Raw genomic sequence first — 114,872 nt, forward strand, 5'->3', positions numbered from 1 at the left:
ACCCGCCAGTCCGGCACGTCGATCCACGGCGAACACGCCCCCAGAGGCGGCAACCGGCAGCTGAAACGAGCGATGTTCCTCTCCGCGTTCGCGGCCCTCCACGATCCCACCTCTCGTGCCTACTACGACCGCTGCAGAGCCCGCGGCAAAACCCACACCCAGGCACTCCTCCGCCTCGCCCGCCACCGCATCAGCGTCCTGTTCGCCATGCTCCGCGACGGAACCTTCTACCAGCCGAGAAGCCCCCGACCTGCTTGACGAAAGACATAGAGGCACCCCCCGCCGACGCACACAAACGTCCCCGGCCGACGCTCACAGGTGTCTCGGACCGCACCCCGCGGCAGTCGCCGGCGGAGTCCGGCAGCATCCCGGCCGCGTGCGGTGTTCGATTTCCGGCGGGGGTTACGGCCGTCCTCCACAGATTCGGTGACTTTTTCCCGTCCACACGCTGGGGACCGGAAAGTTGTCCCAACCCCATCCACAGTGCACCCTGGCCACGAGGCATCTGCGCAGGTCACCTGCCTGTGGATCCGTGGACGAAGGATCTCCACAGACTGTGGACGACGAACCGATCCACAGGCTGTGCATCAAGTTGTCCACGGCCGACCCACAGGCTGAGGCCGGTTGTCCCCAGTGATCGCCGGCTTCTCCACATGGCTGTCCACTGTTCGGCAACCTGACGCGCCTTCTCACCGGGGCGAGTGAAAGCCGTCACATCGTGCTGCCGGAGGGGGCTGTGGGAAAGGACCGCAAACCTGGGGACGCAGCTGGGGAGAACTCGGCCTCCCCTGTGCACGGGCTGTGCAGAACTTTCCGTTCTCCACAGAACGGCCAGGTTGTCCACGGGCGCCGCCCACAGGGTCGGTGGACAAAAAACTGAGGTTGACCTGCGAAAACGGGGTTATCCACGGTATCCACAGGCCCTACTACTACTCCCGACCATAGAGAGCCAGGAATTCGTTTCGAAGGGGGTCCTGTGCACAACTCGCTGTCTCGGCCCCGACTGCCACTCGTCACGACTTGACCCCGAGAGGCACCTACTGTCAGTGCGGTGCGTCAGACTGGACCCCGGTGTCCTTCCCCTCACAGGGGCCGACGACACCGAGTCAGACGACGAAAGCCAGGCAGGGCGAGAAGCGCCGGCAACAGCAGGAGGCGGCAACAGTGAAGATCCGGGTGGAACGCGACGTACTCGCGGAGGCAGTGGCCTGGGCGGCTCGCAGCCTCCCGGCCCGTCCGCCGGCGCCTGTCCTCGCCGGCCTGCTGCTCAAGGCCGAGGACGGCCAGCTGAGCCTGTCCAGCTTCGACTACGAGGTCTCCGCGCGGGTGTCGGTGGAGGCCGAGGTCGAGGAGGAGGGCACGGTCCTGGTCTCCGGCCGCCTGCTGGCCGACATCTCCCGCGCCCTGCCCAACCGGCCGGTGGAGATTTCCACAGACGGTGTACGGGCGACGGTGGTCTGCGGCTCCTCCCGGTTCACCCTCCACACACTGCCTGTGGAGGAGTACCCGGCCCTGCCGCAGATGCCGAACGCGACGGGCACCGTCCCCGGCGAGGTCTTCGCCTCCGCCGTGCAGCAGGTCGCCATCGCGGCGGGCCGCGACGACACCCTGCCTGTCCTCACCGGTGTGCGCATCGAGATCGAGGGCGACACGGTGACGCTCGCCTCCACCGACCGCTACCGCTTCGCGGTCCGCGAGTTCCTGTGGAAGCCGGAGAACCCGGAGGCCTCCGCGGTCGCCCTGGTGCCCGCCAAGACGCTGCTGGACACCGCCAAGGCGCTGACCAGCGGTGACCAGGTCATCCTGGCGCTGTCCGGCTCCGGTGCCGGTGAGGGGCTGATCGGCTTCGAGGGCGCCGGCCGCCGTACCACCACGCGCCTGCTGGAGGGCGACCTCCCGAAGTACCGCACGCTGTTCCCGACGGAGTTCAACAGCGTCGCCGTGATCGAGACCGCCCCCTTCGTTGAGGCCGTGAAGCGCGTGGCGCTGGTCGCCGAGCGCAACACCCCGGTGCGGCTGAGCTTCGAGCAGGGCGTGCTCATCCTGGAGGCCGGTTCCAGCGACGACGCACAGGCTGTGGAAAGGGTCGACGCCCAGCTGGAGGGTGACGACATCTCCATCGCCTTCAACCCGACGTTCCTGCTGGACGGCCTGAGCGCCATCGACTCCCCGGTCGCCCAGCTGTCCTTCACCACCTCCACCAAGCCGGCGCTGCTCAGCGGCCGCCCGGCGATGGACGCGGAGGCGGACGAGGCCTACAAGTACCTGATCATGCCGGTGCGTCTCAGCGGCTGATCCGCCTCGTGCGGGAAGCCGCAGGTGAGGACGGGCGTGTGAGCGCGTATGCCCACAGATGTGCGCGAGCGTCCGGGTTTAGGCTCGGACGCCGGCACGCAAGGTGCCGTCACGTCCCGTCGCAACCTAAGGAACACATCTGATGGAGCTCGGTCTCGTCGGTCTCGGCAAGATGGGCGGCAACATGCGCGAGCGGCTGCGCCGCGCGGGCCACACCGTCTTCGGGTACGACCGCAACCCGGACCTCGCCGATGTCCACAGCCTGCAGGAGCTTGTGGGCAAGCTCAGCGGCCCCCGTGTGGTGTGGGTGATGGTCCCGGCCGGCGAGCCGACCCAGTCCACCGTCGACGAGCTCGCCGAGCTGCTGGAGCCCGGCGACGTCGTGGTGGACGGCGGCAACTCCCGCTGGACGGACGACGAGAAGCACGCCGCGGAGCTGGCCGCCAAGGGCATCGGCTTCGTCGACTGCGGCGTCTCCGGCGGCGTCTGGGGTCTGGAGAACGGCTACGCGCTGATGTACGGCGGCTCCGCGGAGGACGTCGCCAAGGTGCAGCCGATATTCGACGCCCTCAAGCCTGAGGGCGACTTCGGTTCGGTGCACGCCGGCAAGGTGGGCGCGGGGCACTTCGCGAAGATGGTCCACAACGGCATCGAGTACGCCATGATGCAGGCCTACGCCGAGGGCTGGGAGCTGCTGGAGAAGGTCGACTCGGTGACCGACGTGCGGGAGGTCTTCCGCTCCTGGCAGGAGGGCACCGTCATCCGCTCCTGGCTGCTCGACCTGGCGGTCAACGCCCTCGACGAGGACGAGCACCTGGAGGACCTCCGGGGTTATGCACAGGACTCCGGTGAGGGACGCTGGACTGTGGAGGCCGCCATCGACAACGCGGTCCCGCTGCCGGCGATCACGGCCTCGCTGTTCGCGAGGTTCGCCTCCCGCCAGGAGGACTCGCCGCAGATGAAGATGATCGCGGCGCTGCGGAACCAGTTCGGCGGGCACGCGGTCGAGAAGAAGTAGTCCACAGGGACGGCACTTGTCCACAGGACCGCGCGGCGGTCCACAACGCCGCGGGAGGTCGGCGAAACGACCATGCACGTCACGCATTTGTCGCTGGCCGACTTCCGCTCGTACCCCCGGGTCGAGGTCCCGCTCGACCCGGGGGTGACGGCCTTCGTCGGCCCCAACGGGCAGGGCAAGACGAACCTCGTCGAGGCGGTCGGCTACCTCGCCACCCTCGGCAGCCACCGGGTGTCCTCCGACGCCCCGCTGGTCCGCATGGGCGCCGACCGCGCGATCGTCCGGGCCCAGGTCCGGCAGGGCGACCGGCAGCAGCTGATCGAGCTGGAGCTCAACCCGGGCCGCGCCAACCGCGCCCGCATCAACCGGTCCTCGCAGGTCAGGCCGCGGGACGTGCTGGGGATCGTGCGGACCGTGCTGTTCGCGCCCGAGGACCTGGCGCTGGTCAAGGGCGATCCGGGTGAGCGCCGCCGGTTCCTCGACGAGCTGATCACCGCGCGCTCCCCGCGCATGGCGGGCGTCCGCTCCGACTACGACCGGGTGCTCAAACAGCGCAACACCCTGCTGAAGTCGGCGGCGCTGGCCCGTCGGCACGGCGGACGCACCCTGGACCTGTCCACGCTGGACGTCTGGGACCAGCACCTCGCGCGCGCGGGCGCAGAACTCCTGGCGCAGCGCATGGACCTGGTGGCCGCGCTCCAGCCGCTGGCCGACAAGGCGTACGAGCAACTGGCGCCCGGCGGTGGCCCGGTCGCCCTGGAGTACAAGCCGTCCGCGCCGGGCGAGGCTCACACCCGCGAGGACCTGTTCGAGCAGCTGACGGCCGCGCTGGAGGAGTCCCGCAAGCAGGAGATCCAGCGGGGGGTCACCCTGGTCGGCCCGCACCGTGACGACCTGTTGCTCAAGCTGGGCCAGCTGCCCGCCAAGGGCTACGCCTCGCACGGCGAGTCGTGGTCGTACGCCCTGGCGCTGCGCCTCGCCTCCTACGACCTGCTGCGGGCCGAGGGCAACGAGCCGGTGCTGGTGCTGGACGACGTGTTCGCCGAGCTGGACGCGCGCCGCCGGGAGCGGCTGGCCGAGCTGGTGGCCCCCGGTGAGCAGGTGCTGGTGACGGCCGCCGTCGACGACGACGTACCGCACGTGCTGGCGGGTACGCGGTTCGCCGTGGCCGAGGGGACGGTGGAGCGCGCATGAGCGACGAGAAGCCGCCCGCCGGCGATTCCGGGAAGGCGCCGGAGCCCTCCGGCGTCGATCTGGCGCGCGTGGCGCTGCGTGCGGCCCGGGAGGCGGCCCGCGCGCGTGGGGACGCGGCGCAGCAGAGGAAGCAGGCACGGCGCGGGGGCCTGCGCTCCGGGGCGCGCACCGACCGGCGGGATCCGATGGCGCTGGGCGCGGCGATCAACCGCCTCCTCACCGAGCGCGGTTGGGAGGCCCCGGCGGCGGTGGGCGGCGTGATGGGCCGCTGGCCGGAGATCGTCGGCGAGGACGTGGCCAAGCACTGCGAGCCGGAGCGCTACGACGAGGACGAGCGGGTGCTGGTGGTGCGCTGCGACTCCACTGCCTGGGCGACCAATCTGAGGCTGCTGGCGCCGACGCTCGTGGCCCGCCTGAACGACGATCTGGGGCACGGCACCGTACGACTGATCAAGGTCGTCGGACCTGTGGGTCCGGTCCGCCGTTTCGGGCCGCTGCGTGCCCCGGGCAGCACCGGCCCCGGCGACACGTACGGGTGATCCGGGGGCTTTTCCCGCCCCGCCGGACACAAGTGAGAGACATCACATCAGGGCTTCTCAGCACCGCGTTCGCGGGCCGGAAGCCCGCTTCGTCGCGCCCGCGCACGCGGGTGCGAACCGCCACCTGACTCCTAAGTAGCCAAGGGTTGACGGTCGAAAGCGCTGAGTGCCGTCGTGGGGCTCTCGGAGCCCCCATCCGCATATCGGGAGTCGGGCGAGGCCGGTTCAGGGCGCCACATGCGGGCTCAGGTGCCCGCAAACCCCCATCGATGTCAGCGCTACCGGTAGACTGGAAGACAATCCCGCCCCGTTCGTGGGGACCGTCCGGGAAGAGCTGAGCAACGCTGATCAAGGCTTACCAACGCACCATGCCGCAGCCGCTCCGGCAACCTGCCGACGAGCCCGGCTCGTGCTGTGCCAGAAAGGGCGCTTCGTGGCCGATTCCGGCAACCCCAACGAGAACATCCCGTCCACCGACACCGGCGTCACCGACGCGGCGGGCCCCTCGACCGACGAGGGAGCCACGTCGTACGACGCGAGCGCCATCACCGTCCTCGAGGGCCTGGACGCGGTCCGTAAGCGACCCGGCATGTACATCGGGTCGACCGGCGAGCGGGGACTGCACCACCTGGTGCAGGAGGTCGTCGACAACTCGGTCGACGAGGCGCTGGCCGGCTACGCGGACACGATCGACGTGACGATCCTGGCCGACGGCGGCGTCCGTGTCGTCGACAACGGCCGTGGCATCCCGGTGGGCATCGTGCCCTCCGAGGGCAAGCCCGCCGTCGAGGTCGTCCTGACCGTGCTGCACGCGGGCGGCAAGTTCGGCGGCGGCGGCTACGCGGTCTCCGGCGGTCTGCACGGTGTGGGCGTGTCCGTGGTCAACGCGCTGTCGACGCGCGTCGCCGTCGAGGTCAAGACCGACGGCCACCGCTGGACGCAGGACTACAAGCTGGGTGTGCCCACCGCGCCCCTGGTCAAGCACGAGGCCACCGAGGAGACCGGCACGTCGGTCACCTTCTGGGCCGACGGCGACATCTTCGAGACCACCGACTACTCCTTCGAGACGCTCTCCCGGCGCTTCCAGGAGATGGCGTTCCTCAACAAGGGTCTGAAGATCAACCTCACCGACGAGCGCGAGTCGGCGAAGGCGACCGCCGGTGCGGACGAGGCGGGCGAGGACGAGAAGGACGAGGTCAAGACCGTCTCGTACCACTACGAGGGCGGCATCGTCGACTTCGTGAAGTACCTCAACTCCCGCAAGGGAGAGGTGGTCCACCCCACCGTCATCGACCTTGAGGCCGAGGACAAGGACCGTCACCTGTCCCTCGAGGTCGCCATGCAGTGGAACGGCGGCTACACCGAGGGCGTGTACTCCTTCGCGAACATCATCCACACCCACGAGGGCGGTACGCACGAAGAGGGCTTCCGCGCCGCGCTGACCTCGCTGATCAACAAGTACGCGCGCGACAAGAAGCTGCTGCGCGACAAGGACGACAACCTCACGGGTGACGACATCCGCGAGGGTCTGACCGCGATCATCTCGGTGAAGCTGAGCGAGCCGCAGTTCGAGGGCCAGACCAAGACCAAGCTGGGCAACACCGAGGTGAAGACCTTCGTGCAGAAGGTCGTCTACGAGCACCTCGCCGACTGGCTGGACCGCAACCCCAACGAGGCCGCGGACATCATCCGCAAGGGCATCGCGGCGGCCACCGCGCGCGTGGCGGCCCGCAAGGCGCGTGACCTGACCCGCCGTAAGGGCCTGCTGGAGACGGCGTCCCTGCCGGGCAAGCTGTCCGACTGCCAGTCGAACGACCCCATCAAGTGCGAGATCTTCATCGTCGAGGGCGACTCCGCCGGCGGTTCGGCCAAGTCCGGCCGTAACCCCGAGTACCAGGCGATCCTCCCGATCCGCGGCAAGATCCTGAACGTCGAGAAGGCGCGCATCGACCGGATCCTGCAGAACCAGGAGATCCAGGCGATGATCTCCGCGTTCGGCACCGGCGTGCACGAGGACTTCGACATCGAGAAGCTCCGCTATCACAAGATCATCCTGATGGCGGACGCCGACGTCGACGGCCAGCACATCAACACCCTGCTGCTGACGTTCCTGTTCCGCTTCATGCGGCCGCTGGTCGAGGCCGGACACGTGTTCCTGTCCCGTCCCCCGCTCTACAAGATCAAGTGGGGCAAGGACGACTTCGAGTACGCGTACTCCGACCGCGAGCGCGACGCGCTGATCGAGATGGGCCGCAACGCCGGCAAGCGCATCCGGGAGGACTCGGTCCAGCGCTTCAAGGGTCTCGGCGAGATGAACGCCGAGGAGCTGCGCATCACCACGATGGACCAGGAGCACCGTGTGCTCGGCCAGGTCACCCTGGACGACGCCGCCCAGGCCGACGACCTGTTCTCGGTCCTGATGGGCGAGGACGTCGAGGCACGCCGCGCGTTCATCCAGCGCAACGCCAAGGACGTCCGCTTCCTCGACATCTGAGTCGGTCTCAGCTGACCGCACCAGGAAGGACCTTCACCAGCAATGACCGACGAGAACACTCCCGTCACGCCTCTTGAGGACGTGGACGCCGCCGCCATGCGTGTCGAGCCCGTCGGGCTCGAGACGGAGATGCAGCGGTCGTACCTCGACTACGCGATGTCCGTCATCGTGTCGCGTGCGCTGCCGGACGTGCGTGACGGCCTCAAGCCCGTCCACCGCCGTGTCCTGTACGCGATGTACGACGGTGGCTACCGCCCCGAGCGCGGCTTCTACAAGTGCGCCCGCGTCGTCGGCGACGTCATGGGCAACTACCACCCGCACGGCGACTCCTCGATCTACGACGCGCTGGTCCGCCTGGCGCAGCCGTGGTCGATGCGGATGCCGCTGGTGGACTCCAACGGCAACTTCGGCTCCCCGGGCAACGACCCCGCGGCGGCGATGCGCTACACCGAGTGCAAGATGGCGCCGCTGTCGATGGAGATGGTCCGTGACATCGACGAGGAGACCGTCGACTTCACGGACAACTACGACGGCCGCTCCCAGGAGCCGACCGTCCTGCCGGCGCGCTTCCCGAACCTGCTGATCAACGGTTCTGCCGGTATCGCCGTCGGCATGGCGACCAACATCCCGCCGCACAACCTGCGCGAGGTGGCGGCCGGCGCCCAGTGGTACCTGGAGAACCCCGAGGCCTCGCACGAGGAGCTGCTGGACGCGCTGATCGAGCGCATCAAGGGCCCCGACTTCCCGACCGGCGCCCTCGTGGTGGGCCGCAGGGGCATCGAGGAGGCGTACCGCACCGGCCGTGGCTCGATCACCATGCGCGCGGTGGTCGAGGTCGAGGAGATCCAGAACCGCCAGTGCCTGGTGGTCACGGAGCTGCCGTACCAGACCAACCCCGACAACCTCGCGCAGAAGATCGCCGACCTGGTGAAGGACGGCAAGGTCGGCGGCATCGCCGACGTGCGTGACGAGACGTCCTCGCGCACCGGTCAGCGCCTGGTCATCGTGCTGAAGCGGGACGCGGTCGCCAAGGTCGTCCTGAACAACCTGTACAAGCACACGGACCTGCAGACCAACTTCGGCGCCAACATGCTGGCCCTGGTGGACGGCGTGCCGCGCACGCTGTCCCTGGACGCCTTCATCCGGCACTGGGTCACGCACCAGATCGAGGTCATCGTCCGCCGTACGCGCTTCCGGCTGCGCAAGGCGGAGGAACGGGCGCACATCCTGCGTGGTCTGCTGAAGGCCCTGGACGCCATCGACGAGGTCATCGCGCTGATCCGGCGCAGCGACACCGTCGAGATCGCGCGCGGCGGCCTGATGGACCTCCTGGAGATCGACGACATCCAGGCCAACGCCATCCTCGAGATGCAGCTGCGCCGACTGGCCGCCCTGGAGCGCCAGAAGATCGTCCAGGAGCACGACGAGCTCCAGGCGAAGATCAGCGAGTACAACGAGATCCTCGCCTCCCCGGTGCGCCAGCGGGGCATCGTCAGCCAGGAGCTGGCGGCGATCGTCGAGAAGTTCGGCGACGACCGCAAGACGAAGCTGATCCCCTACGAGGGCGACATGTCCATCGAGGACCTGATCGCCGAGGAGGACATCGTCGTCACGGTCACGCGGGGCGGCTACATCAAGCGCACCAAGACCGACGACTACCGGGCGCAGAAGCGCGGCGGCAAGGGGGTGCGCGGCGCGAAGCTGAAGGAAGACGACATCGTCAACCACTTCTTCGTGTCCACGACGCACCACTGGCTGCTGTTCTTCACCAACAAGGGCCGCGTCTACCGCGTGAAGGCGTACGAGCTGCCCGACGCCGGCCGCGACGCGCGCGGACAGCACGTGGCGAACCTGCTGGCCTTCCAGCCGGACGAGACCATCGCCCAGATCCGTGCGATCCGCGACTACGAGGCGACCCCCTACCTGGTCCTGGCCACCAAGGCCGGCCTGGTGAAGAAGACCCCGCTGAAGGACTACGACTCCCCGCGGTCCGGCGGTGTCATCGCCATCAACCTGCGCGAGCAGGAGGACGGGACCGACGACGAACTGATCGGTGCCGAGCTCGTCTCGGCCGATGACGATCTGCTGCTGATCAGCAAGAAGGCGCAGTCGATCAGGTTCACGGCGACGGACGACACGCTGCGCCCCATGGGACGCGCGACCTCGGGCGTCAAGGGCATGAGTTTCCGCGAAGGGGACGAGCTGCTCTCGATGAATGTTGTTCGACCCGGTACGTTCGTGTTCACTGCCACAGACGGCGGGTACGCGAAGCGGACCGCAGTCGACGAGTACCGGGTTCAGGGTCGCGGCGGCCTCGGCATCAAGGCCGCCAAGATCGTCGAGGACCGCGGGACCCTCGTCGGCGCGCTGGTGGTCGAGGAGACCGACGAGATTCTCGCCATCACGCTGTCAGGTGGTGTGATTCGCACGCGAGTCAACGAGATCAGGGAAACCGGCCGTGACACCATGGGCGTCCAACTGATCAACCTGAGCAAGCGCGATGCCGTGGTCGGCATCGCCCGTAACGCCGAAGCAGGACGCGAGGCGGAGGAAGTCGACGGCGACGTGGCCGTGGACGAGACCGCCGACGGGGACGCGACCACCGGCACGGACGAGGGCGAGGCGCCCTCCTCCGAGTAGCACGAGGAGTGAGTCAGCGTGAGCGGAGCCACGGGCGCCGGACCGGCCGGTACCAGTACGGGGACGGACGGCGGCGGCCGTGGCTCCGCCGCGCGGGCGGCCGATCCGCACACGACCAATCTCAAAGCGATCAAGGCGCCGGTCCCCGACGCCTCCTCGTCCACCAGGCAGGGATCCCAGGGGGGAACCGTGACGGACACCCGAGGCCCGCAGCAGGCCGCACCCGGGCAGGGTGCCGCCGCTCAGGCGGCCTCACCGCTGCCGGGGGAACGGCAGCCGCAACAGCAGGCGGGCCCGTACCACCCGCCGCAGGCCTACGCGGCCCAGGCCGGCGCCGCGGCCGGCCGCACCGGCGCGGTGCGCCGGCCCCGCACGGGCGCCAGCACCACCCCGCGCGTGCGCAAGGCGCGCCTGCGCGTGTCGAAGGCCGACCCGTGGTCGGTCATGAAGGTCAGCTTCCTGCTGTCGATCGCCCTCGGCATCTGCACGATCGTCGCGGCCGCGGTGCTGTGGATGGTCATGGACGCCATGGGCGTGTTCTCGACGGTCGGCGGCACGATCTCCGAGGCGACCGGCTCCGAGGGGTCGAACGGCTTCGACCTCCAGTCGTTCCTGTCGCTCCCCAACGTCCTGATGTTCACCACGGTCATCGCGGTCATCGACGTCATCCTGGCGACGGCGCTGGCGACCCTGGGCGCGTTCATCTACAACCTCTCCGCCGGTTTCGTGGGCGGTGTCGAGCTGACGCTGGCCGAGGACGAGTGACCTGCTCAGTGGGCGCGCGCCGCCCGCTGTGACGGCCTCCCGACAACCGATTTTGGGACTGCCCCGGTCGTGCGCTAATCTTCAGGAGTCAGCGCGCGGGACACACACCGCAAGCGCGGCGGGGCTATAGCTCAGTTGGTTAGAGCGCATCCCTGATAAGGATGAGGCCACAGGTTCAAATCCTGTTAGCCCCACCAGCGAGAAGACCCCCAGTCGATAACGGCTGGGGGTCTTTTGATGTCCCGGGGGTTGTGAGTCGGACGGGTCGAGGTGGTGTGAACGCCTCACGCCGGCCCGTCGCCGCCCGGTACGGTCGCGGGCGCGTGTCGTGCGGCGGGGTGCAGGAATCCCCGTACGGCCGGGCCGGAAGATCCCGAGGTGGAAGGTCCCGTTCATGGCGAGCCGTATCGGTGAACTCGTACTCGAATGCCGCGACCCGGAGCTGCTGGCGCGGTTCTGGTGCGACGTGCTGGACTTCGTGGAGCTGGAACGCGACGGGGACGACATCGAGATCGGCCCCCGTGAAGGGTTCGGGGGCGCGCAGCCGACGATCGTCCTCAGCCGCAACGACGACCCGCAGCCGGGCAAGCCACGGCTGCACATCGACATCAACGCCACCGACCGCGACCAGGACGCCGAGCTCGAACGGCTGCTGAAGCTGGGGGCGCGGCCCGCCGACGTCGGTCAGACCGGCGAGGAGTCGTGGCACGTCCTCGCCGATCCGGAGGGCAACGTGTTCTGCCTGCTGAGGCGCCGCCTGAGCCCGCTCTGAGGGCTTGGAGACGTCGTTGGGGGCGCCTATGGGCCCCTTGAGCACGGTCAGGGTCTGTCAACCGCTCACATCGCCGTGTGCGGGCGTGTGACGGAGGTGTGCCGGCGGGCTCGTGGCCCGTCGGGCTCGTGTTTCGGGTACGCCCCGGACCCCGGTCGGATGCCGACCGGGGTCTACAGGGGTGTTCGGCTCGTGTCGTGCCGTTGTGCTGTACGCAAGTTCGCCAGGACTCCGGGAAGCAGCGACGGCACGAGGAGGGTCGAGTCGGAAACAGCGGGCCGCGGGGCCTCAGCGCTGGAGCGGGATGCGGCCGGCGGCGGCGGGCGCGGGCAGGGTGGACGCCGTGTCCTCGGAACAGTGAGCGGGGACCAGCTCGGAATCCGGTCGGGCGGTCGAGTCCTGCGCCGCGCTCCGATGCCGTTCCTCGGTGCTCTCCGACTCGGTGGCGGCGTCCTCCTGGGGCCGGTGCCGGCAGCTGGGGGACTTGCCGTGCGCCTCGGCGTGGATGCGCTGCTTCATCGTGGGGGGCAGTGCCCTGACCAGTGGCCAGGACCACAGGGACGTCGCCTGCGCGGGCGCCTCCGTCTTGGACGCGCTGTCGCTGTTGCGGGTCTCGCCGGTCTGCGGTACGGCCGCCGCGGCGGTCGTGGTGATGAGACCGAGCGCCGTGCACAGCGCGAGGAAGGCGGTGACGACGGTGTTCCACAGCTTCATGACCTTGTTCCTGGCCATGGCCCCTCACTTTCGGGTTGGGCGATTTGCGTACTTTCCTCATGATGTGTATGTGGGCCTCGAAGTGGTGGACCGACGCCCGTGCCGCGTGGATGTTCAGATGAACACCACTCGGATGGGCGCATGAGGGCGGAAAAGCCCTGGAGAGATGAGGAAAGGGAGCAAAAGACACCGTGCGTGCGGGTGTGATCACCCTCCGATCGGACCGTCCGTGCCACGTCGATCCAGTTGCCTCCGAGGGCAGTTGGGGGCGGCGACGCAGGTCACCGATCGGTATCGGCCGGTGTGTATAGTCGGGCGGCAGAGGTCCCCTACGTCAAGGAAAGACGAGGTCGCGCGGTGAAGAAGCTTCTCCTGGTCGCACTGGCCGCCATCGGCGGGCTCCTCGTGTACCGCCAGATCCAGGCGGATCGCGCCGAGCAGGATCTGTGGACGGAGGCGACTGACTCCGTGCCCACGGGTTCGTGAGTACCGACATACGACGCTGAACAGACCCCGGCCGCTGACGCGGTCGGGGTTTTGTGTGGCCGGGACCTTGTGGCCGTGCCGCGCCCGCGGTGCAGGATGGGCGGCACGGTGCGGGGCCGGGCGACGGCGACGAGGGGGGCGCGTGAGGGGACGGCAGGGCACGGCACGGAGCACGGCGCGGTCGTCGGGGCGGGGCCGGCCCCCCGCCGTCGGGCGTCTGGGCCTGGTGGTCGCGCTCGGCCTGGGGCCGGTACTGCCGGCGCAGCAGGCCCTGGCCGTCGAGGAGGACACCGCCCCCGCCTACGCCTTCGCCGCGGACGCGCAGCGGGTCGAAGGGGCCCCGAGCACCGCGGACGCCGTGGAACTGGAGCCCGGCCGGACCTACCGCAGCACTCTCCCGGCGACCGGCACGGTGTACTACCGCCTGGACCTGGACGACACGGCCACCGCCTACGCCTCCGCCACCGCCGTCCCGCCGCCCGGACGCACCGTCTCCGTCGCCGACGGCGTCAAGGTGACGGTGGAGGACGCCGACGGCCGCTCCTGCGACGTGGACACGGCGAACTTCGGCGCACCGGGCAGCCCCCGCCCCATTGCCGCGTGGGCCATGCGGGAGATCTCCCCCAGGAGAAGCCTGTGCGCGGAGGCCGGGACGTACTACGTGACCGTGGAACGCGCCGCCCCGGACGCGCGGGACGCCTCCCCCGACCCCTGGGAGCTGGAGCTCACCACGGTGTCGGAGCCCCGGCTGGAGGCGGCGGGCCCCACGAGTGCGCCCGACGCGTGGAACTCGGCCACGCCCGCCCCCGTCCAGGGCCAGGCCCAACGGCGCCCGGGCGGCGCGGGCTTCGCACAGGCGACCCAGCTCGGCGAAGGGGTGTGGCGGGACGACATACGGCCGGGCCAGACGCTCTTCTACCAGGTGCCCGTCGACTGGGGCCGGCAGCTCCACGCCACCGTCGAACTCGGCAGCTCCCGCACGGACACCTCCGGCTACGTCGCCTCCGCGCTCGATCTGGACCTCTACAACCCGGTACGCGGCCACGTCGAGGACGTGGGCATCGGCTACGACGGCGGCCAGAAGGCGAAGGCGCTCAAGCCCCTGCCTCCGGTGGCGTACGAGAACCGGCACGCCTCCGGCCGGCAGGTCACGGCGATGCGGTTCGCCGGCGCGTACTACCTGGTCGCGCACCTCTCCACGGAGGTCGCGGGAAAGTTCGGCGACGGGCCCGTGCCGTTGACGCTGCGCGTGCGGCGGAGCGGGGCGGCACAGGAGGGGCCTGGTTACGCGGGCCGGGCCGTGCCGTCGGACGTCTTCACGGTCGATGGCGGCGGCGGGGGGAGGGCTGACGCAGAGGAGGGCGGCGCGGACGGCGACACCCTGTACCGGGTGCTGGCGGCGGGCGGCATCGGCACCGGGAGCGCCCTGGTGGTGGGGCTCGGGCTGTGGACGGTGGTGGCCCGGCGGCGGGCCGCGGTGTAGAGGCGGTCTCCTGGGTGGGTCACGGGATCGTACGTGCGTACGACTGTGACGGTTCCGCCTCACGGCCTCGCGGTCCCGGAGTCTCGCGGGCCTGCGGTCCCGTAGTCCCGTGATCCGGAGCCCTGCGGCCGGGACCCCTGGTGCCCCTGAGCTTCCCGGGTTACCTGGTCCCAAGGTTCAGATGCGGGTGAGGGCCCAGAACCCCACGGCGTAACAGGCCAGGGCCAGCAGCAGGACGGGCACGGTCACCCGCGCCGGAGGACCGGGCCGGCGGCTGCCGCGTCGGCGGTGCGACCGGGGGCCTGCCGTGTGCGGCGCCGGAACAGTGTCCCGAGGCGGAACCCGCGAGGACTCGGCGGTGTATTCAGCAGTGGGGACCTCGGGACGCACGGGCGGTTGTGGCAGGGGGGAGCGGGGCGGATGGGTGGGTTCGTAGGGGGAGACGCCGGGCGCCGGCTGCTGGTGGCCGTTGTACGGGGGATGAGGCGCGTACCGCGGGGGCTGAGAAGGGCGCTCGGGGGAGGGAGACGCGGGCACGGAGGGCGGCCCTGCCCAGGTGAAGACGGAGGGCGCAGCGGGCGCGGCGGCCTCGGGCGGCGGCAGGGGAAAGCTGCCGGTGTCCGACATGCCCCCGGGCTGCGGGACGGCGCCCGGTGGCGTCGTGGGGGAGCCGGTGGTGCCCTGGCGCGGATCGACGGGAGCCGGTTCGGGCGGGCCGCCCACCACGGAGTCGGTCGTCTCCTCGGCTCCGGGCGGAGCTGTTCCGGGCGGAGCTGCTTTGGGCGTCCCAAGTCTGCCGCTCGTGGCAGCACCTTCTCCCGTCGGGTCGCCCACCCCCGGACGCAGCCCGGACGCCTTCCGCAGCGGGCCTTCGAGGGCGAAACCGGATGGCAGCGGACCCAGTTGGTCGAAGATCTCGATCAGCTCGTCGTCGGGCCCCGGCTCCGGCAGCAGCTCCGCGGCCGAGGCGAGCGCCTTGCGCGCCCCGGTGGCCGTGCGGAAGCGGGCCTCCGGATCGGGCTGGAGCAGGGTGGCCACGACCTGCCACAGCGGCTCGGGGATGCCCTGGGGTGCCCCGGGCGTCCCGTGGTCGGCGAAGTACTGGATGAGGGCCTTGGCGTCCGGTTTCGCGCCCTCGAGCAGATACAGCGCGACCAGGCCCACGGCGAACAGGTCGGCGGGGAAGTCCGGTTCGGCGCCCATCATCTGCTCCGGGGCCAGATACCCCGGTGTGCCGACCACCAGGTTGGTCTCGGTCAGCCGGGGCTCGCCCAGCCGCATCGCGATGCCGAAGTCCGACAGCCGCAGCCTGGGCCTGCCTGTGCCGGTGGCCTCGAGGAGCACGTTGGCGGGCTTGACGTCGCGGTGCACCACGTCCTCCGCGTGCACTGCCGCGAGTCCCGCGAGCAACTGGTCGAGCAGGGTGCAGACGAACGGGGGCGGCAGCGGTCCGTAGTCGCCGACCAGGTGGACCAGGGACCCTCCGGCGACCAGATCCATGGTGAACAGGACCTTGTCGTCGTCGGCGGCCCAGCTGGTGGGGGCGAGGACCTGGGGATGGTCGATCCGTAACGCCTGCTCGCGCACGAAACGCAACAGCGAATGGGCGTCGCTCTGCAGCAGGACCTTCGCCGCCACATAGCGGCGGCGGCGGTGGTCCCAGGCGCGCCAGACGGCTCCGACGCCCCCGCGTCCGATCGGGTCGACCAGCTCGTACCGGCCGGCGAAGACCTCACCCATGGCTGTACGTCGCTCCTCCCCCTGAGGTGTCCCCCTGTCTCTCCCCCACGACGAGCGACACGACTCCCCCTGAGCCCCCGCTTCTGGCCCGCTTCTCCTCCGTCGCACGTGTCACCGGCGGCCGAACCCCCTTCGGCCGCCGGGAGGTGCGTCAGTTCTGGTGGGACTGGTAGTGCGTGACCGCGTCGGACGTGCGGCCGGCTCCGTAGACCCGGAGGAACTCCGCCAGCTCGGGATGAGAGGGCGCCAGGGTGTCGGCGGCCTCGATGATGTCGCCGGCGGCCGCCACCGAACGCAACAGGGACTGGATCTCACGGACCACGCGCTTCACCGTGGGCGCACCCGAACTGGTGGTACTCGTCGTGGTGTTGGTGAGCACGGATCCCCCCTGGGACTTCTTGATCTCCTCCATGCGCTCGGTCGCCTCGGCGGCGCTCACGCTGCCGTCGGCCACCTGCCCCGCCAGGGCCTGCAGCAGCTGCACGCGCTGGACCACGGCCGGGTTGCCGATCTTGGCCCGCTGGCCGCTCATCAGCTGCGACAGCATCGGTGCGGACAGTCCCAGGACCCCTGCCAGCCGGGCCTGATTGAGGCCCAGGTCGTCTATGAGCCTACGGAAGAGCGCCCCCAGCGGCTCCCCGTACCAATTCCGCTGCAGTTCCCGCGCTCTGGCGGTGGCTTCCTGCTGTGCGGCGTCCATTGCGTCTCCCCATCGCTTCCCCATGAACCGTGGGTTCGCTAGAGCGAACCACGCGGAGCATCTTACGGAGAGTGGTTGGTCACGGGGACCCCCAATCTTTTTGCGGAACCCCCGGGGGGACCCGGTACTCTGGTGTCGGGCGCCCGCCGGGACGTGTTTCTCCTGGTGGACGCTTTCCTTCCGGGGCCTTAGCTCAGTTGGTAGAGCGCTGTCTTTGCATGGCAGATGTCAGGGGTTCGACTCCCCTAGGCTCCACGGAGAATCCCCCTCCACCTGCGGAAACGCGGTGCGAGGGGTCTCGTTTCACGTGAAACGGCGCGGTGGGTCAGAGGCTCAAGTCCTCTGACCCACCGCGCCGTTCGCGTCGTGCGGGGGTACTGACGGCCGTCAGGTCTCGTCGCGCTTGGCGGCCTCTTCCTCGGCCTCCTTGGCCTCGACCTCCGGATCCAGGGCGCCCACGTCGCTGCCGTCGACCGATGTCAGGGTGGTCGAGCCGGACACGTCCGTCGCGGCCGGCGGTTCCACCAGCCAGTCCGGGTTGGCCTGCTTGTCCCACCACTTCCAGGCGGCGAAGGCTCCGCCGGCCACGGCCCCCAGGATCAGGACCATCTTCGCGGCACGGCCGGCCTTCGCCCGCCGCTGCTGCTTGCGCACGAGCTTCTGGATCTGCTGGGCCGATACCTGGCCCCGCAGGGCGGCGAGAGCGGCCGCGCTGCGGGCCGCGGCCTCCTCGCGCGCCGGTCCGGCGGCGGCCACCGCCTGTTCGATCACCGGCCGCGAATACTCCGCGGCCTGGCGAGCGGCCAGGCGTGTACGGACGGCGGCCTGCTGGGCGGCCTGGTCGACCTTCGGCGGCATATGGGTCCGGGCCTGCTCCAGATACGGCTGCACATGGGTGCCGTACTGGACGCGGGCCTGTCCTGCGGCCTGCGTCACCTTGGGCGCGAGCCGTACGCGGGCCTCCTGTGCGTAGTGCGCGGCCCTGACCTTGGCCGTGTCGGCGTAGGGCGCCACCACTTCCGCGGCGTGCAGCACGCTGTCCTTCGCCGAACCGGTCGCGGCGCGCACGCTGTCGATGCGGGTCACGAGTTCCTCCTCCTCGGTGGCGTACGGTATTTCGACTTTCCACCCTTTTACGGATCATGCCTGCCGGGTCGCCACGCGGCATGCGTGGACGGGCGAACGGGTGCCGTCCTCGGCGACCGACGGCGATCTCGGGAACGGCGATATCGAGGGCAAGCGGACGAATACGGTGCAACGGGTGCTTGTCGCCGACGATGCCACGGATCGGTGCGATGTGCCCCCGTCACGGGAGGACTCGTGACGGCTTTCGTGAGCGACGAGGTCCGGAGGCCCCCTCTGTGCACGAAGGCCGGGCGACTCGACGCCCGGTCCGTGCGAGGATCAGGGAGTCACGGAAAGACAACGGAAGGCACATCGTGGCTACGCAGCTCTACGCCACCCTGAAGACCAATCACGGCGACATCCAGGTTCGGCTCTTCCCGGACCAGGCGCCGAAGACGGTCAAGAACTTCGTCGAGCTCGCCAAGGGCGAGCGGGAGTGGACCCACCCCCAGACCGGCCAGAAGTCCACGGACAAGCTCTACGACGGCACGGTCTTCCACCGGGTGATCAGTGGCTTCATGATCCAGGGCGGTGACCCGCTGGGCAACGGCACCGGCGGCCCCGGCTACAAGTTCGAGGACGAGTTCCACCCGGACCTGCGCTTCGACAAGCCCTACCTGCTGGCGATGGCCAACGCCGGCCCGGGCACCAACGGCTCGCAGTTCTTCATCACCGTCGCCCCGACGGCCTGGCTGAACCGCAAGCACACGATCTTCGGTGAGGTCACCGACGGGGCGAGCCAGAAGGTCATCGACGCCATCGCGTCGGCGCAGACCAACCCGCGCACCGACCGCCCGGTGAACGACGTGGTCATCGAGTCGGTCGAGATCAACGAGGGCTGACCGCTCGTCCCCTGAGGGCGAAAGCCTCGAAGGGAACCAATCGCCCCGCTCATCCGTAAGGATGGGCGGGGCGGGGTTTTTCCAACGACCTAGGGGATCTCATGGACGACCAGGCCGCCGGCAGCGCTCAGGACGCCGGGCGCGCCCCTGGCTGCTACCGCCATCCGGACCGTGAGACCGGTGTCCGCTGCACCCGGTGCGAGCGGCCGATCTGTCCGGAGTGCATGGTCGACGCGTCCGTGGGATTCCAGTGCCCGGAATGCGTCCGCGGTGGAGGGGGCACCGGCCACGCGCCGTCCGCCTCCGCGCCCCGCACGCTGGCCGGCGGGAGCGTCGCGGCGGACCCCCGGCTGGTGACGAAGATCCTCATCGGGATCAACCTGGCGGTCTTCCTGGCCGTGAACATCCAGTCGTCGCTGCTGAACGATCTCGTTCTGGTGGGCACCTGGCCGCCGGCGCCGTTCCTGCCGACCCAGGGCGTGGCGGAGGGCGAGTGGTACCGCCTGCTGACCTCGATGTTCACGCACGAGGAGTTCTGGCACATCGGCTTCAACATGCTCGGCCTGTGGTGGCTGGGCGGGCCGCTGGAACAGCATCTGGGCCGGGCGCGTTATCTCGCGCTCTATCTGATCTCCGGCCTGGCCGGCGGCGCCCTGACCTATCTGCTGGCTGCGGGGACCTCCGCCTCGCTGGGTGCGTCCGGTGCCGTCTTCGGACTGTTCGGTGCCACCGCCGTGCTGATGCGCCGGCTCCGCCAGGACATGCGGCCGATCATCGCCCTGCTGGTGATCAACCTTGTCTTCACCTTCGGGTGGAGCGGCATCGCCTGGGAGGCTCACATCGGCGGGCTGGTCGCCGGTGCCGCCATCGGCTACGCGATGGTGCACGCCCCGCGTGAGCGGCGGGCGCTGGTGCAGTACGGAGCCTGTGCGGTGGTGCTGGCGGCGGTCGTGCTGATCACCCTGTTGAGGACCGCGCAGCTCACCTGAGCCGGTGTTTGTCCACAGACGGTGCCGGATCTTGTGCATAGGGTGCGACGAGGTCACCGAGCGTGGTTGCCGACCGCTCTTTGTGCAGGTCAACCCGCATGCGAACAGGTTTTCGGTTGGTGGTGTTTCTGTCACACCGGCGTCAACCTCGGAGGGGGTTATCCACAGATCGGGTTCCCTGTCCACATGTGGACAAGGGCTGTGGATAACTCAGGGGATAGCCCTGCCCAGAGCTGAGGGAACCCCTCCGGGCAGGGCTGCGCTCAGTGACTGGTGGGCGCGCTCCGCGTCCGGTCCGGCGCTACTTCCACTGCGTGGAGACGCCGAACCCGGCGGCGATGAAGCCGAAGCCCACCACGATGTTCCAGTTGCCCAGCGCGTCGATGGGCAGCGAGCCGTCGGTGACGTAGAACACGACGATCCAGGCCAGGCCGATGAGGAACAGGGCCAGCATCACCGGCGCGACCCAGGCGCGGTTGGTCAGCTTGATCGCGGCCGTCTGCTTGGCCGGAGGCGGCGTGTAGTCGGCCTTCTTGCGGATACGTGACTTCGGCACGAGGGTCTCTCCTGTCGATGCGCTGCGTGGCCGCGCAGGGTCTGGGTCGGGCTCGGGGCAGCGTACAAGGGGACTCCGAGTGCTCCCCCGGGCGTCCGTTAGCGTAGTGCTTCCGCGGCGCCGAAGGAGATAAGGGTACGTTGAGCAATTCTGCCGACTTCCCGGGGACGGAATCCAGTCCCGCACCCCGCCCGCGCCGTGTGCGGCCGGTGCGGGTGCTCACCGCGGGCATCTTCGCCCTCGCGGGCCTTCTCTTCTTCATCAGCTTCGACACGGCCAAGGGCACCAACATCCGCACCGACGCCTCAATGCTGAAGCTCTCGGACCTGATCCACGAACGCAGCCGCAAGAACGGCGAGCTGGACGAGTCCAACGGCGCCCTGCGCAAGGACGTCGAGGCCCTCGCCGAGCGGGACGACGGCAGCACCGAGGCGGAGGACGCCAAGCTCGCCGAGCTGGAGGAGCGCGCCGGCACGCAGGAGCTGAAGGGCAAGGCGATCACGGTCACCCTGAACGACGCCCCGCCGGACGCCACCGCCAAGCTCCCGGGCTATCCCGAACCGCAGCCGGACTACCTGGTCATCCACCAGCAGGACCTCCAGGCCGTGGTGAACGCGATGTGGCAGGGCGGCGCCGAGGGCATCCAGGTGATGGACCAGCGGCTGATCTCCACCAGCGCGGTGCGGTGTGTGGGCAACACCCTGATCCTTCAGGGCCGCGTCTACTCGCCGCCTTACACGATCACCGCGGTCGGGGAGCCGGAGAAGCTGAAGAAGGCGCTCGCCGCCTCACCGGCGATCCAGAACTACATGGTGTACGTCAACGTCTACGGCCTCGGCTGGAAGGTCGAGGACGAGGGCACCAAGACGCTGCCCGGTTACTCCGGCACGGTGGACCTGCACTACGCGGAACCCGTCGACTAGCACCCGGTCCGGGCCCGCTCGTCCAGCCCGTCCGTGGTTTCACGTGGAACATGCGGGCCCGATCGAGGCGATCGGCCCCGCGGCACGTACTCAGAGGTGCACGCGGCCTGCCGGTCGGCTTGTCACACAGCCTGTGGAGGCCGGGAAACAGAGGGCGTTGCGCCGTTAGTCTGGTGGCGTACGGCGTGGGTCTGGTGCCGTGGTACGACGGAAGGGACGGCATGTACAGCTGGATCTGGCGGCATCTGCCGGGCAACGGATGGGTGAGGGCACTCATCTCACTCGTGCTGATCACCGTCGTGGTCTACGTCCTCTTCCAGTACGTCTTCCCGTGGGCGGAGCCGCTGCTGCCCTTCAACGATGTGACGGTGGACAACCAGTGAGCGCGCGCATTCTCGTCGTCGACAACTACGACAGCTTCGTCTTCAACCTCGTCCAGTACCTGTACCAGCTGGGTGCCGAGTGCGAGGTCCTGCGCAACGACGAGGTGTCGACGGGCCACGCCCAGGACGGCTTCGACGGCGTGCTGCTGTCCCCGGGCCCCGGCACCCCCGAAGAGGCCGGGGTCTGCGTGGACATGGTGCGCCACTGCGCCGCGACCGGGGTGCCGGTCTTCGGCGTCTGCCTGGGCATGCAGTCGATGCAGGTGGCGTACGGCGGCGTGGTCGACCGCGCCCCCGAGTTGCTGCACGGCAAGACCTCCCTGGTGACGCACGAGGGCAAGGGCGTCTTCGCCGGGCTGCCCTCCCCGTTCACGGCCACCCGCTACCACTCGCTGGCCGCCGAGCCGGCCACGGTCCCGGCGGAGCTGGAGGTCACGGCCCGTACCGCGGACGGCATCGTGATGGGGCTGAGGCACCGTGAACTCCTGGTGGAGGGGGTGCAGTTCCACCCCGAGTCGGTGCTGACCGAGCACGGCCACCGGATGCTGGCCAACTGGCTCGCGGAGTGCGGTGACACGGAGGCTGTGGCGAGATCCGCGGGGCTCGCCCCGGTGGTGGGCAGGTCCTCGGCGTGACCGCGCTGCGCCCCGAGCGCGAGTCCGGCGCCCATGGGTACGGCGCCGGCGACCAGGGCACCTCGTACGGCGGGCAGCCGTACGAGGTCCAGGGCGCGCACGGGGACGGCTGGTACGGCGGGGCGGCGACGCCCGACCCCTACGGGGGCGCCGCCGACGACGCCACCACGCGGCTGCCGCCCATCGACGAGGAGACCGTCGCGCTGCGCATCCCGGACCCGCCGGAGCGCGCGGTACGCGAGGAAGCTCCGGCTCCGGGGGGCCGGGCGGCCCGCAGGAAGGCGGCCAGGAAGCGGCAGGGGCGCCGTGGAGGCTCCCACAAGGCCGCCGACGGGGCATCTGCCGGACAGGGACGCGACAGTGCCTCTGAGGGGGCGTCACGGGCGCCGCTGTCCCGTGTCGAGGCGCGTCGGCAGGCGCGGGCGCGCAGGGCGAGCCCGGCGGTCGTCGCGAGCCGGGCCATCGGCGAGGTGTTCATCACCACCGGCGTGCTGATGCTGCTGTTCGTCACCTACCAGCTGTGGTGGACGAACGTGCGCGCGCACGCGCAGGCGGGCAAGGAGGCCAGCGACCTCCAGCAGGACTGGGCGAACGGCGAACGCAAACCGGGGGCGTTCGAGCCGGGGCAGGGCTTCGCGCTGCTGCACATACCCAAGCTGGACGTGGTGGTGCCGATCGCCGAGGGCATCAGCAGCAAGAAGGTCCTCGACCGGGGCATGGTCGGCCACTACGCGGAGGGCGCGCTGAAGACGGCGATGCCGGACGCGAAGACCGGGAACTTCGGGCTCGCGGGCCACCGCAACACGCACGGGGAGCCGTTCCGGTACATCAACCGGCTGGCGCCGGGCGATCCGATCGTGGTGGAGACGCAGGACACGTACTTCGTGTACAAGACGGCGTCGACGCTGCCGGTGACGCCACCGAGCAATGTGAGCGTCCTCGAACCGGTGCCCAAGGGTTCGGGCTTCACCGGGCCCGGCCGCTACATCACGCTGACCACGTGCACACCTGAGTTCACCAGCAAGTACCGCTTGATCGTCTGGGGTCAGATGGTCGAGGAACGGCCGCGCAGCAAGGGCAAGCCGGATGCGCTCGTCAGTTAAGGGCAGAGGAAACGTGGCAGCGACCGCCGACGACACCGCACAGCACTCCGACGCGCCCGCGTCCCCGCCGCCCAGGGCACGCCGCCGCCTGGGGCCGGTGGCCATGGTGATCAGCTTCTTCGGGGAGATGCTCATCACCGCGGGCGTGGTGCTCGGCCTGTTCGTCGTGTACTCGCTGTGGTGGACGAACGTCGTCGCGGACCGCGCGGCGGACCGGCAGGCGGACAAGGTGCGCGACTCCTGGGCCCATGGGTCCGGTGGCGGCGACAAGAGCGCACCCGCCGTCTACGACAGCAAGAACGGCATCGGCTTCCTGCACGTGCCCACGATGAGCGGCGACGACATCCTCGTGGAGAAGGGCACGTCGATGAAGGTCCTCAACGACGGCGTGGCCGGCTACTACACGGACCCCGTGAAGGCGACGCTGCCGACGTCCGGCAAGAAGGGCAACTTCTCCCTCGCCGCGCACCGGGACGGCCACGGCGCCAAGTTCCACGGCATCCACAAGATCAAGAAGGGCGACCCGATCGTCTTCGAGACGAAGGACACGTGGTTCGTCTACAAGGTCTACGGCATCCTCCCGGAGACCTCGAAGTACAACGTCGACGTCCTCGCCAAGGTCCCCGCGGATTCCGGCCGCGAGAAGGCCGGCCACTACATCACGCTGACGACCTGCACGCCGATCTACACCAGCAAGTACCGCTACATCGTCTGGGGCGAACTGGTCCGCAAGGAGAAGGTGGACGAGAACAGGACCCCGCCGGAGGAACTGAACTGATCCGGGCGCCCCGCGCCCGAGATCCCGGACCGACGAAGAGAGCCCCGGCCCCCTCCGAAGAGGGGCCGGGGCTTCTGTCGTCGAGGTGCCTACCGCGGGTCAGCGGTTCCCGAAGAGGCCGCCGTCGCCGCCGCCTCCGCCGATCGTGAACAGGGTCACTCCGGTGCCCTTGTCCACCGGGCTGTCCTGGGGCGGGTTTGAGGTGATCACGCGGGCGTTGGGATCGTTGGGGCCCTGCACACCAGCGACGGAGAGTCCCGCCTCCGAGAGCATGCGCTGGGCGTCCTCGAGCCGCTGACCGTTGACCTTGGGCACGGCCACCTTCTCGGCCGCCTTCGCCTTGCCGATGAAGATCTGCACCTCGGTGCCCTTGCTGACCTGCGTGTTCGCCTGGAGCGAGGTGCGGATGACCTTGCCGACCAGGTTGGGGTCGTCGGTCTCCTCTTCGACGCAGGTGCCGGTGAGGTCGTTCGCCGTCATCTGTGCCTTGGCCTCGTCACAGCTCTTGGTGACGACGTCCGGGACCGTGGCCTTGTCCTCGGCCTTGGCGACGGTGAGGGTCACGGTGGTGCCCTTCTCGACCTCTTCGCCGAGACCCGGGTCCTGCTTGGTGACGGTGCCCGGCTCCTCACCGCTCACCTCTTCCTTGACCTCGACGACGAACTCGTACTTTTCGCCCTCGAGTTCGGCCTTCGCGTCGTCGATGTCGTCACCGATCACGCTCGGCACCGCGACCTTCGGCGCCCCGGTGGAGACCACCAGCTCGACGGTGGACTCCTTGTCCACCTTGGTCCCGGGCGTCGGATTCTGCGAGCAGATGTTGCCCTTGGCCTGGTTCTCGCAGGGCTTGTCGGTGAAGGTCAACGTCAAGTCGCTGTTGTCGGCGAGTTTCTGGGCGGCCGCCCTGGTCTCGCCGACGAAGTTCGGGGCCGCGACGGTGCTGTTGCCCACGCCTCCGCTGCCGTTGATCGCCCAACGGCCGATCAGGACGGCGCCGATCAGGACCAGCACACCTGCCACGACCAGCAATATCGTGGAGGTGTTGTTCTTCTTCGGCGGGCGGCGACGGCTCTGGCGCTCGTCGTAGCCGTAACCGCCGTCGTCCGGGTTCATGGGCGGCAGCATCGAGGTGGCCCCGCCGGCGTCCGCGCGCAGCGCCGTCGTCGGCTGGTCGTCCGGGTAGCCGCCGTAGCCGACCGAGCCCATGGCCGCGGTCGCCGCGACGGGCTGGCCGTCCAGGCAGGCCTCGATGTCGGCGCGCATCTCGTCGGCCGACTGGTAGCGGTAGTCGGGGTCCTTGACCAGCGCCTTCAGCACGATCGCGTCCATCTCGGGCGTGATCTCGGGGTCGAAGACGCTCGGCGGCTGCGGTTCCTCCCGTACGTGCTGGTAGGCGACCGCGACCGGGGAGTCGCCCACGAAGGGCGGCCGGACGGTCAGCAGCTCGTAGAGCAGGCAGCCGGTGGAGTACAGGTCGGAACGCGCGTCCACCTGTTCGCCCTTGGCCTGCTCCGGCGAGAGGTACTGCGCGGTGCCGATGACCGCCGAGGTCTGGGTCATCGTCATGCCGGAGTCGCCCATCGCGCGGGCGATGCCGAAGTCCATGACCTTGACCTGGCCGTTGCGCGTCAGCATGACGTTCGCGGGCTTGATGTCGCGGTGGACGATGCCGGCCCGGTGGGAGTACTCCAGCGCCTGGAGGATGCCGATGGTCATCTCCAGCGTGCGCTCCGGCAGCAGCTTGCGGCCGCTGTGCAGCAGCTCACGGAGCGTGGAGCCGTCGACGTACTCCATGACGATGTACGGGATGGAGACCCCGTCGATGTAGTCCTCGCCCGTGTCGTAGACCGCAACGATCGCGGGATGGTTGAGCGAGGCGGCCGACTGGGCCTCCCGGCGGAACCGGGCCTGGAAGGACGGGTCGCGCGCGAGATCCGCGCGCAGCGTCTTCACCGCCACCTGGCGTCCGAGCCTGGTGTCATGTGCGTGGTAAACCTCCGCCATGCCACCACGGCCGAGCACCGGGCCCAGCTCGTACCGGCCGCCTAGGCGACGCGGCTCTTCCATAGCTACCTACCAGCCCTCTCCGTCGGTCCCGGGCAGCACACTTGTGCCGCCGGAGGCTGCCGTCCGGGCCTACCGTACCCGGCTCGTTCTGTGTGACCTGGCCAAGTACGTCAGCCGATACAGGACCGGTACCGCAACGTGCACCGATGTGAGGCAGACGTGATGGGCGTCACTGCTTGCCCTTGAGGACCGCCTCCATCACGCTCTTGGCGATCGGTGCGGCGAGACCGCCACCGGAGATGTCACCTCGCACCGCGTTCTCGTCCTCGATGACGACCGCCACGGCGACGGGCGCGCTCCCGTCACCGGTCTTGGCGTAGGAGATGAACCAGGCGTACGGGTTCTTGCTGTTGTTCTCGCCGTGCTGGGCGGTACCGGTCTTGCCGCCGACCGTGACACCGTCGATCTTGGCGTTGCCTCCGGTGCCGTCGTTGACGACCGTCTCCATCATCGACTGGAGGATCTGGGCGTTCTCCGGCGAGAGCGGCTCGCTCAGCTCCTCCGGGTCCGTCTTCTCGACGGTGTCGAGGCTCGGCGTCTGCAGCTCGTCGACCATGTACGGCTTCATCAGCGTGCCGTTGTTGGCGACGGCGGAGGCGACCATGGCCATCTGCAGCGGGGTCGCGGCGGTGTTGAACTGGCCGATGGAGGACAGCGCGACCTGTGACGGCTCCATGTCCTTGTCGAACAGGGAGGAGCTGGTGCGGACCGGCGTGAAGTGTTCCTGGCCGAAGCCGAACTTTTTGGCCGTCTCCAGCATCTTGTCGTTGCCGAGGTCGGTGCCGAGCTTGCCGAAGACGGTGTTGCAGGAGACACGGAGCGCCTCGCGGAGGCTGGCGTCCTTGCAGGGCAGGTCGCCGTCGTTCTTCAGCTCGGTCGTGGTGCCCTTCATGATGTAGGGCAGCGGGGTGTCGGTCTTCTGGTCCGCGTCCTCGACCATGCCGTGCTCCAGCGCGGCGGCCGCCGTGACGACCTTGAAGGTCGAGCCGGGCGGGTACACCTCGCGCAGGGCCCGGTTGAGCATCGGGTCGTCCGGGTTGTTCTTCTTCTGCAGCTTCTGCCAGGCCTTGGAGTCCGTCTCGAGGCTGTTGCCCGCGATCGTGGACGGGTCGTACGACGGGTACGAGGCCAGCGCGAGGATCTTTCCGGTGGACGGCTCCAGGGCGACGACGGAACCCTTGCCGCCCTGCTTCTTCAGACCGTTGTAGGCGGCCTTCTGGGCGGCGCCGCTGAGCGTGGTGACGACGTTGCCGCCCTGCTTCTTCTTGCCGGTCAGCATGTCGAGCGTGTTGCGGAAGAAGAGCCGGTCGTCGTTGCCGGTGAGGATGCCGTCCTCGATGGACTCGATCTGGTTGGCGCCGAAGGCCTGGGAGACGTAGCCGGTGACCGGCGCCCACATGGCGCCGTCCTTGTACGTCCGCTTGTAGGCGAAGTCGCCGCCGGTCGCCTTGTGGCCGGTGATGGGCTCGCCGTCGACGATGATGTCGCCACGCGGGGTGGCGTACCGCTCGATCGCCACGCGGCGGTTCTTCTCGTCCGTGCGGAGCTTGTCGGCCTGGGCGTACTGGATCCAGTTGTTCCGGACGAGCAGGGCGAGCATGAGCAGGCCGCAGAAGATGGCGACCCGGCGCAGGGGCTTGTTCACGGGCGGACCACCTGGGTCATCTCGGCGTCGGGGTTGGGGACGGGTGCGGGCGCCGGACGGCGGGCGGTGTCGCTGATCCTGAGCAGGATGCCGATCAGCGCCCAGTTGGCGATCACGGAGGAACCTCCGTACGCGAGGAAGGGCATCGTCATACCGGTCAGCGGGATGAGGCCCATGACACCGCCGGCCACCACGAAGACCTGGAGCGCGAAGGCGCCGGAGAGGCCGATGGCGAGGAGCTTGCCGAACGGGTCGCGGGCGGCGAGCGCGGTGCGCACGCCCCGCTCCACGATCAGCGCGTAGAGCAGCAGCAGCGCCATGACGCCGGCCAGGCCCAGCTCCTCGCCGAAGGTGGCGAGGATGAAGTCGGAGTTGGCGGCGAAGCCGATGAGGTCGGAGTGGCCCTGGCCCCAGCCGGAGCCGAGCGTGCCGCCGGAGCCGAAGGCCCACAGCGCCTGCATGGCCTGCTCGGAGTGGACGATGCCGTCCTGGACGCCGGCGCGGCTCAGCTCGAACTCGCGCATCGGGTTCAGCCAGGCCTGCACACGCGTCTGGATGTGCGGCTCGAAGCTGGCCACGCCGATGGCGCCGACCGCGGACATCAGCAGACCGAACACGATCCAGCTGGTCCGCTCGGTGGCGACGTACAGCATGATCACGAACATGCCGAAGAACAGCAGCGAGGTACCGAGGTCGGTCTCGAAGACCAGGATCAGGATGGAGATGATCCAGACCACGATGATCGGACCGAGGTCACGGCCGCGGGGCAGGTAGAGGCCCATGAAGCGGCGGCTGGCCAGCGCCAGGGCGTCGCGCTTCACCATCAGGTAGCCCGCGAAGAACACCGCCAGGACGATCTTGGCGAACTCACCGGGCTGGAGCGTGCCGAGACCCGGGATCTTGATCCAGATCTTGGCGCCGAAGACGTTGTGGCCGAGGCCCGGGACCAGCGGCAGAAGCAGCAGCACCAGCGCGCCGGCCATCGAGATGTAGGTGTAGCGCTGCAGGACGCGGTGGTCCTTGAGGAAGAACAGCACGGCCACGAAGAAGGCCACGCCGATCGCCGAGTACATCAGCTGGCGTGGCGCCGCCTCCACGAAGGTTCGGCTCGCCTGGAGCTTCTCGGACTGGTCCAGGCGCCAGATGGCGACCAGTCCCAGACCGTTGAGCAGCGTGGCGAGCGGCAGCAGCAGCGGGTCCGCGTACGGGGCGAACTTGCGCACGGCGAGGTGGCCCAGGCCCGCCATCAGGCCGAGGCCCAGGCCGTAGCTCAGCAGCCCGGCGGGCACCTGGTCGTCGAGGGCGAGACCCACGTTGGCGTAGGCGAAGACCGGGATGACGACGGCGAACACGAGCAGCGCCAGCTCGGTGTTGCGGCGGCTGGGCGCGCCGATGGCACCGATCGTGGACGTGTGCTGCGTCGACGGGTTGGAAGTACTGCTCATCGTGTGACAGGGCCTCTCACGGCTTGCCTACTGCTTACCGCACAGCGAGACGACCTTCTGCTCTTCCTCCGAGAGGCTGGGGCCGGGGCTGGTAGTGGGTGCGGTCGTGGACGGGGTCGTGGACTGCTCCGGGTCAGGGGCCTTCGCCGAGTCGGAAGGGTTCGGCGACGGCGATGCCTTGGACGAGAAGGACGCGGGAGTGGTTCCCGTGGTCCCTCCGGCCTCGCCCGCGCCGGTGCGCGCGTTGGTCTCGCCGGCGGCGGCGCGCCGCTCGGCCTGCTTCTTGCACGCGGAGGCCTGGACGGCCAGTTCCTCGATCTTCTCCCGGGCGCCGTACAGGTCGCCCTCGACGATGGTCGCCTCGACCTGCTTGCGCTGGTAGGGCGGCAGGTACTTGAGTTCGATCTCGGGGTGGTCCTTCTCGACCTTCGAGAGGGAGACCCAGGCCAGGTCCTGGTTGATGCCCCGGTACAGCGCGACGTGCTCGCCCTTGGCGCCGACGAAGTACTGCGTCTGGGTCCAGCGCCAGCCGCCGTAGAGGCCGGCGCCGATGACGGCCAGCGCGAGCAGGCTGTACACGGACCGCTTCAGCCACCGGCGGTTCTTGGCGGGCTTGACGAAGTCGTCGTCGCCGTAGCCGAAGCCGTCGGTCTGGATGAAGCCGGTGACGTCGCCGCTGCCGGGCGGGCCGAACTCGCCGCCGCCCCCGCCGCGCCGCCGGCCGAGGCCGGCCGCCCGGCCCGCGGGGGTCTGCATGATGCCGTTGTCGTGCGGCTGGTTCTGGTTCTCGGCGACGGCGCCGACCACGACCGGGGTGTCGGACAGCTGCCCGGCGAGGGTGTCCCCGGTGTCGAGGTCCAGGACGTCGGCGACGATCACCGTGATGTTGTCGGGCCCGCCGCCGCGCAGCGCCAGCTCGATCAGGTTCTGCACCGTCTCCTCGGGGCCCTGGTAGCTGGCCAGGGCCTCTTCGAGGGTCTGGTGGGAGACCACGCCGGACAGGCCGTCGGAGCAGATCAGGTAGCGGTCGCCGGCCCGCACCTCGCGGATGGAGAGGTCGGGCTCGACGTGCTCGCCGCTGCCGAGGGCCCGCATCAGCAGGGACCGCTGCGGGTGGGTGGTGGCCTCCTCCTCGGTGATCCGGCCCTCGTCCACCAGACGCTGCACCCAGGTGTGGTCCTGGGTGATCTGGGTGAGGACGCCGTCGCGAAGGAGGTAGGCGCGGGAGTCACCGACATGCACCATGCCGAGGCGCTGGCCGGTCCACAGCAGGGCGGTCAGGGTGGTGCCCATGCCCTCGAGCTGGGGGTCCTCCTCGACCATCATGCGCAGCTGGTCGTTGGCGCGCTGGACGGCCGTGCCGAGGGAGGTGAGCAGGTCGGAGCCGGGCACGTCGTCGTCGAGGGCGACGATGGTGGAGATCGCCTCGGAGGAGGCGACCTCACCGGCGGCGGCGCCGCCCATGCCGTCGGCGATGGCGAGCAGGCGGGGACCGGCGTAACCGGAGTCCTCGTTGCCCTCCCGGATCATGCCCTTGTGCGATCCGGCGGCGAAGCGCAGGGACAGACTCATGCGCACCTCGCCCGTCGGCTCCGGGTACAGCCGGTCGTGTCGAGCCACACTGCCCACCCTCCGGTCGGGAGCGCGCCGGGACCCTGGGTGAGGACCCCCACCGCGTGCTCGCTCCGCTCGCTCATTCTCGTACTACTTCCGCAGCTCGATGACGGTCTTGCCGATGCGGATCGGTGCGCCCAGCGAAATCGGTGTGGGGGTCGTCAGCCGGGTCCGGTCCAGGTAGGTGCCGTTGGTGGAGCCCAGGTCCTCGACGATCCACTGACCGTCGCGGTCCGGGTAGATCCTGGCATGGCGGCTGGAGGCGTAGTCGTCGTCCAGCACGATCGTGCTGTCGTGCGCCCGGCCCAGGGTGATGGTCTGGCCCTGGAGGGCGACGGTGGTGCCGGTGAGGGTGCCCTCGGTCACGACCAGCTTGGTGGGGGTGTTGCGGCCACGGCGGCCGCCGCCGCCGGACTGCTGGCGCTGCTGCGGCGGTGCCTGGCGGTTCGCCTGCTGGCGGCCGGCCTCCCGCCGGGCGCCGCGCTGGGTGACGCGAGTGCCGAACAGGTCACTCCGGATGACCTGCACGGCCACGATCACGAACAGCCACAGTACGGCCAGGAAACCCAGCCGCATGACCGTGAGGGTCAGCTCTGACATTGCCCCCGCTTCACCCTTCGGCTTGCCTATAGATAACGGTGGTGCTGCCCACGACGATCCGCGAGCCGTCGCGGAGCGTAGCGCGGGTGGTGTGCTGCCCGTCCACCACGATGCCGTTGGTGGACCCGAGATCCTGGATCGTCGAGGGCGTTCCGGTCCGGATCTCGCAGTGCCGGCGGGAGACGCCGGGATCGTCGATCCGCACGTCGGCCTCGGTGCTGCGGCCCATCACCAGGGTGGCGCGGGAGATCTGGTGGCGTGTGCCGTTGATCTCGATCCAGTAGCGGGTGCGTCCGCCGGGCGCGGGGGCGGCCGGGGGCCGCTGCCCCGCCGCGGCCGGCGGGTAGCCGTAACCGCCGGGACGGCCGCCGGGCGGCGGCGCGGCCGGCATGGGCGGGGCGCCCGCGGGGGCGGCCGGCGGGTAGCCGTAGCCGCCGGGGCGTCCGGCGGGCGGGGCGCCGCCGGGTCCGGCCGCTCCGGGGGCCGCCGGGCCGGCTGCCGCCTGGCTGGCGGAGGAGGCGAGCGTGCGGCTGCGCACGCGGTACAGGCCGGTGTCGAGGTCTTCGGCCTTCTCCAGGTGCACCTTGATCGGGCCCATGAAGGTGTAACGCTGCTGTTTGGCGTAGTCGCGCACCATGCCGGCGAGCTCGTCGCCGAGCTGGCCGGAGTACGGGCTCAGCCGCTCGAAGTCCGGGGTGCTCAGCTCGACGATGAAGTCGTTGGGCACGACGGTGCGGTCGCGGTTCCAGATGGTGGCGTTGTTGTCGCACTCCCGCTGGAGCGCACCCGCGATCTCCACGGGCTGCACCTCGGACTTGAACACCTTCGCGAAGGTGCCGTTGACCAGACCTTCGAGACGCTGCTCGAACTTCTTCAGGACTCCCATGGGGCACCTCCTCCGTCGCTGTCGTCCTGTGTACTGCCCCGTGCACCGTTCCGTGCACCGCTTACCTGGTACTGCTTACTGATCGTATCCACGCGCCGCCCGATCGGCTGGTTCCCCCTGTCCGCCCGGCCGCCGGGTGTCGACGCCTGACGAAGTTCCCTCCGGGGCTCCCCTTCGAACTCCATCGGTCGTGCTGGTGCGCGTCGTTCTGCCATGGATCGTAGAGGGGGCCACAAACCAGTGTCCCGCACCCTGCGGCGGACTCCGCCCGCCTCTTGGGGAGACGGCTGGTACCGGTACGAGGTTGATACGTGAAGCGGTCACGGCCGCGACATGGGCGGGCGGCGGTGCGGGCAGGTCGGCGGTGGTGCGCGGGCGGGCGGGCGATCCGGGTGCGGGAGCTGTCGGGACGTTACGGTCGGGGACGGGTCCGCGGGTGTCGAAGGGGCGGCCGAGGGGTGGTGGAGCGGTGTCGGGGAGACGTCCCCGGACGCCGGGTGGCGCCCCCGCCGGCGTTGTGCCCGGTCGCGGGCGGTGCGCGGATAAGGGATGTGAATCCACCCCGACCAGCGTGCTAATGTTCTCGATGTCGGAAGGCGCCAGGCCCCAAGGGGCAGGCCCGGAAGACACACCCAATGCGCGGGTGGCGGAATAGGCAGACGCGCTGGATTCAGGTTCCAGTGCCCGAAAGGGCGTGGGGGTTCAACTCCCCCCTCGCGCACACCGTCGAACGGGCGGCATCCATCGGATGCCGCCCGTTTCGCATGTTCGGGGTGTGCGTGCGTGGGGGCGTGTGAGGAAGATCTCATGATCGAATTCGCGTCGCACGGGCGGCAAGAGGGGTGATCTCCGCCCGTAACGGGCCGCGCCGAGAGTGCCGGGCGGGTGGTGCACGTTCTGGTGGTCGAACGGTGTTCGACTCGTTCCGCTGGTTCGGCCGCGGGGTTCGTCCGCCGTTGTCCACAGGGTGTGGGTCCTTCGGGGTGGTGTGAGTTGTCCCAGGGCGGTGTGGGTTGTCCACAGGGCGTCCCGAGGGCATCGAGGGTATTCACAGGGCTGACGTGCCCGCCGTCCCCGGCTGTACGGTCGGCACGATCGATGTCGGCAGGTGTGCATGGCATACACGTGCAGGGGGGAGGCGGTCGTGGTGAGCGACGCCCGAGCCGGAGGAGTCGAAGTGGTCGCCGGAGCGGCCGGAGCGGCCGGAGCCGAGAAGGCGGGGGCCGTGAGCGCGGACGCGGACGCTGGACAGCAACGGCGGCTGCCGCAGGTGGCCGGATTCGGACGGTGGCCCGCCGCGGGCACGCCGAAGCAGGAGGGCAAGGCGCTGCGCGAGCGGGTGCCCCGCAGCGCCCACGCGGCCTTCGGCCTCGACGCCTCCCGCCCCGACGCCGTGACCGCCGTGGAGGAGTCCGGCCACGGCCGGCTGCCCGAGCTGACCCCCATACGCGTCGGCCGGATGGCGGCCACGCCGTTCGCCTTCCTGCGCGGATCGGCCGGCCTCATGGCCTACGACCTGGCCCGCACGCCCGTCACCCGCATCGGCGCCCAGATCTGCGGCGACGCCCACGCGGCGAACTTCGGCCTCTACGGCGACGCCCGGGGCCGCCTGGTCATCGACCTGAACGACTTCGACGAGACCGTGCACGGCCCCTGGGAGTGGGACCTCAAGCGGCTCGCGGCCTCGCTCGTGCTCGCCGGCCGGGAGGCCGGCGCGGACGAGGACACCTGCCGTGCCGCCGCCCATGACGCGGTGGGCGCCTACCGCCGCACCATGCGCCTGCTGGCCAGGCTGCCCGCGCTGGACGCGTGGAACGCCATCGCCGACGAGGAGCTCGTCTCCCACACCGACGCGCACGACCTGGTGGGCACCCTGGAGCGGGTCGCCGAGAAGGCCCGCGCCAACACCAGCGGCCGGTTCGCCGCCAAGTCGACCGAGCGCACCGAGGACGGTGGGCGCCGCTTCGTGGACGCGTCGCCCGTGCTGCGTCGGGTCCCGGACGCCGAGGCGGCCGCGGTCGCCGCCTCCCTGGAGCGGTACCTGGACACGCTGCCGTCCGACCGGCACCCGCTGCTGGCCCGGCACGCGGTGCACGACGTGGCGTTCCGCGTCGTCGGCACCGGCAGTGTCGGCACCCGCTCGTACGTCGTGCTGCTGCTCGACCACCGGGGCGAGCCGCTTGTCCTGCAGGTCAAGGAGGCCCGCCCCTCCGCGCTGGTGCCGCACCTGCCCACCGCGGGCTTCGACGCCCCGGAGGCCGAGCACGAGGGCCGCCGCGTGGTCGAGGGCCAGAAGCGGATGCAGGTGATAAGCGACAGCCTGCTCGGCTGGACGACCGTGGACGGCCGGCCCTACCAGGTGCGACAGTTCCGCAACCGCAAGGGCAGCGTGGACCCGGCGGCGCTGGCCGCCGACCAGGTCGACGACTACGCCCGCATGACCGGGGCGCTGCTGGCCCGCGCCCACTCGCACAGCGCCGACCCCCGCCTGATCGCCGGGTACTGCGGCAAGAACGACGAGCTGGACGAGGCCGTCGCCACGTTCGCCGTCGCCTACGCCGACCGGACGGAGGCGGACCACACGGACCTGGTCGCGGCCGTCCGCGCGGGGCGGATCGCCGCGGAGATGGGGGTCTGAGGCGGCCCGGGACGGGGCGCGTCCCCGGCGGTGCGCCGGACGCACGGGCATCGGGTGGGCCGTCGAATTCATCGGCGCACGCCCAGGCGGTTCGCCGGGGGCTCGCGCCGGGGCGTTCGCCGGGTCCGTCGGGCGCATGCCCGGGTGGGCCTGCGGGCGCACGCGGGCGGTTGCTCGGGGAGTGGCGGAGGCGTGCCACCGTGACGGGAACGTGCCGGCCTCGCAGGTGGCCTACGCTGTCCGGGTGACGACCTCGGAAGGTGAGCAGGGTGGAGGCGCCGGCGCGCAGCGAACGCCCGCCGGCGGTGGCGCGGCGCGGCCCGAGGAGCGGCTGGAGCAGGCCGTACGGGCCGCCGAACAGGCGCTGATCGAGTTCGAGATCGCCGTGGAGACCTTCCGCGTCGAGGTCGAGAACTTCTCCCGGCTGCACGAACAGAAACTCGGCCCGCTGTACGCCCGCATCGAGGAACTGGACGCCCGGATCCTCGAGGCAAAGGCGTCCCGCAGTGACGACCCCGAGGACCGGCGGCGGGCCGACGAGGCGCGTGCCCGTCTGCTGCCCATCCCCGGCGTCGAGGAGCTGATGAACGGCTGGATGGACGGGGACGGCCTGTTTCCCGAGGCCACCGCCATGCTCACGGACCAGCCGGTCCGGCCGCCGCAGCGGGTGCGGCCCAGCGAGGAGGCCCGCAAGCTCTACCGGGACCTCGCCCGCAAGGCCCACCCCGACCTGGCGCAGGAGGACGAGGAACGCGCCCGGCGTGAGGAGTTCATCACCCGGGTCAACGCCGCCTACGCCCGCGGCAGCGAGACCGAGCTGCGCGAACTCGCCGAGGAGTGGGCCGCCGGCCCCGAGCTGAAGCGCGTCCCGAGCGCGGCGGACGAGCTCTACGCCCGCCTCGAATGGCTCTCCCGGCGCAAGGAACTGCTCACGGTGGTCGCCAAGAACCTGGAGGACAGCGCCATCGCCTCCATGCTGCGGCTGGCGCCCGACGACCCCGACCAGCTTCTTGCGGACATCGCCGCGCAGCTCAAGGCCGACGTGGCCGAGCGCGAGGCGCAGCTGGCCGCCCTGCGGGACTGAAACCGGCGGTCGCCCGGTCGGGTAGCGTCGGGGACATGAGTTTTGGAGCTGGTGTGCCCACGGTCCAGGTCGGTGACCTCAAGGACGGCGACTTCCTGCTGGACGTCCGCGAGGACGACGAGTGGAAGGCCGGTCACGCCGAAGGCGCGCTGCACATCCCCATCAGTGAGTTCGTGGCCCGCTACGGTGAGCTGACCGAGGCCGCCCCGCAGGACGGACGGATCAACGTGATCTGCCGCTCCGGCGGACGGTCGGCCCAGGTCACCATGTACCTGGCCCAGCAGGGCATCGACGCCGTGAACGTGGACGGCGGCATGCAGGTGTGGGAGGCCGCCGGCCGCCCCGTCGTCACGGACGAGGGTCAGCCGGGGCACGTGCTCTGAGGGCGCCGGATGCTCAGGGGCGCCCGGAGGTTGCCGGACGCCCCCGGGGCGGGTGGGGTCAGCGGTCGAAGTCCAGCTCCACCTTTTCCGTCACCGGATGCGACTGGCAGGCCAGGACGTATCCCGCTTCCGTCTCCTCCGACTCCAGGGCGAAGTTGCGGTCCATGCGCACCTCGCCGGAGACCAGGAAGGCCCGGCAGGTGCCGCACACGCCGCCCTTGCAGGCGTAGGGCGCGTCGGGTCGGTTGCGCAGCACCGTCTCCAGCAGGGATTCGCCGGTCTGCACGGGCCAGGTGCCCCCGCGTCCGTCGAGCCGTGCCGTGACCGTGCTGTGCGCGGGGGCGGCCACGGTGGAGAGGGCTGTCGCTCCGGAGTCCACGTGGAAGATCTCCTGGTGGATGCGGGAGCGGGCGACGCCCAGCCCGCGCAGTGCCCGCTCGGCCCCTTCGACCAGCCCGTACGGCCCGCAGAGGAACCAGCCGTCCACCTGGTCCACGGGCAGCAGCGCCGGGAGCAGCCCGGCCAGCCGCTCCTGGTCCAGCCGCCCGGACGGCAGTCCCGCCTGCTGCTCCTCCCGGGAAAGGGCCGTCACCAGCTGGAACCGATCGGGGTAGCGGTCCTTCAGGTCCGCGACCTCCTCCAGGAACATCGTCGAGGCGGTCGTCCGGTCGCTGCGTATCAGGCAGAACCGGGCGCGGGGCTCGCGGGCCAGCAGGGTCGAGACGATCGACAGGACCGGGGTGATCCCGCTGCCACCGACGACGGCCGCGTACAGGCCGGGGGCCGGGGCGAGCGTGAAGCGGCCGGCCGGGGTCATGACCTCCAGCTCGTCGCCGAGGTCGATCTCCTTCAGCGCGTACGTGGAGAAGGCACCGCCCTCCACCAGCCGCACCCCGACCCGCAGGGTGCCCGGCGCCTCGCCGTCGGGGGCGGGGGAGCAGATCGAGTAGGTGCGTCGGATCTCCTTGCCGTCGGTGGTGCGCCGCAGCGCGAGATGCTGCCCGGGGACGTAGCGGAACTCCTCGCGCAGCCGCGGGGGGACGGTGAGGGTGAGGGCGACGGAGTCGTCGGTGAGCCGGTCGACCGCGGCCACCTGGAGCCGGTGGAAGCGGGCCATCACAACTCCTTGAAGTGGTCGAACGGTTCACGGCAGGCGAGGCAGCGGCGCAGCGCCTTGCACGCGGTGGAGGAGAAGCGGCTGAGCAGCTCGGTCTCGGCGGAGCCGCAGTGCGGGCAGCGGACGGGCTCCGGCTCGTCGGCCGGTCCGCCCGCACCGGTCCGCGTGGAGCCCAGCTCGACCCGGACCGGGCCCGGGGCGACGCCCGTGCGCGGTGGGGCGATGCCGAACTCGCGCAGCTTGCGGCGACCTTCGTCGGTGATGTCGTCCGTCGACCAGGCGGGGGCGAGGACCGTGCGCACCGTCACCTCGCGCACGCCGTGGTCGCGCAGCACGCGCTCTATGTCGAGGCTCATCACCTCGACGGCCGGGCAGCCGGTGTAGGTCGGCGTCAGGTCGACCTCGACGCTGTCTGTGCCCTGTGCGCGCACCGCGCGGACCACGCCCAGCTCGCGCAAGGTCAGCACCGGCAGCTCCGGGTCCGGGACCGAGCCGGCCAGCTCCAGCAGCTCCGCCTCAAGGGGCGTGACCGTCACCATGTCGCCCCCGGGTGACTGCGGTGCAGGTGCTGCATCTCGGCGAGCATCCGGCCGAAGGGCTCGGTGTGCAGGCCCTGACGGCCCGCTCCGGCCGACCACGCCCCGATGCGGGGGCCTTCGGGCACCGTGAGGGTGGCGCGGCCCATCACGTCCGTGACCAGCTCCAGCCAGGTGCGCTCCAGGCCGGCCCAGTCGACCTCGTCGAGGCCATCGACCGGCTGGAACAGCTCGCCGGTGTAGCGCCACAGCGCGTCCACGGCCCGCTGCATCCGGCCGTGGCTCTCGTCCGTGCCGTCACCGAGCCGCAGGGTCCACTGCTCGGCGTGGTCGCGGTGGTAGGCGGCCTCCTTGACGGCCTTGCCGGCCAGCGGGGCGAACGGCCCGTCGCCGGAGGCCAGCCGGTCGTGCAGGAGGTGCTGGTAGGTGGAGAAGAACAGCTGGCGGGCGATGGTGTGGGCGAAGTCGCCGTTGGGCTGCTCGACCAGCTGGCAGTTGCGGAAGGCCCGCTCCTCGCGCAGGAAGGCCAGCTCGTCCTCGTCGCCGGCCGTCGACAGCAGTACCCGGGCCTGACCGAGCAGGTCGAGCGCGATGTTGGCGAGGGCGACCTCCTCCTCCAGCACGGGGGCGTGTCCGGCCCACTCGCCGAGGCGGTGGGAGAGCACCAGGGCGTCGTCACCGAGGGCGAGCGCGGCGGCCGTCGGCACGGTCTCCGCGGCGGGTGTCGTGGTCACAGGTGCTGCACCCCCTCGGGGATCTCGTAGAACGTCGGGTGCCGGTAGGGCTTGTCGGCGGCGGGCTCGAAGAACGGGTCCTTCTCGTCGGGCGAGGAGGCGGTGACGGCGGAGGACGGCACGACCCAGATGGAGACGCCTTCGCCGCGGCGGGTGTACAGATCGCGCGCGTTGCGCAGGGCGAGCTCCGCGTCCGGTGCGTGCAGGCTGCCGGCGTGGGTGTGGGACAGTCCGCGGCGCGAGCGCACGAAGACCTCCCACAGCGGCCAGTCGGTGTGGGTCATGCGCGCGTAGCTCCCGTCTCGTCGTTCCTGTGCTTGGCCGCGTGGGCGGCTGCCGCTTCCCGGACCCAGGCGCCGTCCTCGTGGGCCTTCCTGCGCCGGGACAGCCGCTCCTCGTTGCACGGGCCGTTGCCCTTGAGGACCTCCCAGAACTCCGACCAGTCGATCGCGCCGAAGTCGTGGTGCCCTCGCTCCCCGTTCCACCGCAGGTCAGGGTCGGGGAGGGTGAGGCCGAGCGACTCCGCCTGGGGGACGCAGATGTCCACGAAGCGCTGGCGCAGCTCGTCGTTGGAGTGGCGCTTGATCTTCCAGGCCATCGACTGCGCCGAGTGCTGGGACTCGTCGTCGGGCGGGCCGAACATCATCAGCGACGGCCACCACCAGCGGTCCACCGCGTCCTGCGCCATCGCGTGCTGCTCCGGGGTGCCCTTGCTGAGGGCCAGCAGCAGCTCGTAGCCCTGGCGCTGGTGGAAGGACTCCTCCTTGCAGACGCGGACCATCGCGCGGGCGTACGGGCCGTAGGAGCAGCGGCAGAGGGGGACCTGGTTGGTGATCGCGGCGCCGTCCACCAGCCAGCCGATGGCGCCCACGTCGGCCCAGGTCAGCGTCGGGTAGTTGAAGATCGAGGAGTACTTCTGGCGGCCCGAGTGCAGCTTGTCGAGCAACTCGTCGCGGCCGACGCCGAGGGTCTCGGCGGCGCTGTAGAGATACAGGCCGTGCCCGGCCTCGTCCTGCACCTTCGCCATGAGGATGGCCTTGCGGCGCAGGGACGGCGCGCGCGTGATCCAGTTCGCCTCGGGCTGCATGCCGATGATCTCGGAGTGCGCGTGCTGGGCGATCTGCCGGACGAGCGTGGCGCGGTACGCGTCCGGCATCCAGTCACGCGGCTCGATCCGCTCGTCGGCGGCGACCGCCGCGTCGAAGGCGCGCTGGAACTCGGCGGGGTCGCCGAGGCCCGCCGGTGCGTCTTGCGCGGTCGGACTGCCGGCCGTTTCGCGGGCGGCTGCTGTCGCCATGGGGTCCCCCTCGACCTGGATGCTTCCCGGAGCACGCTCCCGACCGATCGTTCGGTTCGTGCGATTCCATGGTGAGACGGGCGCCGCGAGGTGTCAACCGCTGTGGATAACCTGCCGGTGCCGGTTGTGGACGGGGCCCGGGACGGCCGGATGTGGTGACCGCCACGGGACGGAGTACGGGCGGGACTGTGCCCGGGGGGCCGGGGCTGAGTACCGTTCCGTGCGACGCGGCGGCGCGGTCCTGGCCCCGCGCCGCGAGGGCCTCGCGGCCGGGCGGAGGCGGCAAGGACCGGGAACTCGGGGATCGGGGCGGAATGAACGCGTACGACAAGGGCTCGGACGCCCGGCACGGGCCGGCGCGGCCCGCTGTGCCGGGTCCGCGCGCCCCGCTGCCTGGACCCACGCCGCCATCGGACGGGCGGGGTCCGGCCGCATCCGACCCCGCGCCGGACGCGCCGGAGTCCGACGCAGCGCCCGGCCCAGCGCTCCCCGTGCCGGGGGTTCCTGGGGCCGACGTCTCGCCCGCGCCCGCGCCCGCGCCCGCGCCCGCGCCCGCGCCCGCGCCCGCGTCCGCGTCCGCGCCCGCGTCCGCGTCCGACGCACCGGAGCCCCACGTAGTGCCTGACCCCGTGTTTCCCGCGCCGGGCTCTGCGGTGCCGGACACCGACGCCTCGGACGCGACCGCTCCGGAAACACCCGAGCCGTCCGCCGTGCCCCTCGACAGCCGGGAGGCGCTGAGCGGTCCCCCGGACCCGCTGCCCCCCGGTGCCCGGGAGGCGTTGGACGGACCGCTCGGTGAAGCCCGTACCGGTGTGGCCGCTCTCTCCCTGCGCTATCAGATCGGTGCCGCGCTGGCCCTCGCGGTCGTCGCCATCGCGGTGTGCGTGCACCTAGGGATGACGTTCCTGCACGTCGCGCCGGCGAACACGGTGAGCAAGAAGCACAGCGAGACCATCGCCGACTGGATCTACCCGGAGTTCGAACAGAACTGGAAGCTGTTCGCGCCGAACCCGTTGCAGCAGAACGTGTCCGTGCAGGTGCGCGCCGAGATCCGCACGCCGGACGGCGGGAGCCGCACCACCGGCTGGTACGACCTGTCGGCCCAGGACGGCCGGGCCATCGACGGGAACGTGGCGCCCAGCCACACACAGCAGAACGAGCTGCGCCGCGCCTGGGACTTCTTCGTCTCCACGCACGACGACGACAACCGCCCGGTCGGCCTGCGCGGGGCGCTCTCCGAGACGTATCTGCGCCGGATCATGGCCATGCGCCTCGACCGGGCGGACGCGGCCGGCCCGGACGGCGAACTGGCGCGGGTCCAGGTCCGCTCGCGCACCACTGGCGTGCCGCCGCCGGCCTGGAGCGAGGAGAAGGTGTCCGGCAAGCCCGTGTACCGCGTGCTCCCCTGGTGGACGCTGCGCGAGAAGGAGACCCAGGGAGGCATCGGGTGAACCGCGTCTCGCTGGCGGTCTCCCGGGCGATCGCCCGCGTCACCGACTCCCCGCTCGGCCCGCACCAGACGGCGGTGCTCCGCATCGGCCTCGCCCTCACCTGGCTGCTGTTCCTGCTGCGCGAATACCCCCACCGCCATGAGCTCTACGGCCCCGACGGCCCGTGGGACTGGGACCTCGCCGCACAACTGGTGACGACGAACCACGCGTTCACCGTGCTGCTCTGGTCCGACAGCGGGCTGTGGTTCGAGGCGGTCTACGCGCTGGCCGTGCTGGCGAGCCTGCTGCTGCTGCTCGGATGGCGCACCCGCACCATGTCGGTGCTGTTCATGGTGGGTGTCCTGGCGCTGCAGAACCGCAGCGTCTTCATGGGCGACGGCGGCGACAACGTCCTGCACATCATGGCGATCTACCTGGTCTTCACCCGCTGCGGCCAGGTGTGGTCCCTGGACGCACGGCGGGCGCGCAGGGCCTGCGAGGCACGCGCCCGGGGGGAGCTGCCTCGCGACCGGGTGGGGCCCGCGCTGTGGGCGGTGCTCGGCTTCGCGCTGCTCCTGGCGTTCCTGGCGGGCCGGACGAACGGTGACTGGTTCATACCGGCGGTGCTGTGGGGCGTGTGGCTCTCACTCGCGGTGTGGTGGCTGGCCGGGCGCCTGGCGAGGAGCGGGCAGCCGCGAATCCTGCTGGACGTCGTCGCGAACGTCGTCCACAACGGCGCGCTGCTGGTGATCATGGCGGAGGCCTGCCTGATCTACGCCACGGCCGGCTGGTACAAGGTCCAGGGCTCGCGCTGGCAGGACGGCACCGCGGTCCACTACCCGCTGCACCTGGAGTACTTCTCCCCCTGGCAGGGACTGGCCGACCTGCTCTCGGCCAGCGGCACCATGGTGATGCTGGTGACGTACGTGACCGTCGTCGTGCAGGTCGCCTTCCCGTTCACACTGTTCAACCGGCGGGTCAAGAACGTCCTGCTGAGCTTCATGATCATGGAGCACGCGGTGATCGCCGTGGTGCTCGGGCTGCCCTTCTTCTCGATGGCGATGATCGCGGCCGACGCGGTCTTCCTGCCCACGTCCTTCCTGCGCCGGATCGGCGCTCTGGCGGCACGCGCGCGTGGACGGCTGCGCCCGCCCGCGTCCAAGGACCCGGTGCCGCCGCCACGGCGCCCGGCCGACCCTCCGGCCGGAAGCCCGGCGGAGCCCGCCCCGGTGACGGACGGCGTACCGGGAGCGCGCACGTAGGCTGCCTGCCATGACGCACCCCGCCCAGGACCCCGCCGCCGCGTCCCCGGACCCGGTGGCCACATGGCGCCGCGCCGCCCCGGACGCGGTACTGCTCGACGGGTTCCACGCGCTCAAGCACGCCGTGCGCTTCGGCGCCGAGGTGCTCACCGCGCTGACCGCCGACCGGGCCGGCGCGCTGGCCCTCGCCGACGAACTGGCCGAGGACGTACGGGACGCGATGGCGGCGCTGCTGACCGAGGTGCCGTACGGGACGTACGCCTCGCTGGTGCCGCGTCCGCATCCGACCGCCGTGGCCGCCCTGGCCGTACGGCCAAGGCGTGCGGACAACCTGGCGAAGCTGGCGCACGCCCCGCGCACCGCTCCGGTGGTGGTCCTGGACCAGCCGCGCAACCTCGGCAACGCGGGGGCGGTGGTCCGGCTGGCCGCCGGGTTCGGGGCGACCGGCGTCGTCACCACCGGCACGCTCGACCCCTGGCACCCGACCGTGGTGCGCGGCGGGGCGGGACTGCACTTCGCCACCGCCGTGGAACGGCTGACCGTGGACCAGCTGCCGTCCGGACCGGTCTTCGCGCTGGACCCGGAGGGCGAGGACATCCGCTCCCTGAAGCTGCCGGACGACGCCCTGATCGCCTTCGGCTCCGAGCGCAGCGGCCTCACGGCCGAGCTGCGCGCGCGGGCCGACCATCTGGTGGCGCTGCCGATGCGCCCCCAGGTCTCCAGCTACAACCTCGCGACCAGTGTGGCCATGACGCTGTACCACTGGAGCGCCACCGGGGGCGCACCCTCCTGAGGCGGGCTCACGCCTCCCGGCGCACCTCGATCACCCGGAAGCGGTTGGACACGAAGGCGCCGTCGCACAGGGCGGCGTTGGCCGCCGCGTTGCCGCCGGAGCCGTGGAAGTCGGAGAAGGCAGCCGTCTGGTTGACGTAGACCCCGCCGGTGAGGTTGAGGGAGAGCTGGGCGGCCTCTTCCAGGCAGACCTCCTGCACGGCCTCCTCGACCTCCGGGGAGGTGGTGTAGGCGCCGACCGTCATCGCGCCCTTCTCCCGGATGGTGCGCCGCAGCAGCTCCGTGGCGTCGGCGGCCGAGTCGACGGCGACGACGAAGGAGACCGGGCCGAAGCACTCGCTCATGTAGGCGGCCTCGGAGTCCGGCTTGGCGCCGTCCAGCTTCACGATCACCGGGGTGCGGACCACGGCGCCCGGAAACTCCGGGTTGCTGATCTCGCGGGAGGCGAGGGCGACCTCGCCGAGCCCGGCGGCGGCCTCCAGGCGGGCCTTGACGTCCGGGTTGACGATCGCGCCCAGCAGGGCGTTGGCGCGGGCGTCGTCGCCGAGCAGGCCGTCGACCGCCTTCGCCAGGTCGGCGGCGACCTCGTCGAAGGACTTGGGGCCCTGGTCGGTGGTGATGCCGTCGCGGGGGACCAGCAGGTTCTGCGGGGTGGTGCACATCTGGCCGCTGTAGAGCGACAGGGAGAACGCCAGGTTGGACAGCATGCCCTTGTAGTCGTCCGTCGACTCCACGAGCACCGTGTTGACGCCGGCCTTCTCCGTGTACACCTGCGCCTGGCGCGCGTTGGCCTCCAGCCAGTCGCCGAACTCGGTGGAGCCGGTGTAGTCGATGATCCGGATCTCCGGGCGCGTGGCCAGCGTCTTGGCGATGCCCTCACCGGGCCGCTCGGCGGCCAGTGCCACCAGGTTCGGGTCGAAGCCGGCCGCGGTGAGCACCTGGCGGGCGACCTGGACGGTGAGCGCGAGCGGCAGCACCGCGCGGGGATGCGGCTTGACCAGGACCGCGTTGCCGGTGGCCAGGGAGGCGAACAGGCCCGGGTAGCCGTTCCACGTCGGGAAGGTGTTGCAGCCGATGACCATGCCGATGCCGCGCGGGACCGGGACGAACGTCTTGGTGAGGGCGAGCGGGTCGCGCTTGCCCTGCGGCTTGGTCCACTCCGCGGTGTCGGGCGTGCGGACCTGCTCCACGTACGCGTAGGCCACGGCCTCCATGCCGCGGTCCTGCGCGTGCGGGCCGCCGGCCTGGAACGCCATCATGAACGCCTGGCCCGAGGTGTGCATGACCGCCTGGGCGAACTCCATCGTCCGGTCGTTGATCCGCTTGAGGATCTCCAGGCAGACCACCGCGCGGGCCTCCGCGCCCGCGTCGCGCCAGGCGCGCATCCCGGCCTTCATGGCGGGCAGCAGCACCTCCAGGTCCGCGTGCGGGTAGCTCACGCCCAGCTCGACGCCGTACGGGGAGGTCTCGCCGTCCACCCAGCCGTCCGTGCCGGGCTGGCCGAGGTCGAGGCGCGTGCCGAGCAGGGCGTCGAAGGCGGCCTTGCCCGCCGCCATGTCCAGGCTGCCGTCCTCCCCGTAGGCCTTGGGGTGCTCGGGGTGCGGGGACCAGTACGCGCGCGTACGGATCGCTTCCAGGGCCTGGTCCAGGGTGGGACGGTGGCGGGCGATCAGCTCGTGCGCGGTGAGTTCGGCGGCCATGCGGGACCAACTCCTCGTCTCAGGAACTCTTCGTCGAGCTCTTGGACCTTGCGGAAACGTAGTCAGGGACAGGCGGTCAGAGTTAGAGTAACCGAACGATCGGTCGGGACAAGGGGGTCCGCCGCATCTGTGGAAATCACCGTGCGGGAGGATCGCGCACATGACAGCACTCGACCTCAGCAGTCCCGTGGCCGTGGTCGGCACCGGCACCATGGGGCAGGGAATCGCCCAGGTCGCGCTGGTCGCGGGCCATCCCGTGCGGCTGTACGACGCCGCCCCGGGCCAGGCCCGCAAGGCCGCCGACGCGATCGGCGCCCGGCTCGACCGGCTGGTCGACAAGGAGCGTCTCACCGCCGACGAGCGGGACGCGGCCCGCGCCCGTCTGCGGCCCGTCGACGAGGTCTCCGGTCTCGCCGGCTGCGCCCTGGTCGTCGAGGCGGTCCTGGAGCGTCTCGACGTCAAGCAGGAGCTGTTCCGGGCGCTGGAGGACGTCGTCGACGACGACTGCCTTCTCGCCACCAACACCTCGTCCCTGTCGGTCACGGCGATCGGCGGCGCCCTGCGCGTGCCCCGCCGCTTCGTCGGCCTGCACTTCTTCAACCCGGCACCGCTGCTGCCGCTCGTCGAGGTCGTCTCCGGCTTCGCCACGGACGTCGCGTGCGCCACGCGCGCGTTCGAGACGGCCCGTGCCTGGGGCAAGACGCCGGTGGCCTGCGCGGACACCCCGGGCTTCATCGTCAACCGCGTCGCCCGCCCCTTCTACGCCGAGGCCTTCGCGGTGTACGAGTCGCAGGGCGCCGACCCGGCCACCGTCGACGCCGTGCTACGCGAGTCAGGCGGCTTCCGGATGGGCGCCTTCGAGCTGACCGACCTCATCGGGCAGGACGTCAACGAGTCCGTGACGCAGTCGGTGTGGCAGGCCTTCTTCCACGACGTGCGCTTCACGCCGTCCCTGGCGCAGCGCCGGCTGGTCGAGTCCGGCCGCCTCGGCCGTAAGACCGGCTACGGCTGGTACGACCACCGGGAGGGTGCCGAGCGCCCCGAGCCGCACACCGCCGAGCTTGCCGCACCGCCCGCGTACGTCGTCGCCGAGGGCGGCCTCGGGCCGGCCTCGGAGCTGCTCGCCCTGATGCGTGAGGCGGGCATCGAGGTGCGCGAGACGGAGGGGGACGACGGCTTCCGGCTGGTGCTGCCGAGCGGCGGACAGCTGGTGCTCGCCGACGGGCGGATCTCCGGCGAGTCCCGTGACGTGGTCCGGTTCGACCTGGCGCTGGACTACCGCAAGGCCACGCGTATCGCCCTGGCGCATGCCTCGCACACCTCGCCGGTCGCCGTCGCCGAGGCCACCGGGCTGTTCCAGGCGCTCGGCAAGAAGGTGAGCGTCATCGGCGACGTCCCCGGGATGATCGTGGCGCGGACGGTGGCCCGGATCATCGACCTCGCGGTCGACGCGGTCGCCAAGGGTGTCGCCACCGAGGAGGACATCGACACCGCGATGCGGCTGGGTGTGAACTACCCCCTCGGGCCCTTCGAGTGGAGCCGCCGGCTCGGCCGCGGCTGGGCCGGGTCCCTGCTGGACGAACTGCACGGGGTGGACCCGTCCGGCCGTTACGCGCCGTCCCTCGCCCTCCACCGGTACGCGTGCGCCACCGACCAGCGGGAGGACACTCCATGACCACCGCCAAGCGGGACACCTACACCCCGGAGACGCTGCTGTCCGTCGCCGTGCAGGTGTTCAACGAACGCGGCTACGACGGCACCTCCATGGAGCACCTTTCCAAGGCCGCCGGCATCTCCAAGTCGTCGATCTACCACCACGTGGCCGGCAAGGAGGAGCTGCTGCGCCGCGCGGTGAGCCGGGCGCTCGACGGACTCTTCGCGATCCTCGAGGAGGAGCACGCGCGCGTGGGGAGCGCGGCCGAGCGGCTGGAGTACGTCGTACGGCGCATGGTCGAGGTGCTGATCGCGGAGCTGCCCTACGTGACGCTGCTGCTGCGGGTGCGCGGCAACACGGACACCGAGCGGTGGGCACTGGAGCGGCGGCGCGAGTTCGACCACCGGGTGGCCGGGCTGCTGAAGGCGGCGGCGGCCGACGGGGACGTGCGCGAGGACATAGACGTGCGGCTGGTGACCCGGCTGGTCTTCGGCATGATCAACTCCATCGTGGAGTGGTACCGGCCGGACGGGCGCGGCATGAACGAGCGCGAGGTGGCCGACGCGGTGGCGCAGCTGGCTTTCGGGGGACTGCGAAAGGCGGTCTGAGGCGGTTCCGTGGCCTGAGTTCCCGCGTCCGCGGGGCCGGCCCCCGTCTCACGCCTGCGGCTCCAGGTCCTCCTCCTCGAAGACCAGCAGCGTGCGGGTGCTCAGCACCTCGGGGATGGCCTGCAGCCGGGTCAGCACCAGCTCGCGCAGCGTCCGGTTGTCCGGTGTGTGCACCAGCAGCAGCACGTCGAAGTCGCCGCCCACCAGGGCGATGTGTGAGGCGCCGGGGAGCTGCCTGAGCTGTTCGCGGACCGTGCGCCAGGTGTTCTGCACGATCTTCAGGGTGATGTACGCCGACGTGCCGTGACCGGCCCGTTCGTGGTCGACGCGGGCCCCGAAACCGCGGATGACGCCGTCCTCGACGAGCCGGTTGATCCGCGCGTACGCGTTCGCGCGGGAGACGTGCACCCGTTCGGCGACCGACCGTATCGACGCGCGGCCGTCCGCCTGCAGCATGCGCAGGATGTCCTGGTCGATCGCGTCGAGGGGCCGCGCCGGCGGCAGCGGTCCGGTCCCCTCCTGCCCCTCGGCCATTTGTTCAGATGCCACCCGCCCCCACCTCTCCGCCGTGGACGTCCTGCATCCATCCCACGATGTGGAGAACCGTTTGTCCACAGCCTGGTGCCACCCGTAGCCAAAATGTGCCGGCGACCGAACAATCGGTTGGTGAGGCGCGTCACAGACGCCGTGCCTCCGTCAGTCGTCCCACGAGGAGGTGCCGTCATGACGGTCATGGAGCAGCGGGGGGCCTACCGGCCGACCCCGCCGCCCGCCTGGCAGCCCCGTACCGACCCCGCCCCGCTGCTGCCGGACGCGGAGCCGTACCGCGTGCTCGGTACCGAAGCGGCGACGAAGGCCGACCCGGGCCTGTTGCGCCGGCTGTACGCGGAGCTGGTGAAGGGCCGCCGCTACAACGCGCAGGCCACCGCGCTCACCAAGCAGGGCCGTCTCGCGGTCTACCCCTCCAGCACCGGCCAGGAGGCCTGCGAGGTCGCCGCCGCCCTGGTGCTCGAGGAGCGGGACTGGCTGTTCCCGAGCTACCGCGACACCCTCGCCGTCGTCGCCCGCGGTGTGGACCCGGTCGAGGCGCTCACCCTGCTGCGCGGCGACTGGCACACCGGCTACGACCCCCGTGAGCACCGGGTGGCGCCGCTGAGCACCCCGCTCGCCACCCAGCTGCCGCACGCCGTCGGTCTCGCCCACGCCGCCCGCCTCAAGGGCGACGACGTGGTCGCGCTCGCCATGGTCGGCGACGGCGGCACCAGCGAGGGCGACTTCCACGAGGCGCTGAACTTCGCCGCCGTCTGGCAGGCCCCGGTGGTCTTCCTCGTGCAGAACAACGGCTTCGCGATCTCCGTCCCGCTCGCCAAGCAGACCGCGGCCCCGTCGCTGGCCCACAAGGCCGTCGGCTACGGCATGCCCGGGCGCCTGGTCGACGGCAACGACGCGGCGGCCGTGCACGAGGTCCTCGCCGACGCCGTGCGGCGTGCCCGCGCGGGCGGCGGCCCGACCCTGGTCGAGGCGATCACCTACCGCGTGGACGCCCACACCAACGCCGACGACGCCACCCGCTACCGCGGTGACGCCGAGGTCGAGACGTGGCGGCAGCACGACCCGATCACCCTGCTGGAGGGGGAGCTGACCGGGCGAGGCCTGCTGGACGAGGCCGGCGTCGAGACCGCCCGGCAGGACGCCGAGACCATGGCCGCCGACCTGCGCGCCCGCATGAACCAGGACGCGGAGCTCGACCCCATGGACCTGTTCACACACGTCTACGCCGAGCCGACCCCCCAGCTGCTGGCCCAGCGCGAACAGCTGCGCGCGGAGCTGGCGGCCGAGGCCGAGTCGGAAGGGACGCAAGGATGACCACCGTCGCCGTGAAGCCGGCCACCATGGCGCAGGCCCTCACGCGCGCCCTGCGCGACGCGATGACCGACGACCCGTCCGTGCACGTGATGGGTGAGGACGTCGGCGCGCTCGGCGGCGTCTTCCGGATCACCGACGGCCTCGCCAAGGAGTTCGGCGAGGACCGCTGCACCGACACGCCGCTGGCCGAGGCGGGCATCCTCGGCACGGCCGTCGGCATGGCCATGTACGGGCTGCGGCCGGTCGTGGAGATGCAGTTCGACGCGTTCGCCTACCCCGCGTTCGAGCAGCTCGTCTCGCACGTGGCGAAGATGCGCAACCGCACCCGCGGCACGATGCCGCTCCCCCTCACCATCCGCATCCCCTACGGCGGCGGCATCGGAGGCGTCGAGCACCACAGCGACGCCTCCGAGGCGTACTACATGGCGACCCCGGGGCTCCATGTCGTCACGCCCGCGACCGTCGCCGACGCCTACGGCCTGCTGCGGGCCTCGATCGCCTCCGACGACCCGGTGGTCTTCCTGGAGCCCAAGCGGCTCTACTGGTCCAAGGACACCTGGAACCCGGAGCAGCCGACGGCCGTGGAACCGATAGGCCGCGCGGTGGTGCGGCGCTCCGGGACGAGCGCCACCCTCATCACCTACGGCCCCTCCGTCCCCGTCTGCATGGAGGCGGCCGAGGCCGCCCGGACCGAGGGCTGGGACCTCGAAGTCGTCGATCTGCGCTCCCTGGTGCCGTTCGACGACGAGACGGTGTGCGCCTCGGTCCGGCGGACCGGACGCGCGGTCGTCGTCCACGAGTCGGGCGGCTTCGGCGGCCCCGGCGGGGAGATCGCGGCCCGGGTCACGGAGCGCTGCTTCCACCACCTGGAGGCGCCGGTGTTGCGTGTGGCCGGGTTCGACCTGCCGTACCCGCCGCCGATGCTGGAGCGTCACCACCTCCCCGGTGTGGACCGGATCCTGGACGCCGTGGGGCGTCTGCAATGGGAGGCCGAGAGCTGATGGCACAGGTGCTGGAGTTCAAGCTGCCCGACCTCGGTGAAGGGCTCACCGAGGCGGAGATCGTGCGCTGGCTGGTCGAGGTCGGTGACGTCGTCGCCGTGGACCAGCCGGTCGTCGAGGTCGAGACGGCCAAGGCGATGGTGGAAGTCCCCTGTCCCTACGGTGGTGTGGTCACGGCCCGTTTCGGCGCGGAGGGCACCGAACTGCCCGTCGGCGCGCCGCTGCTGACGGTTGCGGTCGGCGAGACGGCGGACGACCGCCCGGCCGGTGACGCCGCGGACACGGCGGGTTCCGACAGCGCGAGCGGCCGGGAGCCGGCCGCCGAGGGCTCCGGCAACGTCCTGGTCGGCTACGGCACCTCGCAGGCCCCGGCCCGGCGCCGCCGGGTCCGTCAGGCACCGGCCGCCCCCGCGGTGAACGGGCGGCCGAGGCCGGCGGAGCCCGAGGAGGCGACGAGGACGGCGGACACCCCGCGGGACACACCCCGCGCGGCACCCGGTACGCCCGGCAAGAGCACGGCGAACGGACCGGTCCCCGTGATCTCGCCCCTGGTGCGCAGGCTGGCCCGGCAGAACGGCCTGGACCTGCGGGAGATGACCGGTTCGGGCCCCGACGGGCTGATCCTGCGCGCGGACGTGGAGTACGCCCTGCGCGCCGCCGGGACCCAGAGCCGTACGGACGCGGGGACCGGGAGCCGTGCGGACGCGACGGCCGGCGAACCGGCCACGGCCGCCGCGCCGGTGGCCGCCGCCTCCGGGAGCACCCCGTCGGTCACCCGGATCCCCCTCAAGGGCATCCGGGGCGCCGTCGCCGACAAGCTCTCCCGCAGCCGCACCGAGATCCCGGACGCGACCTGCTGGGTGGACGCCGACGCGACCGAACTGATGCGGACCAGGGCCGCGATGAACGCGGCGGGCGGGCCGAAGATCTCCGTCCTGGCCCTGCTGGCCCGGATCTGCACGGCCGCACTCGCCCGCTTCCCGGAGCTCAACTCCTCGGTGGACACGCAGGCCAGGGAGGTCGTCCAGTACGCGGACGTGCACCTCGGGTTCGCGGCGCAGACCGACCGCGGGCTGGTCGTCCCCGTCGTCCGGGACGCGCACATCCGGGACGCCGAGTCGCTGACGGCGGAGTTCGCCCGGCTGACCGAGGCGGCCCGGGCGGGGACGCTGACGCCCGGGGAACTCACCGGCGGCACCTTCACCCTGAACAACTACGGGGTGTTCGGCGTCGACGGCTCCACGCCGATCGTCAACCACCCCGAGGCCGCCATGCTGGGCGTCGGCCGCATCGTCCCCAAACCATGGGTGCACGAGGGGGAGCTGGCGGTCCGCCAGGTCGTGCAGCTCTCCCTCACCTTCGACCACCGGGTGTGCGACGGCGGCACGGCGGGCGGATTCCTGCGGTACGTGGCGGACTGCGTCGAGCAACCGGCGGTGCTGCTGCGGACGCTGTGACCCCGTAGCGCCCCACCGGCCCCCGGAGGCTTCCAGCGTGCCCCTGCGTTCCCTGTGATCGTGGGGGCACGCATACTCGGGGGGTGACCGAGTACCAGCCGTCCGCAGCACCCGCCGGCGACGCGCCCGGCGAGGCGTCCGGCGGCGCCCCGGAGGGACCCGCCGCGTACGACGCCGTCGTGCTCGCCGGCGGTGCCTCCCGGCGGCTCGGCGGCACGGACAAGCCGGCCGTGCGGGTCGGCGGACGGCCGCTGCTCGACCGGGTGCTCGCGGCCTGCGCCGACGCCCGCACCACGGTGGTCGTGGCCGACCCCCGGCCCACCGCCCGCCCGGTGGTCTGGACCCGCGAGGACCCGCCGGGCGGTGGGCCCCTCGCCGCGCTCGACGCCGGCCTCCGGCACCTGACGGCCGAGCACGTCGTGCTGCTCTCCGCCGACCTCCCCTTCCTGGACCGCCGCACCGTCGGCGCACTGCTGGCCCCCCTCCGCCGGGGCGCGGCCGACGGCGTGCTGCTGACCGACTCCGACGGCCGGGACCAGCCGCTCGTGGCCGCGTACCGGACCGGTCCCCTGCGCCGCGAACTGGCCGCGCTCACCGCCCGGCACGGCGGACCGGCCGGGCTCCCCCTGCGCCGGCTCACCGGTGCCCTCGACCTTCTCCGCATCTCCGACCCGGTGGCGTCCTTCGACTGCGACACCTGGGACGACATCGCAACTGCCAGGGCACGCATCAGGGAGCATGGACACGTGTTGGACGAATGGATCTCCGCAGTCAAGAACGAGCTGGGCATCGACCTGGACGTCGACACCGGCCTGCTGCTCGACCTGGCCCGTGACGCCGCCCACGGGGTGGCGCGGCCGGCCGCCCCGCTGACCACCTTCCTCGTCGGCTTCGCGGCCGCCCGGGCGGGCGGCGACCGGGACGCCGTGGCCGAGGCCGTCCGCAAGGCCGTCGCGCTGGCCGGACGCTGGGCCGAGGAGGACACGCCGGAGGCCGCTTCCCCCGGCACCCCGTCCGCCGGCGACGCCGCCGACTCCGGCGGTACCGCACCCGGTGCGGTACCCGGCACGCGCCCGGACGCGGGATGACCGCGCGTGCCGCCCGGCCCGGTGAGGACGCGGACGACCTCGACGTCGAGGAGGCGCTCGCCCTCGTGAAGGACGCCCACGACCGCTCCGCCGACGACCGCACCGCCGGTGCCCACGCTCCGGGCGCCCACGCTCCGGGCGCCGCCACGTCCGGCGGTTCCGCGCACCGTGACGCCACGGAGTGGACGGAGGCCCGGGCCGTGGCCGAACGCGCCCCTCGCCTCGCCAGCGGCAGGAGCACCGGGTACCTGACCCCGGTGGCCGTCCCGTTCGGCTCCGCACTCGGCCTCACGCTCGCCGCCCCGCTCCTGGCCCTGACCGACCTGCCGTCCTTCGACACCTCCGCGATGGACGGCTGGGCCGTCTCCGGTCCCGGACCCTGGGACGTGCGGGAGAAGGGCGTGCTCGCCGGGCACACCGCGCACGCGCCGCTGACCGACGGCGAGGCCGTCCGGATCGCCACCGGTGCCCGCATCCCGCCGGACACCACCGCCGTGCTGCGCAGTGAGCACGGCCGCACCGACGACAAGGGCCGGCTGTACGCGACCGCCGCGACCCGGGCACCGCACACCGTCTCGCACGGCCAGGACATCCGCCCCCGGGGCCAGGAGTGCCGCAGTGGCGACCAGTTGCTGCCGGTGGGCACCCTGGTCACCCCGCCGGTGCTCGGCATGGCCGCCGCCGCCGGTTACGACACGCTCACCGTCGTCCCCCGCCCCCGCGCGGCCGTCTTCGTGCTCGGCGACGAGCTGCTCGGCGAGGGACTGCCGCACGACGGGCTGATCCGGGACGCGCTGGGCCCGCTGCTCCCGCCGTGGCTGCGCGCGCTGGGCGCCGAGGTCGTCGACGTACGGCGGGTCGGCGACCAGGAGGATGCCCTGCACAAGGCGCTGACGTCCTGCGACGCCGATGTCGTGGTCACCACCGGTGGCACCGCCGCGGGACCGGTCGACCATGTGCACCCCACGCTGCGGCGCCTGGGAGCCGAGCTGCTGGTGGACGGCGTCGCGGTGCGTCCCGGCCACCCGATGCTGCTGGCCCGGATCAAGGAGGGCCGGTACCTCGTCGGCCTGCCGGGCAACCCGCTCGCGGCCGTGTCCGGCCTGGTCACCCTCGCCGAGCCCCTGCTGCGGACCCTCGCCGCCCGCCCCGCCCCCGAGGGGTACACGCTGCCGCTCAGGGACGCGGTGCAGGGGCACCCGTACGACACCCGGCTGGTGCCCGTCGCCCTGCGCGGTGACCGGGCGCTGCCGCTGCTCTACAACGGTCCGGCCATGCTGCGCGGGATCGCCGCGGCGGACGCGCTGGCCGTCGTACCGCCCGGGGGTGCGAAGCCGGGGCAGGAGGCGGAACTACTGGACCTGCCCTGGGCGTCCGGGGGAATCGGGGTGTGTTTCACGTGAAACTTCCGGGCCAGGACGTCATCGCCCGTCAGGCGGACGAGCATCTGGTGACGTACCGGGTGAAGCTGCCGCGCAAACTGGTGGAGCACCCGATCCGGCAGGTCGCCAAGCGGTTGTCGACGGCTCTGCTGGTGCTGGTGGTGACGGCGCTCGTCGTGTACGCCGACCGGGACGGCTACATGGACAACTCCGACGGATCCGTCGATCTCCTCGACGCCTTCTACTACGCGACCGTCACCCTCTCCACCACGGGGTACGGCGACATCACGCCGGTCACGGACGCGGCCCGGCTCACCAACATCTTCGTCGTCACGCCGCTGCGGGTGATGTTCCTGATCATCCTGGTCGGCACCACCCTCGAGGCCCTCACCGAACGTACCCGGGAGGAATGGCGACTGACCCGCTGGAGGTCCACGTTGCGCGATCACACCGTAGTCGTCGGATTCGGGACCAAGGGCAGGTCCGCGATCAGGACGGTCTGTGCGACGGGGCTCCGCAAGGAGCAGGTCGTGGTGGTCGATCCCAGCGCCAAGGCGATCGACGCGGCCACGGCGGACGGCTACGCGGGCGTCATAGGGGACGCGACGCGCAGCGAGGTGCTGAAGCGCGCCGAGCTCCAGCGGGCCCGCCAGGTCATCATCGCCACCCAGCGCGACGACACCGCGGTCCTGGTGACGCTGACGGCACGCCAGATCAACCGGAACGCGAAGATCGTCGCCGCGGTGCGCGAGGAGGAGAACGCCCCGCTGCTCAAGCAGTCGGGTGCCGACGCGGTCATCACCAGTGCCAGCGCGGCCGGGCGGCTGCTGGGCCTGTCGGTGCTGAGCCCGGCCGCCGGCATGGTCATGGAGGACCTGATCCAGCAGGGCACGGGGCTCGACGTCGTCGAACGGCCGGTCATAAAGGCCGAGGTGGGGAAGTTGCCGCGGGAGATGGACGACCTGGTGGTGAGCGTCGTACGCGGGCACCGGGTGCTCGGGTACGACGACCCGGACGTCGGGACGCTGGAGCTGACGGACCGGCTGATCACGATCGTGCGGGCGACGCCGGGCAGCCAGGTGGCCCCGGACGTCCGGCCGCTCCGCAGCTGAGCAACGGTACGGCCCCGGGGATCGCGTCCTCGGGGCCGTACCGCGTCCTGGCCGGGCTACTTGCGGTTGTACAGCCGCATGGTGACCGGTCCGAAGACGGCGACGAACAGGGCCGCCCAGCCCACCGTCCACATGACGTCGGCGGCCGGCCAGTCACCGGCCATGAGTCCGCGGACCGCCGAGGCCAGGTGCGTGACGGGGCTGTTGTTGACGAACGCCTGGAGCCAGCCCGGCATGGTGCGCGGGTCGACGAAGACGTTGGACAGGAAGGTGAGCGGGAAGATCACCATCATGCTGACGCTCATCACCGACTTCTCGGTGCGCAGCAGCAGCCCGAACATCGTCCAGATCCACGAGAAGGCGAACGAGAACAGCAGGAGCAGCGCGATCCCGGCCAGCACGCCGTGGACCCCGCCGTCGGCGCGGTAGCCGAGCAGCAGCCCCACGGTGAGCATCACCACGGAGGCGATGGTGTAGCGCAGGGCGTCGCCGAGCAGATAGCCGACCATCGCCGAGGGCCGCCAGATCGGCAGCGAGCGGAAGCGGTCGAAGACGCCCTTCTCGATGTCGATGTTCACCGAGACGCCGGTGTACATGGTGATCATGACGACCGACATCACCAGGATGCCCGGCAGGACGAACTGGATGTAGTCCTTCGGTGAACCGGCCAGCGCACCGCCGAAGAGGTACGTGAACATCAGCAGGTTCATGATCGGAAACGCGGTGACGTCGAACAGCTGCTCCGGCACGTGCTTGATCTTCAGGATGGCGCGCCAGCCGAACGTCAGGGACGTCGACAGGGAGCTGGGCCGCGGCGGGCGCTCCTTGGCGACCAGCAGGGCCGCCAGGGACTCGGCACTGACGGGCGCGAGCTCCTTGGTCTCCGTGCTCGTGGCCGTGCTCATGCCGCCACCTCGTCCTTCGTGTCGGTGCCGGGGCCGTCCGCGGCGCCGGTGTCGTGTCCGGTCAGTGCCATGAAGACCTCGTCGAGGCTCGGCTGGCCGAGGGAGAAGTTGTCGACGGTGACGCCGGCCCGGGACAGCTCGGTGAGCGCGCGTGCCGCCTGGTCGGCCGCGCTGTCACTGGTCGAGGCGTTCAGCCGGGCGGTCAGCGCCACCGGGTCCGGCTCCAGCTGCACCTCCGCGAGCAGCAGGTCCCGCAGCAGCCGCTCGGCGTCCGGCCGCCGGTCGGGGTCGCGCAGCCGCAGATGGACGGAGCCGGCGCCCACGGACGCCTTGAGCTCGCCCTTGGTGCCCTCGGCGATCACCTTGCCCTTGTCGATCACCGCGATCCGGGAGGCGAGCTGGTCGGCCTCGTCCAGGTACTGCGTGGTCAGCAGCACCGTGGTGCCCTGGGCGACCACCGCGCGCACGATGTCCCACACCTGGTTGCGGCTGCGCGGGTCGAGACCGGTGGTCGGCTCGTCGAGGAACAGCAGGTCCGGGGTGTTGAGGATGGACGCGGCGATGTCGATGCGGCGCCGCATGCCCCCGGAGTACTGCTTGACCTGCTTGCCCGCCGCCTCGGTGAGCCCGAAGGCCTCGAGGAGCTGGGCGGCGCGGTCGCGGGCCGCGGGCTTGCGGTGGCCGAGCAGCCGTCCCAGCAGGACGAGGTTCTCGGTCCCGGTGAGGTCCTCGTCCACCGACGCGTACTGGCCGGTGAGGCTCACGCGGGCGCGCACCGCGTCCGCGTCGCGCACGACGTCGTGGCCGAAGACGTGCGCCTCACCGCCGTCCGGACGCAGCAGGGTGGCGAGCATCTTCACGGTGGTGGTCTTGCCCGCGCCGTTCGGTCCGAGGACGCCGTAGACCGTGCCGGTCGGCACGGTGAGGTCGACCCCGTCGACGGCCCGTGTCTCACCGAAGGTCTTGACCAGCCCCGCTGTCTCGATCGCCGTGCCGGACGTCTGCGTGCTCATGCTTCGGGTCCTTCCGCGTGCTTGGGCTACGCATGGAGAGACCTTTACCGTCGCGCAAACTCATCGGTACCGCACGCGGATTTTCGGCGTGCGCGCCGTGTGCGGGGTTGTCCGGGGGGGCTCCGCCCCCGGGCCCCGGTTCGCGCAGTTCCCCGCGCCCCTGGAGGTGTGCAGTCCCCCTGCGCTTCTGTGGGTGCGGTTTTCCGGTGCGGGCCGTGTCCCCGTGTCGGGTGCGGGGCTTTCGGGGGCTTCGCCCCCGGACCCCGTTTGCGCAGTTCCTCGCGCCCCTGGGGGTGTGCAGTCCCTTGTGCTTCTGGGGGTGCGGGGTGTCCCGGGCGCGGGTACGGGGGCGGGAGTACCGTCCCCTTCATGTATGCGATCACGATTCCCGAACCCGGTGGGCCCGAGGCGCTGGTCTGGGACGAGGTTCCCGATCCGGTGGCCGGCGAGGGCGAGGTCCTCGTCGAGGTGGTGGCCGGCGCGGTCAACCGGGCCGACATCCTGCAGCGGCAGGGCTTCTACAACCCTCCGCCCGGCTCGTCCCCGTACCCCGGTCTGGAGTGTTCCGGCCGGATCGCGGAGATCGGTCCCGGGGTGAGCGGCTGGGCGGTCGGCGACGAGGTCTGCGCGCTGCTCACCGGCGGCGGTTACGCCGAGAAGGTGGCTGTGCCCGCCGGACAGCTGCTGCCCGTCCCGGAGGGGCTGACCGTCGACCGGGCGGCGGCGCTCCCCGAGGTCGTCTGCACGGTCTGGTCGAACGTCTTCATGATCGCCCATCTGCGCCCCGGCGAGACGCTGCTCGTGCACGGCGGCTCCAGCGGCATCGGCACCATGGCGATCCAGCTCGCCAAGGCCGTGGGGGCGAAGGTCGCCGTGACCGCGGGGACGAAGGAGAAGCTGGAGCGCTGCGCCGAACTGGGCGCCGACATCCTGATCAACTACCGCGAGCAGGACTTCGTGGCCGAGCTGAAGCAGGCCACCGACGGCGCGGGCGCCGACGTCATCCTGGACAACATGGGCGCCAAGTACCTGGACCGCAACGTCCAGGCCCTGGCCGTCAACGGCCGCCTCGCGATCATCGGCATGCAGGGCGGGGTGAAGGGCGAGCTGAACATCGGCGCCCTGCTCGCCAAGCGTGCCGCGATCAGCGCCACCACGCTGCGCGCCCGCCCGCTGGAGGAGAAGGCGGCGATCGTCGCGGCCGTACGGGAGCACGTGTGGCCGCTCGTCGCCGACGGTCACGTCCGTCCGGTGATCGACCGGGAGATCCCCATGCCGGACGCGGCCGAGGCGCACCGGGTGGTGGAGGACAGCTCCCACATCGGCAAGGTTCTGCTGGTCACGCCGAACTGAGCGCGGCCGCCCGGGCGCGGGGTTCAGCGCACCCCGCGCTCCTGCCGCATCCTCAGCCCGAGGAAGGCGCAGGCGAGACCGAGCCCGATCAGGACCAGGCCGCTGCCCAGCGGCAGGATCCGCAGCACCGGTTCGACGGCGGCCTCGGTGCCGGCGACGGCGTTCGGCTCCGCGGCCGCCGACGAGGTGGCGGGCACCGGGGCCGCGGCGGAGGAGGCCGGCAGATCGGCGCCGCCGGAGTCCGTGTCCGCGGCACCGGCCGGGTCCTGCGCCGGGCTGGTCGCGTCGAGCCGGGCGTTCGGCCGCCGGGCCCCGTCGTCGGGCCGTCCGGCCGCGTCGCGGGCTCCCTCGCCCTCCTCCGTCTCCCGCCCGCGCCGGGGTGGAGTGGTGTCCCGGGACTCCTCGGACGCCGTCTTTTGCCGCCCTGGCCGCTCCCGGCCCTCACCGGGGCCGCTCCCGGCACGGGACGCGGAGGGCGAGGTGGAGGGCGACACGGAGGACGGGGCGGAGGGGGAGCGGGACACCGACCGCGGTTCGGCGTTCCGGAGGTCGTCGGCCTCCGACGGCGGCGGAGCGCTCCGCGGGTCGTCGGCGTCCGACCGTGGTGCGGCGCTCCGGGGGGCGGCGATGCCCGGCGGCGTCCGCTCGGCCCCGTACGCCACACCGGCCGTACCGGGCGGCCCGGCGACCGGGCCGAAGGGCAGCACCGCCGCCCCCGCCCCCAGAACGAGACTCGCTCCCATTACGCGCAGCCATGGAGTCACGACCGTGACCTCCCGCGCCGGCCGGTGCTCGGCCGCACCGTCGGCAAGATGGGCCGGATGGACGCCAACAGCCTCGCACCGCCGGGCGGACCCGGCATGTCGGACAGGGCCGTCGGAAGGACCCCGCGTCCACGGCGGCTACCGGGGGCGGCACCACGGTGTGAACGGGGTGTGCGCGACAATGGCCCCATGGAGATGCCGAGGAACGAACGGTCGCCGGAGAATCCGCAGATCCTGGTCGTCGGCCAGGACGGTATGGCGCTCAGCGGCGGCAAGGGCGACGAGGACTCCCGTGAGACCCCGGTGACGGAGCAGGTGGAGCAGCCGGCGAAGGTCATGCGGATCGGCAGCATGATCAAGCAGCTGCTGGAGGAGGTGCGGGCGGCTCCTCTCGACGAGGCCAGCCGGGCCCGGCTCAAGGAGATCCACGCCAGCTCGGTGAAGGAGCTCGAGGACGGCCTGGCCCCCGAGCTGGTCGAGGAGCTGGAGCGGCTCTCCCTGCCCTTCACGGACGAGACCACGCCCAGCGACGCGGAGCTGCGCATCGCGCAGGCCCAGCTGGTGGGCTGGCTGGAGGGCCTCTTCCACGGGATCCAGACGACGCTCTTCGCGCAGCAGATGGCCGCCCGTGCGCAGCTGGAGCAGATGCGTCGCGCGCTGCCGCCGGGTGTCTCGGAGGGCCCGGAGGACGACGCCAACCCGGGCGGCCGCTCGGGCGGTCCCTACCTGTAAGCACCCGCTGAGGCGCGGGCCCGCCCGTCGGTGCCCGCCGACACGCGGGAGGCCCTTACGCCTCGCCCGAACGACCCGAACCGCACGAAGGGGCCCGGCACGGATGCCGGGCCCCTTCCGTATGTCTGCGCGCGCTCCGCCCCGTGGCGGAGCGGCCGGGTCAGGACGGCGGGTTGCCCGTCGAGACCTTGAGCGTGATCTGCGGCATGTCCTCCGGGTCGACGTCCGTCCCGGGCGGTGGGAACTGCTCGCGGATCGAGCCGTCGCCGTAGGTGTTCTCGTCGACCTTGACGATCTTGAGGTTGTTGCCCCAGCCCGCGGCCTGGAAGCACGCCTTCACCGAGGCGATGTGCTTGAACTTGAAGTTGGGCAGCTGGACCTTCTCCGGGTCGTTGTACGACTCCTGCGGGTCCTCGCACTTGTCCGGGTCGATCGTCTTCGACGCGTCCGGCCCGCGGTAGCCCTCGGCCCTGGTCGCCGAGGGCGACGCGCCACCGGCCTGCGGGTCCTCGTCGTTGTTGTTGATGAGCAGCGCCGCGATCAGGCCGCCGACCGCCAGCACCGAGACGACGATCGAACCGATGATCACCGGGGTGTTCCGGCCGCCGCGCCCCGCGTTGCCGTTGCCGGAGGCCTGGGGCGACATCGTGTACGGCGGCGGGGTCGACGCGCCCTGCTGGGCGTACGGCGTCGCCGCGGGTGTCGGGTAGCCGCCCTGTTGCGGGTACCCGTACGTCGGGGAGGGCGTGGCCGGTGCCGGGGTGCCGTACGGGTGCGGCGGCGGGGGCGTCGGCTGGTACGGCGTCTGGACGCTGCCCGGGGGCGCCTGGTGCGCCTGGTCGACCGGCGGGAACACCGCGGAGCCGACACCGGCGCCGCTCGGCGTCTGCGAGCCGGGCACGATGCTCGGCGGGGCCGCATGGACGGACTGCGCCACCCGCAGGCACTCCCCGCGCATGGCCTCCGCGCTGGGGAACCGCTCGTTGGGGTTCTTCTTCAGGGCGCGGGAGATCAGCGCGTCCACGGCCGGCGGCAGCGAGCGGTTGACGGAGGAGGCGAGCGGGGGCTCCTCCTGTACATGCGCGTAGGCGATCGCCAGCGGCGAGTCCGCGTCGAACGGCAGCCTGCCGGTGACCAGCTGGAACAGCATGATGCCGACCGAGTAGAGGTCGGAGCGCGCGTCGACGCCCCGGCCGAGCGCCTGCTCCGGGGAGAGGTACTGCGGGGTGCCGACGACCATGCCGGTCTGCGTCATCGAGGTGACGCCGGACTGCATGGCGCGGGCGATGCCGAAGTCCATCACCTTGACCACACCGCGCTTGGTCATCATCACGTTGCCGGGCTTGATGTCGCGGTGGACCAGCCCCATCTCGTGGCTGATCTCCAGCGCCGCCAGCACATCGGCGGTGATCTTGAGGGCCTTGTCGGCGGGCATCGCGCCCTGCTGCCGTACGTCCTCGTCGAGCACCGAGCCGAGCGGGCGGCCCTCGACGTACTCCATGACGATGTACGGCGTCGTCATGCCGTCCACGTCGTCCTCGCCGGTGTCGAACACCGAGACGATGTTGGTGTGCGTGAGCTTCGCCACGGACTGGGCCTCGCGGCGGAAGCGCTCGCGGAAGGCCTGCTCCCGGCCGAGTTCCGTGTGCAACGTCTTGATGGCGACCTGACGGTCGAGCACCGAGTCGTAGGCGAGGTGCACCGAGGCCATGCCGCCCTGGCCGAGCAGGTCCCGCAGTTGGTAACGACCGCCGGCGAGCGCCCGCCCCGTGTGCCGGCCCTGTGCGCCGTCCTGGCTCATGCTTTGCGTCCCCCGTAGCCTCTCCGGCGTCCGGCGCCGCCGTCGGTGACTGTTCGTCGTAGATCGAAAGTGTTATTCCCGGCCAAGTCTGCCCCAGGGCACCGACACGTCAAGCGCGGTGCCCGTTCCGTGACCGTACGCGAAAGAAGCGTCGCGGAAGCGTTACAGCGGTCGTACTGCCGGTACACGGAATTTGCACGACAGTACGGGGAGCGGGTTTGATGACCGGTCCGTCTCGTGCCGGTCCCGGCAGCCCGTCCCGGACCGGAGGCCCCGGCGAAGGCTGTAGCGTGGCCGACGGAGACCGTAACAACACCGCGCGCACCGCGGGCAGAAACGACGGCGAGGACTGATGGCACAGCAGCAGCGCGCTCAGGGCCCGTCCGACCCCGAGGCGACTGGCGGCGGCATCTCGGACGCGCCGGACAACTGGGGCAACGGCGGGCTGGTCGGCGACGGCCGGTACCGGCTCACGCACCGGCTCGGCCGGGGCGGCATGGCCGAGGTGTTCGCCGCGGAGGACGTGCGCCTCGGGCGCACGGTCGCCGTGAAGCTGCTGCGTTCCGATCTGGCCGAGGACCCGGTGTCGAAGGCGCGCTTCACGCGCGAGGCGCAGTCGGTCGCCGGGCTCAACCACCACGCGATCGTCGCCGTGTACGACTCCGGCGAGGACACGGTCGGCGGGCAGTCGGTGCCGTACATCGTGATGGAGCTGGTCGAGGGCCGCACCATCCGTGACCTGCTGATGAACGCCGAGGCCCCGGGCCCCGAGCAGGCGCTGATCATCGTCTCGGGTGTGCTGGAGGCGCTGGCCTACTCGCACCAGCACGGCATCGTGCACCGTGACATCAAGCCGGCCAACGTCATCATCACCCACAACGGCGCGGTGAAGGTGATGGACTTCGGCATCGCCCGCGCGCTGCACGGCGCGTCCACGACGATGACGCAGACCGGCATGGTCATGGGCACCCCTCAGTACCTCTCCCCGGAGCAGGCGCTCGGCAAGGCCGTCGACCACCGCTCCGACCTGTACGCCACCGGCTGCCTGATGTACGAACTGCTGGCGCTGCGTCCGCCGTTCACCGGTGAGACGCCGCTGTCGGTGGTCTACCAGCACGTCCAGGACATCCCCACGCCGCCGTCGGAGGCCTCCGACGCCTGCCCGCCGGAGCTGGACGGGCTGGTCATGCGCTCCCTCGCCAAGGAGCCCGACGACCGCTTCCAGACGGCCGAGGAGATGCGCGGGCTGGTCCAGTACGCGCTGCAGATGCTCTACGACCAGGGCGGCCACACCGGCACCTGGAACACCGGCCCGGTCGACATGCACGAGGGCCCGCGCACCCCGGCGGCCGGCTACGCCGGTACGGCCGCGATGCCGCACCCGGACGCCGCCGGCACGACGGCCATCCCGCAGCCGATCCTGCCCTCCGGTTACGGCGGCGGGGACGACGGGGGCTTCGAGGGTCACGGAAACAAGGGCAGCGGGCGCGGCAAGCTGTGGATCCTCGCGATGCTCGCGGTGATCGCCGTGGCGGCCGGTGTCGCCCTCGCGCTGAACAACGGCGGCGGCGGGGGCGAGGGCGGCAAGACCGACACCTCGCCGTCCGTCACGCAGAGCACCGAGGACGAGAAGGCCAGCGAGTCGCCGAGCGACGAGGCGACCGAGGAGGCCACGGACCCGGGCACCGACCCGGGCTGGGGCTCGGGCGGCGACGGCGGCTGGACACCGTCGAAGGAGCCGTCGTGGACGCCGAGCCAGCCGGACACGGAGGAGCCGACCGGCGACCCGACGGGCGAGCCGACCGGTGAACAGACGACGCCCACCGACCCCGAGACGGAGGAGCCGCCGCCCAGCACGCCCCCGCCGGCCACCGGCGGCACGGAGGGCAACAGCGGCGGCAACGGCGAGGACCCGCCGGACGGCGGCGAGTAACCGGCGTACGAACCCACCCGCGATCTTCGCGGGTGGGTTCCGTCGTGCGGGGGCGGGTTCCGCCCCCGCACTTCCACCGATGGCCCGGACGGCCTGGTCCGGCACCCCGTGACAACCCCGGCGGCACGCCGTGCCGACGGGAAAGTCGGCTCTTCCCTGCCCGGCCCGGCCGGGATAACGTGCCGTTGCTCCGGCCTCCTGCAAGGCTGTGACCAGCGCGCCTTCCGGGCCTTCCCCGATTTACTTGGATATCCAAGCAAAATCGCAGGTCAGAGGGGGTTTCACAGAAATGTGGAGCACTGGGTAACGTGCTTTGTGCAGGGCGCTCGCCGGGGCACCTGTCACGCCTGTTCCCGGCCGAGTGGCACCCACCCCGTGCCCGGTGGTCGAGAACAGGTGAGCCGCACTGGCCTACCGGCAACCCCGGGGGCCGGACCGACGGAGGAGCACAAGTGACCGTGGAGAGCACTGCCGCGCGCACACCGCGACGCAGCGCCGGAAGCAAGGCCGGCACCACCGGCACCAAGCGCACCACCAGCACCACGAAGAAGGCCGCAGGCGCAGGGAAGAGCGCCGAGCCCGCCCTCGTCCAGCTGCTGACGCCCGAGGGCAAGCGCGTCAAGAACGCCGAGTTCGACCAGTACGTCGCCGACATCACCGCCGAGGACCTGCGCGGTCTGTACCGCGACATGGTGCTCACCCGTCGTTTCGACGCGGAGGCCACCGCCCTCCAGCGCCAGGGCGAGCTGGGCCTGTGGGCCTCGCTGCTCGGGCAGGAGGCGGCGCAGATCGGCTCCGGCCGGGCGCTGCGCGACGACGACTACGTCTTCCCGACCTACCGGGAGCACGGCGTCGCCTGGTGCCGTGGGGTGGACCCGACCAACCTGCTCGGCATGTTCCGCGGCGTCAACAACGGTGGCTGGGACCCGAACGGCAACAACTTCCACCTGTACACGATCGTCATCGGCTCCCAGGCGCTGCACGCCACGGGCTACGCGATGGGCATCACCAAGGACGGCGCCGACAGCGCGGTCATCGCCTACTTCGGCGACGGTGCCTCCAGCCAGGGCGACGTGGCCGAGGCCTTCACCTTCTCCGCGGTCTACAACGCCCCGGTGGTGTTCTTCTGCCAGAACAACCAGTGGGCGATCTCCGAGCCGACCGAGAAGCAGTCCCGCGTCCCGCTGTACCAGCGCGCGCAGGGCTTCGGCTTCCCGGGCGTGCGCGTGGACGGCAACGACGTGCTGGCGAACCTCGCCGTCACCAAGTGGGCCCTGGAGCGGGCCCGCGCCGGTGAGGGACCGACCCTCGTCGAGGCGTTCACGTACCGCATGGGCGCGCACACCACCTCCGACGACCCCACCCGCTACCGCCACGACGACGAGCGGGCCGCCTGGGAGGCGAAGGACCCGATCCTGCGTCTCCGCCGCCACCTCGAGGTCTCAAACCACGCGGACGAGGGATTCTTCGCGGAACTGGAGACCGAGAGCGAGGCGTTGGGCAAACGAGTGCGCGAAGCGGTCCGCGCCATGCCGGACCCGGACCACTTCGCCATCTTCGAGAACGTGTACGCGGACGGCCACGCGCTGGTGGACGAGGAGCGGGCGCAGTTCGCCGCCTACCAGGCGTCGTTCGCGGACGAAGACGGGGGTAAGTGACATGGCGGAAAAGATGGCCCTGGCCAAGGCGATCAACGAGTCGCTGCGGCGTGCGCTGGACGCGGACCCGAAGGTCCTCGTCATGGGCGAGGACGTCGGCAAGCTCGGCGGCGTGTTCCGGGTGACGGACGGCCTGCAGAAGGACTTCGGCGAGAGCCGCGTCATCGACACGCCGCTCGCCGAGTCGGGCATCGTCGGCACCGCGATCGGCCTGGCCCTGCGCGGCTACCGCCCGGTGGTGGAGATCCAGTTCGACGGCTTCGTCTTCCCGGCGTACGACCAGATCGTCACGCAGCTCGCGAAGATGCACGCCCGCGCGCTGGGCAAGGTCAAGATGCCCGTCGTCGTGCGCATCCCCTACGGTGGCGGCATCGGCGCGGTGGAGCACCACTCCGAGTCGCCGGAGGCCCTGTTCGCGCATGTGGCCGGCCTGAAGATCGTCTCCCCGTCGAACGCGTCGGACGCGTACTGGATGATGCAGCAGGCCATCCAGAGCGACGACCCGGTGATCTTCTTCGAACCGAAGCGCCGCTACTGGGACAAGGGCGAGGTCGACAGCGAGGCGATCCCCGGCCCGCTGCACAAGGCGCGCGTGGTCCGCGAGGGCACGGACCTGACCCTCGCCGCGTACGGCCCGATGGTGAAGCTCTGCCAGGAGGTCGCCGACGCGGCGGCCGAGGAGGGCCGCAGCCTGGAGGTCCTCGACCTGCGCTCGGTCTCCCCGATCGACTTCGACGCCATCCAGGCGTCGGTGGAGAAGACCCGCCGTCTGGTCGTCGTCCACGAGGCGCCGGTGTTCTTCGGCTCCGGCGGGGAGATCGCCGCCCGGATCACCGAGCGCAGCTTCTACCACCTGGAGGCCCCGGTTCTGCGGGTGGGCGGTTACCACGCGCCGTACCCGCCGGCCCGCCTGGAGGAGTCCTACCTCCCGGACCTGGACCGGGTGCTCGATGCCGTCGACCGCTCGCTGGCGTACTGAGGAGAGGGTCGTGACGACGATGACGAACGCGTCCGTACGCGAGTTCAAGATGCCGGACGTGGGCGAGGGCCTCACCGAGGCCGAGATCCTCAAGTGGTACGTCCAGCCCGGTGACACCGTCACCGACGGCCAGGTGGTCTGTGAGGTGGAGACGGCGAAGGCGGCCGTCGAACTGCCCATCCCCTACGACGGAGTGGTGCGCGCCCTGCACTTCCCCGAGGGCACCACGGTCGACGTGGGCACCTCCATCATCGCGGTGGAGGTCGCGGGCGGCGCGGCCCCGGCGCGGGAGGAGGCCCCCGCGGCCCCCGTCCCCGCCGCCGAGCCGGAGCAGCCCGCCGAACCCGCGGCCCGCCAGCCGGTGCTGGTCGGCTACGGCGTCGCCACGTCCTCCACCCGCCGCCGCCCGCGCAAGCAGGCGCAGGACCCGGCGGCCCAGCAGGCCGCCTCCGCGGTCCAGTCCGAGCTGAACGGCCACGGGGCGGCTCCGGCGGCCCCCGCCGCCCCGGCCGCCCCCGCGCAGCGTCCGCTGGCGAAGCCGCCGGTGCGCAAGCTGGCCAAGGACCTGGGCGTCGACCTGGCGACGGTCACCCCGACCGGCCCGGACGGCGTCGTCACCCGCGAGGACGTGCACGCGGCCGTGGCCGCGGCCCAGGCGGCCCCGCAGCAGCCGGCGGCACCGGCTCCGGCCGCCGCGCCCGTCCAGGCCGCGGCCCCGGCGTCGTACGACACGGCGCGCGAGACGCGCGTCCCCGTGAAGGGCGTCCGCAAGGCCACGGCGGCGGCGATGGTCGGCTCGGCGTTCACCGCGCCGCATGTCACGGAGTTCGTGACGGTGGACGTGACCCGCACCATGAAGCTGGTCGAGGAGCTGAAGCAGGACAAGGAGTTCGCCGGCCTGCGGGTGAACCCGCTGCTGCTGATCGCCAAGGCCCTGCTGGTCGCGATCCGGCGCAACCCCGACATCAACGCCTCGTGGGACGAGGCGGCCCAGGAGATCGTGGTCAAGCACTACGTCAACCTGGGCATCGCGGCGGCCACCCCGCGGGGCCTGATCGTCCCGAACATCAAGGACGCCCACGCCAAGACCCTGCCGGAACTGGCCGGGTCCCTGGGTGAACTGGTGTCCACGGCGCGGGAGGGCAAGACCTCCCCGGCGGCGATGCAGGGCGGCACGGTCACGATCACCAACGTCGGCGTCTTCGGCGTCGACACGGGCACGCCGATCCTCAACCCGGGCGAGTCCGCGATCCTCGCGGTCGGCGCGATCAAGCTCCAGCCGTGGGTGCACAAGGGCAAGGTGAAGCCCCGGCAGGTCACCACCCTCGCGCTGTCCTTCGACCACCGCCTGGTCGACGGCGAGCTCGGCTCCAAGGTGCTGGCCGACGTGGCGGCGGTCCTGGAACAGCCGAAGCGGCTGATGACCTGGGCTTGACGGCCGGACATGACAGAAGGGGCGTCGCACGGTGTGCGGCGCCCCTCCCGTCGTCCCTGGGCCCTGTCGTCCCGTGGTGACGTCGTCCGTCAGATCTTGCTGAACGCGTAGTTCATGAGGGCCTTGGCGTCCTTCTCGCGCTGGGCGGAGGAGGACGAGGCGAGGACGGTGCCGACGACCGTCTTGCCCTTGCGGGTCGCGGCGAACACCAGGCAGTACTTGGCCGTCGGGCCGGAGCCGGTCTTCACGCCGATGGTGCCGCTGTAGCTGCTCAGCAGGTTGTTGGTGTTGACCCACGGCGCCATCGTGCGGGTGCCGCCCGTCCTGGTCTTCGTCTTCGCCGTGTACTTCTTCGTCTTGACGAGGGAGCGGAAGGTCGCGTTCTTCATCGCGCTGCTGGCGATCTTCGTCAGGTCGCGCGGCGTGGAGTAGTTCTTGCCGTTGCCGATGCCGTCGAACGAGTCGAAGTGGGTGTTTCTCAGGCCCAGCTTCTTCGCGTCCGCGTTCATCTTGGAGATGAACGACTTCACGCGCGCGGAGCGCGTGCTGCCGGTGCCGAACTTGTCGGCCAGCGCGTAGGCGGCGTCGCAGCCGGACGGGAGCATCAGCCCGTACAGCAGCTGGCGCACGGTGACCTTGTCGCCGACGATCAGCCGCGCGGAGGAGGCGTTCTTGGAGACGATGTAGTCGCTGTACGCCTTCTGGATCGTGACCGTGGAGTTCAGGTTCAGGTTCTTCTGCGCGAGCACGACCTTGGCGGTCATGATCTTCGTCGTGGAACCGGTGGAGCGGCGGATGTCCCCGCCCTTCGTGTACAGCGTCTTTCCGTTCGCGTTGTTCATCACGAAGCCGCCCTTGGCGACGACGGGCGGAACGGGCGCGGCGGCCTGCGCCGGCGCCGCGTAGAGGGCGCCGGAGGCGAGCACGGCGCCGGTGGTCACGACGACGCCGGCGGCTCTGCGGAGGCGGACGCCTTGAATGCCGATTTTCAAGTCAGATACCCCGATTACCGTGAATGGCCGTGCTGCTCGGCCAAGTTGAGGAGCGGCCGCCCAGAAGGGGCCGCACGTATCTGACGCGTACGCCGAACGGATGGTTGTACGGGAGATGCCGCGACTTTTCCGGCACGCATAGTCCGCATCGTGGACGAATACTTCCATGTGTACGTGTTGTATCTATGCTCTCGGCATGAGCTTGTCCGCACCCGAGAAACGTCCCCCTGCCGCCGACCGCGTCTACGCCCACGTCAAACAGGGCGTGCTGGAGCGCACGTACGAGGGCGGGACGCTGCTCACGGAGGGCGAGCTGGCCGAGGCCGTGGGGGTGTCCCGCACGCCCGTGCGCGAGGCCCTGCTGCGTCTGGAGGCCGAGGGCCTGATCAAGCTGTACCCGAAGAAGGGTGCCCTCGTGCTGCCGGTCTCCGCCCAGGAGATCGCCGACGTCGTGGAGACGCGGCTGCTCGTGGAGGAACACGCGGCGCGCAAGGCCGTGCCCGCGTCCCCCGCGCTGATCGAGCGCCTGGAGGAGCTGCTCGCCCGGCAGAAGGAGCAGGCGGCCGCCGGTGACTTCGCCGCCGCCTCCGTCACCGACCGGTGCTTCCACGCCGAGATCGTCCGCAGCGGCGGCAACGAGATCCTCTCCCGCCTCTACGACCAGATGCGCGACCGCCAGCTGCGGATGGGCCAGGCCGTGATGCACTCCCACCCGGACCGCATCGCGAAGACGCTCGCCGAGCACGAGGAGATCCTCGGTGCGCTGCGCTCCGGTGACGCCGAGGCGGCCGTGGAGATCGTCCACCGGCACGTCGGCTGGTTCTCCCACCTGGCGCGGGGAGAGGCGCGATGAGCCTCGGTACACGCGGTGCCGGCACGCTGCCCGGTGACCCGCCCGGCGGCCGGCGTGCCCTGGCCGTGTGGGGGGTCGGCGTCTCCGTCTACTTCGTCGCCGTCATCTTCCGTACGTCCCTGGGCGTGGCCGGCCTCGACGCGGCCGAGCGTTTCCACGTGGGCGCCTCCGCGCTGTCCACGTTCTCCATCCTCCAGCTGCTGGTCTACGCGGGCATGCAGATACCCGTCGGCCTGCTGGTGGACCGGCTCGGCACCAAGAAGGTGCTGAGTCTGGGCGCCGTGCTGTTCACCCTCGGGCAGCTCGGCTTCGCGCTCTCCCCGTCGTACGGCATGGCGCTCGCCTCGCGCGCGCTGCTGGGCTGCGGCGACGCGATGACCTTCATCAGCGTGCTGCGGCTGGGCACGCGGTGGTTCCCCGCCCGGCGCGGGCCGATGGTCGGGCAGATGGCCGGACTGATCGGCATGGCGGGCAACCTCGTCTCCACGCTGGTGCTGGCGCGGCTGCTGCACGGCATCGGCTGGACGGCGGCGTTCGCGGGCAGTTCGCTCGCGGGCGTGGTGGTGCTGGTGCTGGTCCTGCTGTTCCTCAAGGACCACCCGGAGGGCCACGAGCCGCAGCCGCTCCCGCACCAGGGCGCCGCCTACGTCCGCCGGCAGATCGCCAGCTCCTGGCGGGAACCGGGGACCAGGCTCGGGCTGTGGGTGCACTTCACCACGCAGTTCCCCGCGATGGTCTTCCTGCTGCTGTGGGGGATGCCGTTCCTGGTGGAGGCGCAGGGGCTGTCCCGGGCCGTGGCCGGTGAGCTGCTCACCCTGGTGGTGCTGGCCAACATGGCCGTCGGCCTCGTCTACGGCCAGGTCGTCGCCCGGCACCACGGGGCGCGGCTGCCGCTGGCGCTCGGCACGGTGGGCGCGACGGCGCTGCTGTGGGCCGTGACGCTGGCCTGGCCGGGGGACAGGGCGCCGATGTGGCTGCTGATCGTGCTGTGCGCGGTGCTGGGGGCGTGCGGGCCCGCGTCGATGATCGGCTTCGACTTCGCCCGCCCGGCCAACCCGCCGGAGCGGCAGGGCACGGCGTCCGGCATCACCAACATGGGCGGGTTCGTCGCCTCGATGACGACGCTCTTCGCGATCGGCGTGCTGCTGGACGCGACCGGTGACGACTACTCGGTCGCCTTCTCGGCGGTCTTCGTCCTCCAGGCGCTGGGCGTCACCCAGATCCTGCGCCTGCGCAGGCGCGCGGCCCGCCGCGAACGGGAACGGCTGGTCGCCAGCAGGGTCTCCACGGTCCACGTCCCGGCCTGACGGCCACGGGAAGCGGGCGGGCGCGCGCCAAGCGGGCGCCCGCCCGCACGGCGAAGGCTTCCTACGGCGTGACCGCGAAGTGGCGGAGGATGGCCGCGGCCAGGTCCAGGTCGCCCTCCGTCTTCACGCGGTCCGCCACCGCATCCGCCGTCACGCGGCCGCAGGCCAGGCGGACGTACGTCTCCCAGTCGAGGGTGAGGGTGGCGGCCGGACCCAGGGCCGGGGCCGTCTCCAGGGTCCCGCGGCCCTGGATGTCGACGCGCACCGTGCGCAGGAACTCCACCGGGCCGTGCACGTCGACGACCACCGCGGAGCTGCGCGGCGCCCGCGCCTGCTCGGCGACCACCCGGGGCAGCTCGTCGAGCAGCACGTCACGGGCGACCAGGGCGCCGGGGGAGTCCAGGTTGCCGGGGCGGCCGAGCGCCGTCCGCAGGTCCTGCTCGTGCGCCCACACGTCGAAGGCGTGGCGGCGCATCGACTCCTCCAGCGTCAGCTCCGTGCCCAGCGGGCCGCGCACCTTGGTGCCGGGGTCGCGGGATTCGTTGCGCAGCTGGCGGTTGCGCCGGATGATCATCAGCTCCAGCTCGGAGGTCATCTCCGGCGCCGTGTGGTGGCGGCGCACGTCGACCTGCATCTCCGTGTACCGCTGGTGGTCGTTGGTGACGTGGAACAGGTCGCGCGGCAGCGTGTGGATGGGCCGCGGGTCGCCGTACATCTCGGAGTCGAGGCCGATGACGTGCGAGACCACGTCACGGACCGACCAGCCCGGGCAGGGCGTGCGCCGGTTCCAGTCGGCCTCCGGCAGCGGCTGCACCAGCTCGGATATCGCCTCGATGGAGTGGGACCAGGCGTCGGCGTAGGGCTGGAGGGCGGGATGCAGACTCACGGAACGGGACCCCTCGGCGGTCGGTACACGGGCAGGTTGTGGCGGCGGTGCCAGTGGGCGATGGCTGCACTGCGCGGGTGTCTCGGGTCTCCCCCGGTTCTCGGCTTCGCTCGAACCGGCGGGACCCCCAAGTTACGCTGCTGACAGGCACCCCGGCAGTGCTTTCGTGTGACGATCGTAGGCCCGTGGACGCGGGTCGAATGCCAGGACGGTGGTAGTGTGCGCGCTTCCTTGCTGCAAGTCGCCGTGAACGAGGACGAATCGGTCGAATCGCGTCGGCGCCGGGTGGCCGCGCTGGTACGCGATCAGGCCGGTGCGGACCTCGTCGTCCTCCCGGAGCTGTGGACCACGGGCGCCTTCGCCTACGAGGAGTTCGGCACCGAGGCGGAACCCCTGGAGGGCCCGACCTACGAGGCGATGGCCAAGGCCGCGAGCGAGGCGGGCGTGTGGCTGCACGCGGGCTCCGTCCCGGAACGGGACCCCGAGGGACCGCTCTACAACACCTCGCTCGTCTTCTCCCCCTCCGGTGAACTGGCCGCCGCCTACCGGAAGATCCACCGCTTCGGCTTCGACAAGGGCGAGGCCGTGCTGATGGGGGCGGGCGAGGAGCTGGTGACGGTCCGTCTGCCGGACACCGTCGTCGGCGTCGCCACCTGCTACGACCTCCGCTTCCCCGAGCTCTTCCGCGGTCTGGTCGACGCCGGCGCCGAGACCTTCGTCGTCCCGGCGGGCTGGCCCGAGCGGCGCCGGACGCACTGGACGCTGCTGGCCCGGGCGCGGGCGGTGGAGAACCAGGCGTTCGTCCTCGCGTGCGGAACGGCCGGGACGCACGCGGGAGTTCCCCAGGCGGGACACTCGATCGTGGTGGACCCGTGGGGCGAGGTGCTGGCCGAGGCGGGACCCGGCGAGGAGGTCCTGACGGTGGAGTTCGACCCCGCGACGGTGGCGGGCACCCGGGACCGTTTCCCGGCCCTGAAGGACCGCGTCCTGGGCCTGGACCGCCCCCGCCGCTGACCGACCCGCCCCGATCCGCCGGCGCGGGGCCGGGGCGCCTCATCCGCGCGCCGCGCCCTGCCCGCTAGTCCTCCCGCTCCTTCTCCGCCAGGTGGATCACACACACCGCCACGGCGATCAGCAGCGCCGGGTCCGCGTCGTCCCGGACCACGTCCACGCCGTAGGTCTCCCGGAGGGTCATCAGCCGGCGGGAGATCACCGCGAGCAGTTCGCCGTCGTACTCGACGGCGAACTCGCGGTCGAGGATCCGGCCGCTGACGTCGAGCTCGGTGCTGCCGTCCGCGAGGGTCACCCGGTAGTGGTTGCGCAGCAGGGACAGCCGCTTGCGCCGGACGGTGGCCAGCGGCTCGCCCTCCCGTTCGATCACCATGGTGTCCCGCAGGGCCAGCATCTTCTGGCGGATGTCGATCAGCACGCGCCCCTCGGTGTCCTTCAGCTCGAAGGTGTCCCGCAGCCGCATCGCCTTGCCGTCGACGAGGTAGACCTTGTTCCCGCGGTCGTCCTCGATCCAGTAGTCGTCCCCGATGCCGAGGATCCGGTCGCGCACAAGAAATCTCATGCCCCGACGGCTTCCCCGCCCGGCCCCGTCCGACGCCGCCACTAGGCCGACGGGCGGAACCCGCCCCACCCCCGCCCGGTGTCCCCCGGTGGCACGCTGGACGTATGGACGACGCCGCTTCCGCTCCCCCGGTCCGCCGCTCCGCGCGTGTGCGGGCGCCCGAGCCGGCGGGAAGGGGTGGCTGGCTGAACACGGGCGGCGACGGGTACACCCTCGCCGGCCTGCGCGGACGCGTCGTGCTGCTGGACTTCTGGACGTTCGCCTGCGTCAACTGCCTGCACGTCGTCGACGAGCTGCGCGAGCTGGAGGAGCGCCACCGGGACACACTCGTGGTGATCGGCGTGCACTCGCCGAAGTTCCCGCACGAGACGCAGCACGCGGCGGTGGCCGACGCCGTCGAGCGGTACGCCGTCCGGCACCCCGTACTGGACGACCCGGATCTGACGACCTGGACGCAGTACGCGGTGCGGGCCTGGCCCACGCTGGTGGTCGTCGACCCCGAGGGGTACGTCGTGGCCACGTACTCCGGCGAGGGGCACGCGTCCGAGATCGGGCGGCTGGTGACGGAGCTGGAGGCCGAGCACGCGGCCAAGGGCACCCTCAGGCGCGGCGACCTCCCCTACGCGCCCCCGGAGCCGGAGCCGACCGTGCTGCGCTTCCCCGGCAAGGTGCTGCGGCTGCCGGAGGGGACGTTCCTGGTCACGGACACCACCCGCCACCAGTTGGTGGAGCTGGCGGAGGACGGGGAGACGGTCCTCAGGCGGATCGGCCAGGGGGAGCGCGGCCTGACGGACGGGCCCGCGGACACGGCCCGCTTCCAGGAGCCGCAGGGACTGGCACTGCTGCCGGACGGTGCCGTGGCCGTCGCCGACACGGTCAGCCACGCCCTCAGGCGGGTCGACCTCGCCTCGGGGGAGGTCACCACCCTCGCCGGCACCGGCTCCCCCTGGCGCCGCGGCGACGCCGTCTCGGGAGCGGCCCACGAGGTGAACCTCTCCTCCCCGTGGGACGTCACCTGGTGGCGGGACCGGCTGTGGATCGCCATGGCCGGCATCCACCAGCTGTGGACGTACGACCCCGCCGACGGCACCGTCGCCCGCGCGGCCGGGACCGGCGAGGAGGGCCTCGTCGACGGGCCGGCCGGGCAGGCCCTGTTCGCGCAGCCCTCGGGGCTCGCGGTCACGCGGCGGGGCCTGTGGGTGGCCGACTCCGAGAGCTCCGCGCTGCGCCTGCTGGGCCGGGACGGGCAGGTGCGCACGGCCGTCGGCGCGGGACTGTTCGCCTTCGGGCACCGCGACGGCCCCGCGGACGAGGCGCTGCTCCAGCACCCGCTGGGGGTGACCGCGCTGCCCGACGGGTCCCTCGCCGTCAGCGACACCTACAACCACGCCCTGCGCCACTACGACCCGGTCACCGGCGAGGTGTCCACCCTGGCCACGGACCTGCGCGAGCCGAGCGGTGCCGTGCTCGACGGCGAGGACGTCGTGGTGGTGGAGTCGGCCCGCCACCGGCTGACCCGGCTGCGGCTGCCCGCCGAGGTTCTGAGCCCGCCCGGAAGGGACCAGCCCGTCACGGAGATCGCCGTCGGCCGGGTACGCCTGGAGGTGTTGTTCGAGCCGCCGCCGGGCCAGAAGCTCGACACGCGGGACGGGCCCGCGACGCGCCTGCTGGTGTCCGCCTCACCGCCCACGCTGCTGCGCAGTGGAGAGGGCGCGGGGAGTGACCTCTCCCGCGCCCTCGAGACCGACCCCGCCGTGGGGCAGGGGGTGCTGCACGTCGTGGCGACGGCGGCTTCGTGCGACGCCGGCCCGGACGTCCTCCATCCGGCCTGCCATGTGCACCGCCGTGAGTGGCGGCTGCCCGTGCGCCCCGTCGCGGGGGGCACGGACCGGCTGGCCGTGGAGCTGTCCGGTGCGGACGGCGCCGGCCGGGCGTCCGGTCAGACGCCGTACCCGTCGCTGTAGCCGTCGCGGGTGTGGTGGTGCGGACGTGCCGGGTCGTCGACCACCGGGGTGGCCGGGGGGACCACGACCCGGCGACGCCGGGCGATGCTGCTGAAGGTCGCGACGCCGATCAGTCCGACGATCATGAAGATGACGCCGACCAGGTCAAGGTTGACACCCTGCATGTCCCAGTCGGTCGCGAACGTGAGGATTGCTCCCACGGCGATGAGGATGATGCATCCGCCGAGGCCCATAGGTGTCGCCTCCCTGTCCGGTGTTTCCGGTGCGACCCGGGTACCCGGACGGGCGGCTCCCATGCGCCGTGACACGCACGGGAGTTGACCGCTCCTCAGGACCCTGCTAGGGACGCGTCGCCCGAACTAGCCCTCCAGGAAGGCGACCAGCGCGTTGGCCAGCAGGAACGGGTCCTTGGCGCCGCACAGTTCGCGGACGCTGTGCATCGACAGGATGGCCACGCCGATGTCGACCGTCCGGATGCCGTGCCGGGCCGCGGTGATCGGGCCGATCGTGGTGCCGCACGGCATCGCGTTGTTGGAGACGAACGACTGGAAGGGCACACCGGCCTTCTCGCACGCCGCGGCGAACACCGCGCGTCCCGAACCGTCGGTGGCGTACCGGTTGTTGACGTTGACCTTGAGGATGGGGCCGCCGTCGACGCGCGGGTGGTGCGTCGGGTCGTGCCGCTCCGCGTAGTTGGGGTGGACGGCGTGTCCGGTGTCGGAGGACAGGCAGACGGTGGCGGCGAAGGCGCGGGCCCGGTCCTCGAACGACCCGCCGCGGGCGAGCACCGAGCGCTCCAGGACGCTGCCGAGCAGCGGGCCGTCCGCGCCGGTGTCCGACTGGGAGCCGTTCTCCTCGTGGTCGAAGGCGGCGAGCACCGGGATGTACGACAGTCGCGAGCCCCGTGCGGCAGCGGCGGCGAGCGCGGCCGTGCCGGCGTGTACGGACAGCAGGTTGTCCATGCGCGGGCCCGCCACCAGCTCGCGGTCGCGGCCCAGGTACGCGGGCGGCTCGACCGGGTGCGCCATCAGGTCCCAGCCGGTGACCTCGCCGGCCGGCACCCCCGCGGTCTCCTCCAGGAAGGCGATGAGGTCGCCGTCGCGGACGTCGTCGCCCATGCCCCACACCGGCTGCATGTGCCGCTGCTTGTCGAGCTTGAGGCCGTCGGAGTTGACGGCGCGGTCCAGGTGGATGGCGAGCTGGGGGACCCGCAGCAGCGGACGGTCCACGTCGACCAGGCGGGTCGTGCCGTCCCGCAGGGACAGCCGCCCGGCCAGGCCCAGGTCGCGGTCGAGCCAGGAGTTCAGCAGCGGACCGCCGTAGATCTCCACGGCCACCTGGCGCCAGCCGTGCGCCCCGCTGTCGGGCCGCGGCTTGACCCGCAGGTTGGGGGAGTCGGTGTGCGCGCCGACGATCCGGAAGGGCGTGTGCGGGTCCGCCCCCTCGGGGACGTACCAGGCGATGATCGCGCCGCCGCGCAGCACGTACTTGCCGCCTGACGTGCCGTCCCAGGCGTCCGTCTCCGCGACCTGCCGGAAGCCCGCCTTCTCCAGCCGCTCGGCGGCGTTCGCCACGGCGTGGTACGGCGTGGGGCTCGCCGCGAGGAAGGACATCAGGTCGTCGGTGTGGCCGCGGTCGAAGCGGGGGGGTTCGCTCATGGGTTCACCTTAACGAGCGCGAGGGCCCGCTTCCCGGTGCGGGGAGCGGGCCCTCGCGGGGGTCCGGCCTGGTTGCGTGCGGTCTTGTACGGGGAGATCCCGTAAGGGCCCGGAAGGGGCTAGAACGCCGCCTCGTCCAGTTCCATCAGGTCCAGCTCGACACCCTCGGAGACCTTGCGGGCCAGGGTGACGCCCGGCAGGACGTTGGCCGCGAAGAACTTCGCCGCGGCGATCTTGCCGGTGTAGAAGGACTTGTCCTTGGCGGAGGCCGTCGGGAGCTTCTCGGCGGCGATCGCGGCACCCTTGAGCAGCAGGTAGCCGACGACGACGTCACCGGAGGCCAGCAGCAGGCGGGTGGTGTTCAGGCCCACCTTGTAGATGTTCTTGACGTCCTGCTCGGTGGCCGCGAGGTCGGTGAGCATGAGGCCGACGATGGCCTCCAGCTCGACGGCGGCCTTGGCCAGGTGCTCGCGGGCGCCCGCCAGCTCCTCGCCGCCCTCGCCGACCGCGAGGAACTTCTTGATGTCCTCGGCGAGGGAGTTCAGGGCGGCGCCCTGGTTGCGGACGATCTTCCGGAAGAAGAAGTCCTGGCCCTGGATGGCGGTGGTGCCCTCGTACAGGGTGTCGATCTTGGAGTCCCGGATGTACTGCTCGATCGGGTACTCCTGCAGGAAGCCGGAGCCGCCGAAGGTCTGCAGCGACTGGGCGAGCTGCTCGTAGGCCTTCTCGGAGCCGTAGCCCTTGACGATCGGCAGGAGCAGGTCGTTCATCGCGTGCTCGGTGGAGGCGTCCTCGCCGTTCGCCTCCTTGACCTGGATGGCGTCCTGGATCGAGGCGGTGTGCATCACCAGGGCGCGCATGCCCTCCGCGTACGCCTTCTGCGTCATGAGCGAGCGGCGCACGTCGGGGTGGTGGGTGATGGTGACCTTGGGCGCGGTCTTGTCCATGAAGTTCGCCAGGTCGGGACCCTGGACGCGCTCCTTGGCGTACTCCAGCGCGTTCAGGTAGCCCGTGGACAGCGTGGAGATCGCCTTCGTGCCGACCATCATGCGGGCGAACTCGATGATGCGGAACATCTGGCGGATGCCGTCGTGCTTGTCGCCGATCAGCCAGCCCTTGGCGGGGTGCTTGTCGCCGAACGTCATCTCGCAGGTGTTGGAGGCCTTCAGGCCCATCTTGTGCTCGACGTTCGTGGCGTAGACGCCGTTGCGCTCGCCCAGCTCGCCGGTCTCGAAGTCGAACTCGTACTTCGGGACGAGGAAGAGGGACAGGCCCTTGGTGCCGGGTCCCGCACCCTCGGGACGCGCGAGCACGTAGTGGAGGATGTTCTCCGACATGTCGTGCTCACCCGAGGTGATGAAGCGCTTCACGCCCTCGATGTGCCAGGAGCCGTCCTCCTGCTGCACGGCCTTGGTGCGGCCCGCGCCCACGTCCGAGCCGGCGTCCGGCTCGGTGAGCACCATCGTGGAGCCCCACTGCTTCTCGGTGGCGATCTTCGCGATGTGCTTCTGGACCTCGTTGCCCTCCTCGAAGAGGATGCCCGCGAAGGCGGGGCCCGAGGAGTACATCCACACGGCCGGGTTGGCGCCCAGGATCAGCTCGGCGTAGGCCCAGATGAGGGAGCGGGGCGCGGTGGTGCCGCCGATCTCCTCGGGCAGGCCGAGGCGCCAGTACTCGGAGTCCATGAAGGCCTTGTAGCTCTTCTTGAAGGACTCGGGGACGGGCGCGGTGTTGGTCTCCGGGTCGAAGACCGGCGGGTTGCGGTCGGCGTCCGTGAAGGACTCCGCGAGCTCGTTCTCGGAGAGGCGGGTCAGCTCCTCCAGGATGCTCTTCGCGGTCTCGACGTCCATCTCCTCGAACGGGCCCGTGCCGTACAGCTTGTCGCGCCCGAGTACCTCGAAGAGGTTGAACTCGATGTCGCGGAGATTCGACTTGTAGTGCCCCATGGCGACGGCTCCGTTTGAGAGGGATCGGCGAGGGACTGATTCCTCGCAACTGATTCACGTACCGACAAGTAGCTACGATGATGCTACCCGTCGGTAATAAGAAGCAACCCCGATCCGGACATCTGTGACCCAGCCCTCGCGCGGGATCAGTAGTCTGTGCGGCATGTACGGCTACGACCAGAGCGCGGGGACACAGCAGGGTTACGTGCCGCCGCAGCAGCAGATGCCGGGCGGGTACGGGCAGCAGGCGCCTGCGTATCCCGAACCGTCCGCACCTTCGCTCGCCGACGCCGTGCGCGCGTTCACCACGGGCCAGATGGCGGCGGAGGACTTCCAGCAGATCTTCGCCACCTCCAAGGTCTACTGCCCGCGCGGTGACAACCCCGGCTTCCTCGCCCTGCACAACACCCAGCAGCCGGTGATCCCGATGTTCACCTCGCTCAAGGAGCTGCGGCGGTACGCGGGCAAGGAGTCCAAGTACTTCGTGATCACCGGCGCCGAGGTGATCGACCTGCTGCCCACGGGCTACGGCTTCGTGCTGGACATGGAGGGCGAGCACCGGATGGTGTTCGACGCCAAGGCCGTGGAGCAGATGGTCGAGTTCGCCATGCGCCGCATGTATGGCTAGAGCCGTCCCCGCGTGCGCGGCGAAGGCCGTCGTCGCGGCCGGCCGGTGCCGTCGCCCCCGTACGGAGCCCGGAGGGAATTCCCTCCGGGCTTTCTCCGTTCGAGGTGGCAAGAAGTTCAACGCTCAACTAAAGTGGGCGTACCCGAGGAGGTACCCATGCCTGCAGTGACCGTCGAGAACCCGCTGACGCTGCCCCGTGTGACCGCTCCCGCCGACGCCGTGGCACGCCCCGTGCTCGCCGTCACGACCGCGCCGAGCGGTTTTGAGGGCGAGGGCTTCCCGGTGCGCCGGGCGTTCGCGGGGATCAACTACCGCCATCTCGACCCGTTCATCATGATGGACCAGATGGGTGAGGTGGAGTACGCGCCCGGCGAGCCCAAGGGCACCCCGTGGCACCCCCACCGCGGCTTCGAGACCGTCACCTACATCGTCGACGGGATCTTCGACCACCAGGACTCCAACGGCGGTGGCGGCACCATCACCAACGGCGACACCCAGTGGATGACGGCGGGCTCCGGCCTGCTGCACATCGAGGCGCCGCCGGAGCACCTGGTGATGTCCGGCGGACTCTTCCACGGCCTCCAGCTGTGGGTGAACCTCCCCGCCAAGGACAAGATGATGGCGCCCCGCTACCAAGACATCCGCAGCGGCAGCGTCCAGCTGCTCACGTCCCCGGACGGCGGCGCGCTGCTCCGCGTCATCGCCGGCGAGCTGGACGGCCACGAGGGTCCGGGCATCACGCACACGCCGATCACGATGATCCACGCCACGCTCGCGCCGGGCGCGGAGGTCACCCTGCCCTGGCGGGAGGACTTCAACGGCCTGGCGTACGTGATGGCCGGGCGCGGTGCGGTGGGCGCCGAGCGGCGTCCGATCCGCCTCGGGCAGACCGCGGTGTTCGGCACCGGCGGCTCGCTGACCGTCCGCGCGGACGAGAAGCAGGACTCGCGCACGCCGGACCTGGAGGTCGTCCTGCTGGGCGGCCGGCCCATCCGTGAGCCCATGGCGCACTACGGGCCGTTCGTGATGAACACCAAGGACGAGCTGATGCAGGCGTTCGAGGACTTCCAGAAGGGCCGCCTCGGCACGGTCCCGGCCGTGCACGGCATGACGGAGAAGGGTCCGCAGGAGGCCTGAACCCCTACGCGCCGTGAGGCCCCGTCCGGTTGAGGGCGGGGCCGTCGGCGTTCCCGACGCCGATCCCGCTCAGCCGGATCCGTCGGCGTCCTCGCGTTCGTAGAGCTCGAACCAGATGCTCTTGCCGCGGCCACGGGGGGCGACTCCCCAGCTGTGGGCCAGGAGGTCGATGAGGAGCAGGCCCCGGCCCGAGGACGCCAGCTCCCCCGGCCTGCGCGGATGCGGCAGGTCGTCGGCGGTGTCGGTGACCTCGACCCGGATGCGGCGGCCGTCGCCGCCGTCCGTGATCTCCGCAAGCAGCAGGGCGTCGGCGTCGGTGTGCACGAGGACGTTGGTCAGCATCTCCGACAGCAGCAGCACCGCCGAGTCCACCTGGTCGTCCGAAGGCCAGTCGTGCAGCAGCTCACGCAGCTGCTGGCGGGCGATGCCCACGCGTTCCGGCTCGGCCTGCGCCACCGTCAGCACCGTGCGGCGCACCGGAGGCGGCACCGTCTCGTCCGCGCCGCAGCCGCAGGCGTCGCCCTGCCGGGTCAGCAGGAGCAGCGCGATGTCGTCCTCACGGCGGTCGGCCAGCGGGCCGGTCGTGTGGTGCGAGGAGGGGCCGTGCACCGCCTGGACCAGGGCGTCGGCCAGCTCCTCCTGGGTGCCCCGGTGCTGTTCCAGGATCTCCCGCAGCCGCTGCCAGCCGGTGTCAAGGTCGTGGCCGCCGGTCTCGATCAGCCCGTCCGTGCAGATCAGCAGGGTCTCGCCGGGCTCCAGGATCAGCCGGGTGGTCGGATAGTCGGCGTCCGGGTCGATGCCCAGCGGCAGTCCGCCGGCCGTCGGCCGGGCCAGCACCGTCGCGTCGGCCATCCGGATGACCGGATCGGGATGCCCGGCGCGGGCGACCTCCAGGACGCCGGTCCCCGGGTCGACCTCGGCGTACAGGCAGGTCGCGAAGCGCATCTCGGTCGGGTCCTCGCCGATGCCGTGCAGGAACCGGGAGGCGCGCGCGAGCACGGCGTCCGGGCGGTGGCCCTCCGAGGCGTACGCCCGCAGCGCTATCCGCAGCTGGCCCATCAGCCCCGCGGCCCGTACGTCGTGGCCCTGTACGTCGCCGATGACCAGCGCGAACCGCCCTCCCCCGGCCGCCGTCCGGGAGGCGCCGCCGGGCAGGGGAATCACGTCGTACCAGTCGCCGCCGACCTGGAGCCCGCCGCCGGTCGGGACGTAGCGGGCGGTGACGTCCATGCCGGGGATGCCCGGGCCGAGCTTCGGCATCATCGAGCGCTGCAGGCCCTCGGTCAGCGCCTTCTCGCTCTCGGCGGTGCCCGCGCGGGACAGCGCCTGCGCCAGCATCCGGGCGACCGTGGTCAGCACGGAACGCTCGTCGGGGGTGAACGCGACCGGGTAGGTGAAGGCGGCCAGCCAGGCGCCCATCGTGCGACCGGAGACGGTCAGCGGTAGGAACGCCCAGGACTGGCGGCCGAAGCGCTGGGCGAGCGGCCAGGTGAGCGGATAGCGGGAGCTGTACTGCTCCGGGGAGGAGAGGTAGACCGCGCGGCCCGTGCGGACCACCTCCGTGGCCGGGTAGTCCGTGTCCAGCGGCATGTAGAAGGGGCTGTCGGCGCCGGGCTCGTGCCCGTGGTGGCCGATGATCGTGAGCCGGTCGCCCTCCACGCCGAACACGGCGAGGCCGTCCGGGGAGAACCCCGGCATCGACAGGTTGGCCGCGACCCGCAGCACCTCCTCGGTGGAGCGGGCCTCCGCCAGGGCGCGGCCGGCGTCCAGCAGGAACGCCTCACGGGAGCGCCGCCAGTCACCGGTCACCGCGCTGCGCGCGGCGGGTGTGCCCGGGGCCGGCTCGGTCACCTCCTGGAGGGTGCCGGTCAGGACGTAGGACTTGCGCTCGGTGTCGTAGGAGGGCTTGGAGCGGCTGCGCACCACCCGCACGACCTGGTTCTGGTCGTCCATGATCCGGATGCGCACCTCGGCGAGGGTGCCCTCGGCGACGGCCAGCTGGATGATCCCGGTGATCTCGTTCCAGTCGACGGGGTGGAAGCGGGCCCGGACCTGCGCCTCCGTGAGGGCGGCCTCCTCGGAGGGCAGTCCGAGCAGCCGGGCCGCCACGGCATCGACCGTGACCAGCCCGGAAGCGGTGTCCCAGTGCCACACGCCGGTTCCGAGGGCGGCGAGGACGTCCCCCAGGGCGGGCAGGGGCTCACCAGTGCGCATTGCTCCACTTTATGAAGATGGTTCCGAAAACTTCCACCGATGTCGTTTGCCCGCACCACGAGGAATGGCGGAGCAGCGATCTTGGCCCGGCCGGTAGGCTTGGGGCAGTTTCACGTGAAACAACGACCCCGATCCGCGAAGGCTGGATGAACGACGATGCATCGGTACAGGTCCCACACCTGCGGCGAGCTCCGCGCCTCTGACGTCGGCACCGACGTCCGGCTGAGTGGCTGGCTGCACAATCGGCGCGACCTGGGCGGCATCCTCTTCATCGATCTGCGCGATCACTACGGGATCACGCAGTTGGTGGCCCGTCCGGGCACCGAGGCCTACGAGGCGCTCGACAAGCTGTCCAAGGAGACCGTGGTCCGCGTCGACGGCCAGGTCGTCTCGCGCGGCACGGAGAACGTGAACTCCGACCTGCCGACCGGTGAGGTCGAGGTCGAGGTGGGCGCCGTCGAGGTGCTGGGCACCGCGGCCCCGCTGCCCTTCACCATCAACGCCGAGGACGGCGTCAACGAGGAGCGGCGCCTGGAGTACCGCTTCCTCGACCTGCGCCGCGAGCGCATGCACCGCAACATCATGCTGCGCACGCAGGTCATCTCGGCGATCCGCCAGAAGATGACCACGCTGGGCTTCAACGAGATGACCACGCCGATCCTGTCCGCGACCTCTCCCGAGGGCGCGCGCGACTTCGTGGTCCCCTCGCGTCTCAACCCCGGCAAGTTCTACGCGCTGCCGCAGGCCCCGCAGCAGTTCAAGCAGCTGCTGATGATCTCGGGCTTCGACCGCTACTTCCAGATCGCGCCCTGCTTCCGCGACGAGGACGCCCGCGCCGACCGCTCGCCGGGCGAGTTCTACCAGCTCGACGTCGAGATGAGCTTCGTCGAGCAGGAGGACGTCTTCCAGCCGATCGAGAAGCTGATGACCGAGCTGTTCGAGGAGTTCGGCAACGGCCGTCATGTGACGTCGCCGTTCCCGCGCATCCCGTTCCGCGAGGCGATGCTGAAGTACGGCTCCGACAAGCCGGACCTGCGGGCCCAGCTGGAGCTCGTCGACATCACCGACATCTTCGAGGGCTCGGAGTTCAAGGCGTTCGCCGGCAAGCACGTACGCGCGCTGCCGGTGCCGGACGTCTCCGGCCAGCCGCGGAAGTTCTTCGACCAGTTGGGTGACTACGCGGTCTCCCAGGGCGCGAAGGGCCTGGCGTGGGTGCGCGTCGGCGAGGACGGCTCGCTGACCGGCCCGATCGCCAAGTTCCTCACCGAGGCGAACGTCGCCGAGCTGACCAAGCGCCTCGCCCTGGCCCCCGGCCACGCGGTGTTCTTCGGCGCGGGCGAGTTCGACGAGGTCTCCAAGATCATGGGCGCGGTGCGGGTCGAGGCCGCCAAGCGCGCCGGCCAGTTCGAGGAGAACGTCTTCCGCTTCTGCTGGATCGTCGACTTCCCGATGTACGAGAAGGACGAGGAGACCGGCGCGATCGACTTCTCGCACAACCCCTTCTCGATGCCGCAGGGCGGCCTGGAGGCTCTGGAGACCCAGGACCCGCTGGACATCCTGGGCTGGCAGTACGACATCGTCTGCAACGGTGTCGAACTGTCCTCGGGCGCGATCCGGAACCACGAGCCGGAGATCATGCTCAAGGCGTTCGAGATCGCGGGCTACGACCGCGAGACGGTCGAGGACAAGTTCGCCGGCATGCTGCGCGCGTTCCGCTTCGGCGCCCCGCCGCACGGCGGCATCGCCCCCGGCGTGGACCGCATCGTCATGCTCCTCGCCGACGAGCCGAACATCCGCGAGACGATCGCCTTCCCGCTCAACGGCAACGCCCAGGACCTGATGATGGGCGCGCCGACGGAGCTGGAGGAGATCCGGCTGAAGGAGCTGCACCTGTCGGTGCGGAAGCCCCAGCCGAAGTAGTCCGTGGCGCAGGGGAAGGGCCCGGAACCGTGTCGGTTCCGGGCCCTTCCCGATGCCGCTCATGGCCGGACATGCCGTCGGTGCTCTTCATCGGCCCACTCCCTGGCGCAGGCGTCCATGTGCGTCAGCAACCAGCACCTGAAGCCGTAGCACACGAGGTCGGCTTCGGCGTCCGACAGACCCGCGCGGGCACCGATGTCCGAGAAGCTCTCCCGGAACACCGACTTTGCGGTGTCCGCGGGGATTCCCGCGATCACCACCAGCCTGATCAGGCTGGTGCACAGTTCCCACAGCTCCGCCTTGAACTCGGGCGCCAGTTCCACGGCGTACCTCTTCATGAGGTACCGACGACACCGGCCGAGGTACCAGGCTCTCGGACGACCTGCTTGTCAGTTGCGGTAACCATGAGGGCGAGCCTGGCGTGCGTACAGCCTTCGTGTGGCGCTCGTGGCCGTGAATCACCCGATCCGGTCAGCGGGCTACGAACTGGGTGAGGATGGCCTGGACCTCGTAGATGTCGACGCCCTTGGTGAAGGTCTTCTGGATCGGGGTCGGAGAGCTGGAGATCCAGATTTTCAGTTCGGCGTCGAGGTCGAAGTGGCCGGCGGTCTCCACCGCGAAGTGGGAGATGCTGCGGTACGGGATCGAGTGGTACTCGGTCTTCTTGCCGGTGATGCCCTGCTTGTCGACCAGGATCAGCCGGCGGTCGGTGAACAGGATCGTGTCGCGTATCAGCAGGAACGCCGCGTGCACCTGCTCGCCGTGGCCCAGGAGCCGGGCGTAGTCCTGCTGGGCCTTGGCCGGGTCGACGGTGTGCGCGTTGCCGAAGAGTGCCATGGATGAGATCCCCCCACGTGTCGTGACGGCGGTCGGGTGTCCGGCCGCCCTGGCGTGATCTTCGCAAAGCGGAGGGCCCCGGGAGAAGGGTCGTTCTCTTCCGGGGCCCTGCTGTAGCGAGCGTGTTACGCGGTGGGCTTTTCCTCCAGGCGGGGGAAGAGGACCGCGCCCTTGGTGACAGTGGAGCCGGACGGGAGCAGGCCCCAGGTGCCGGACTCCTGGATTTTCTGGTCTGCGAGGGCGCCGAGACCGGCTTCCGCGCCGAGGGACTCCCAGAGCTTCTGGGAGGTCTCCGGCATGACCGGGTTGAGCAGGACGGCCACCGCGCGCAGGGACTCCGCGGCCGTGTAGAGGATCGTCGCCAGGCGGGCCTTGCCCTCCGGCGAGTCGTCCTTCGCGACCTTCCAGGGCTCCTGCTCGGTGATGTAGCCGTTGACCTGCTTCACGAAGTCGAAGACCGCCAGGATGCCGCCCTGGAAGTCCAGCTCCTCGTCGATCTTCCGGTCCGCCTCCGTGACCGCCTTCGCCAGGCCGCCGTGGATCGCCTTCTCCGCGTCGCCGTCGGCCGTCGCGGCCGGCAGCTCACCGCCGAAGTACTTGCCGACCATCGCCGCCACGCGGGAGGCGAGGTTGCCGTAGTCGTTCGCCAGCTCGCTGGTGTAGCGGGCGGAGAAGTCCTCCCAGGAGAAGCTGCCGTCCTGGCCGAAGGCGATCGCCCGCAGGAAGTACCAGCGGTACGCGTCCACGCCGAAGTGCGAGGTCAGGTCCTGCGGCTTGATGCCCGTCAGGTTGGACTTGCTCATCTTCTCGCCGCCGACCATCAGCCAGCCGTTCGCGGCGATCTTCCCGGGGAGGGGGAGGCCCTGCGCCATCAGCATGGCCGGCCAGATGATCGCGTGGAAGCGGAGGATGTCCTTGCCGACCAGGTGCACGTCGGCGGGGAACGTCGACTCGAACTTCTCCGGGTTCTCGTTGTAGCCGACCGCCGTCGCGTAGTTCAGCAGCGCGTCGACCCACACGTAGATGACGTGCTTGTCGTCCCACGGGACCTTGACGCCCCAGTCGAACGTCGAGCGGGAGATGGAGAGGTCCTGCAGGCCCTGGCGGACGAAGTTCACGACCTCGTTGCGCGCGGACTCGGGCTGGATGAAGCCCGGGTTGGCCTCGTAGTGCGCGAGCAGCTTCTCGCTGTACTCGCTGAGCTTGAAGAAGTAGTTCTCCTCGCTGAGGATCTCCACCGGCTTCTTGTGGATCGGGCACAGCTTCTGGCCCGCGTAGTCGCCCTCGCCGTCGAGCAGCTCACCGGGGAGCTTGTACTCCTCGCAGCCCACGCAGTACGGGCCCTCGTAGCCGCCCTTGTAGATCTCGCCCTTGTCGTACAGGTCCTGCACGAACTCCTGGACGCGGTCGGTGTGCCGCTTCTGCGTGGTGCGGATGAAGTCGTCGTTCGCGATGTCGAGGTGCTCCCACAGGGGCTTCCAGGCCTCGGTGACGAGCTTGTCGGCCCAGGCCTGCGGGGTGACCCCGTTCGCCTCGGCCGTACGCATGATCTTCTGACCGTGCTCGTCCGTGCCGGTGAGGTACCACACCTTCTCGCCACGCTGGCGGTGCCAGCGGGTGAGCACGTCGCCTGCGACGGTCGTATAGGCGTGGCCCAGGTGAGGAGCGTCGTTGACGTAGTAGATGGGGGTCGAGACGTAGTACGCCTTCGCCCCCTGCTTCTCTGATCCAGTGGCCGCCATGGTCGAAATCCTACTGGTCCCGACGAGATCGACTCACACGCGTTTCGGGGGGTGGACGGGGCTCCGTCCACCCCCCGAGGGTGCGTGAGGGCGGAAAGTCCTACGGGCGCCAGGACGCCAGGACGCCCTCGTAGAGCTCCTTGTCCGTGAGCTCGCGGGGGGTGGGGCCCGCATGGAAGAACGACGTGTTCTCCGTCTTGAGCTTGCGGAGGTAGTCGAAGGCCTTGTTGTCGTGCTCGCCGAAGGCGACGAAGGAGAAGAACACGTTGGGGTGGTTCTTCGCGGCCTCGGTGAGGGCCTTGGTGGCCGGGGTCTTGGCGTCGGGGGCGCCGTCCGTCTGGAAGACCACCAGGGCGGGGGTGCCGGCGGGCTCCTTGGCGTGCTGTTCGAGGACCGCCTCGACGGCAGCGTGGTAGCTGGTACGGCCCATGCGGCCGAGCCCTGCGTGCAGGTCGTCGATCTTGTTCTCGTACTCGGTGAGGGTGAGCTCGCCGGTGCCGTCCAGCTCGGTGGAGAAGAACGTCACGTGCAGCGTGGCCTCGGTGTCGAGGTGCGCGGCGAGGGCGAGGGTCTGCTCGGCGAGGGCCTGGGCGGAGCCGTCCTTGTAGTACGGGCGCATGGAGGCGGAGCGGTCGAGCACGAGGTGGATCTTGGCGCGGGCGCCGGTGAGGTCGTTCTTCGTGAGGACGGTGCCGGCTGCCTTGTAGGCGGTGGTGAGGGTGGTGTTGGGGGGGGGGGGGGGGGGGGGGGGGGTTGGGGGTCGCCTCGGCCTCGGCTTCGCCTTCGGCCGGGCTTTCGTTCCCACCCGCACCACCCGTGCGGGTCTCGTTGTCGGGTGCGGGTGGCCCCTGCGGGGGCTGTTCGCCGTCGGCGTCCGCGGGCGCGGCTGCCGCCGCTTCGGCCTTGGGCACGGGGGCTGCCTCGGGCGTCGGCTCCTCGGCCGCCGGGGCGGCCTCGGCCTCCGGCTCCGCGGCAGCCTCGGCCGCGGCCTCAGGCCCCGCCTCGGCAGCTGCCGGGGCTTCAGGCTCGGCCTTGGCCTCCGGTTCGGCGGCGGCCTTCGTTTCGGGCTGTGCCTCAGGCTCGGGCTCGGCATCTGCCTTTGCCTTCGGCTCTGCCTTGGCCTTGGCCTCGGGCTCGGCCTCTGCCTTGGCCTCGGGCTCGGCCTTGGCCTCTGCCTCTGCCTTGGCCTCTGCCTTGGCGTCGGCCTTCGGCTCCGTCTTGGCTTCAGGCTTGGGCGCGGGCTCGGCTTCGGGCTCGGTTTCCGTCCCAGGCTCGGGGGCGGCGGGGGTTGCTTCCGCCTCGGCCCTCGGGGCGGCCTTCGCCTCGGACTCCGGTTCCGGGGCGGCAGCCTTCGTCTCGGGCTCCGGGGCGGCCTTCGTTTCCGGTGACGGGGCCGGGTCGGTCTTCGCCTCCGGTTCCGAAGCCGGGTCGGTCTTCGCCTCCGGCTTCGGGGCCGCCTCGGCCTTCTGCTCCGGCTTCGGCTCGGGAGCCGTCGACCCCTCCGGGGCCGGGTCGGCCGCTGCCGCTGCCGCCGGCTCCGGCTCCGGGTCCGACGACGGGGTCGGGCGGGGGACCGTGATCTTGTCGAAGGCGGCGCTCACGAGGTCGTGTTCGTCGCGTTCGCGCTGTTCCGGGACCGTCGGGGTGGCCGGTGTCGGCTCGGGGGACGGGGACGGGATCGTGGGTTCCGGGGACGGTTCGGGCGTGGTCGGGGCGGCCGTTTCCGTCGCCTCGGCGGCCGGCGCCGCACCCTCCGCTTCGGTGGGCCTCGCTTTCCGTGACCGTCCGAACGCGTTCCGCAGGAGAGTGAGAATGCCCATGTGCGCAACCCTTCGCGTGAGTTGATGCCCGTCAAACCCTGGCCAGGGCGGACACGTAAGGTTAGCGGCCCTTGTGGGTGATCTTGGGCAGGGTGGGATGTGCGAGATCGTATATGTCAAGGGCGCGATCCGGCCTGTGGACGACCACCCGGCCGCCCGGCCCGCTCGCACGCACCGCCTGTGATGCCACCGCAGCTTCACCCGTCGTTCATCCCGGCGCCCGGTCGCCGCACCCGTGCGCTCCTACGGTCGCGCTGACACCTCGGGCTCGCCAAGGAGAGAACACGTGCGAAAGCTGCTGCCGTTGATCGGAACGCCGTCCCGTTCGCACCCGGGCGGCCGGTCCGCCCTGACCTGTCGTTTCCGGTGTGGTGACGCCTGCTTCCACGAGGTGCCCAACACCAGCGCCAACGCGTACGTCGGTGACGTCGTCGCCGGGGCCCTCAGCCGCCGGTCGGTGATGCGTGCCGCCGCCGTCGTGACCGTCGCCGCGGCCGGTGCCGGGGCGGCCGGTGTCGCCACCGCTCCCGAGGCCAGGGCGGAGGCGGCCACGGCGGCCGGTGCCGCGAAGGGCCACCGCCCGCCCAAGGGCGCCCGGGGCCTGCGGTTCACGCCCGTCGCGCCCAACACCCGTGACGCCGTCACCGTGCCCGAGGGCTACCGGCAGAACGTCGTCATCCGCTGGGGCGAGCCCATCCTGCGCGGCGCGCCCGCCTTCGACCCCGAGCGGCAGAGCGCCCGCGCGCAGGCGGGACAGTTCGGGTACAACTGCGACTTCCTCGCGCTGCTGCCCCTGAAGGGCGAGCGCCACCGGCAGTTGCTCGTCGCCAACCACGAGTACACCGACGAGATCCTCATGTTCCGGGACTACGACCCGCAGAACCCGACGCGCGAGCAGGTGGAGATCGCCTGGGCCGCGCACGGTCTCGCCGTCGTCGCCGTGGAGGAGGACCGCGGAAGCGGCAGGCTGACGGCCGTCGGACGGCACCACCTGAACCGGCGGCTGACCGCCACCTCCGAGTTCCGGCTCACCGGGCCCGTCGCCGGCTCCGACCTGGTGAAGACGTCCGCCGACCCGAGCGGCACCCGGGTACGCGGCACGCTCAACAACTGCTCCGGCGGCACCACCCCGTGGGGCACCACCCTGCACGGTGAGGAGAACTTCAACCAGTACTTCGCCAACGGCAGCAGCGCCACCGACAAGCGGTACGGGATCGGCACCGGCGCCACCGAGCGCAAGTGGGAGCGGTTCGACAAGCGGTTCGACCTCGCCCAGGAGCCGAACGAGGCGCACCGCTTCGGCTACGTCGTCGAACTGGACCCGTACGACCCCGACTCCGCGCCCCGCAAGCACACCGCGCTCGGCCGGTTCAAGCACGAGGCGGCGACCGTGCGGCTGACGCACGACGGGCGTCCGGTCGTCTACTCCGGCGACGACGAGCGGTTCGACTACTTCTACAAGTTCGTGAGCAGCAAGCGGATGCGGCACGGCGACAGCCGCGCGGCCCGCGCGCACAACCTCACCCTGCTCGACGAGGGCACGCTGTACGTCGCCCGGCTGACCGGTGACTCGCCCGCCTTCGAGATCGACGGTACGGGGAAGCTGCCCAGGGACGGCGAGTTCGACGGCAGCGGGGAGTGGATCCCGCTGGCCACCGCGACCGCCCGCGGCGCCGTCTCGCACGTGGAGGGCATGACCGCCGAGGAGGTCTTCGTCTTCACGCGCCTGGCCGGTGACAAGGTGGGCGCCACCAAGATGGACCGGCCCGAGGACATCGAGCCCAACCCCGTCACCGGCAAGGTGTACGTCGCGCTCACCAACAACTCCAACCGCGGGACCGGCGCCAACCCCAAGGCCGACGAGGCCAACCCGCGCCACGCCAACAAGCACGGCCACGTCCTGGAGCTCACGGAGCGCTTCAACCGGCCGGAGAGCACCCGCTTCGCCTGGTCGCTGTTCCTGGTCGCGGGCGACCCGGAGGACCCGGCGACGTACTTCGCCGGGTTCCCCAAGGACGCCGTCAGCCCGATCTCCTGCCCGGACAACGTCGCCTTCGACGCCCACGGCAACCTGTGGATCTCCACCGACGGCAGCGCCCTCGGCTCCCACGACGGCCTCTTCGGTGTCGCCACGCGCGGGGAGCGGCGCGGTGAGCTGAAGCAGTTCCTGACCGTGCCCACGGGCGCCGAGACCTGCGGGCCGCTCGTCCAGGACCGGCGGGTGCTGGTCGCGGTGCAGCATCCGGGCGAGGTGGACGGGGCGACCGTGGAGCGGCCCGCCAGCACCTGGCCCGACGGTCCCGGCACGTACGTCCGTCCGGCGGTGGTCGCGGTGTGGCGCGCGGACGGACGGGACATCGGCGTCTGACGGCCGGGGACGGACGGTGTACCGGGAGCGGTAGCGGGAGCGGGAGCAGGGGCGGGGCCCGTGCGGGCCTCAGAGCACCAGCTCCTCCAGCCACTCCCGGTAGGCCGGTGCCTGCCGCGCCACCTCCCGGTACGCCTCCGCCAGGTGCGGGTAGACGCCTTCCAGCTCCGTCTCCGTACGTGCCGCCAGCAGCAGCCGTACGCCCAGCGGGTCGCCGTCGATCCGGCGGACCGCCGTCTCGGGGCGGGAGGGCGACGTCGGCTGGCAGACGGTGACGACCTCGCCGATCGCGACCAGCGACGCGGCGGTGTGGTAGTCGCCGTGCAGCACGGGCGGGTCGATCCCGGCCCCGCCCAGCATCCGGCGTACGGCGTCCCACTCGCCGTCGACCGCGGGGTCGATCATCCAGCGGTCGTGGGCCAGCTCGGAGAGGTGGACGACCGGGCGGGCGGCGGCCGGGTGGTCGGCGGGCAGGGAGACGAACTGCGGCTCGCGGGCGATGAGGACCCGGGTGCGCAGGTTCTCCGGGACGCGCAGCGGGCAGCCCTCGACCTCGTGCACGAACGCGACGTCGAGTTGCCCGTCGGCGACCATGCGCAGCAGGGCGTTGGCGGAGACGTCCATGTGCAGGGTGGGTTCCTGCCAGTGCCGGCGCAGCCGCCGCAGCCAGCCGGCCAGAGCCCGGCTGGCGGTGGAGCCGATGCGCAGCTGCCGGCCGCCGACGGCGGCGGCGCGGGCCTCGGTCACCAGGGAGCGCAGCTCGGTGACGAGCGGGCGGGCGCGGCTGAGTACCAGCCGGCCCAGTGGGGTGGGACGGCAGCCGGTGCGCGCACGGACGAACAGGGCACCGCCCAGCTCCTGTTCGATGCGCCGCAGTTGCGTGCTCAACGAGGGCTGGGCCACGCCGAGCTGGCGTGCGGCTCGGTGCAGACTGCCGGTGTCGGCGATCGCGCACAGCGCCCTGAGGTGCCGGACCTCAAGCTCCATGCCCCGGGAGCGTAAGCGGGAAGTTCAGCTTTCACCAGACGCCCAAAACCCGCCTGTTCCGACGTAGTCGGGCGTCGGTGACACATGGACGGGGTGCGCTGCGACACATGGCCGGGGAGCGGCGATAGCCCGGTCCTATCACCGGTTGCCATCATCACAGCCGCCGCACGGGCGCGGAAACTCACCGGTGACACATGACTCATCCCCCACCCAAGGAGTCATCGATGCGCCTGCGCATGCCCCTGTCCGTGCTGAGCGCGGCCGGTCTGAGCCTGACCGCCCTCGGCCTCGGTGCCGCCCCGGCCGGCGCCACTCCCGCGCCCGTCGCCCCCACCGGTTCGTACGCCGCGTACGACGGTTCGTCCGAGGAGGCCGCGGCCAACCGCGCGTTCTTCGAGGCCGTGCTGAAGTCGGTGGCCGAGAAGCGGGCCGCCGACCCCACCGGCGCCGCCGCCGTCACCGTCGTCTACAACGCCTCCCAGGCGCCCACCTTCGCCACGCAGATAGCCCGCAGCGCCCAGATCTGGAACAGCTCGGTCTCCAACGTGAGACTCCAGTCGGGCACGTCGGGCGCGGACTTCTCGTACCGCGAGGGCAACGACTCGCGTGGCTCGTACGCCTCCACCGACGGTCACGGCCGGGGCTACGTTTTCCTCGACTACGCCCAGAACCGGACCTACGACTCGACGCGGGTCACCACGCACGAGACCGGTCACGTGCTGGGTCTGCCGGACAACTACTCCGGTCCGTGCAGCGAGTTGATGTCCGGTGGCGGCCCCGGCCCGTCCTGCACCAACGCCACCCCGAACTCCGCCGAGCGGTCCCGGGTGGACCAGCTGTGGGCGAACGGATTCGCGGCCGCGCTGGACCAGGCGGAGAAGGCGCTGGAGAAGTCCGCGCGCTGACCGGTGTGTGTCCCGTCCGGTGCGGGCCGTCCTCGACGAGGGCGGCCCGCACCGCCGTTCAGCGGCCCGCGTGCAGGGTGAGGTCGACGACGAGCGCACGGTGGTCGGTGTCGCCCAGGTCGAGGAAGCGGGCGCGGTCCGCGGCGAACTCCTCGGAGACGAGGACGTGGTCGATCTGCGCGCCGAACGCCGGGGCGGTGCGGGCCGGCCAGGTCGGGGTGCGGTCCGCGCCGTCGAGGCGGGCCGCGTCGCGCAGCCCGGTGTCGAGGACGCGCCGGAAGGCCGCGTGGTCCTGCGAGGCGTTGAAGTCACCGGCGAGCACGGTCGGGACGTCCGGCGCGGCGGCGGCCGCGTCCCGCAGCCGGCCCAGCTCCCGCTGCCACAGCGGCACCTGGCCGGGCAGCGGCGGCATGGGATGCGCCAGTTGCAGCCGTACGGTGCGGCCGGCGACGTCGGCGGTGGCGCCGGGCATGCCCAGGGTGCCGGGGACGCCGGCGGTGGGCCGGAGCGGGAGGCGGCCGAGGATGACCGAACCCTCGGAGCCGTCGCCCGCCACGGCGCTGCGGTGCGGGTAGGCGGCGGCGAGGTCCCGTCCCAGGACGGCGTCGCAGCGGCGGTCACACTCCTGGACGAAGACGAGGTCAGGCTTCTCCCGCCGCACGGCGTCGACGAGGGGGCCGGTGGCCCGGCCGTACTCCAGGTTCGAGGTCAGCACGCGCAGGTGCGCGAGGGGCGGTCCCGCCGGGTCCTCCGTCCTGCCGTACGGCTCGATGTACCAGGCCAGCAGTCCCAGCAGGGCGACACCCCACACGGCGCCGGCCCGCCAGCGGGACCGCAGGGTGAACAGCAGTCCGGCGGCGGTCGGGACCAGCAGCCAGGGCAGGAAGGCGAGCAGTTGGGGCACGGGGGTGACGCCGTCGGTGTCGGCCACCCGGCAGCCGACGACCACGCTCACCCCGGTGAAGAGCAGCGCCGCGCACCAGGCGGCGGGACGCCGCAGTCCCCGGGTTTTCCGTCCCTCTTCCCACGCGTCTTCGGTGACGGTCGGGCCCGCCGTCGCAGTCTTCACCGTTGCCGCTTTCCGGTCGCGGGCGCGATGCCCGGATCCTCCCTCAAGGACGAGGGGGCGGGGCGGCGGGTTGCCGGAACCAGCGGGTCGGGAAGGCGGGTCAGGTGCGGGCGCCGGTCGGGGCCGGGGCGGCTGCGGGGTCCGGGGCGCCGGCCGTGCGGAGGCGGTCGCGGCGGCGGGCGGGTACGCCGCTCAGCCAGGTGAGCAGGGCCCCCGCCGCGCCCACGGCGAGGAGCAGCCAGGACGCCGTGCGCAGGGTGGCGGTCAGGGCGTCGTAGACCGCGGCGGCCGCCGGGCGGTGGACGGCGTCCGGCAGGTCGGCCAGGGTCAGGCGGCGGCCGGCGGCGACCGCCAGGGCGAGCAGTGCGCCGCCCAGCGCGGTGCCCAGGCCGGCGGCGGTGAGGACACGGCGGCGGGACGCGGCGAGCGCGACGCCGGTGACGGCGAGGGTGACGGCCGTGAGGGGGAGCCAGAGGGCGGCGGCCTCCAGCAGCCGGTAGCCCCTGCGGAGCCCGGCCACCTCGTCGGCCGGCACCACCGGGACCTGGGTGTGCTGGACGGGGATGCGGTGCGCGTAGGGCATGCGGTCGGCCTCGAGCCGCTGTTTCACCTGTGCGGTGACGGGCGCGAGGTCGACCGTCACCGGGGCGTGGGCGGACGTGTCGTCGCGCAGGGCGTGCAGGAGCGCGTCGTGCACGGCCCGGTTGCCGGCCTCCCACGCCGTGCGGAATGCGTCCGTACGGGTGAAGGAGTGGAGGGCGTCGCGGACGAAGGGGCCGAGGGGGGCGGCGCCGTCCGTGGTGCGTGCGTCCAGCTCGCGTACGACCTGGTCGCCCACGGCGTCGGCGACCGCGTCACGCACGTGCGGGTCGGTGGCGAGGGGGGCGACGGTGCGGACGTAGCGGGTGGTGTCGGCGAGGTCGTGGGCGGCCCAGGTGGCCAGGACGGCGCAGGGGGTGAGGAGGCAGGCGAGGGCCAGCAGCGCCGCTCCGAGGGCGTTGCGGGTGGGGTGAGGGGTGCCTTCGGCCACGGTTCCAGGCAAGTGCCGTGGGGGCGTGTGCGCGAGTGGGGTGCCCCCGAACGGGGGGCTTGGGTTTGGTGCGTGGGTGGCTGCGGCGCTGTGGGGGCTGTCTGCGCAGTTCCCCGCGCCTCTGTGGGGGTTGGGGCGGATCGTGGGTGGGTGCGGCGCTGTGGGGGTTGGGCGCGCAGTTTCCCGCGCCCCTGTGGGGGTGGGTGCGGGCCGGTGAGGGCTCGTCGCGTAGTTCCTCGCGGCCCTTAGGTGCTGGCCCTGGTTGCGGGGCGGATCAGGCCCCGGTCAGGGGAGCCGTGGGGTTATTCGAGGCGGTGGCCTTCTGCGTCTTCGCGGGTGTAGTAGCGGTAGAACATGATCAGGAAGACGCCGGCCGTGATGCCCACGCCCACCGCGACCGAGCGGTAGATGCTGCCGTTGGACTGGCTGAACAGGAAGCCGACCGCGCAGCCCGCGAAGGCCGCCCAGGCCAGCGCGTGCACTCCGCGCCGCAGTTTCGGGCCCACGGTGAGCAGGGTGATGAACAGCGCGGCGAAGACCAGCGCGGTGAGGAAGCCGAACAGCAGGTTCCAGCTGGTGATGGGTCCGCCGTAGCGCCGGTTGGCCGCGGCCCAGAAGCCGTAGACGAGCGCCGTGAGGACGGGCAGGACCACCCGGGCCGTCCGGTGGGTGCGGGCGTCGAAGACGTCGGTGGAGACGTCGGTGGTGCGGGCCTGTTCGATCATGCCCCGGGTGCGGGGCGCCGCATGCGCCATGGGAGCACTCCTCTCTCCACCCCCGTCCCACCAGGGCACACCTGCCGCGCCCGGGCGGCAACTCGGCCGTGCGGGGCGGGCCCGGCCGGAGGGGATGCGGGCGGCACGGCCGCGTGTTTCGCTGGGGCCGTGAGTCCGGCCAGCACAGGACACGCCCTGCCCGACCGGTACCCGGCGGCCGGCCGGGCCGATGTCGTGCAACGGCAGCAGATGCTGCGCGTGCGGGGGCGCAGTGTCGCCTGGCTGCCGCCGCTGCTGCTGCTCGTCGCCATCGCGGTGGCCGACTACAACACGACCGGAGAGTTCCGGATCATCTCCTGGATCGTGCTGGTGCCGGGCATCGCCGCCGCGCTCTGCGGGGTGTGGGGCACGGCCCTGTTCGCGGCGCTGTCCATGGGCACGTACACCGTGGTCGACAACGCCTGGCCGCACCAGTTCCAGGCCGGGCTGCCCGACTTCATCCTGGTCGCCCTGGGCGGTGCCCTCGCCACGCTGGCGTGCGGGGTGCGGGTGCGCGGTGAGCGGCGCGCCCTGCACATGCGGGACGTGACGGACACGGTGCGGCGGACCGTGCTGCGGCCGCTGCCGCCCGGCTGGGGCGGCCTGGAGCACGCCGGGGTGTACCTCACCGCCGACGCCCAGGCCCGGGTCGGCGGCGACTTCTACGACATCCAGCCCGGCCCGCACGGCACCCGGGTGTTCGTCGGGGACGTGCAGGGCAAGGGGCTGGGCGCGGTCGAGACGGCGTCGGTGCTGCTCGGCACGTTCCGGGAGGCCGGTTTCCACGAGACGGATTTGGCGGCGGTCGCCGACCGGCTGGAGGCGCGGATGGTGCGGCACCGCGCGTACACCACCGCGCTCGGCCGGGCCGACGGCGACCGGTTCGCCACCGCCGTGCTGCTCGGCTTCCCCACGGACCGGACCGACGTCGTGGACGCCGTCGTCTTCGGTCACGAGCCGCCGCTGGCCGTGGGGCCGTCGGGCGTGCGCCACCTGCCGACGGTCGGGGGGCTCCCGCTCGGCTACCGCGACCTCGCGCCGGGGCCGCCGGTGGTGTGCCGGATGCACGTGGGCGCCGACGAGACGCTGCTGCTGGTGACCGACGGGGTGACCGAGGCGCGCGACGGCAACGGGCACTTCTACGCGGTCGCCGACGACGTACGGCGCTCCGTGGCCGCCGACCCGCGGCTCACCGCCCCGGCGCTGCTGGTGATGCTCGTCCGGGACGGGACGGTGCGGCACTGCCGGGGGCACCTGACCGACGACACCACCGTGTTCGCGATACGCCGTACCCAGGTGACGCGGGCCGGACGCCCGGCGGGTGCCACCGTGCTCCCCACGGAGGTGGACCCCACGGCCGGGGTCGAACGTCGCGAAGGGGGACGTTCACCGCTGTGACGCCCCCGTTTGCAGCCGCAGCGGTTACGGTGCTGCCGTGGGTGATCGACAGGGGGAGGGGACCATGCCCGGAACCGTGCTGCTGCTGGCGGCCTCGCCGCTCGGCCGTGGACGGCTGGTGGACGCGGCGTCCGTGCTCCCCGTGCTCGCGGCGGTACCGCCCGCCGTGCTGTCCGGCACGGACACCGCGAACGTCGTGGAACTCGCCGACCCGCTGGAGCCGCAGGCCGTGCTGACCCGGCTGCGGGCGGCCGCCGCCGCGCCCGGCCCGCTCACCGTGTACGCCGCGGGCGAGCTGCGGCTGGACCGCCGGCAGCGGCTGCCGCACCTGGCGCTGGCCCGCACGACCCCGGCCACCGTGCGTTATACGGCGCTGCCCTGGCACTGGTTCCGGGACGAGCTGCGGCTGCGCCCGGCCGGTGCGACGACCCTGTTCCTCGACCTGCACGCGGACGCGGACACCTGGCAGGCGCTGTGCGCGCCGCCCGCGCCGGGCCGGCCGTTCCTGCTGGACTGCGGGCGGGACGCCGCCGTTTACGGTCGCATCGCACCGCCGCCGTCCCGGCGCGGGGTGGTGGCGCCGTCGTACATGAAGGCGCTGGCGACGGTGTTGCGCAGCGGGCGGCGGCCGGCGGCGGAGGACCTGCACCAGCAGGCCCTGGCCCGGATCGCGGCGGAGAGCGCGGGCACCGACCTGGTGCTGGCGCAGCGCGGTCCGCTGCCGGGCGACCCGCACGCCGCCGTCACCGAGGCCGTGCGCGCCGGACGGCACGCCGAGGCGGACGCGCTGGCCGCGCGGCTGGAGCAGGCGGCGGGGTTCGCGCACGGGCCGGTGTCCGAGGAGGCGCTGCACTGGACCGAGGTCCGGGCGGACCTGGCGATGCTGGCGGGGGACGCGGTGCGCAGTTGTCAGGCGTGGATGGCGCTGGCGGGGACCCGCCTGGCCGCCGGGCAGCCGGCCGACGCGCCCGCCGTCGAGGCGGCCGTGGACCGGGCGCACCATCAGTGGGGTCTGGTCGACGACCCGGTGCGGGTGCGTGAGCTGGGGCTGACGCTGGTGGAGCTGCGCGGCCGGGTGCCGGGGCGCCGGGACGGGGCCGCGGAGCACGTACGGCGCCGGTTGCGCGCGGTGCGGACGAGCGGCGGGGTGCCGGCCGGGCAGCTGCGTACGGACCCTCCCCAGGGAGCAACAGCGGTGCCATGATGGTGAGTTATGGCTGACGGGGATGGAGTGGCCGACCAGGACATCTGCATACGGCTGGACGGGACGGCGACCGAGGGCGACATCTCGGCGCTGCGCAACTGGCTGGAGCGGGAGAGACCGCTCGACGACCTGCTGGGGGACGGGCGGGTGCGGATGCGCGTGCGGCCCGCCACCGACGTGGGTCCCGCCGCCGACCGGTCCGGCACCCCGATGGGGACGAGCACGGAGATCGTCATCGCCGTCACGTCGGCGGGTGCCACGGTGGTCTTCCAGGAGCTGCTGGAGCAGGTCAAGCGGGGTGTGCTGGCCTGGCAGGCCAATCGGCGCCGGGTCGAGAACGGCGAACCGCCGCAGGGCAGAGTCGAACCGGTGAACCGCGACGACAGGTAGACCGGTGCAGCCTCAGGACGCGGGGGAGTCGATCGACCGGGCGCTGCTGATCGGGGTGTCCGAGTACGACTTCACGGAGCCGCCGGACGGAGTGCCCAGCGACCTGCCGGCGGTCCGGCACAACCTGACCGCGCTGCGCGAGGCGCTGGTGCGCGGGCGGGTGTTCGCCGAGCAGGACATCAGGACGCTGCCGTCGCCGTACCTGGCCGACACGGGGCGGGTGCTGCAGCGGGCCGCCAAGGAGGCCCGCGGGCTGCTGCTGGTCTACTTCGCGGGGCACGGGGCGATCCCCAGCGGGGGCGACGAGCTGTACCTCCAGATGCGGGACGCCCGGGTGATCGCCGGTGAGCACACGGTGTTCTCCGGGGCGGAGAAGTTCTCCGACCTGATGGCGACGGTGCTGGCCACCAGCGCGGCGACCCGGATCGTGGTGATCCTGGACTGCTGTTTCGCGGGCAACGCCGCCCGGGTGTGGGAGCACTTCGAGGACAAGCGGCGCGTCGCGGTGCTGATGAGCGTGCAGGCCAACCACCGTATCGACGCGGGTGACCGGCGCACGCCGACGCCGTTCACCGCCGAGCTGGCCGCCCTGCTGGGCGAGGGCGGCGGCATCGGACTGCCGGCCCTTCTCGCCGCGCTGAGGCGGCGGATGGCCGAGCGCGGCCACCGCACCCTGCGCGAGGACCGCTGGGAGCCGCAGCTGCGCGCCGACCCGGGCCTGAAGGTGCGGCTCGGCAAGGGCGAGGAGCCCCGGGGCGCCCCGCTTCCCGACCCCGTCGTGCCCGACCCCTTGCTGCCCGGCCCCGTTCGGCCCGATCAGGGCCCCGCCGGGCCGGACCGCTCCCCGCGGCCCCCGCGCGCCGGGCTGCCGGCCGTCCTCGCCGTGTGGCGCCGGCCCCGCGCGGAGTCCCGGGAACGGCCGGGCCCGGAAGAGCCGCCGCCGTCACGCCGGCCCGTGCTCCGGTTCGCGCTGCCCGTGCTGCTCGCCCTCGGCCTCCTCGGGTTCGTCCTGTACGGTCCGCCGGGCCTGGCCGGCGGCGACGGCACCCACTGCGCCCCGCCCCTGGAACTGCGGGTGCTCACCGACCCGGACCTGGAGCCGACGGTGCGCGCCGCCGCCGACGCCTATCTCACCTCGGACGGGAACACCACCGACGCCGGCTGCCGGCGCACCGGCGTGACCGTCTACAGCGCCGGGTCCTCCGACGTGGTCGGTGCGCTGCGGGGGCACACGGGCGACTGGCAGGAGCCCCGGGACGACGACGTGAACCCGCAGCGGGACGTCGGCCCGCAGCCCGACGTGTGGATCCCCGCCTCCCGCGCCGACGTCGACCGGGTGCTGGACGAGCAGGACACGGACGCCGTCGCCGTCCTGGAGCGGGAGGCGTCGCCCCTCGCCTACTCCCCCGTCGTGCTCGCCGTGCCGCAGGAGATCGCCGTCGACTCCCTGGAGGGGCGCACCGCGCTGAGCCTGACCGAGATGGTCCGGGACCTGACCGCGCGCGCCCCGGACGCGGCCGTGCGCCGACCGGACCCCGAGTTCACCGACTCCGGCCTGCTCGCCACGGTCGGCCTGTACGGCGCCGAGGGACGTGCCGTCGGCCGCGTGGAACGCCTGCTGGACCAGGACGGCCCGCCCTCGCCCACGGCCGGCGAACTGCTGTGCGCGCTGCCCGACGACGACGCCGTGGACGACCGCACCGCCGCCCTGGTCCCGGAGTTCCTGATGCGCAGCGGCGTCGGCTGCGACAGCACCACGCGCAACCGGCGGATGGCCCAGTACCCGGACGACGTGCCCGGGGTGGAGCCGGTGTTCGTGCGGGTGCGCTGGAGCGGCGGAGACCGCGACGAGGCGGACCGGGACGCCTCGGTGGCCGCCTTCCACACCTGGCTGTCCGGCGCGGGCGGACGCGCGGTGTTCGCCCGGTACGGCTTCCGCTCCGCCGACACCCGGGAGCTGCTGTACCCGGACGGCGCCTCCGACCTGGGCATGATGTACGCGCCCGCGCCGCTCGACGAGTCGGCGGGCCGGGACGCGATGGACCGGGCGCTGCGCGACTACCAGGCGTACGGCGGGCCGGGCCGGGTGCTGTTCCTGCTGGACAGCTCCGGTTCGATGGCCGACCTGTGGCAAGGGCCGAGCGGCGGCCCGGGGCTGCTGCGCCAGTCGCTGGGCGGGCTGGGCACGGCGGACGAGTACGGCGTCTGGGCGGTGGCGGACACCGGCGACGGCCCGTACGAGACGCTGCTCGGGTTCGGCACCCACCGGACACCCGACGCGCAGCGCGCCGTCGACACGCGGGCGCGGGTGCGGGACGCCGCCGCCGACCCGCACGCGGCGCTGCTCGCGGCGTTCGACGAGATGGAGCGCCGGGGGAGCGACGGGCGGCCCCAGCTGATCGTGCACATCACCGACGGCGAGCACGGCGAGCGGCTGAGCGGCGGCCGGCTGACCGAGGTGCTGGACCGGGCCGGGGCGGGCGGCGTCCCGGTGACGGTGGCGGTCCTCGGCGACGGGGGCTGCGACCCGGGCCGGCCGGACCGCCGGATCGCCGACGCCGGCGGCGGGCGCTGTCTGGACGCGGGGGACGACGTCGGCGCCGCCCTGCACGACGAGATCGCCCGCACGGGCACGGGGGAGGGCTGATGCCGCGACGGTTCGCCGCGCCGCCGGCGCTGCTGCGACGGTTCGCCGTGCTGCCCGCGCTGCTGCTGCTCCTGGCCGCCTGCACCGGCGGTGGGGACGGGGAACGGCCGCCCGACGCGGCCGTCACCGAGGAGGTGCCCGGCACCATCGTGGTGGCCAGCGGCCGGGACGTCACCGGCACGAACGGCGTGCGGCAGCAGCTCATCGACGCCTGGAACCGGCGCGAGCAGCGGACCGGTTCGCAGTACCGGGCCCGGCTGGTGGAGCTGCCGGGCAGCGCCGACGAGCAGCGCAGCCAGCTGCTGGGCGCCCTGCAGTCCCGCAGCGCCCGGTACGACGTGGTGAACCTTGACGTGACCTGGGTGCCGGAGTTCGCCGAGGCCGGCCTGGTGCGGGCGCTGCCGGACGACGTCGTGGACGAGGACGTCATCGCGTCGGTCGCCGAGACGGCCCGCTGGGACGGGAAGGTCTACGCGGTGCCGTTCAACAGCGACGTCGGCCTGCTCTACTACCGGCGCGACCTCATGCGCCGGGCCGGTGTGGAGGAGCCGTACGTGCCCGAGGGGTTCACCTGGGACCGGCTGCGCGGGCACGTCGAGACCCTGCACGCGAAGCTTCCGGGTGCCTTCGCGAAGGGCTGGACCACTCAGCTCGCGGCGTACGAGGGGCGGACGGTCAACGCGGTGGAGGCGTTCGCGTCGGCGGTGCCCGGCCTGGAGCTGGTGGACGGGAAGGGCCGCTACGCGGGGGACGTGGAGGAGCTGACCCGGGGGGTGGCGGAGCTGCGCCGCCGCACCGAGCCGGCGTACACGCTGCCGGACGCGGCCGGCTCCGACGAGGCCGCGGCGACCAGCGACTTCGTCAAGGGGCGCACGGTCTTCCTGCGGGCCTGGCCCTCCGCCTACCCGACGCTGTATCAGGTCTTCGAGGACGAGCTCGGGGTGGCCCGGCTGCCAGGGCGGGCGGTGCTCGGCGGGCAGAACCTGGCGGTGTCCCGGGCGTCGCAGCGCTCGGGCAAGGCGACCGAGCTGATCCGGTACCTCACCGGGCGGGAGAGCGAACGCTGTCTGCTGGAGGCCGGGTTCGCGGCGACGCGGGACTCCGCGTACGACGGCCTGGTGCGCTGTCCTCCGGCGGTCTCCGCCGCGCCCTCGCCGTCGCCGACGGGGGAGGGCGCCGACGGGGCGCCGCGCCGGGACGGCGGCCGTCCCGGTTTCGCCGACGAGATGCTGAGGGACGCCCTGAGCGAGGCCGTGCACCGGCCGAGGACGCCGCTGTACGGCGCGTTCACCCAGACGTTCATCACGGAGCTCGGTCCGCTCTTCGGCGACGGCCCGCCCGGTGACGAGGAGCTGGCGCGGCGGCTGGACGAGGCGCTGCGCAGGGCCCTGCCCGGTTAGGGCCCGTCCGCCGCGAGCCCGGCCTGGTCCGGACGGAAGACCTCAGCGTTCGGCCGCCTTCACCGGCGCGGTGGTGACCTGGTCGGGCTCCTGGCCGACGGCCTTGGCCGGTCCCACGTTCGCCGCCAGGACCAGCGCCGCGACCGCGGCGAGAGCCGCGACGAGGCCTCGGGCGTAGCGCTCGGTGGGGCGTGTGCGGTCCAGCACGGCGACCTCGCAACAGCGACGGGTTAAGCGGATTTAATTCGCGGTTTAACCTAGGGGCTGTCCGAGGCGAACGGCAAGGGGCACTGGGGGAGTTGGCATGGGGGAGCGGGACGAGCCGGGCACCATCGGACGGCGGGTGCAGCGGTTGCGCGTGGCACGCGGACTGACACAGAAACAGCTGGCCGAGCCGGTGTACACCCCCGCCTACATCTCCACTCTGGAGGCCGGCCGGGTGCGCCCCTCGGACGACGCGCTGCGGCATCTCGCGGAACGGCTGGAAGTCGAGTTCGACGAACTGGCGACGGGGCGCTCGGCGCGGCGGGTGACCGAGCTACGCCTGCGGCTGACCGAGGCACAGCGCTCGCTCGCGCTCGGTGAGGCGGAGGCCGCGGTGGAGCAGTACACGGCGCTGCTGGCGGAGGCGGACGCCCAGGGGCTGCCCGAGGAACAGGCCGCCGCGCTGCTCGGGCTCGGCGAGTGCGCGCTGGACACCGGCGAACTGGAGGCGGGACGGGGGTACTTCGAGCAGGCCGAGGAACGGCTCGCCGAGGCGCCGCTGCCCACACGGGTGCCGGCGCTGCGCGGCCGTGCCGTCGCGCACTACCTCGCGGGGGAGCTGAGGTACGCGGTCTACCTGCTGGAGACCGCGATCGACGAGCTGAACCGGGGCGGACTGCACGACCCGGACGCGCTGCTCCTGCTGTACGCCAGCGTCATCGGGCCGTACATGGACATGGGCGCGCACGCGCGTGCCGCGCAGGCCGCCGAGTTCGCGCTGACGCTCGCCCCGCAGTCCGGCGACCCGGCGCTGGTGGCGCGCATGCACCGGTCGGTGGCCCGCACCCTCCTCGCCGAGGGGCGCCTCGCGGAGGCGGACGCCTCGCTGGCCAAGGCGGCGGAGCTGTACCGGGGGCTGCAGCTGCGCACCGAGCTGGCCAACTGCCACTGGATGCGCGGGTACGTGTACGCGCAGAACGGCGACCTGGAACAGGCCGAGGGCGAGATGCGGGAGGCGCTGCGCATGCTGTCGGCGACCCGCGCTGTCCTGTACAGCAGCCAGCTCACCGTCGAGCTGGCCGACGTGCTGCACCGGCGCGGGCGGTCCGAGGAGGCGTCCGGCCTGCTGCGGGACGTGCTCGGCGGGCTGTCCCCCGAGCGGGGCGCGGTGCACGCGGCGGCCGCGCACCGGCTGCTCGGCATCATCGCCGAGGACACCCGGGACACCGAGCAGGCCGAGGAGCACTACGTCCGCGCGCTCAGCCTGCTGGAACGCGCGGGCGCGGCGGGCGACCTGGCCGACCTGTGCCGCCTCCTGGGCGACCTGCTGCGCCGGACGGGCCGTGTGGAGGCGGCCCTGGACGCCTACCGCACCGGCCTCGGCCACCGCACGGCCCCCGGCACCACCACCCTGGGCCCGGCCCCGGCCCAACCTCCGGTCTGAGCCGGACCCGGAGCTGCCGTGGGAGCAGGATCAGGGCCTCGCCGCTCCGGGCCAGGGGCCCGGACCCGCGGCGACCCCGGCGGGTCGGGACGTGGTGAGTTTCGGGGGCTTCGGGCCGGGTAGTCGGGATGCGTTTCGGCAGGTGAGGGGAGGCGGTGCGGCGTGCGGCCCGGGGACGACCCGGGGGGTGGGCAGGACCGGGGTGCAGGTACCGGGGGGTACGAGCGGGCGGTCGGCGCCATCGCCGCGGAACTGCGCGGCGCCGAGCCCGCGCAGGTGCCCGCACGGCTGTGCGCGGTCGCCGTCGACCTGCTCCCGGTGGACGGCGCGTCCGTGTCGCTGCGCGGCGACAGCATGCCGCTCCAGCTCGCCGCGTCCGGCGCGCGTGCCGCGCGCCTGGCCCAGTTGCAGGCCACCCTGGGCGACGGCCCCTGCCACCACGTCCTGAAGACCGGCGCCCCCGTCCTCGCCCGCGACCTGGCCGACGACGACTGCGCCGACCGCTGGCCGGTCTTCGCGCAGCAGGCGCTCGGTACGGGGGTGCGCGCCGTGTACGCGCTGCCCCTCGGCTCCACCGCCGTCTGCGTCGGCACCCTCGACCTCTACCGCGGCACCCCTGGCGTCCTCAGCGCGCCCCAGCTGCACGTGGCGCTGCTGGTGGCCGGGGTGATGACGGTCGCGCTGACGGACCTGCCGCACGACGCCCGGGAGGCCGGCGAGGGCTGGCTCAGCGGGCTGGCCGGCGACCACGACCGGGTGCACCAGGCGGTCGGCATGATCATGGCCCAGCTCGGCGTCGGCGCCGACGAGGCCCTGGCCCGGCTGCGTGGTGACGCCTTCGCCCAGGGTGTCACGGTCCTGGAGGCGGCCGTCGACGTCGTCTCCCACCGGCGCCGTTTCGACGCGGCTTGAACCTCCCGGAAACCGGCCGGCCCCCACCGCCTAGGCTGGCTGGTCATGGACACAGCCATTCTCTTTCTCACCTGCGTCGTCATCCTCGGCGTGGCCTCGATCCAGACCCGCCAGTCCCGGTCCGACCGCCGTGTCGCCCGCGTGGAGCGCAAACTCGACCAGGTCATGCGGCACTTGGGCCTGGACGAGGAGGTGCCGCGCCAGGACGAGATCCTCGCCCTCGTGCGTGACGGCAAGCAGGTGCAGGCGATCAAGCTGTACCGCGAGGCCACGGGAGCGGACCTGGTCGAGGCCAAGCAGGCTGTGGACCGCATGAGTTGATCCCTCGCACCGACAGCTGACGGAGGCCCACGGCCGCGTCGGCCGCCCGCGTCAGACCCGCAGCCGCCCCTGCCGTGCGACCTCCGCCAGCCGGTCCGCGCCCAGTTGGGCCATCGCCTGGGTGACCTCGGGCCGCACCGGGCCGAGTCCGCCGTTGGTGAGGGTGATCGTGTCCTCGCCGACACGGATCGCCGCGAGGTCCACCGTGAGGCGGGTCGGGGCGCCGTCCGGGGTCTTGCCCGTCATCGTCATCCGCAGGGCGGCCCGGGCGTCACCGGCCTGGTCCGGCAGGGGCAGCTCCGTCACCTCGACGGTCTGCGTGCCGGACCGGACGGTCGTCGCCCGGAAGCTCCCGCACTTCTCCGGGAGCGTGGCGAGCCAGGCCAGTTCGCGCTCGACGTCGGCCGGCCGGTGGGGGCCGATCTGCTCGCGCAGTTGCGTGTCGTCCTCGGTGTCGTCCAGCGTCACCGAGGCGCTGGGACCCGCCGCGGCACCGAACGGCTCCTCCGTGTAGAGGGTTTCCAGCAGGCGGCCGCAGTCGGCGTCGTCCGTGGTCGCCTTGAGCAGGCCGTCGCGCCACAGCGCCGCGCCCTGGCCGGCCGTCCACGGCGGGCCGAGGTCCGCCTCGGTGATCAGCGCCGCCTTCAGCTGGTCCTCGCTCAGCACGGGGGTGGTCCGTTCGGTGCCGGTCACGACGGACGGGGTCGGCGCCGACGGCGTGGGCGACGGTTCGGCCGGGGGCTCGGACACGCCCTGGGGCAGCGCGCGCGGGACGTCCCGGTCGTAGCCGACGCACGCCGCCGTGATCAGCAGGGCGGTCACCGACAGGGCGGAGGCGAGGAGGGTGCGGGCGGTGGCCGGGGCACGGGTCATCGGGATGCCTCCTGGGGGAGCCGGGCCGTCCACGGGCGGACGTGCTCCTACGGCACCACCGGGACGGGCCCCCCACCAGCGAGGCGAGCCGTCCGGGTGAGCACCGCCCGCGGCCCCGCCGGGGCCGAAAACCGGGTGCGGCGGCCCGCCGCCCGCTGTTAGCGTCCGCCTCATGCAGCGTGTCCACGTGTCCCTCACGACGACGCCGGAGAGTGTCCCGGCGCACTGACAGCTGACCACTGACGAAGCCCCGGGGCGAGTGCCCCGGGGCTTCGCCGCGCGTGGTGCTCGCCTCCCGACCACCAGGAGGACGCCGTGCGCGACCACCGACGCCTCGGCCGTGAACTCGGCCTGTTCGACACCGACCCGCTGATGGGCGCGGGCCTGCCCTACTGGCTCCCGGACGGCGCCGTCGTGCGCCACACCCTGGAGGAGTACGTCCGCGAGGCGGAACGCGCGGCCGGCTACCGCCACGTCTACTCACCGGTGCTGGGCAAACGCGAGCTGTACGAGATCTCCGGCCACTGGGACCACTACCGCGACGACATGTTCCCGCCGATGGAACTGGGCGCGGAGCAGGTGCTGCTGCGCCCCAGCCTCTGCCCCCACCACGCCCTGATCTACCGCTCCCGCGCCCGCAGCTACCGCGAACTGCCGCTGCGCCTGGCCGAGCTGGGCGGCATGTACCGCTCCGAGCCGTCCGGCGTCCTCGGCGGACTGACCCGGGTGCGGGCCATCCAGCTCAACGACGCGCACATCTTCTGCACCCCCGGCCAGGCCGTCGAGGAGGCCGCGGGCGCCCTCGCGCTGATCTCCCGCGCCTACGCCGACCTGGGCATCCGCGCCTCCCGGCACCGGCTGTCGCTGCCGGGCGGCGGGGGCAAGTACGTCGCCGACCCGGCCCTGTGGCGGCGGGCCACCGCCCTGCTGCGCGGGGTGCTGGACGCGTCCGGCGTGGAGTACGAGGCCGTCGAGGGCGAGGCGGCCTTCTACGGCCCGAAGATCGACGTGCAGATCACCGACCCGGCGGGCCGCGAGTCCACCCTGTCCACCGTGCAGATCGACTTCCACCAGCCGGAGAGGTTCGGCCTGCGGTACATCGGCCCGGACGGCGCCCGACACCGCCCGGTCATGGTGCACCGCAGCGTCATCGGCAGCGTGGAACGCGCCGTCGCCCATCTGCTGGAGGAGCACGGCGGCGCCTTCCCGCCGTGGCTGGCGCCGGTGCAGCTCGTGGTGCTGCCGGTGGGCGAGGGCCAGGAGGAGCATGCCCACGCCGTCGTACGGCAGGCCGCGGAACTCGGTCTGCGGGCGGAGGTCGACGGGCCCCGGGAGGGCAGCCTCGGCGCCCGGATCCGGCGGGCCCGGCTGGTGCCGTACCAGGCGGTGCTCGGGGCGCGGGAGGCCGAGGACGGCCTGCTCGCCCTGCGCCTGCGGGACGGACGGCGGCCCGGCGCGCTGCCGGTGGCGGACGCCCTGGGACGGATCGGGGCACGGGTGCGCGGACGGGGGGCCGCGCTCTGGGAGCCCGCGTAAGGTCGACGGGCAGCCCGCCTGAGAGGAGCCCCTCGTGAGCAACGGCCGGCCCGTCCCGGTGATCATCGACTGCGACACCGGGGTCGACGACGCCCTCGCCCTGCTGTTCGCCGTACGCCACCCCGGGATCGACCTGCGGGCCGTCACCTGCGTGGCCGGGAACACGGACGTGGACGGCGTCGTGCGCAACACGCTGACCGTGCTGGAGCGGGCGGGCGCGCCGGACGTCCCGGTGGCGCGGGGCGCCGAGCGCCCGCTGATCGAGGCACCGCGCTCCGCCCGTCACGTCCACGGCCACGACGGCATGGGCGACCTCGGCCTGCCCGCGCCTCGCCGGGCCCCGGCCGACGTGGACGCGGTGACACTGCTGCGCCGCGAGATCCTCGCCTCGCCCCGCCCGGTCACCCTCGTGCCCACCGCGCCGCTGACCAACATCGCCCTGCTGCTGCGGACCCACCCCGAGGTCACCCGCAACATCGAGCGGATCGTGTTCATGGGCGGCGCGGCGGCCGTCGGGAACGCCACCCCGGTGGCCGAGTTCAACGTCTGGCACGACCCGGAGGCCGCCGCGATCATGCTCACCGCGGGCGTCCCGATCACCATGTACGGGCTGGACGTGTTCACCCGGGTCGTCGTCCCCGGCGCCGACGTGCGGCGGCTGCGCGCCAGTGCCGAACCCGGGGCGCGGCTGGCCGGCGACCTGCTCGCGCACCGCCCCGCCCACCCGGGCAGCCGCCCGGACGACCCCGCCGAGGACTCCGGCGGCCTCGGTGACGCGGGCGCGCTGTGCGCGGTCGCCGACCCGGAAGGGCTGACGACCCATCGCCTGCCGGTCGAGGTGTCCCTCGCGCCCGGTCCGGCGCGCGGCCAGACGGTCGTCGACCGGCGCCCGCGCCCCGGCGAGTCCGAGCTGCACGAAGGCACCCGTGAGCAGCCGCTGGTGGACGTCGGCCTGGACGTGGACGTCGAGCGTTACGTGAAGCTGTATCTCACGACGGTCGAACGCCCTGCGTCGTAGTCGGACACCGGTTCGACCCGTGTGCGCCGGGCGGACGTGCGGTCCGCCACACCCGGGGGGAATGGCACTCCCTTACCGGTGCGTTCACTTTTACGGTGTTCTGGTCAGTTTCTCCACAGGTACCCGCACACCCCAGAGGAGACCCCGCGTGACCGACCGTCCCACCGCGCCCGACCCCCGGCCGCCGCACCCCGCCCCCGACGCCACGCCCGACCTCTCCTCCCGCGACCCCGACTGGTGGCGGCAGGCCGTCGTCTACCAGATCTATCCCCGCAGCTTCGCCGACGCCGACGGCGACGGCCTCGGTGACCTGCGCGGCATCACCCGCCGCCTGACCCACCTCGCGGCGCTGGGCGTGGACGCCCTGTGGCTGAGCCCCTTCTACCCGTCCGAGCTGGCCGACGGCGGCTACGACGTCGCCGACCCGCGTGACGTCGACCCGCGCCTGGGCACCCTCGACGACTTCGACGCGCTGGTCGGCGAGGCACACCGGCTGGGCCTGAAGGTGATCGTCGACATCGTCCCCAACCACACCTCCCACCAGCACGTCTGGTTCCAGGAGGCGCTGCGCGCCGGACCCGGCTCCCCGGCCCGCGACCGGTACGTCTTCCGGGACGGCCGGGGTGAGCACGGCGAGCTGCCGCCCACCGACTGGCAGTCCGTGTTCGGCGGCAGCGCCTGGCAGCGGGTGCCCGACGGACAGTGGTACCTGCACCTGTTCGCGGCCGAGCAGCCCGACCTCAACTGGGGCCACCAGGACGTCCGCGAGGACTTCCGCACCACCCTGCGCTTCTGGTCCGACCGGGGCGTGGACGGCTTCCGCATCGACGTGGCGCACGCCCTCACCAAGGACCTCGAGGAGCCGCTGCGCGACCTCGGCGACCACGCGGCGGGCGGCGAGGCCGCCCTCACGGACTTCGCGCCCGGCACGCACCCCTTCTACGACCGCGACGAGGTGCACGAGATCTACCGCGACTGGCGGAAGATCTTCGACACGTACACCCCGCCCCGTACGGCCGTCGCCGAGGCGTGGGTGCCCGGCGCACGGCGCGCCCTGTACGCCCGCCCCGACGAGCTCGGCCAGGCCTTCAACTTCGAGTACCTCGAGGCCACGTGGGACGCGGACGAGCTGCGTCAGGTGATCACCGGGTCGCTGGCGACCGCGCAGGCGGCGGGCGCCTCGGCGACCTGGGTGCTGTCCAATCACGACGTGGTCCGGCACGCCTCCCGCCTGATGCTGCCGCCGGGCACGGACGAGAACGCCTGGCTGCTGTCCGGCGGCCATGCCCCCGCCGTCGACCTGGAGGCGGGACTGCGCCGGGCCCGCGCCGCCACCCTGCTGATGCTGGCGCTGCCCGGCTCGGCGTATGTCTACCAGGGCGAGGAACTCGGCCTGCCCGAGGTCGCCGACCTGCCCACCGAGGTGCTCCAGGACCCGATCTGGGAACAGACCGGCCGCGTCCGCAAGGGCCGCGACGGCTGCCGGGTCCCGCTGCCGTGGACGACGACCGGCCCGTCGTACGGCTTCGGCGCGGGCGGCGCCTGGCTGCCGCAGCCGGCGTCCTTCTCCGAGTACGCGGTGGAGGCGCAGGACGGCGTGGAGGGCTCGACCCTGGAGCTCTACCGCACGGCCCTGCGGCTGCGGCGCAAGCTGCTCGACGGCGAGACGCTGACCTGGTCGGAGGACACCCCGGCGGGGGTGCTGCAGTTCGAACGCGGCGACGGCTGGCGCTGCGTGACGAACCTGTCCGCCGAGCCGGTCTCCCTCCCGGCCGGCGAGGTCGTCCTCACCAGCGCCCCCTTGCGGGACGGCCGCCTGGCCCCGGACACCACGGCCTGGCTGACCCACTGACGCGCCCCTGAGAACCGGAGGCGCACCGCTGACGCCCACTTCGGCGGGAGCGGCGCGCCTCCGGCGCCGGAGGCGCCGTGCGGGCGGGTGTCCAGGGCGGGCGGCACGTCCCGCGGGTGCTCGCGGACCGCGTGCCACGGCCCTCGCGCCCCGGCCCCGGTGACCGGCCCGCCCGAGGCCGGATCCCTCGGCGCCCGCAGCGGGCACTCGGGCGCTGAGGCAGGCTGGTTGTCCTTGGGCCCGCCGGTGTTCGCGGACTGTGTCGCAGGGGCGGCCTTTCGCGCCTAGGTCCCGGTGACCCTGTCCGCGCGACACCGGCCGCCTTGAGGCCCGCAAGGCCCGCGACCGGCACTCGGGCGCTGAGGAGGCCGGCCTCCTCAAGCCTCGCGGGCCACGCCGGCCACGCGGCGGGCTGTGCCGGACCGGTTGCGGACGGGGCCGGACGAGCCCTGCCGGGTCACTCACGGCGTGGACGGTGACCGGCACGCCACCCGGACGGGGGTCCAGGGCGGGCGGGGTGGGGCGACCGCCGTCAGAGTCGGCCGCAGGTGTCCGTGCCGGCCGTACAGGGAGTCCGTCCACGATGAACAGGTCCAGCAAGACAGCGGCCGCCGTGCTGACGGCGGCCGGACTCGTCGCGGGCGGGTGGCTGCCCGCCGGTGCGGCGTCCGCCGCCGACGGCCCGGGGCCGTCCGCGGGCGACCGGGTGCTCTGGGGCGCCGTGACCATCCCGCCCGGCCGGGACGGCGTCGTCGAGGCCGCGGGACTGTCCGGTCCGGCCCTCGGCTCCGGCTCCACCCTCACCCTGAGCGCTCCCGACGGGTCCCGCGTCACCGGCGCCCCCCTCTCCACGGCCGGTTACCGGGGCGCGGTCGCCGCCGACGGCCGCAGCGCCGCGTACACGGCCACCTCGGCGGAGCAGCCGTGGCGTACCGGGCCCTTCCCCTTCGTGCTGGCGGTGCCCGCGGACGCGGAGCCGGGGACCCGGCTGAACGGCTGCGTCCTGCGGCTCGCGGACGCGCGGGGCGTCGCGCGGGCGAGCGGCGGATGCGAGGTGACGGTGGGACTGCCCTCGCCGGTCCTGTCCCGTCCCGAGTCCGGCGTGCCCCTGGGCGCCCGCCCCGCCACCGCGGGAACGGCGCACCCGGGCGCGCGCATCACGGTGTCCGACCAGGACGGGAACGAGGTGTGCACGGACACGGCGGGCCCCGACGGCCTGTGGAGCTGCGCCCCCGCCCGCGACCTCCCGGACGGCCCGAACCGGCTCCAGGCCAAGGCCACCCTGAACGGCGTCAGCGCGACGAGCGAGCAGATCCAGATCAGCGTGGGCTCCCCCACCCCGGAGTCCGCCCCGGCCCTGACGGTCCCGCCCCGCTGACCGGACCCCTCAGGGGCGCGGGGAACCGCGCGAAGGGGAACCGGGGGCTGGCCCACCGCATGAGGTGGGCCCGCCCCCGGCTAGCGTCCCCCATGGCAGGGGCACGTCGGACCGGCTGGTCGGACGTGCGGGTCAGACGTGGCCCGGGCCGCCGCTGCCGAAGGCCCCGCTGGAGCCCGGCAGCCAGCGCTTGCGCTGCTGGTCCCTTCCCGTCTTGGTACTGGCGTGGTGCAGCTCGTACGGCATCAGCCGTGAGCCTGTCCTGGACGTGAGCGGTATCTCGTCCGGCTCCCGCATCTCCCGCATCTCACGGATCGCACCGCCCTCCGGCAGCCTTGGCTGGTCCTCGGGGTTGGGGCGCGGCGACTCCTGGTCCATGTACCGCATTCCGGCACGTACGGCCCAGACCAGGGCGCCTGCCACGAAGATGCCGCCGATGAAGGCCGCGGCCACGGCCCACTGGTGGTCACTGGCGGCCAGTTGTACAAGCGTTGCCGTGTTCATGTTTCCGAGTATGGACCAGGAAATGTGATAAAGCTCCCGCTATGTCCGGATCGGTGCCGCCCCTCGTTCGGCCCGTCCCGAGGGGCGGGGGCCCGCCCGGGGTGGCAGTCTGCGGCCAGAGGGAAGGCCGGGACGGGCCGTCGCGTCCCCACGTGTGCAGCTCGGGGCCCGGCCCCGGCCTTCCCGTCTCCACGCCGACGCCCCGGCGACCCGCTCCCCGCTGCTCGGCCGGCATCAGGACCGTGCGGACGAGGAACGTGTCCAGCAGGACGCCGATCCCCACAGCACTCCATCTGCGCCAGGGTCACCTGCGGCAGCCCGGCGCACACCGCGAAGGTGGCCGCCGTCACCCCACCGGCCGAGGTGATCACCCCCCCGGTGCCGGCCAGGCCCTCCAGGACACCGCGCGACCAGCCGAGGCGCGCGGTGCCCCCCGGCAGGAGGCCGCTCAGTCCGGGGCCGGGCGGCCGAGGCGCACCGGCAGGGTGGTGAGCCCGCGCAGCAGTGTGCTGGCGCGCCAGACGAGGGACTCCGGCTCGGCGGCGAGGACGAGGCCGGGGTGGCGTTCCATGAGAAGGCGCAGGGCGACGGTGGCCTCCATGCGGGCCAGCGGTGCGCCGAGGCAGTGGTGGACGCCGTGTCCGAAGCCCAGGTGGCCCTGCGGGCGGCGGGTGATGTCGAAACGGTCGGGGTCGGGGAAGGCGAGCGGGTCACGGGAGGCCGCGGCCAGCGAGACGAGGACGGCGTCCCCTGCGGCCACGTGGGTCCCGGCCAGCTCCAGCGGCTCCGCCGCGAACCGGAACGCTCCCGCGTGGACGGGCGAGTGGAGGCGCAGCGACTCCTCCACGGCGGCACCGGTCAGCCCGGGGTCGGCGCGCAGCAGGGCGAGCTGGCCCGGATGCGCCAGCAGACTGTGCACGGTCGCGGAGATGAGGTTCACCGTCGTCTCGTGGCCGGCGACCAGCAGCAGGAAGGTCATCCCGAGGAGCTCCTCGGGGGACAGCGCGGCCTCCTGACCCGGCGCGTCCGCGGCCGTGGCGGCCAGGTCCGCCAGG

At 72.0% G+C, this 114,872-nt stretch carries 100 protein-coding genes and 3 tRNA genes (1 of these 103 running past the window's edge); 62 read left to right on the forward strand and 41 right to left on the reverse strand.

What is annotated here, in order from left to right; all coding sequences use genetic code 11:
• The 10 genes from B100_RS0120375 to B100_RS0120420 form a co-directional block, all read left to right on the forward strand.
• Positions 1–258, forward strand: a 258-nt coding sequence (locus B100_RS0120375; RefSeq protein WP_024886271.1) for a transposase, incomplete at its 5' end; no start/stop codon positions are given.
• A 906-nt stretch (positions 259–1,164) separates the two neighbouring features.
• Positions 1,165–2,295: a DNA polymerase III subunit beta gene (dnaN, locus tag B100_RS0120380; RefSeq protein ID WP_024886272.1), complete on the forward strand. Its 1,131-nt coding sequence runs from the start codon at positions 1,165–1,167 to the stop codon at positions 2,293–2,295.
• Positions 2,296–2,437: 142 nt separating this feature from the next.
• Positions 2,438–3,313: a phosphogluconate dehydrogenase (NAD(+)-dependent, decarboxylating) gene (gene gnd / locus B100_RS0120385; RefSeq protein WP_024886273.1), complete on the forward strand. Its 876-nt coding sequence runs from the start codon at positions 2,438–2,440 to the stop codon at positions 3,311–3,313.
• 72 nt (positions 3,314–3,385) lie between these two features.
• On the forward strand, positions 3,386–4,507 hold the full coding sequence (gene recF / locus B100_RS0120390; protein WP_024886274.1) for a DNA replication/repair protein RecF: 1,122 nt from the start codon (positions 3,386–3,388) through the stop codon (positions 4,505–4,507).
• Entirely contained in the window at positions 4,504–5,046 is a 543-nt protein-coding gene (locus B100_RS0120395) for a DciA family protein (protein WP_024886275.1), read from the forward strand. Before recF ends, B100_RS0120395 begins: the two co-directional genes overlap by 4 nt.
• 433 nt (positions 5,047–5,479) lie before the next feature.
• Positions 5,480–7,540 (forward strand): DNA topoisomerase (ATP-hydrolyzing) subunit B, encoded by a 2,061-nt coding sequence (gene gyrB, locus B100_RS0120400; protein WP_199785268.1) that lies wholly within the window; start codon positions 5,480–5,482, stop codon positions 7,538–7,540.
• Between the two features lie 42 nt (positions 7,541–7,582).
• Positions 7,583–10,180, forward strand: a complete 2,598-nt coding sequence (gene gyrA / locus B100_RS0120405) for a DNA gyrase subunit A (RefSeq protein WP_024886277.1) — start codon at positions 7,583–7,585, stop codon at positions 10,178–10,180.
• A gap of 18 nt (positions 10,181–10,198) precedes the next feature.
• Entirely contained in the window at positions 10,199–10,945 is a 747-nt protein-coding gene (locus B100_RS0120410; protein ID WP_024886278.1) for a DUF3566 domain-containing protein, read from the forward strand.
• Positions 10,946–11,065: 120 nt separating this feature from the next.
• Positions 11,066–11,142 (forward strand) — tRNA-Ile (locus tag B100_RS0120415).
• Positions 11,143–11,339: 197 nt separating this feature from the next.
• Positions 11,340–11,717 carry a VOC family protein gene (locus B100_RS0120420; protein ID WP_024886279.1) on the forward strand — a complete coding sequence of 126 codons (378 nt, stop codon included), beginning with the start codon at positions 11,340–11,342 and terminating at the stop codon, positions 11,715–11,717.
• Between the two features lie 288 nt (positions 11,718–12,005).
• Here B100_RS0120420 and B100_RS0120425 read toward each other — a convergent pair whose 3' ends face one another.
• The gene (locus B100_RS0120425) at positions 12,006–12,449 is read right to left on the reverse strand and encodes a DUF6344 domain-containing protein (RefSeq protein ID WP_024886280.1); all 444 of its coding nucleotides are present in this window, start codon (positions 12,447–12,449) and stop codon (positions 12,006–12,008) included.
• 339 nt (positions 12,450–12,788) lie between these two features.
• Here B100_RS0120425 and B100_RS37650 point away from each other — a divergent pair, with 339 nt between their 5' ends.
• Together B100_RS37650 and B100_RS0120435 are read left to right on the forward strand one after the other, a co-directional pair.
• Positions 12,789–12,917: a DLW-39 family protein gene (locus tag B100_RS37650; RefSeq protein ID WP_003999697.1), complete on the forward strand. Its 129-nt coding sequence runs from the start codon at positions 12,789–12,791 to the stop codon at positions 12,915–12,917.
• Between the two features lie 142 nt (positions 12,918–13,059).
• Positions 13,060–14,400: a hypothetical protein gene (locus tag B100_RS0120435; RefSeq protein ID WP_024886281.1), complete on the forward strand. Its 1,341-nt coding sequence runs from the start codon at positions 13,060–13,062 to the stop codon at positions 14,398–14,400.
• Between the two features lie 177 nt (positions 14,401–14,577).
• On the opposite strand, the gene B100_RS0120440 is transcribed toward B100_RS0120435, so the two are convergent.
• The gene (locus B100_RS0120440; RefSeq protein ID WP_024886282.1) at positions 14,578–16,140 is read right to left on the reverse strand and encodes a serine/threonine-protein kinase; all 1,563 of its coding nucleotides are present in this window, start codon (positions 16,138–16,140) and stop codon (positions 14,578–14,580) included.
• 151 nt (positions 16,141–16,291) lie between these two features.
• Complete coding sequence (locus tag B100_RS0120445) at positions 16,292–16,840, reverse strand: DNA-binding protein (protein ID WP_024886283.1); 549 nt, start codon at positions 16,838–16,840, stop codon at positions 16,292–16,294.
• Between the two features lie 182 nt (positions 16,841–17,022).
• Here B100_RS0120445 and B100_RS0120450 point away from each other — a divergent pair.
• Positions 17,023–17,095 (forward strand) — tRNA-Ala (locus B100_RS0120450).
• Between the two features lie 132 nt (positions 17,096–17,227).
• Here B100_RS0120450 and B100_RS0120455 read toward each other — a convergent pair.
• Positions 17,228–17,926, reverse strand: coding sequence for a DUF5324 family protein (locus B100_RS0120455; RefSeq protein WP_024886284.1), 699 nt, complete (start codon positions 17,924–17,926; stop codon positions 17,228–17,230).
• Positions 17,927–18,279: 353 nt separating this feature from the next.
• On the opposite strand from B100_RS0120455, the gene B100_RS0120460 reads away from it, so the two are divergent.
• Positions 18,280–18,807: a peptidylprolyl isomerase gene (locus B100_RS0120460; protein WP_024886285.1), complete on the forward strand. Its 528-nt coding sequence runs from the start codon at positions 18,280–18,282 to the stop codon at positions 18,805–18,807.
• Positions 18,808–18,908: 101 nt separating this feature from the next.
• On the forward strand, positions 18,909–19,796 hold the full coding sequence (locus tag B100_RS0120465; protein WP_024886286.1) for a rhomboid family intramembrane serine protease: 888 nt from the start codon (positions 18,909–18,911) through the stop codon (positions 19,794–19,796).
• A gap of 301 nt (positions 19,797–20,097) precedes the next feature.
• Here the strand turns inward: B100_RS0120465 and crgA are convergent, their stop codons facing one another.
• Positions 20,098–20,352, reverse strand: a complete 255-nt coding sequence (crgA, locus tag B100_RS0120470; protein ID WP_024886287.1) for a cell division protein CrgA — start codon at positions 20,350–20,352, stop codon at positions 20,098–20,100.
• A 140-nt stretch (positions 20,353–20,492) separates the two neighbouring features.
• Between crgA and B100_RS0120475 the strand changes: the two genes are divergently transcribed.
• The 5 genes from B100_RS0120475 (at position 20,493) to B100_RS0120495 (ending at position 24,174) form a co-directional block, all read left to right on the forward strand.
• A complete protein-coding gene (locus tag B100_RS0120475; RefSeq protein WP_024886288.1) occupies positions 20,493–21,275 on the forward strand; it encodes a DUF881 domain-containing protein in 783 nt (260 codons plus the stop codon).
• 221 nt (positions 21,276–21,496) lie between these two features.
• On the forward strand, positions 21,497–21,658 hold the full coding sequence (locus B100_RS0120480) for a hypothetical protein (RefSeq protein WP_156700673.1): 162 nt from the start codon (positions 21,497–21,499) through the stop codon (positions 21,656–21,658).
• On the forward strand, positions 21,655–22,293 hold the full coding sequence (locus B100_RS0120485) for an aminodeoxychorismate/anthranilate synthase component II (protein WP_024886290.1): 639 nt from the start codon (positions 21,655–21,657) through the stop codon (positions 22,291–22,293). Before B100_RS0120480 ends, B100_RS0120485 begins: the two co-directional genes overlap by 4 nt.
• Positions 22,290–23,396: a class E sortase gene (locus B100_RS0120490; protein ID WP_024886291.1), complete on the forward strand. Its 1,107-nt coding sequence runs from the start codon at positions 22,290–22,292 to the stop codon at positions 23,394–23,396. Before B100_RS0120485 ends, B100_RS0120490 begins: the two co-directional genes overlap by 4 nt.
• 13 nt (positions 23,397–23,409) lie before the next feature.
• Complete coding sequence (locus B100_RS0120495; protein ID WP_024886292.1) at positions 23,410–24,174, forward strand: class E sortase; 765 nt, start codon at positions 23,410–23,412, stop codon at positions 24,172–24,174.
• 99 nt (positions 24,175–24,273) lie between these two features.
• On the opposite strand, the gene pknB is transcribed toward B100_RS0120495, so the two are convergent.
• The 6 genes from pknB to B100_RS0120525 all read right to left on the reverse strand — a co-directional run bounded on the left by pknB (position 24,274) and on the right by B100_RS0120525 (position 32,431).
• The gene (gene pknB / locus B100_RS0120500; RefSeq protein WP_024886293.1) at positions 24,274–26,241 is read right to left on the reverse strand and encodes a Stk1 family PASTA domain-containing Ser/Thr kinase; all 1,968 of its coding nucleotides are present in this window, start codon (positions 26,239–26,241) and stop codon (positions 24,274–24,276) included.
• A 169-nt stretch (positions 26,242–26,410) separates the two neighbouring features.
• Positions 26,411–27,886, reverse strand: a complete 1,476-nt coding sequence (locus B100_RS0120505; RefSeq protein WP_024886294.1) for a peptidoglycan D,D-transpeptidase FtsI family protein — start codon at positions 27,884–27,886, stop codon at positions 26,411–26,413.
• Complete coding sequence (locus B100_RS0120510; protein WP_024886295.1) at positions 27,883–29,331, reverse strand: FtsW/RodA/SpoVE family cell cycle protein; 1,449 nt, start codon at positions 29,329–29,331, stop codon at positions 27,883–27,885. Before B100_RS0120510 ends, B100_RS0120505 begins: the two co-directional genes overlap by 4 nt.
• 27 nt (positions 29,332–29,358) lie before the next feature.
• Positions 29,359–30,903, reverse strand: a complete 1,545-nt coding sequence (locus B100_RS0120515; RefSeq protein ID WP_037723180.1) for a Stp1/IreP family PP2C-type Ser/Thr phosphatase — start codon at positions 30,901–30,903, stop codon at positions 29,359–29,361.
• A 132-nt stretch (positions 30,904–31,035) separates the two neighbouring features.
• On the reverse strand, positions 31,036–31,545 hold the full coding sequence (locus tag B100_RS0120520; RefSeq protein ID WP_024886297.1) for an FHA domain-containing protein FhaB/FipA: 510 nt from the start codon (positions 31,543–31,545) through the stop codon (positions 31,036–31,038).
• Between the two features lie 10 nt (positions 31,546–31,555).
• Positions 31,556–32,431: an FHA domain-containing protein gene (locus tag B100_RS0120525; protein WP_024886298.1), complete on the reverse strand. Its 876-nt coding sequence runs from the start codon at positions 32,429–32,431 to the stop codon at positions 31,556–31,558.
• 637 nt (positions 32,432–33,068) lie between these two features.
• Here B100_RS0120525 and B100_RS0120530 point away from each other — a divergent pair.
• From B100_RS0120530 to B100_RS0120545, 4 genes are all read left to right on the forward strand, one after another.
• A tRNA-Leu gene (locus B100_RS0120530) sits at positions 33,069–33,152 on the forward strand.
• A gap of 393 nt (positions 33,153–33,545) precedes the next feature.
• Positions 33,546–35,069, forward strand: coding sequence for a DUF2252 domain-containing protein (locus tag B100_RS0120535; RefSeq protein WP_078541050.1), 1,524 nt, complete (start codon positions 33,546–33,548; stop codon positions 35,067–35,069).
• 244 nt (positions 35,070–35,313) lie between these two features.
• The gene (locus tag B100_RS0120540) at positions 35,314–36,153 is read left to right on the forward strand and encodes a hypothetical protein (protein WP_024886300.1); all 840 of its coding nucleotides are present in this window, start codon (positions 35,314–35,316) and stop codon (positions 36,151–36,153) included.
• 53 nt (positions 36,154–36,206) lie between these two features.
• The gene (locus B100_RS0120545; protein WP_024886301.1) at positions 36,207–36,536 is read left to right on the forward strand and encodes a rhodanese-like domain-containing protein; all 330 of its coding nucleotides are present in this window, start codon (positions 36,207–36,209) and stop codon (positions 36,534–36,536) included.
• 58 nt (positions 36,537–36,594) lie between these two features.
• Here the strand turns inward: B100_RS0120545 and B100_RS0120550 are convergent, their stop codons facing one another.
• The 5 genes from B100_RS0120550 to paaA are packed head-to-tail and all read right to left on the reverse strand — an operon-like array spanning position 36,595 to position 40,220.
• Positions 36,595–37,653: a 2Fe-2S iron-sulfur cluster-binding protein gene (locus tag B100_RS0120550; RefSeq protein WP_024886302.1), complete on the reverse strand. Its 1,059-nt coding sequence runs from the start codon at positions 37,651–37,653 to the stop codon at positions 36,595–36,597.
• Positions 37,653–38,192, reverse strand: coding sequence for a 1,2-phenylacetyl-CoA epoxidase subunit PaaD (gene paaD / locus B100_RS0120555; protein WP_024886303.1), 540 nt, complete (start codon positions 38,190–38,192; stop codon positions 37,653–37,655). The genes B100_RS0120550 and paaD overlap by 1 nt, the downstream gene beginning before the upstream one ends.
• Positions 38,186–38,923, reverse strand: a complete 738-nt coding sequence (paaC, locus tag B100_RS0120560; protein ID WP_024886304.1) for a 1,2-phenylacetyl-CoA epoxidase subunit PaaC — start codon at positions 38,921–38,923, stop codon at positions 38,186–38,188. The genes paaD and paaC overlap by 7 nt, the downstream gene beginning before the upstream one ends.
• A complete protein-coding gene (gene paaB / locus B100_RS0120565) occupies positions 38,920–39,207 on the reverse strand; it encodes a 1,2-phenylacetyl-CoA epoxidase subunit PaaB (protein ID WP_024886305.1) in 288 nt (95 codons plus the stop codon). Before paaB ends, paaC begins: the two co-directional genes overlap by 4 nt.
• Positions 39,204–40,220: a 1,2-phenylacetyl-CoA epoxidase subunit PaaA gene (gene paaA / locus B100_RS0120570; RefSeq protein ID WP_024886306.1), complete on the reverse strand. Its 1,017-nt coding sequence runs from the start codon at positions 40,218–40,220 to the stop codon at positions 39,204–39,206. The genes paaB and paaA overlap by 4 nt, the downstream gene beginning before the upstream one ends.
• A gap of 314 nt (positions 40,221–40,534) precedes the next feature.
• Between paaA and B100_RS34045 the strand changes: the two genes are divergently transcribed.
• From B100_RS34045 to B100_RS0120585, 3 genes are read left to right on the forward strand one after another with little or no spacing between them, the layout of a single operon-like run.
• On the forward strand, positions 40,535–41,671 hold the full coding sequence (locus B100_RS34045) for a DUF5819 family protein (RefSeq protein ID WP_024886307.1): 1,137 nt from the start codon (positions 40,535–40,537) through the stop codon (positions 41,669–41,671).
• On the forward strand, positions 41,668–42,912 hold the full coding sequence (locus B100_RS0120580; protein ID WP_024886308.1) for an HTTM domain-containing protein: 1,245 nt from the start codon (positions 41,668–41,670) through the stop codon (positions 42,910–42,912). Before B100_RS34045 ends, B100_RS0120580 begins: the two co-directional genes overlap by 4 nt.
• Before the next feature lie 10 nt (positions 42,913–42,922).
• Positions 42,923–43,705 carry a TrmH family RNA methyltransferase gene (locus tag B100_RS0120585; RefSeq protein ID WP_024886309.1) on the forward strand — a complete coding sequence of 261 codons (783 nt, stop codon included), beginning with the start codon at positions 42,923–42,925 and terminating at the stop codon, positions 43,703–43,705.
• Positions 43,706–43,712: 7 nt separating this feature from the next.
• Here B100_RS0120585 and paaN read toward each other — a convergent pair whose 3' ends face one another.
• On the reverse strand, positions 43,713–45,404 hold the full coding sequence (gene paaN, locus B100_RS0120590) for a phenylacetic acid degradation protein PaaN (RefSeq protein ID WP_024886310.1): 1,692 nt from the start codon (positions 45,402–45,404) through the stop codon (positions 43,713–43,715).
• 160 nt (positions 45,405–45,564) lie between these two features.
• On the opposite strand from paaN, the gene B100_RS0120595 reads away from it, so the two are divergent.
• Both B100_RS0120595 and B100_RS0120600 read left to right on the forward strand, forming a co-directional pair.
• The gene (locus B100_RS0120595) at positions 45,565–47,079 is read left to right on the forward strand and encodes a 3-hydroxyacyl-CoA dehydrogenase (RefSeq protein WP_024886311.1); all 1,515 of its coding nucleotides are present in this window, start codon (positions 45,565–45,567) and stop codon (positions 47,077–47,079) included.
• A complete protein-coding gene (locus B100_RS0120600) occupies positions 47,076–47,666 on the forward strand; it encodes a TetR-type transcription factor C-terminal domain-containing protein (RefSeq protein WP_024886312.1) in 591 nt (196 codons plus the stop codon). The genes B100_RS0120595 and B100_RS0120600 overlap by 4 nt, the downstream gene beginning before the upstream one ends.
• A gap of 48 nt (positions 47,667–47,714) precedes the next feature.
• Here B100_RS0120600 and B100_RS0120605 read toward each other — a convergent pair whose 3' ends face one another.
• Entirely contained in the window at positions 47,715–48,200 is a 486-nt protein-coding gene (locus B100_RS0120605; protein WP_024886313.1) for an Lrp/AsnC family transcriptional regulator, read from the reverse strand.
• Positions 48,201–48,389: 189 nt separating this feature from the next.
• On the opposite strand from B100_RS0120605, the gene pdhA (B100_RS0120610) reads away from it, so the two are divergent.
• The 6 genes from pdhA (B100_RS0120610) to B100_RS0120635 all read left to right on the forward strand — a co-directional run bounded on the left by pdhA (B100_RS0120610) (position 48,390) and on the right by B100_RS0120635 (position 55,572).
• A complete protein-coding gene (pdhA, locus tag B100_RS0120610) occupies positions 48,390–49,532 on the forward strand; it encodes a pyruvate dehydrogenase (acetyl-transferring) E1 component subunit alpha (RefSeq protein ID WP_024886314.1) in 1,143 nt (380 codons plus the stop codon).
• Positions 49,529–50,533 (forward strand): alpha-ketoacid dehydrogenase subunit beta, encoded by a 1,005-nt coding sequence (locus tag B100_RS0120615; protein ID WP_024886315.1) that lies wholly within the window; start codon positions 49,529–49,531, stop codon positions 50,531–50,533. Before pdhA (B100_RS0120610) ends, B100_RS0120615 begins: the two co-directional genes overlap by 4 nt.
• Positions 50,533–51,990, forward strand: a complete 1,458-nt coding sequence (locus B100_RS0120620; protein WP_024886316.1) for a dihydrolipoamide acetyltransferase family protein — start codon at positions 50,533–50,535, stop codon at positions 51,988–51,990. Before B100_RS0120615 ends, B100_RS0120620 begins: the two co-directional genes overlap by 1 nt.
• An 83-nt stretch (positions 51,991–52,073) precedes the next feature.
• Positions 52,074–53,078, forward strand: coding sequence for a molybdenum cofactor guanylyltransferase (locus B100_RS0120625; RefSeq protein ID WP_024886317.1), 1,005 nt, complete (start codon positions 52,074–52,076; stop codon positions 53,076–53,078).
• Positions 53,075–54,481: a molybdopterin molybdotransferase MoeA gene (locus tag B100_RS0120630; RefSeq protein ID WP_024886318.1), complete on the forward strand. Its 1,407-nt coding sequence runs from the start codon at positions 53,075–53,077 to the stop codon at positions 54,479–54,481. Before B100_RS0120625 ends, B100_RS0120630 begins: the two co-directional genes overlap by 4 nt.
• Positions 54,478–55,572 (forward strand): potassium channel protein, encoded by a 1,095-nt coding sequence (locus B100_RS0120635; protein WP_024886319.1) that lies wholly within the window; start codon positions 54,478–54,480, stop codon positions 55,570–55,572. The genes B100_RS0120630 and B100_RS0120635 overlap by 4 nt, the downstream gene beginning before the upstream one ends.
• 56 nt (positions 55,573–55,628) lie before the next feature.
• On the opposite strand, the gene B100_RS0120640 is transcribed toward B100_RS0120635, so the two are convergent.
• The gene (locus tag B100_RS0120640; RefSeq protein WP_024886320.1) at positions 55,629–56,477 is read right to left on the reverse strand and encodes an ABC transporter permease; all 849 of its coding nucleotides are present in this window, start codon (positions 56,475–56,477) and stop codon (positions 55,629–55,631) included.
• Positions 56,474–57,490 (reverse strand): ATP-binding cassette domain-containing protein, encoded by a 1,017-nt coding sequence (locus B100_RS0120645; protein WP_024886321.1) that lies wholly within the window; start codon positions 57,488–57,490, stop codon positions 56,474–56,476. The genes B100_RS0120640 and B100_RS0120645 overlap by 4 nt, the downstream gene beginning before the upstream one ends.
• A gap of 369 nt (positions 57,491–57,859) precedes the next feature.
• On the opposite strand from B100_RS0120645, the gene B100_RS0120650 reads away from it, so the two are divergent.
• Positions 57,860–58,843 (forward strand): NAD(P)H-quinone oxidoreductase, encoded by a 984-nt coding sequence (locus tag B100_RS0120650; protein ID WP_024886322.1) that lies wholly within the window; start codon positions 57,860–57,862, stop codon positions 58,841–58,843.
• 23 nt (positions 58,844–58,866) lie between these two features.
• Here B100_RS0120650 and B100_RS0120655 read toward each other — a convergent pair whose 3' ends face one another.
• On the reverse strand, positions 58,867–59,586 hold the full coding sequence (locus tag B100_RS0120655; RefSeq protein ID WP_158686731.1) for a hypothetical protein: 720 nt from the start codon (positions 59,584–59,586) through the stop codon (positions 58,867–58,869).
• A gap of 210 nt (positions 59,587–59,796) precedes the next feature.
• Between B100_RS0120655 and B100_RS0120660 the strand changes: the two genes are divergently transcribed.
• On the forward strand, positions 59,797–60,339 hold the full coding sequence (locus tag B100_RS0120660; protein WP_024886324.1) for a bacterial proteasome activator family protein: 543 nt from the start codon (positions 59,797–59,799) through the stop codon (positions 60,337–60,339).
• Positions 60,340–60,499: 160 nt separating this feature from the next.
• Here B100_RS0120660 and B100_RS0120665 read toward each other — a convergent pair whose 3' ends face one another.
• Entirely contained in the window at positions 60,500–62,140 is a 1,641-nt protein-coding gene (locus tag B100_RS0120665; RefSeq protein ID WP_024886325.1) for a protein kinase domain-containing protein, read from the reverse strand.
• 352 nt (positions 62,141–62,492) lie between these two features.
• Between B100_RS0120665 and B100_RS0120670 the strand changes: the two genes are divergently transcribed.
• The 4 genes from B100_RS0120670 to B100_RS0120685 all read left to right on the forward strand — a co-directional run bounded on the left by B100_RS0120670 (position 62,493) and on the right by B100_RS0120685 (position 68,145).
• On the forward strand, positions 62,493–64,073 hold the full coding sequence (locus B100_RS0120670; protein ID WP_024886326.1) for a protein kinase domain-containing protein: 1,581 nt from the start codon (positions 62,493–62,495) through the stop codon (positions 64,071–64,073).
• 452 nt (positions 64,074–64,525) lie between these two features.
• Complete coding sequence (gene pdhA / locus B100_RS0120675) at positions 64,526–65,731, forward strand: pyruvate dehydrogenase (acetyl-transferring) E1 component subunit alpha (protein WP_024886327.1); 1,206 nt, start codon at positions 64,526–64,528, stop codon at positions 65,729–65,731.
• 1 nt (position 65,732) lies between these two features.
• Positions 65,733–66,710, forward strand: coding sequence for an alpha-ketoacid dehydrogenase subunit beta (locus B100_RS0120680; protein WP_024886328.1), 978 nt, complete (start codon positions 65,733–65,735; stop codon positions 66,708–66,710).
• Positions 66,711–66,729: 19 nt separating this feature from the next.
• On the forward strand, positions 66,730–68,145 hold the full coding sequence (locus B100_RS0120685) for a dihydrolipoamide acetyltransferase family protein (protein WP_037723187.1): 1,416 nt from the start codon (positions 66,730–66,732) through the stop codon (positions 68,143–68,145).
• Positions 68,146–68,234: 89 nt separating this feature from the next.
• Here B100_RS0120685 and B100_RS0120690 read toward each other — a convergent pair whose 3' ends face one another.
• Positions 68,235–69,137, reverse strand: coding sequence for a D-alanyl-D-alanine carboxypeptidase (locus tag B100_RS0120690; protein ID WP_024886330.1), 903 nt, complete (start codon positions 69,135–69,137; stop codon positions 68,235–68,237).
• Positions 69,138–69,333: 196 nt separating this feature from the next.
• Between B100_RS0120690 and B100_RS0120695 the strand changes: the two genes are divergently transcribed.
• Together B100_RS0120695 and B100_RS0120700 are read left to right on the forward strand one after the other, a co-directional pair.
• Positions 69,334–69,990: a GntR family transcriptional regulator gene (locus B100_RS0120695; RefSeq protein ID WP_410100513.1), complete on the forward strand. Its 657-nt coding sequence runs from the start codon at positions 69,334–69,336 to the stop codon at positions 69,988–69,990.
• Complete coding sequence (locus B100_RS0120700) at positions 69,987–71,297, forward strand: MFS transporter (RefSeq protein ID WP_024886332.1); 1,311 nt, start codon at positions 69,987–69,989, stop codon at positions 71,295–71,297. The genes B100_RS0120695 and B100_RS0120700 overlap by 4 nt, the downstream gene beginning before the upstream one ends.
• A gap of 61 nt (positions 71,298–71,358) precedes the next feature.
• On the opposite strand, the gene B100_RS0120705 is transcribed toward B100_RS0120700, so the two are convergent.
• Entirely contained in the window at positions 71,359–72,183 is an 825-nt protein-coding gene (locus B100_RS0120705) for a maleylpyruvate isomerase family mycothiol-dependent enzyme (protein WP_024886333.1), read from the reverse strand.
• A 219-nt stretch (positions 72,184–72,402) separates the two neighbouring features.
• Between B100_RS0120705 and B100_RS0120710 the strand changes: the two genes are divergently transcribed.
• Entirely contained in the window at positions 72,403–73,197 is a 795-nt protein-coding gene (locus B100_RS0120710; RefSeq protein WP_024886334.1) for a carbon-nitrogen family hydrolase, read from the forward strand.
• A 64-nt stretch (positions 73,198–73,261) separates the two neighbouring features.
• On the opposite strand, the gene B100_RS0120715 is transcribed toward B100_RS0120710, so the two are convergent.
• Positions 73,262–73,756, reverse strand: a complete 495-nt coding sequence (locus B100_RS0120715) for an LURP-one-related family protein (protein ID WP_024886335.1) — start codon at positions 73,754–73,756, stop codon at positions 73,262–73,264.
• Between the two features lie 104 nt (positions 73,757–73,860).
• Here B100_RS0120715 and B100_RS0120720 point away from each other — a divergent pair, with 104 nt between their 5' ends.
• Complete coding sequence (locus tag B100_RS0120720) at positions 73,861–75,720, forward strand: NHL domain-containing thioredoxin family protein (protein ID WP_024886336.1); 1,860 nt, start codon at positions 73,861–73,863, stop codon at positions 75,718–75,720.
• On the opposite strand, the gene B100_RS0120725 is transcribed toward B100_RS0120720, so the two are convergent.
• From B100_RS0120725 to B100_RS0120735, 3 genes are all read right to left on the reverse strand, one after another.
• Positions 75,696–75,953, reverse strand: a complete 258-nt coding sequence (locus B100_RS0120725) for a DUF6458 family protein (RefSeq protein ID WP_024886337.1) — start codon at positions 75,951–75,953, stop codon at positions 75,696–75,698. The two genes, B100_RS0120720 and B100_RS0120725, sit on opposite strands and share 25 nt — an antisense overlap.
• Positions 75,954–76,079: 126 nt before the next feature.
• Positions 76,080–77,378, reverse strand: a complete 1,299-nt coding sequence (locus B100_RS0120730) for a M18 family aminopeptidase (RefSeq protein ID WP_024886338.1) — start codon at positions 77,376–77,378, stop codon at positions 76,080–76,082.
• A 119-nt stretch (positions 77,379–77,497) separates the two neighbouring features.
• On the reverse strand, positions 77,498–79,324 hold the full coding sequence (locus B100_RS0120735) for an acyl-CoA dehydrogenase (protein WP_024886339.1): 1,827 nt from the start codon (positions 79,322–79,324) through the stop codon (positions 77,498–77,500).
• Positions 79,325–79,487: 163 nt separating this feature from the next.
• Between B100_RS0120735 and B100_RS0120740 the strand changes: the two genes are divergently transcribed.
• Together B100_RS0120740 and B100_RS0120745 are read left to right on the forward strand one after the other, a co-directional pair.
• Entirely contained in the window at positions 79,488–79,952 is a 465-nt protein-coding gene (locus B100_RS0120740) for an SseB family protein (protein ID WP_019525905.1), read from the forward strand.
• A 156-nt stretch (positions 79,953–80,108) separates the two neighbouring features.
• Positions 80,109–81,089, forward strand: a complete 981-nt coding sequence (locus tag B100_RS0120745; RefSeq protein ID WP_024886340.1) for a pirin family protein — start codon at positions 80,109–80,111, stop codon at positions 81,087–81,089.
• Positions 81,090–81,158: 69 nt separating this feature from the next.
• Here B100_RS0120745 and B100_RS0120750 read toward each other — a convergent pair whose 3' ends face one another.
• A complete protein-coding gene (locus B100_RS0120750; RefSeq protein ID WP_024886341.1) occupies positions 81,159–83,303 on the reverse strand; it encodes a SpoIIE family protein phosphatase in 2,145 nt (714 codons plus the stop codon).
• A 156-nt stretch (positions 83,304–83,459) separates the two neighbouring features.
• Here B100_RS0120750 and aspS point away from each other — a divergent pair, with 156 nt between their 5' ends.
• Positions 83,460–85,223, forward strand: a complete 1,764-nt coding sequence (gene aspS, locus B100_RS0120755) for an aspartate--tRNA ligase (RefSeq protein WP_024886342.1) — start codon at positions 83,460–83,462, stop codon at positions 85,221–85,223.
• A gap of 59 nt (positions 85,224–85,282) precedes the next feature.
• Here the strand turns inward: aspS and B100_RS0120760 are convergent, their stop codons facing one another.
• From B100_RS0120760 to B100_RS37655, 4 genes are all read right to left on the reverse strand, one after another.
• Positions 85,283–85,546, reverse strand: a complete 264-nt coding sequence (locus tag B100_RS0120760; protein ID WP_158686732.1) for a hypothetical protein — start codon at positions 85,544–85,546, stop codon at positions 85,283–85,285.
• 148 nt (positions 85,547–85,694) lie between these two features.
• Complete coding sequence (locus tag B100_RS0120765; RefSeq protein WP_019525900.1) at positions 85,695–86,060, reverse strand: PH domain-containing protein; 366 nt, start codon at positions 86,058–86,060, stop codon at positions 85,695–85,697.
• A 125-nt stretch (positions 86,061–86,185) separates the two neighbouring features.
• A complete protein-coding gene (gene metG / locus B100_RS0120770) occupies positions 86,186–87,802 on the reverse strand; it encodes a methionine--tRNA ligase (RefSeq protein ID WP_024886344.1) in 1,617 nt (538 codons plus the stop codon).
• A 100-nt stretch (positions 87,803–87,902) separates the two neighbouring features.
• Positions 87,903–88,442, reverse strand: a complete 540-nt coding sequence (locus B100_RS37655; RefSeq protein WP_231157970.1) for a VWA domain-containing protein — start codon at positions 88,440–88,442, stop codon at positions 87,903–87,905.
• Between the two features lie 1,466 nt (positions 88,443–89,908).
• Between B100_RS37655 and B100_RS0120780 the strand changes: the two genes are divergently transcribed.
• The gene (locus B100_RS0120780; protein WP_024886345.1) at positions 89,909–91,990 is read left to right on the forward strand and encodes a PhoX family protein; all 2,082 of its coding nucleotides are present in this window, start codon (positions 89,909–89,911) and stop codon (positions 91,988–91,990) included.
• Between the two features lie 69 nt (positions 91,991–92,059).
• On the opposite strand, the gene B100_RS0120785 is transcribed toward B100_RS0120780, so the two are convergent.
• A complete protein-coding gene (locus B100_RS0120785; protein ID WP_024886346.1) occupies positions 92,060–92,977 on the reverse strand; it encodes a LysR family transcriptional regulator in 918 nt (305 codons plus the stop codon).
• A gap of 224 nt (positions 92,978–93,201) precedes the next feature.
• Between B100_RS0120785 and snpA the strand changes: the two genes are divergently transcribed.
• Positions 93,202–93,882: a snapalysin gene (snpA, locus tag B100_RS0120790; protein ID WP_024886347.1), complete on the forward strand. Its 681-nt coding sequence runs from the start codon at positions 93,202–93,204 to the stop codon at positions 93,880–93,882.
• 58 nt (positions 93,883–93,940) lie between these two features.
• On the opposite strand, the gene B100_RS0120795 is transcribed toward snpA, so the two are convergent.
• From B100_RS0120795 to B100_RS0120805, 3 genes are all read right to left on the reverse strand, one after another.
• Positions 93,941–94,951 carry an endonuclease/exonuclease/phosphatase family protein gene (locus B100_RS0120795; protein ID WP_024886348.1) on the reverse strand — a complete coding sequence of 337 codons (1,011 nt, stop codon included), beginning with the start codon at positions 94,949–94,951 and terminating at the stop codon, positions 93,941–93,943.
• 100 nt (positions 94,952–95,051) lie between these two features.
• On the reverse strand, positions 95,052–95,981 hold the full coding sequence (locus B100_RS0120800; RefSeq protein WP_024886349.1) for a hypothetical protein: 930 nt from the start codon (positions 95,979–95,981) through the stop codon (positions 95,052–95,054).
• Positions 95,982–96,283: 302 nt separating this feature from the next.
• Positions 96,284–96,736 carry a hypothetical protein gene (locus B100_RS0120805; protein WP_024886350.1) on the reverse strand — a complete coding sequence of 151 codons (453 nt, stop codon included), beginning with the start codon at positions 96,734–96,736 and terminating at the stop codon, positions 96,284–96,286.
• 129 nt (positions 96,737–96,865) lie between these two features.
• Here B100_RS0120805 and B100_RS0120810 point away from each other — a divergent pair, with 129 nt between their 5' ends.
• From B100_RS0120810 to B100_RS0120830, 5 genes are all read left to right on the forward strand, one after another.
• Positions 96,866–98,134 carry a PP2C family protein-serine/threonine phosphatase gene (locus B100_RS0120810; protein ID WP_024886351.1) on the forward strand — a complete coding sequence of 423 codons (1,269 nt, stop codon included), beginning with the start codon at positions 96,866–96,868 and terminating at the stop codon, positions 98,132–98,134.
• A gap of 64 nt (positions 98,135–98,198) precedes the next feature.
• Positions 98,199–99,338 carry a hypothetical protein gene (locus B100_RS0120815; protein ID WP_024886352.1) on the forward strand — a complete coding sequence of 380 codons (1,140 nt, stop codon included), beginning with the start codon at positions 98,199–98,201 and terminating at the stop codon, positions 99,336–99,338.
• A 9-nt stretch (positions 99,339–99,347) separates the two neighbouring features.
• A complete protein-coding gene (locus B100_RS0120820; protein WP_037723158.1) occupies positions 99,348–99,728 on the forward strand; it encodes a hypothetical protein in 381 nt (126 codons plus the stop codon).
• Positions 99,729–99,732: 4 nt separating this feature from the next.
• Positions 99,733–102,375, forward strand: coding sequence for a vWA domain-containing protein (locus B100_RS0120825; RefSeq protein ID WP_486585665.1), 2,643 nt, complete (start codon positions 99,733–99,735; stop codon positions 102,373–102,375).
• Positions 102,375–103,775, forward strand: coding sequence for an extracellular solute-binding protein (locus B100_RS0120830; protein WP_024886355.1), 1,401 nt, complete (start codon positions 102,375–102,377; stop codon positions 103,773–103,775). The genes B100_RS0120825 and B100_RS0120830 overlap by 1 nt, the downstream gene beginning before the upstream one ends.
• 42 nt (positions 103,776–103,817) lie before the next feature.
• Here B100_RS0120830 and B100_RS37260 read toward each other — a convergent pair whose 3' ends face one another.
• Positions 103,818–103,982: a hypothetical protein gene (locus B100_RS37260; RefSeq protein ID WP_199785269.1), complete on the reverse strand. Its 165-nt coding sequence runs from the start codon at positions 103,980–103,982 to the stop codon at positions 103,818–103,820.
• 97 nt (positions 103,983–104,079) lie between these two features.
• Between B100_RS37260 and B100_RS0120840 the strand changes: the two genes are divergently transcribed.
• The 3 genes from B100_RS0120840 to B100_RS0120850 all read left to right on the forward strand — a co-directional run bounded on the left by B100_RS0120840 (position 104,080) and on the right by B100_RS0120850 (position 106,656).
• A complete protein-coding gene (locus tag B100_RS0120840) occupies positions 104,080–105,423 on the forward strand; it encodes a helix-turn-helix domain-containing protein (protein WP_024886356.1) in 1,344 nt (447 codons plus the stop codon).
• Between the two features lie 162 nt (positions 105,424–105,585).
• Positions 105,586–106,335, forward strand: a complete 750-nt coding sequence (locus tag B100_RS0120845) for a GAF and ANTAR domain-containing protein (RefSeq protein ID WP_024886357.1) — start codon at positions 105,586–105,588, stop codon at positions 106,333–106,335.
• 45 nt (positions 106,336–106,380) lie between these two features.
• A complete protein-coding gene (locus B100_RS0120850; protein ID WP_024886358.1) occupies positions 106,381–106,656 on the forward strand; it encodes a hypothetical protein in 276 nt (91 codons plus the stop codon).
• Positions 106,657–106,707: 51 nt separating this feature from the next.
• On the opposite strand, the gene B100_RS0120855 is transcribed toward B100_RS0120850, so the two are convergent.
• The gene (locus B100_RS0120855; RefSeq protein ID WP_024886359.1) at positions 106,708–107,529 is read right to left on the reverse strand and encodes a hypothetical protein; all 822 of its coding nucleotides are present in this window, start codon (positions 107,527–107,529) and stop codon (positions 106,708–106,710) included.
• Positions 107,530–107,844: 315 nt separating this feature from the next.
• Here B100_RS0120855 and thrS point away from each other — a divergent pair, with 315 nt between their 5' ends.
• The 4 genes from thrS to B100_RS0120875 all read left to right on the forward strand — a co-directional run bounded on the left by thrS (position 107,845) and on the right by B100_RS0120875 (position 113,313).
• Positions 107,845–109,065, forward strand: a complete 1,221-nt coding sequence (gene thrS, locus B100_RS0120860) for a threonine--tRNA ligase (RefSeq protein WP_024886360.1) — start codon at positions 107,845–107,847, stop codon at positions 109,063–109,065.
• Between the two features lie 34 nt (positions 109,066–109,099).
• The gene (locus B100_RS0120865; RefSeq protein ID WP_024886361.1) at positions 109,100–110,083 is read left to right on the forward strand and encodes a nucleoside hydrolase; all 984 of its coding nucleotides are present in this window, start codon (positions 109,100–109,102) and stop codon (positions 110,081–110,083) included.
• Between the two features lie 148 nt (positions 110,084–110,231).
• Positions 110,232–111,935, forward strand: a complete 1,704-nt coding sequence (locus B100_RS0120870; protein WP_024886362.1) for a glycoside hydrolase family 13 protein — start codon at positions 110,232–110,234, stop codon at positions 111,933–111,935.
• A gap of 583 nt (positions 111,936–112,518) precedes the next feature.
• The gene (locus tag B100_RS0120875; protein WP_024886363.1) at positions 112,519–113,313 is read left to right on the forward strand and encodes a hypothetical protein; all 795 of its coding nucleotides are present in this window, start codon (positions 112,519–112,521) and stop codon (positions 113,311–113,313) included.
• 132 nt (positions 113,314–113,445) lie between these two features.
• Here B100_RS0120875 and B100_RS0120880 read toward each other — a convergent pair whose 3' ends face one another.
• Both B100_RS0120880 and B100_RS0120885 read right to left on the reverse strand, forming a co-directional pair.
• Positions 113,446–113,817, reverse strand: coding sequence for a DUF6479 family protein (locus B100_RS0120880; RefSeq protein ID WP_024886364.1), 372 nt, complete (start codon positions 113,815–113,817; stop codon positions 113,446–113,448).
• Positions 113,818–114,265: 448 nt separating this feature from the next.
• Positions 114,266–114,872, reverse strand: the final stretch of a protein-coding gene (locus tag B100_RS0120885; RefSeq protein ID WP_024886365.1) for a cytochrome P450. It continues 608 nt past the right edge of the window; 607 of the gene's 1,215 nt are visible here — the last part of the coding sequence; its start codon lies off the right edge, out of view; the stop codon is at positions 114,266–114,268.

The organism is Streptomyces sp. CNH189, from assembly GCF_000527195.1.

Coding starts and splice junctions, on each gene's coding strand:
- gnd (WP_024886273.1), top strand. CDS start 2,438: ATGGAGCTCGGTCTCGTCGGTCTCGGCAAGATGGGCGGCAACATGCGC.
- recF (WP_024886274.1), top strand. CDS start 3,386: ATGCACGTCACGCATTTGTCGCTGGCCGACTTCCGCTCGTACCCCCGG.
- B100_RS0120395 (WP_024886275.1), top strand. CDS start 4,504: ATGAGCGACGAGAAGCCGCCCGCCGGCGATTCCGGGAAGGCGCCGGAG.
- gyrA (WP_024886277.1), top strand. CDS start 7,583: ATGACCGACGAGAACACTCCCGTCACGCCTCTTGAGGACGTGGACGCC.
- B100_RS0120420 (WP_024886279.1), top strand. CDS start 11,340: ATGGCGAGCCGTATCGGTGAACTCGTACTCGAATGCCGCGACCCGGAG.
- B100_RS0120425 (WP_024886280.1), bottom strand. CDS start 12,449: ATGGCCAGGAACAAGGTCATGAAGCTGTGGAACACCGTCGTCACCGCC.
- B100_RS0120440 (WP_024886282.1), bottom strand. CDS start 16,140: ATGGGTGAGGTCTTCGCCGGCCGGTACGAGCTGGTCGACCCGATCGGA.
- B100_RS0120445 (WP_024886283.1), bottom strand. CDS start 16,840: ATGGACGCCGCACAGCAGGAAGCCACCGCCAGAGCGCGGGAACTGCAG.
- B100_RS0120465 (WP_024886286.1), top strand. CDS start 18,909: ATGGACGACCAGGCCGCCGGCAGCGCTCAGGACGCCGGGCGCGCCCCT.
- B100_RS0120480 (WP_156700673.1), top strand. CDS start 21,497: ATGTACAGCTGGATCTGGCGGCATCTGCCGGGCAACGGATGGGTGAGG.
- pknB (WP_024886293.1), bottom strand. CDS start 26,241: ATGGAAGAGCCGCGTCGCCTAGGCGGCCGGTACGAGCTGGGCCCGGTG.
- B100_RS0120510 (WP_024886295.1), bottom strand. CDS start 29,331: ATGAGCAGTACTTCCAACCCGTCGACGCAGCACACGTCCACGATCGGT.
- B100_RS0120515 (WP_037723180.1), bottom strand. CDS start 30,903: ATGAGTCTGTCCCTGCGCTTCGCCGCCGGATCGCACAAGGGCATGATC.
- B100_RS0120520 (WP_024886297.1), bottom strand. CDS start 31,545: ATGTCAGAGCTGACCCTCACGGTCATGCGGCTGGGTTTCCTGGCCGTA.
- B100_RS0120525 (WP_024886298.1), bottom strand. CDS start 32,431: ATGGGAGTCCTGAAGAAGTTCGAGCAGCGTCTCGAAGGTCTGGTCAAC.
- B100_RS0120535 (WP_078541050.1), top strand. CDS start 33,546: ATGGCATACACGTGCAGGGGGGAGGCGGTCGTGGTGAGCGACGCCCGA.
- B100_RS0120550 (WP_024886302.1), bottom strand. CDS start 37,653: ATGGCCCGCTTCCACCGGCTCCAGGTGGCCGCGGTCGACCGGCTCACC.
- paaD (WP_024886303.1), bottom strand. CDS start 38,192: ATGGTGACGGTCACGCCCCTTGAGGCGGAGCTGCTGGAGCTGGCCGGC.
- paaB (WP_024886305.1), bottom strand. CDS start 39,207: ATGACCCACACCGACTGGCCGCTGTGGGAGGTCTTCGTGCGCTCGCGC.
- paaA (WP_024886306.1), bottom strand. CDS start 40,220: ATGGCGACAGCAGCCGCCCGCGAAACGGCCGGCAGTCCGACCGCGCAA.
- B100_RS34045 (WP_024886307.1), top strand. CDS start 40,535: ATGAACGCGTACGACAAGGGCTCGGACGCCCGGCACGGGCCGGCGCGG.
- B100_RS0120585 (WP_024886309.1), top strand. CDS start 42,923: ATGACGCACCCCGCCCAGGACCCCGCCGCCGCGTCCCCGGACCCGGTG.
- paaN (WP_024886310.1), bottom strand. CDS start 45,404: ATGGCCGCCGAACTCACCGCGCACGAGCTGATCGCCCGCCACCGTCCC.
- B100_RS0120595 (WP_024886311.1), top strand. CDS start 45,565: ATGACAGCACTCGACCTCAGCAGTCCCGTGGCCGTGGTCGGCACCGGC.
- B100_RS0120600 (WP_024886312.1), top strand. CDS start 47,076: ATGACCACCGCCAAGCGGGACACCTACACCCCGGAGACGCTGCTGTCC.
- B100_RS0120605 (WP_024886313.1), bottom strand. CDS start 48,200: ATGGCCGAGGGGCAGGAGGGGACCGGACCGCTGCCGCCGGCGCGGCCC.
- pdhA (WP_024886314.1), top strand. CDS start 48,390: ATGACGGTCATGGAGCAGCGGGGGGCCTACCGGCCGACCCCGCCGCCC.
- B100_RS0120615 (WP_024886315.1), top strand. CDS start 49,529: ATGACCACCGTCGCCGTGAAGCCGGCCACCATGGCGCAGGCCCTCACG.
- B100_RS0120620 (WP_024886316.1), top strand. CDS start 50,533: ATGGCACAGGTGCTGGAGTTCAAGCTGCCCGACCTCGGTGAAGGGCTC.
- B100_RS0120630 (WP_024886318.1), top strand. CDS start 53,075: ATGACCGCGCGTGCCGCCCGGCCCGGTGAGGACGCGGACGACCTCGAC.
- B100_RS0120640 (WP_024886320.1), bottom strand. CDS start 56,477: ATGAGCACGGCCACGAGCACGGAGACCAAGGAGCTCGCGCCCGTCAGT.
- B100_RS0120645 (WP_024886321.1), bottom strand. CDS start 57,490: ATGAGCACGCAGACGTCCGGCACGGCGATCGAGACAGCGGGGCTGGTC.
- B100_RS0120650 (WP_024886322.1), top strand. CDS start 57,860: ATGTATGCGATCACGATTCCCGAACCCGGTGGGCCCGAGGCGCTGGTC.
- B100_RS0120655 (WP_158686731.1), bottom strand. CDS start 59,586: ATGGGAGCGAGTCTCGTTCTGGGGGCGGGGGCGGCGGTGCTGCCCTTC.
- B100_RS0120660 (WP_024886324.1), top strand. CDS start 59,797: ATGGAGATGCCGAGGAACGAACGGTCGCCGGAGAATCCGCAGATCCTG.
- B100_RS0120665 (WP_024886325.1), bottom strand. CDS start 62,140: ATGAGCCAGGACGGCGCACAGGGCCGGCACACGGGGCGGGCGCTCGCC.
- B100_RS0120670 (WP_024886326.1), top strand. CDS start 62,493: ATGGCACAGCAGCAGCGCGCTCAGGGCCCGTCCGACCCCGAGGCGACT.
- B100_RS0120680 (WP_024886328.1), top strand. CDS start 65,733: ATGGCGGAAAAGATGGCCCTGGCCAAGGCGATCAACGAGTCGCTGCGG.
- B100_RS0120685 (WP_037723187.1), top strand. CDS start 66,730: ATGACGAACGCGTCCGTACGCGAGTTCAAGATGCCGGACGTGGGCGAG.
- B100_RS0120695 (WP_410100513.1), top strand. CDS start 69,334: ATGAGCTTGTCCGCACCCGAGAAACGTCCCCCTGCCGCCGACCGCGTC.
- B100_RS0120700 (WP_024886332.1), top strand. CDS start 69,987: ATGAGCCTCGGTACACGCGGTGCCGGCACGCTGCCCGGTGACCCGCCC.
- B100_RS0120715 (WP_024886335.1), bottom strand. CDS start 73,756: ATGAGATTTCTTGTGCGCGACCGGATCCTCGGCATCGGGGACGACTAC.
- B100_RS0120720 (WP_024886336.1), top strand. CDS start 73,861: ATGGACGACGCCGCTTCCGCTCCCCCGGTCCGCCGCTCCGCGCGTGTG.
- B100_RS0120725 (WP_024886337.1), bottom strand. CDS start 75,953: ATGGGCCTCGGCGGATGCATCATCCTCATCGCCGTGGGAGCAATCCTC.
- B100_RS0120730 (WP_024886338.1), bottom strand. CDS start 77,378: ATGAGCGAACCCCCCCGCTTCGACCGCGGCCACACCGACGACCTGATG.
- B100_RS0120735 (WP_024886339.1), bottom strand. CDS start 79,324: ATGGGGCACTACAAGTCGAATCTCCGCGACATCGAGTTCAACCTCTTC.
- B100_RS0120740 (WP_019525905.1), top strand. CDS start 79,488: ATGTACGGCTACGACCAGAGCGCGGGGACACAGCAGGGTTACGTGCCG.
- B100_RS0120745 (WP_024886340.1), top strand. CDS start 80,109: ATGCCTGCAGTGACCGTCGAGAACCCGCTGACGCTGCCCCGTGTGACC.
- B100_RS0120750 (WP_024886341.1), bottom strand. CDS start 83,303: ATGCGCACTGGTGAGCCCCTGCCCGCCCTGGGGGACGTCCTCGCCGCC.
- aspS (WP_024886342.1), top strand. CDS start 83,460: ATGCATCGGTACAGGTCCCACACCTGCGGCGAGCTCCGCGCCTCTGAC.
- B100_RS0120765 (WP_019525900.1), bottom strand. CDS start 86,060: ATGGCACTCTTCGGCAACGCGCACACCGTCGACCCGGCCAAGGCCCAG.
- metG (WP_024886344.1), bottom strand. CDS start 87,802: ATGGCGGCCACTGGATCAGAGAAGCAGGGGGCGAAGGCGTACTACGTC.
- B100_RS0120785 (WP_024886346.1), bottom strand. CDS start 92,977: ATGGAGCTTGAGGTCCGGCACCTCAGGGCGCTGTGCGCGATCGCCGAC.
- snpA (WP_024886347.1), top strand. CDS start 93,202: ATGCGCCTGCGCATGCCCCTGTCCGTGCTGAGCGCGGCCGGTCTGAGC.
- B100_RS0120805 (WP_024886350.1), bottom strand. CDS start 96,736: ATGGCGCATGCGGCGCCCCGCACCCGGGGCATGATCGAACAGGCCCGC.
- B100_RS0120815 (WP_024886352.1), top strand. CDS start 98,199: ATGCCCGGAACCGTGCTGCTGCTGGCGGCCTCGCCGCTCGGCCGTGGA.
- B100_RS0120820 (WP_037723158.1), top strand. CDS start 99,348: ATGGCTGACGGGGATGGAGTGGCCGACCAGGACATCTGCATACGGCTG.
- B100_RS0120830 (WP_024886355.1), top strand. CDS start 102,375: ATGCCGCGACGGTTCGCCGCGCCGCCGGCGCTGCTGCGACGGTTCGCC.
- B100_RS0120840 (WP_024886356.1), top strand. CDS start 104,080: ATGGGGGAGCGGGACGAGCCGGGCACCATCGGACGGCGGGTGCAGCGG.
- B100_RS0120850 (WP_024886358.1), top strand. CDS start 106,381: ATGGACACAGCCATTCTCTTTCTCACCTGCGTCGTCATCCTCGGCGTG.
- B100_RS0120855 (WP_024886359.1), bottom strand. CDS start 107,529: ATGACCCGTGCCCCGGCCACCGCCCGCACCCTCCTCGCCTCCGCCCTG.
- B100_RS0120875 (WP_024886363.1), top strand. CDS start 112,519: ATGAACAGGTCCAGCAAGACAGCGGCCGCCGTGCTGACGGCGGCCGGA.
- B100_RS0120880 (WP_024886364.1), bottom strand. CDS start 113,817: ATGAACACGGCAACGCTTGTACAACTGGCCGCCAGTGACCACCAGTGG.